Here is a 111,050-nt window from a genome sequence, read left to right as displayed (position 1 = left end):
GGCTCGGCCGCTGCGCCCGGCACGGCCGCCGGGCCGCACGGGGCCCACCCGGTGGCCTTCGCCGCGGTGTTCGCCCTGTCGGCGGCGGTGGCACTGGCGGGGGTGTGGGTGGCGGCGCGACTGAGGGCTCCGGGCGACGCCGTGTGAGGCATCTCGCAGAGAGGGCGGAGCCGGTGGCGTACGGGCCGGGCGGCGGCGGTCACACCGGTAGGGTGGCCCGGTTGTCATACGTAGCCGAAAGCATCAACCCCCCGAACCGGAGACCGTGACTACCACCGCCGCCACCTCCTCCCACCACCTTTCCCCCGCCTTTCCCGGGCGGGCCCCCTGGGGTACCGCGAACAAGCTGCGTGCCTGGCAGCAGGGGGCGATGGAGAAGTACCTCCAGGAGCAGCCGCGCGACTTCCTCGCCGTCGCCACCCCGGGCGCCGGCAAGACGACCTTCGCGCTGACCCTCGCGTCGTGGCTGCTGCACCACCACGTCGTGCAGCAGGTGACGGTGGTCGCGCCGACCGAGCATCTGAAGAAGCAGTGGGCCGAGGCGGCGGCCCGGATCGGGATCAAGCTGGACCCGGAGTACAGCGCGGGGCCGTTGAGTCGGGAGTACCACGGCGTCGCCGTGACGTACGCGGGCGTCGGGGTGCGGCCGATGCTGCACCGCAACCGTGTCGAGCAGCGCAAGACCCTGGTGATCCTCGACGAGATCCATCACGCCGGTGACTCGAAGTCCTGGGGCGAGGCCTGTCTGGAGGCGTTCGAGCCGGCGACCCGGCGGCTCGCGCTCACCGGTACGCCCTTCCGGTCCGACACCAACCCGATCCCCTTCGTCCTGTACGAGGAGGGCAACGACGGGATCCGGCGCTCGGCCGCCGACTACACGTACGGATACGGGAGCGCGCTCGGCGACGGCGTGGTCCGGCCGGTGATCTTCCTCAGCTACAGCGGCAACATGCGGTGGCGTACGAAGGCCGGCGACGAGATCGCGGCGCGGCTCGGCGAGCCGATGACCAAGGACGCGGTCTCGCAGGCGTGGCGCACCGCGCTCGACCCGCGCGGCGACTGGATGCCGAACGTGCTGCGGGCGGCCGACAAGCGGCTGACCGAGGTGCGCAAGGCCATCCCCGACGCGGGAGGACTGGTGATCGCTTCGGACCAGGACTCGGCGCGCGCCTACGCCAAGCTGATCCGCGAGATCACCGGCGACGGGGCGACCCTCGTGCTGTCGGACGACACCGGGGCGTCGAAGAGGATCGACGAGTTCAGCAGCAACGACGACCGCTGGATGGTCGCCGTCCGCATGGTGTCCGAGGGTGTCGACGTGCCGCGGCTCGCGGTCGGTGTGTACGCCACGACGATCTCGACGCCGCTGTTCTTCGCCCAGGCCGTGGGGCGCTTCGTGCGCTCGCGGCGACGCGGTGAGACCGCTTCCGTCTTCCTGCCGACCATTCCCGACCTCCTCGGCTTCGCCAACGAGATGGAGGTCGAGCGGGACCACGTCCTCGACAAGCCGAAGAAGGACGGCGAGGAGGACCCGTACGCCGAGTCCGAGAAGGAGATGGACGAGGCGAACAAGGAGCAGGACGAGGACACGGGGGAGCAGGACATGCTCCCCTTCGAGGCGCTCGAGTCCGACGCCGTGTTCGACCGTGTGCTCTACGACGGCGCCGAGTTCGGGATGCAGGCGCATCCGGGGAGCGACGAGGAGCAGGACTACCTCGGCATTCCCGGGCTGCTCGAACCCGACCAGGTGCAGCTGCTGCTGCAGAAGCGGCAGGCGCGGCAGATCGCGCACAGCCGCAAGAAGCCCGACGACGAGGCCGACCTGCTGGAGCTGCCCGCGGAGCGGCGGCCCGTGGTCTCGCACAAGGAACTGCTCGAACTCCGCAAGCAGCTGAACACGATGGTGGGCGCGTACGTCCATCAGAGCGGCAAGCCGCACGGCGTGATCCACACGGAGCTGCGGCGCGTGTGCGGGGGCCCGCCGAGCGCGGAGGCCACAGCGGGTCAGATCCGGCAGCGGATCGCCAAGGTCCAGGAATGGGCCACGCGGATGCGCTGACCGATGTCATCCCCGGGGGGCAAATGAGGGTGAATCGGGCGTTATTCATGAGTCGGTGACCGGATTCTGGACGAAGTCTTCCGGTGGGCGGACGGGGTCGCTACATTCCCGCTACGTACACGCCCCGTGGCAGCGCCGCCGCGGAGCGCAGCCGGTGCCAAGTGCCTCCGACCCGGGAGCCCAAGCCCCCGGGGCGCTTACCCGCCGGCGGCCTCTGACGCGCGTTGCCGACGGGATCCGGTGACGCATGTGCCGCGGAGGAGGCCGTCGACCCTCACCACGAAGGAGTGGGCGTCGTGACCGCGGAGACTTCCCAGACGCTCGACCGAGGACTGCGTGTCCTCAAACTGCTCGCCGACACCGACCACGGGCTGACCGTCACCGAGCTGTCCGCCAGGCTCGGCGTGAACCGCACCGTCGTGTACCGACTGCTCGCCACGCTGGAGCAGCACGCCCTCGTCCGCCGGGACCTCGGCGGGCGGGCCAGGGTCGGGCTGGGCGTGCTGCGCCTCGGACGGCAGGTGCATCCGCTGGTACGGGAGGCCGCGCTGCCGGCCCTGCGGTCACTGGCCGAGGACATAGGGGCAACGGCCCATCTGACGCTGGTCGACGGGAGCGAGGCGCTGGCCGTCGCGGTGGTCGAGCCGACCTGGACCGACTACCACGTGGCCTACCGGGCCGGGTTCCGGCATCCGCTCGACCGGGGCGCCGCGGGCAAGGCGATCCTCGCGGCGCGGCAGGGCGGGTTGGACGAGCCCGGGTACACCCTGACGCACGGGGAGCTGGAGGCGGGGGCGAGCGGAGCCGCGGCGCCGCTGGTGGGGGTGACCGGGATCGAGGGCAGCGTGGGCGTGGTGATGCTCTCCGACTCCGTACCGGAACGGGTGGGGCCGCGGGTGATGGACGCGGCACGCGAGGTCGCGGACGCGCTGCGCTGAGCCGGCGGGTCCGGTCGCGCGCTTCCCGGGCCGGAACCGTGGTGGTCACGGGGGTAACGGCAGGTAGCTCCCCGACCGTTAGATTGGACTCGTGCTCTCTCGCCTCACGCGCCCCCAAGCCCTCGCCGTCTGTGCGGCACCCGTCGTCGCGCTGCTCGCCGTGGTGGCGCTGTCGCCGCTGCCGTTCTCCGTGGCGCAGCCGGGTAGCACGGCGAACGTGCTGGGAGACAACAAGGGCGAACCGGTGATCACCGTCAGCGGTGCGCCGGTGCGGCCGACCCGCGGGCAGCTGCGGATGACGACCATCGTGGCGACGGGGCCCGAAGCCGATGTCCGGCTGGGCGACGTCGTCGACGGCTGGTTCCGCACGGACCGTGCCGTGATGCCGCGGGACGCCGTGTATCCGCAGGGCAACAGCACCAAGCAGATCGAGGCGCACAACCTCGACGAGATGAAGAAGTCGCAGGACGCCGCGGCGCAGGCGGCCCTCGCGTATCTGGGCAAGGACCCCTCCAAGGTGAAGGTCACGCTGAAGCTCGCCGATGTCGGCGGCCCGAGCGCCGGGCTGCTGTTCTCGCTCGGGGTCGTCGACAAGCTGGACGGTGACGGGAGCGGCGGCGACCTCACGGGCGGCCGCGTCATCGCCGGGACCGGGACCATCGACCCGAAGGGGAAGGTCGGCGCCGTGGGAGGCGTCGCGCTGAAGACCCAGGCGGCCCGGCGCGACGGCGCCACGGTCTTCCTCGTGCCCCGGGCGGAGTGCTCCGACGCCAAGGCCCAGCTGCCCAAGGGGCTCCGGCTGATCCCGGTCACGGAGCTGAAGGGCGCCGTCGACTCCCTGCACGCGCTGGAGAAGGGCGAAAAGGTCCCCAGCTGCTGACAGGGCCTTTCCGCGGCCGGACCTTTCCGCGGCCGGACCTTTCCGCGGCCGGACCTTTCCCCGGCCGGACCTTTCCCCGGCGTCAGCTCCCCGTGTCCCCCGAAGCCTGCTCGACCAGCGGGATGACCCGCAGGGGCACGGGGTTCTCCATGACGATCGCCGTGGAGGCCCGCACGATGCCGTCGAAGCCCACGACCCGGTCGATCACCCGCTGGAGATCCGCGTTGGACCGCGCCACCAGACGGCACAGCATGTCGCCCGTGCCGGTCGTGGTGTGCAGTTCGAGCACCTCGGGGACCGTCGCCAGGTGTTCCCGTACGTCGGCGCCCTGGCCCTGCCGGATCTGGAGCGTCGCGAACGCCGTGACCGGATAGCCCAGGGCCGCCGGGTCCACCTGCGGTCCGAAGCCGCGGATCACCCCGTTCGACTGCAGCCGGTCGAGCCGTGCCTGGACCGTGCCGCGGGCCACGCCGAGCCGCCGGGAGGCCTCCAGGACCCCGATCCGGGGCTCCTGTGCGAGCAGCACGATCAGCCTGCCGTCCAAATGATCGATCGCCATGGGGGCCTCCCGGGTGGTCATCCTGTACAGACCGCACCCTCATCCTCGCGCTCTACTGGGCAGATTGCCCAGTCAAAAGACAAACTATTGCGCACCTTGTGGATCGGCGGGAGCCTCCTGCCATGGCAGCTACCTCTGCGAACATCCACCCCACCCCCACCACCGCGCGCGAGGCCGATCCCTTCCCGGTGAAGGGAATGGACGCGGTCGTCTTCGCCGTGGGCAACGCCAAGCAGGCGGCCCACTACTACTCGACGGCCTTCGGCATGAAGCTCGTGGCGTACGCGGGCCCCGAGAACGGCAGCCGCGAGACGGCCTCCTACGTGCTCACGAACGGCTCGGCGCGGTTCGTGTTCACCTCCGTCGTCAAGGCCTCGACCGACTGGGGCCGCTTCATCGAGCGCCATGTCGCCGAGCACGGCGACGGCGTGATCGACCTCGCCATCGAGGTTCCGGACGTGCGGACCGCGTACGCCTACGCCATCGAGCACGGCGCCCGCGGCATCACCGAGCCGTACGAGGTCAAGGACGAGCACGGCACCGTCGTCCTCGCCGCGATCGCCACCTACGGCGAGACCCGGCACACCCTCGTGGAGCGGTCCGGCTACGACGGCCCCTACCTGCCGGGCTTCGCCCCCGCCGAGCCGATGGTCGCGCCGCCCGCCAAGCGCACCTTCCAGGCCGTCGACCACTGCGTGGGCAATGTCGAGCTGGGCCGGATGAACGAGTGGGTCGGGTTCTACAACAAGGTCATGGGCTTCACGAACATGAAGGAGTTCGTGGGCGACGACATCGCGACCGAGTACAGCGCGCTGATGTCGAAGGTCGTCGCGGACGGCACCCTCAAGGTGAAGTTCCCGATCAACGAGCCCGCCATCGCCAAGAAGAAGTCCCAGATCGACGAGTACCTGGAGTTCTACGGCGGCCCGGGCGTCCAGCACATCGCGCTCGCCACGAACGACATCGTCGAGACGGTGCGCACCATGCGCGCCGGCGGCGTGCAGTTCCTGGACACGCCGGACTCGTACTACGACACCCTCGGCGAGTGGGTCGGCGACACCCGTGTCCCGGTCGAGACGCTGCGCGAGCTGAAGATCCTCGCCGACCGTGACGAGGACGGCTATCTCCTGCAGATCTTCACCAAGCCGGTCCAGGACCGCCCGACGGTCTTCTTCGAGATCATCGAGCGGCATGGTTCCATGGGCTTCGGCAAGGGCAACTTCAAAGCCCTCTTCGAGGCGATCGAGCGGGAGCAGGCCAAGCGCGGCAACCTCTGAGCCGACCGCACGCCCTTCGCGGCCCCACGGACCCTGACCCGTGGGGCCGCGAGCCGTTCCAGGCCAGCCGCTCACGGCCGGGACCGGGGACGCGGCGCGGCCCGAGCGGGCCCGGCCGTCGCCCTCGCGGGGTGTGGTCAGCCGCTCGCCGCCGAGGCGCTGGGCGTCGGGCTGGGCGAGGTCATCGGCTGCGCCGGGCCGTCCATGTCCGTGGGACCGCCCGGCGGAGGGTCGCCGAGTGCGGCCAGTCCCTGCTTGGCCCGGGGGACCAGGAGTGGCGAGAAGGCCGGGTTCACGCGCAGGGCGTCGGTCAGATGCCGGCGCGCCGGGCCGTCGTCGTCCAGTGCGCGTTCGATCTCGCCCAGGTGGAAGGTGAAGAGGGCGCTGCGCACGGTCCCCTTCGCGGTCGCGAGCTGCGCGTACGTCAGGGCCCCGTCGTCGTCCCCGGCCTGGTGCAGCGCCCAGCCCAGCGCGTCGTTCGCCTCGGTGCTCCCCGCCTGTTCGACCTCGGCCCGCAGGATGCTCACCGCCTCCCGGGGATCGCCGTGGTCGGCCTCCAGACGCCCGAGCACCAGCTGGTCGTCGACGCCGTACGCCGCGTCCTCCTTCACCCGCGCACGCACCGCGTCGTACTGCCCCTGGGCCGCCTCGCTCATGCCCTGGGCCTCGAACAGCTCGCCGAGTTCCAGGGCGTACTCGGGCCGCGGCTGCTTCGCCAGGGCGCCCTGGTAGGCGCGTACGGCCTCCGCGGTGCGGCCGAGACCCGCCAGCGCCCGTGCCTTCCCGGCGAGCGCGGACTGCCGGTCGGGATCGGCGGCCAGCGCCGCGTCGTACCACCCCAGTGCCTCGCCGGGCTCGCCCCGCTCCCACGCCAGGTCCCCGGCCTGCTGGAGCGCCGCGGCCCGCTCGGTGGGACTGCCGGCGCGCGCCGCCGCGTCGCCGAGCAGCGCCGCCGCGTCCTCGCGCCAGGCCCGGTCCCGGTACACCCGTGCCGCCGTCGTCAGGGCGGAAGTGCCGGTGTTGAGCTTCATCAGCTTGTCGAGGGCGTCCTGTGCCGCCTTGTAGTCCCCGAGACGGCTGTACGCGTCGATAAGCACCGGATACGTCTGCCAGCGCTTCGGTTCCACCTTCAGCGTCTGCTCGCCGAAGGCCCGCGCGGAGGAGAAGTCTCCCCGGGCGTCCGCGAGCGAGGCCAGGCCGAGCAGCGCGTCGGGGTTGCGGCCCGGCAGTGCGTCCAGCGAGGCGCGCAGCGCCCGCTCGGCCCTCGGGTAGAAGGCCGGGTCGGCGGTGCGCACCCCCTGCTGGAGGTAGGCGGACCCGAGCACCGCCCAGGACTTCACGTCGCCAGGGTGCTTGCGCAGATACGCCTCGTGGTCGCCGATCAGCGCCGTCAGATCGGACAGTGTGGCGGGCAGCCCGGCAGCGACGGCCGTCTCGGCCCGTACGACCGCGCCGCGCACACCCGGCCCGGGCGCAGGTCGCACCACGGCGTTCCGCAGACCCGGCAGCAGCCACCAGGCGCCCCCCAGCACCACGCTCCCGGCGACCAGGGCGCCGAGCAGGCGCCGGCCGCGGCGGGAGCGACCCCCGTGCCGCGGCGGCGGGGCCGGGGGCGGCCATGCCTCGGGCGGAACGGGCTGTTCCTGTTCGCTCCTCATGGTGCCCACTGTGCGGCAATATGACGATCACATCGTGCTGTGCGATCGGCGTCGCGAATGGGTTCACACCGATGGCCCCGAGTGCGACGCTGTGATCATGAGCCGCACACTCATCGAAAGTCTTCTCGAAGGCCTGCCGAAGGACGCGGTCCTCACCGACCCGGACGTCACCGCGTCCTACGCCCACGACATGGCCAGCTTCTGCGAGGCCGGCACCCCCGCGGTCGTCGTCCTGCCGCGCACCGTCGAAGAGGTCCAGCACGTGATGCGCACCGCGACCGCGCTGCGCGTCCCGGTCGTCCCGCAGGGCGCCCGCAGCGGCCTGTCCGGCGCCGCCAACGCCTCCGACGACTGCATCGTGCTGTCCCTGACCAAGATGGACCGCATCCTGGAGATCAGCCCCGTCGACCGGATCGCCGTCGTCGAACCCGGCGTCATCAACGCGGCCCTGTCCCGTGCCGTCGACGCCCACGGCCTGTACTACCCGCCGGACCCCTCCAGTTGGGAGATGTGCACCATCGGCGGCAACATCGGCACCGGATCGGGCGGCCTGTGCTGCGTGAAGTACGGGGTCACCGCCGAGTACGTCCTCGGCCTCGACGTCGTCCTCGCCGACGGCCGCCTCATGCACACCGGCCGCCGCACGGCCAAGGGCGTCGCCGGATACGACCTCACGCGCCTGTTCGTCGGCTCCGAGGGCAGCCTGGGCATCGTCGTCCGCGCGGTCCTCGCCCTGAGACCCAAACCGCCCGCCCAGCTCGCCCTCGCCGCGGAGTTCGGCTCGGCGCGCGCCGCCTGCGACGCCGTCTGCCGGATCATGGAGGGCGGTCATGTCCCGTCGCTGCTGGAGCTGATGGACCGTACGACCGTCCGTGCCGTCAACGCCATGGCGGGCATGGGGCTGCCCGAGACCACCGAGGCGCTGCTCCTCGCCGCCTTCGACACCCCCGACCCGTCCGCCGACCTCGCGGCGGTCGGCGCGCTCTGCGAGGCCGCGGGCGCCACCGAGGTCGTACCGGCCGAGGACCACGCCGAGTCGGAGATGCTGCTCCAGGCGAGGCGCCTGTCGCTCACCGCACTGGAGACGGTCAAGGGCACCACGATGATCGACGACGTGTGCGTGCCGCGCTCCCGCCTCGGCGACCTGCTCGACGGTGTCGAGCGCATCTCGGAGAAGTACGACCTCACCATCGGGGTCTGCGCGCACGCCGGCGACGGCAACACCCACCCCACGGTCTGCTTCGACGCCGCGGACCCCGACGAGGGCCGGCGCGCCCGTGAGTCCTTCGACGAGATCATGGCGCTCGGCCTGGAACTCGGCGGCACCATCACCGGCGAGCACGGCGTCGGGGTGCTCAAGAAGGAGTGGCTGGCACGCGAGATCGGCCCGGTCGGGCTGGAGATGCAGCGCGCGGTCAAGCAGACGTTCGATCCGCTGGGCATCCTCAACCCGGGCAAGCTGTTCTGACCCGCCCGGGGACGACACCCTCCGGGCTCACCCGCCGTTCTCCGGCTCCTCCGACGGCCACGCACCGCGCGGCCACGGGCCGTCGGCCGGAGGGACACCGCCCTGCTCCTCCCGCCGCTCGCGCGACGCCGAAAGCGGGGGAGGGGCCGAGGACTTCGGGGGGCAGGCGGAGAACCTGGAGGACGGCGCGAGCAGGGCGGACAGACCGTCGTCCAGGCCGAGCCGCTCGGACTCGGTGCCCGGCGGGACCACCCGCAGGGTGCGCTCCAGCCAGGCGCACACCCCGGGGGAGGGCGCCTCCAGCAGCGCGTCGCCGTCCGGGGAGCTCAGCGCCAGCAGGACGACGCTCCGCCCGTCGGACTTCGCGGGCCACACGCGCACGTCGCCCTCCCCGCACGCGCGGAAGACGCCGTCCACGAGGAGATCCCGCGCGAACGTCCAGTGGACGGGGCGCGCCGAGCCGACGTGAAAGGCGATGTGGACGGCGTACGGGTCGTCGGTGCGGTAGCTCAGCAGGGCCGGGACCGGGACGCTGCGCTCCGGCGACAGTACGAGCCTCAGCTCCAGTTCGCGTTCCACCACGGTGTGCATCCTGTGCGTTCCTTTCCTCGATCGCCGGCCCGGGTGCGGGCCCGCAGGAGGAGAGAGCGGCGGGTGGCGCGGGCATTACGCGGGTTGCGCGGACTTTTTCCGAGGCGCACCGCCGTCCGTGCGGGCGTCTCGCCGGCCGCCACGCGGCGTCTCGACGGGCTGTGGTGGCAGCGTCTCGCACAAGGCCCTGCGGACGTTGACATTCCGGGGAGGGATGCCCGGATCGTGGGCCGTGCCGCCGGAGGGGCCCGGTCCCCGGCGCCGGTCTGATAGATGTGGACCCTCAACAGACCCCCGAGCAGATACGGGACGACGGACATGAGCGCCCCAACCCCCGGCCCCGGTGACGACAGGCCGCGCGAAGGGTATTACCCGGACCCGTCCATTCCTGGATATGTCCGCTACTGGAACGGTGCGGCGTGGGTGCCCGGTACGAGTCGTCCGGCGCCGACGGACGGCGAGCCGCTGCCGCCCCCGCCGGGGGTGACCCCCGCGTCGCTCGTGGAGGAGACGGGCCCGGTCTTCTTCGACGAGGAACCGCTGTCCGCGCAGTCCCAGGCCGCCGGACCGGAGACGACCGGGATCGACGGCGCGGCGGCCGATGCCGCGCTGCACGGCACCCGGCCGGAGCCGGCGACCGCGTGGGGCGCCGACCGCGCCCAGCAGTCCGGCTTCGGCGGGGACCAGGACCGCAGGATCTCCTGGGGCGCGGCACAGGGCGGCGATCCGCGGGCGGCGCTCCCGGACGGCGCCCCGGCCGCGGCCGGGGGCGCCCCGGGCACCGGAGCGGACGCGGAGTCCGGACGTGCGGGCGGCGCCTTCCCCGGCCCCGCGGGCAGGACGCCGGGCACCGACGGCACGATGACCATCCGTGCGGTGTCGCCGCGGACGGACGGGCCGAAGCAGGGGCCGCAGAGCTCGGCGCAGGCGGGCCCCGCGCCCTCGGGACCGCAGCAGATCGGTGCGGCATCCGGCGCCCCGTCCGCCCCCGCGAACCCGCAGCGGCCGGCCGCGCCGGGGATCGGCTCCGGGTCGGCCGCCGGTGCGCCGCAGCCCGGTGCCCGGCAGGCGCCGGCGCAGGGTCCGCCGCAGGCTGCTCCCGTCGCGCCGCAGGCCGCCACCGGCGGACCCCGGCATACCGCCGCACCGCAGGCAGCCGTGTCCGCCCCCGCCCAGCAGGGAACACCGGTGCCGCAGCAGGGCGGTTCGGGGTCCCCGCTCACCTCGGGACCCGGCGGCGGTCAGCCCTCGTGGGCGCAGCAGGTGCACCGGCTGGCACAGACCGCGGACGACTCGGAGAGCGTGGCGCCCTGGAAACCGCCCGTCGACGATCCGTTCCTCGCGGCGGTCCGGGCCCAGGCCGCCGCCCGCCCCGCGGCGCTCGGGAAGCGGTTCGTGGCGCGGCTGCTCGACACCCTCGTTCTCGGCGCGGTCACCGCGGCCGCCGCCGTGCCGCTCACCGTGCGGGCCGTCGACCACATCAACGGCAAGATCGACGAGGCGAAGCTGTCCGGCCGCACCGTCACGGTGTGGCTGATCGACGGCACGACCGCGGGATACCTCGGGGTCGTCCTCGCCGTGCTGCTCCTGTTCGGCGTCGTCTACGAGGCGCTGCCGACCGCCAGATGGGGCCGCACCCTCGGCAAGAAGCTGTGCGGACTCCAGGTGCGCGACATCGAGGGGCACGAGCCGCCGCCCTTCGGCGCGGCCCTGCGCCGGTGGCTCGTCTACAGCATCCCCGGAGTCCTGGTGATCGGTGTCGTGGGTGTGCTGTGGTGCCTGTTCGACCGTCCGTGGCGGCAGTGCTGGCACGACAAGGCAGCGGGTACGTTCGTCGCGGGCTGACACCTCGTCGGCCGTACCTCGTACGGCCGCTCGCCGGATGCGGAGCACGGGGGTTCGCGGTCGACTCGGGCCATGACCACCGAACCTCCGCCCCCGGGCTCGGGGCAGTCACCGGACGACGACCGGCCTCCGACGCCGCCGCCCGAGCAGCCGCCGTCCCAGCCACCGGGCGGCGGTTCCGGGCCGGGCGGCCCGCCTCCCGGCGAAGACGGCCCTTACGGCGCCCCGCCTCCCGGGGAGCCCGGTGGCCCGTACGGTGCCCCGCCTCCCGGCGGTGGTGGACCCGGTGGCCCGTACGGTGCCCCGCCCCCTGGTGGTGGTGGACCCGGTGGCCCGTACGGTGCCCCGCCCCCCGGCGGTGGTGGTCCGTACGGCGGGGGCGGCCCCTACGGCGGGGGCGAGCACGACCCCCTCGCCGGCATGCCGCCGCTCGCCGACAGCGGCAAGCGCGTCGTCGCCCGCATCATCGACATGATCATCGTCGGTGTGGTCGTCTGGCTGCTGTCCTGGGCGTTCGGGATCTTCGAGTACCAGGTGAACCCGGACAAGGTCGAGTACGGCAAGTCCTTCGCGGAGTCGCTGCTCGTCGCCGTGCTCTTCATCGCGTACGACACCTGGCTGATCGCCCGCTCCGGCCAGACCCTCGGCAAGAAGCTGCTCGGCATGCGTGTGGCCAACCTCGACGACGGCTCCACGCCGTCCGTGCAGACCAGCCTGGTCCGGGCGGCCGTGCTGTGGCTGCCGTTCGCGTTCTGCTGTGCCTGCATCTGGACGGCGATCGCGGGCGGTTGGTCCTTCTTCGACAAGCCCTTCAAGCAGGGCCTGCACGACAAGGCCGCCAAGACCGTCGAGGTCAGCGTCTGATCGCCGGACGCCGGCGGTCGTGGATCCAGGGCCGGCCGGGCGCGCATCCCTTCGCGCGCCCGGCCGGCCCTGTGTCTACGCGGCTCACGGGCCCGCGGGGCCCCGGACCGACTCCGCCTCCGCGCGGACCAGCTCTCGCACCGGGCGCGCCGCGCGGGGGCGCGGGCGGCGTACGGGGACCTGTTCCTCGGCGAGCGTCTCGATGGCCTCGACCGCCTCCGCTTCCGCCTCCGTGCGCGACCGCCGGGCCGTCCTCGGCATGGGTACCGTGACGGCGACCAGCAGCCCCAGTCCGAGGGCGGCGAGGGCGATGACCGCCACGCCGATGCCCGAACCGGTCTGCGAGAGCAGCAGCATGGCGAGGGTCGAGAAGACGACGGTGGCGATTCCGTAGGCGAACTGCGCGGCACTCGGACGAGCCATGGCGTTTTCCGTCCTCGGGATGGGCCCCCATGCCTTCTCGCCATGGGGAGGATGCGGATGAAGGGACGCGGAACGGTGTCGAGTTGGCTGTAGTGCGCCGTCAGCCGACTCTAATCGCCTGCATGCCCGAACGGAACTGGAAGTAAGCGTGACCTAACCCACGGTGTCGGTGCACAAGGGGCGCACGGAGTCATCCCGTCCACCAGGTGGACGGCGAAAAGCCCCCGGTGCGTGCCGCCCGCCCGCGAGGCGCGCTGTCGTCCGGATACCGGTGGTTCGGCGCCCGGACGGCGCGCATACCGGACTTGGCCTGTCCAAGTCAAGATCTGTCTTTTCCTGCGAGACTCCGGTCGAATGTCCTCCACTTGTGACGCGCCGACCACCGCGGACCTTCCTTGACCAAGACCCCGTCCGTGTGTGTGGCGCTGGGGAGGACTTTCAAGTGACAAGCAGACAGCGGGCGTTCAGAGCCGCATCGGTGGTCGTGGCCCTGGCCACGGCCACCGCCGTGTATACGGGAGCGGCGGGCCACACCACGGCCCTGGCCGCCGCCGGGAGCCCGGCCGCCGGCCACCAGGACCCGATGCCGGCGAAGGGACAGGTCGACCACGACCTCGACGGCCCCTTCAGCAAGCAGCAGGCACAGCAGCACAAGGCGGCCCTGGAGCAGGTGCTCGCGGGCGACAAGAAGGTGCACAAGCAGGGCGGTTCGGAGGTCGTCAAGCTCGCCGACAAGAAGTACGTCGAGCTGGGCCGCCAGAAGACCGACAAGATCTTCACGATCCTGGCGGAGTTCGGCGACAAGGTCGACAGCACGACGACCTTCGACCCGGACGGGGACGGCCCCAAGCCGCCGGTGCTCAAGTACGGCGGCACCGCCGGTCCGCTGCACAACCAGATAGCCGAGCCGGACCGTGCCAAGGACAACAGCACGGCCTGGCAGAAGGACTACGGACAGCAGCACTTCCAGGACCTGTACTTCGGCTCCGGCAAGGACAGGCACGGCAAGCAGAAGCACTCCCTGAAGACGTACTACGAGAAGACCTCGTCCGGCCGCTACTCGGTCGACGGTGAGGTCAGCGACTGGGTCAAGGTCCCGTGGAACGAGGCCCGCTACGGCTCGGACTACTGCGGCTCGACCAACTGCCCCAACGTCTGGGACCTGGTCCGCGACGGCGTCAACGCCTACGTGGCCGACCAGAAGGCCCAGGGCCGCACCACCGCGCAGATCAAGGCGGACCTGGCCAAGTACGACCAGTGGGACCGCTACGACCACGACCACGACGGCAACTTCAACGAGCCCGACGGTTACATCGACCACTTCCAGATCGTGCACGCCGGCGAGGACGAGTCCGCGGGCGGCGGCGTCCAGGGCACCAACGCCCTGTGGGCGCACCGCTGGTACGCGTACGGCAACGACGCCGGTCACACCGGTCCCGCGGACAACAAGGCGGGCGGCACCGAGATCGGTGACACCGGCATCTGGGTCGGCGACTACACGATGCAGCCGGAGAACGGCGGGCTCGGCGTCTTCGCGCACGAGTACGGCCACGACCTGGGTCTGCCGGACCTGTACGACACCACCGGCCAGGGCGAGAACTCGGTCGGGTTCTGGTCGCTGATGTCCGCCGGCTCCTGGCTGGGCACCGGCAAGGACAGCATCGGCGACATGCCGGGCGACATGACCGCGTGGGACAAGCTCCAGCTGGGCTGGCTCAACTACGCCAAGGCGAAGGCGGCCACCCGGTCCACGCACAAGCTGGGCGTCTCCGAGTACAACACCCGCAACAAGCAGGCGCTCGTCGTCACCCTCCCCAAGAAGAAGGTCACGACGACCGTCGTGAAGCCCGCCGAGGGCGCCAAGCAGTGGTGGAGCGACCAGGGCGACAACCTCAGCAACACGCTGACCCGTTCCGTCGACCTCACCGGCAAGTCGAAGGCCGAGCTGTCGCTCCAGGGCTGGTACGACATCGAGGAGAACTACGACTACCTCTACGCCGAGGCGTCCACGGACGGCGGTGCCAACTGGACCCCGCTGGACGGCACGGTCGACGGCAAGCCGATCACCCGTGACGGCGGCGACCGCCCGGCGCTGACCGGCACCTCCGGCGCGTACAAGAAGCTCGTCTACCCGCTCGACGCCTACGCGGGCAAGAAGGTCGACCTCCGCTTCCGTTACGCCACCGACGGCGGCACCGCGGGCAAGGGCTTCGCGGCCGACACCATCACGCTGACCGCCGACGGCGCCCCGGTCTTCACGGACAACGCCGAGTCCGGCGACAACGGCTGGACGGCCAAGGGCTTCTCGCGCATCGGCGAGTCCTTCACCAAGGACTACGACCAGTACTACATCGCCGAGAACCGCCAGTACGTGTCGTACGACAGGACCCTGAAGGTCGGCCCGTACAACTTCGGCTTCTCGAAGTCCCGTCCCGACTGGGTCGAGCACTACCCGTACCAGACCGGCCTGATGGTCTGGCTGTGGGACACCTCCCAGAAGGACAACAACGTCAGCCAGCACCCGGGCCAGGGCCTGATCCTGCCGGTCGACGCCCACGCCAAGCCGCTGAAGTGGACCGACGGAACGATCCTGCGCAACAAGATCCAGCCGTTCGACGCGCCCTTCAGCCGCTACGCGACGGACGCGATCACGCTGCACAACGCCGACGTGGCGCTGAAGATCCCCTCGCGGCGCGGGGTCCCGGTCTTCGACGACCACAGCGGGACCTACTGGTACGCGTCGAACCCGAACGGGAGCGTCAAGGTTCCTGACACCCACACCCAGATCAAGATCGTGAAGCAGCCGAAGAGCGGCTCGACGATCACGGTCCAGGTGGGCCGCGCGACGAAGTAATCGTCTTCCTCGCAGGTCAGAGCATGATCGGCCGCTACCCCCCTGGCGGGGTGGCGGCCGGTCGTGCTTAGGTGCCTCCTGTGAGTTCCTTATTGACGCGACGTCTTACGGGGGTGCTACAGGAATGTCCGTAGGTGGTTTCTGCAGGTTGCCGGGCGGCACGGTGGTCGTGGCGCTCGCGCTGCCCAGTCCTACGGCGCCGGGGTCCACGGTGCGGGTCCTCGTGCATGCGGTGAACCGGGCGCGGGCGCTGACGCGGCTGCGGAATCTCGGGCTTCGGGCGGTGTATCTGCGGGGCAACACCCACCCGCCGACCCCCGACGAGGTCACCGCCGTGCTTCACCATCCCGACGGGCTCATATGGCGTACGGTGCCCGACAGCGCCACGGAGCTCTGGCATCCGATCCGGACCCTCTTCCGCCAGCCGGCCCCCGGCTGCCCGACGCCCGGCACCAGCACCGGCCCCGGCCCCGCCGAACCGGGCCCCTCGCGCCCCGAACCCGGCACCCGCGCCGCCGACCCGCGCTCCCGCCCCGCGGCCGGAGCCGTGCCACCCACCCTGCACATCGCCTGACCAGCGGGCGCAGCCCGGCACCACGCCGGCCCCGCCGTGAGGGGCGCGTACCCCCACGGCGGGAAGCCGCGCAACAGCAGGCGCAAGGCGCGCAGCACCGGACGCACCCCGCCGAGGGGTGCGCGCTCGCGCGGCCACGCCTCAGGCGAGTACCGGCTTGCCCGAGAGTTCGACGCCCGCCGTGCGGAGTTCCTCCAGGGCCGCATCCGTGGTGTCGGCGGCGACGCCGGCCGTCAGGTCCAGCAGGACATGGGTCCGGAACCCTTCGCGCGTCGCGTCCAACGCGGTCGCGCGCACGCAGTGGTCCGTGGCGATCCCCACCACGTCGACCTCGGTGATCCCGCGCTCCCGCAGCCAGTGGCCCAGCGACACCCCGTTCTCGTCGGCGCCCTCGAAGCCGCTGTAGGCGGCCGCGTAAGCGCCCTTGTCGAAGACGGCGTCGACGGCGCCCGACGCGATGGCCGGCGCGAAGTTCGGGTGGAATCCCACGCCCTCGGTACCCGCGACGCAGTGCGCGGGCCAGGAGTGACGGAAGTCGGGCCGGTCGGAGAAGTGCTCGCCGGGCGCGATGTGGTGGTCGCGGGTGGCGACGACATGGCGATAGCCGGCCGGGGCCTGCCCGATCAGCTCGGTGATCGCGGCCGCGACCTCCGCACCCCCCGCGACCGCGAGGCTGCCACCCTCGCAGAAGTCGTTCTGCACATCGACGACGATCAAGGCGCGGCGCATAGCGGGTGTCCTTCGGATTGACGGCGAGCTCGAACGCTCGACGGTGAGGCGGATCGGAGGGGCGGAACGGTGGGGGGCGGATTCGACCGTCCGGGTGCAGGTGGGCGCTGCCGTTGCATTCCCGCTCACCCGCCGTTCATTCCTTCTGCCCACGGGACGGGACGCGAGGGGCTGCCGAGCCGTTCAGACGTACTCCGTCGGAATCACGGGTTCCCCGCGGGACAGCTGTGTCGCCGACAGCGGCAGGTTCGCGCGCGCGGCCGCGTGCCGGTCCCGTACGACGTCCAGCGGCTCGCGGGCGACGACCTCGCCGCCCTTGACCAGCTCGGCCAGCAGCTGCCGGTCGGCCAGCTCGGCGGGCACCGGTCCGGTGCCGACGACCTCGGCCTCGGCCGCCCCGTACGCGTCCAGCCGCCGCGCCGCCCACTTGCGGCCGCCGATGGACGTCTTGCCGCCCGTCGACCGCTTCGCGACGGGCACCAGCGGGGCCACCGGATCGCTGGACTCCGCACGCGCGACGAGCTTGTAGACCATGGAGCACGTCGGGTGCCCGGACCCGGTGACCAGCTGCGTTCCCACGCCGTACGCGTCGACGGGGGCGGCCGCCAGGGAGGCGATCGCGTATTCGTCGAGGTCGGAGGTCACCACGATGCCGGTGTTCGTCGCTCCCAGCGCGTCCAGCTGCTGGCGCACCCGGTGGGCCACCAGCAGCAGGTCGCCGGAGTCGATGCGAACGGCGCCGAGCTCGGGGCCCGCGATGTCCACCGCGGCGCGCACGGCCTCGGCGACGTCATAGGTGTCGACGAGCAGCGTCGTCCCCCGTCCGAGGGAATCCACCTGGGCGCGGAAGGCGTCCCGCTCGCTGTCGTGCAGCAGCGTGAACGCGTGCGCGGACGTGCCGACCGTCGGAATGTCGTAGCGGAAGCCCGCGGCGAGGTCCGAGGTGCTCGCGAAGCCGCCGATGTACGCGGCGCGGGACGCGGCGACGGCGGCCAGCTCGTGGGTGCGCCGCGCGCCCATCTCGATCAGCGGGCGGCCCCCGGCGGCGGACGACATACGGGAGGCCGCCGCGGCGATCGCCGAGTCGTGGTTGAGGATCGACAGGATCACCGTCTCCAGCAGCACGCATTCGGCGAAGGAGCCCTCGACGCGCATGATCGGCGAGCCGGGGAAGTAGACCTCGCCCTCCGGGTATCCCCAGATGTCACCGCCGAAGTGGTACTCGGCGAGCCATGCGAGCGTCGGCTCGTCGACGACTCCGCGCTCCCGCAGGAAGTCGAGGACGGGCCCGTCGAAGCGGAAGTTCTCGACGGCGTCCAGGACGCGCCCGGTGCCCGCCACGACGCCGTAGCGACGCCCTTCGGGCAGCCGGCGCGTGAAGACCTCGAAGACCGACCGGCGGTCGGCGGTGCCTCCGCGCAGGGCCGCCTGGAGCATCGTCAGCTCGTAGTGATCCGTGAACAGCGCCGTCGACGGAACGTCCACCGGCAACCCAAGGTCCGCAGTGTTCATACGAGGGATGCTACCCCCATCTCGTCACTTTGACGAATAGCCCTGGGTGGGGACCGGTGAAGACCGTCGGGCCGCCCCGCGGCGCCCAGGGCCGCGGCCGGCCCGTCGGAGCGCGGCAGGCCGTGCGACCAGGCGCGTTTGTGCAGTCCCCCACCCCAGGTGGCAGCATGGGCCTCGTGACGGCACCTGCTCCCCTGGAGATCGAAAAGCCCGAGTCGGCGGAAGAGGCGTACGCCGTCCCCGAGCCGGATGTCCCATGGGTCACGATCGTCCACAACGACCCGGTCAATCTGATGAGCTATGTGACCTACGTCTTCCAGGCGTACTTCGGCTATTCGAAGGACAAGGCCACGAAGCTGATGCTCGACGTGCACCACAAGGGGCGCGCGGTCGTCTCCAGCGGCACCCGCGAGGAGATGGAACGGGACGTACAGGCCATGCACGGCTACGGGCTGTGGGCCACGCTTCAGCACGACCGCAAGTAGCCGTCGCACGGCCGCCCGGGTCCGCGGACCCTTCGGCCCCCGGGCCCGCAGACCTTCACGATCCGAAGACCGGAAGCAGCGAACTGACCCCATGCCTGGAACCTTCGAACCGATCCCCGGTGGCGGCGCCGCCGTCGCGCTCGACGAGGTGGAGATCTCGATCATCCGGTCGCTCGCGGTCCAGCTGCTCGAGCTGCTGGGCCCCGGACCCGCGGAGGACGCTCCCGACGACCCGCTCGCCGAGCTCTTCGCCGAGGGCCCGAGCGAGCCGCCCGCCGATCCGGTGCTGCGCCGCTTCTTCCCGGACGCCTACGGCCCCGGCGGTGAGGAGGAGGACGCCGCGGACGTGCAGGACACGGAGGAGGCGCGGGAGCGGCGCGCCCGCTCGTCGGAGTTCCGCCGCTTCACCGAGAACGATCTGCGCGCCCGCAAGCGCGAGGACGCCCTCGCCGTCATCCGCTCCCTGGACTCGCTGACCGTCGCCGGCGAGGGCGGGGCCGTGCTGAAGCTGTCCGCCGACGACTCGCGGCAGTGGCTCGGCGCCCTCAACGACCTGCGTCTCGCGATCGGCGCCCGGCTCGAGGTCGCGGACGAGGACGACACCGACGAGCTCTACCAGCTGCCCGACGCCGACCCGCGCAAGCCGATGGTCATGGCGTACCTCTGGCTGGGCGGGCTGCAGGAGACGCTTGTCAGCACCTTGATGCCGTGAGCTCCTGTACAGCCAGCGGGATGTTCGCTCAGCGGACGCTCAAATCCGGATAACGATCCTGTCACCGCATCGCCCCTTTATGGGAGCGTCTGTCTGTTTCGTTCGTCTCTGCCTGAGGCGTGTGCCACACGTGCCTCACGCGATCAGTGTGAACGCCGTGATAAATCTGCACGACCACCCGGCGGGGCGACACCCCTGTGCCGCCGGGGGCGCCCCAGCCGGCTGACCGCCGGTAGGCACGGCTCCATCACCATCCGGGGGACGGCCCCCAAGGATCGTCACAGTCGGTCCGAAGCCAGCACGGCTCGGATCGGCATGGAGAAAGGCGCACATCATGACCTCAGTGCAGGTCGACAAGCATCACGACGGCAGTGAGGCCGTGGAGGACGGCCAGTCCGAGGGATACCAGCGCGGGCTCGGCGCCCGTCAGATCCAGATGATCGCGATCGGCGGTGCCATCGGCACCGGCCTGTTCCTCGGTGCGGGCAAGGGCATCTCCAAGGCGGGGCCCAGCCTGATCCTCGCGTACGCCATCGCAGGCCTCGTCATCTTCTTCATCATGCGGGCGCTCGGCGAGCTCCTCATGTACCGCCCCGTGTCGGGCTCCTTCTCGGAGTACGCGCGCGAGTTCATCGGCCCCTTCGCGGGCTTCGTGACCGGATGGACGTACTGGCTCTTCTGGGTCGTCACCGGCATCACCGAGGTCACCGCGGCGGCCACCTACATGACGTACTGGTGGAACATCCCGCAGTGGGTCTCCGCCCTCGTCTTCACGGTCATCCTCTACGGCGCGAACCTGATCTCCGTGAAGCTCTTCGGTGAGCTCGAGTTCTGGTTCTCCATGGTCAAGGTCACCGCGATCGTCGGCATGATCCTCATCTGCGCCGGCATCCTCACGCTCGGTTTCTCCGACGCCGGCGACACCGCGTCCGTCACCCACCTGTGGAGCGACGGCGGCTTCTTCCCGCACGGCATCGGCAACACCCTGATGACCCTCCAGATGGTCATGTTCGCCTTCCTCGCCGTCGAGCTCGTCGGCGTCACCGCGGGCGAGTCCAAGGACCCGAAGACCGTGCTGCCCAAGGCCATCAACACCGTGCCGTGGCGTATCGCCGTCTTCTACGTCGGCGCGCTGATCATGATCCTGTCGGTCGTGCCGTGGACCAACTTCCAGCCGGGCGTCTCCCCGTTCGTGGCCGCCTTCGAGAAGATGGGCCTGGCCGCGGGCGCCGGCATCGTCAACTTCGTCGTCCTGACCGCCGCGCTGTCCTCCTGCAACTCCGGCATGTACTCCACCGGCCGCATGCTGCGCGACCTCGCGCTCAACGGCCAGGGCCCGAAGTTCTTCACCAAGCTCACCCGGAGCGGCACCCCGCTGGTCGGCACGACGGTCTCCGCCGCGCTGATGATGGTCGGCGTCTGGATCAACTACCAGTGGCCCGGCGACGCCTTCAACTACGTCGTCTCCTTCGCCACCATCTCCGGCATGTGGGCCTGGATCGTGATCCTCTTCTGCCAGATCCGCTACCGCCTCAAGGCCGACCGCGGCGAGCTGCCGCAGTCCGAGTTCAAGGCCCCCGGCGGCATCTGGGCCAGCGCCCTCTCGCTCGCCTTCATCGGCATGGTGATCGTGATGATGGGCATCGACAAGGACGCCCGTATCTCGCTCTACTGCGCACCGCTGTGGGCCCTGATCCTGGGCGTCTCCTACCTGGCGCTCAAGAGCCGCAACCCGCAGGCCGCGGCCTTCAACAAGCAGGACCGCACCCTGACGAAGGACTGAGGTCCGCCGCAGGGCGGGTCGCAACCGCAGCGCCGCAGGACGGGCCGCACCCGCGGCCCGGGCGCCGGCCGAAGAACCGGCCGGGCGGCACCGCTGTCCAGCATTCGGGCCCGTACGTACCGCACTCCGGTACGTACGGGCCTTCTGCTTATGCTGGCCGACATGCTGACCATCACCCAGGCCCTCCACGACGAGATCGTCGCCCATGCGCGCCAGGACCACCCCGACGAGGCGTGCGGCGTCGTGGCCGGCCCCGTGGGCTCCGGGCGCCCCGAGCGGTTCATCCCGATGCTGAACGCGGCCCGCTCGCCCACGTTCTACGAGTTCGACTCGGGCGACCTGCTCAAGCTCTACCGCGAGATGGACGACCGGGACGAGGAGCCGGTGATCATCTACCACTCGCACACGGCGACCGAGGCCTACCCCTCGCGCACGGACATCAGCTACGCCAACGAGCCCGGCGCCCACTACGTCCTGGTCTCCACGGCGGATGCCGACGATGCGGGTCCGTTCCAGTTCCGGTCGTTCCGGATCGTGGACGGTGTGGTGACGGAGGAGCAGGTCAGGGTCGTGGAGGCGTACTGAACGCCCCGGTCCGCACCCTTGGCCCTTTTCATCATCCGAACATGATCATCCCGGAATGTGAGATCACACTCCGGGGCTGCGACCGGGAATCGATACGATGACCGCATGGTTCCGAACGACGTGAGCGACAAGACGCCGGGCATGCTGCTCGCTCCGTCCGCTTGCGCTCGCTCCGCCTCCGCTCTTCTCGGCGCCTTCGGATGCGGAGCGGCGCGGCTGCACGTCGACCTGTGCAGGTCCAACAGCGCCATCTGTCCGCGCTGACGCCTGCCGCCGCACGGCCGCGAGCCGCGGCGACGCACGCGCACCACCCTGCTTTCCCCGCGCAGCCGCGCGCCCCCCGAGCCCTCGACTCCGCTCGAGCAGGGGGATCCCCACCCTGACCTTTCCGACAGGAGCCCCCAGCCATGGCCATCGAGGTCCGCATCCCGACCATCCTCCGCCAGTACACCGACGGCGCGAAGGCCGTCGAGGGCAGCGGGGACACCCTCGCCGATCTCTTCGCCGACCTCGAGACCCGGCACGCCGGCATCCAGGCCCGCATCGTCGACGGCGGCCAGCTCCGCCGCTTCGTCAACGTGTACCTGAACGACGAGGACGTCCGCTTCCTGGAGGGGATCAACACCAAGCTCTCCGACGGCGACAACGTCACGATCCTGCCGGCCGTGGCCGGCGGTATGGCCTGATCGGCGATGCGGTACGACTCCCCGCTCGCCGCGGTCGGCAATACGCCGCTCGTCCGGCTGCCGCGGCTCTCGCCCTCCGAGGACGTACGGATCTGGGCGAAGCTGGAGGACCGCAACCCGACCGGCTCGGTCAAGGACCGCCCCGCGCTCCACATGATCGAACAGGCCGAGAAGGACGGCCGGTTGACGCCCGGCTGCACCATCCTCGAGCCCACCTCCGGCAACACCGGCATCTCGCTCGCCATGGCGGCCAGGCTCAAGGGCTACCGCATCGTGTGCGTCATGCCGGAGAACACCTCGCAGGAGCGGCGTGACCTGCTCGCCATGTGGGGCGCCGAGATCGTCTCGTCCCCGGCGGCGGGCGGCTCCAACACCGCCGTGCGCGTCGCCAAGGAGCTCGCCGGGCAGCATCCCGACTGGGTGATGCTCTACCAGTACGGCAACCCGGACAACGCGGGCGCGCACTACGCCACCACCGGGCCGGAGATCCTCGCCGACCTCCCCTCCGTCACGCACTTCGTCGCGGGGCTCGGCACCACCGGCACCCTCATGGGCGTGGGCCGCTACCTGCGCGAACACAAGCCGGACGTCAAGATCGTCGCCGCGGAGCCGCGCTACGACGACCTCGTGTACGGGCTGCGGAACCTGGACGAGGGCTTCGTCCCGGAGCTGTACGACGCCTCGGTCCTGACCACCCGCTTCTCCGTCGGCTCCGCCGACGCCGTCACCCGCACCCGCGAACTGCTCCAGCAGGAGGGCATCTTCGCGGGCGTCTCCACCGGCGCCGCGCTGCACGCCGCGATCGGTGTCGGCAGGAAGGCGCTCAAGGCGGGCGAGAGCGCCGACATCGTGTTCGTCGTGGCCGACGGTGGCTGGAAGTACCTCTCCACCGGCGTCTACACCGCGGCCACCACCGAGGAGGCCATCGAGAGGCTCCAGGGCCAGCTCTGGGCGTAACGTTTCCAGGGGGTGTCCCCCCACGGACCGGGCCGGGACCCAGGACCCCGGCTCGAGCCGCGGGACGCCCCCTGGGCCCTGTCATGGGCGGCCGGGAGACACCCGGCGTCAGGGCCTAGCTCGCGAGATGGCGGACCTGGTCCCACAGGGCGGGGTCCACCACCCCGGCCCGGCGGCGGAACTCCCACAGGGGTACGCGGCGCAGCTCGTCCGTCTCCAGGAAGCTCGGGCGGCCGTGGCCGTCGCCGATCGAACCCGGGGGCAGCGGGATCACCCCCGCGTGCTCGTCGTGGTACTTGCTGGTGATCTTCGCGACCAGCGCGCTGTCCCCGCGCACCGACAACACCAGACACGGCCGGTCCTTCTCGCCGGGCCCGTCCTCGTACGGAACCTTCGCCCACCAGATCTCCGCCTGCTGCGGACGCGGGCCCCGCCCACCCGGACCCCTCGACCGCCTCGGCGGCCTGCTCGGCCCGGCCGGGCGCCGGCGACCCCGCCCCCAGCCGTCGAGCAGCGTCGCCACGAGCGCGAGCAGCACGACGGCGGCCAGCGCGAGCCACCACGACGTGTCCATAACGACGACGGTACCGGCGCGTCGCGTGGGGCGCCCGTTCCCGTCCGGCGCCCGTCCCGCCCCACCTGACGATCCCCCAGGGACGGACGACCGGGACCCGCCGCAGGGCGCTTTTCCATGGCGCGCTCCAGGTCCATCCGAACCGGTGATCCCGCTCGTGAGTTCAACCACAACAGCCCCCGGCGAAGCGGCGACCCGCCCTTTTGCGCCTTACGCTCAACGGACCGCACGACCCCCGTTCTCCTTCCTGCACCGTCTGCCAGCGCGGAGGTTCCAGCTCCTATGAAGCTCACCGTCGTCGGCTGCTCGGGGTCGTTCCCGTCCGCGGAATCGGCCTGCTCGAGCTACCTCGTCGAAGCCGACGGCTTCCGGCTGCTCCTCGACATGGGCAACGGCGCCCTGGGTGAGCTGCAGCGCCACTGCGGTCTCTACGACCTCGACGCGATCTTCCTCAGCCATCTGCACGCCGATCACTGCATCGACATGCTCGGCTACTTCGTGGCGCGGTACTACCGCCACGAGGGCGGCCGGGCCGAGCCCATCCCGGTCTACGGGCCGGAGGGCACCGAGCAGCGGCTCACCACGGCGTACGCGGACACGCCGTCCGCGTCCTCGATGAGCGAGGTCTTCGACTTCCACACGCTCAAGCCGGGCGCGTTCGACATCGGCCCCTTCGCCGTCCGCACCGAGAAGATGCGGCACCCCGTCGAGGCGTATGCCATCCGGATCGAGCACGGGGGCCGGTCGCTCACCTACTCCGGGGACACCGGGGTGTCCGAGGCGCTCGACGAGCTCGCCCGCGACACGGACCTGTTCCTCTGCGAGGCGGCCTTCACCTGGGGCAAGGAGAGCATTCCCGACCTGCACCTCAACGGCAGGGAGGCGGGCGAGAGCGCGCAGCGCGCCGGGGCCCGGCGGCTTCTGCTCACCCACATCCCGCCGTGGACCGACCCCGAGGTCAATCTCGCGGACGCCCGCGCGGTGTACTCGGGTCCGGCGGACCTGGCCGCGCCGCGCGTGACGTACGTGATCTGAGGCCCGCCCCGCCCGGGAACCGGCCCGAGGACCGGGCGCCCCGGGCGCCCGAGGAGGCCCGGGCGCACCCGACGGAGCCCACGCACGGAAAACCCCCGCTGTCCCTGTCCGACAGCGGGGGTTCCCGGTTCGTGGGGGCCGTCCCGGCCCTACTTGGCCTCGGCCTTCTGCAGCTCGGCGAGCTCCTCGTCCGACTCCCGGCCCGGGGTCGGGAGGTTGAACTTGATGATCGCGAAGCGGAAGACCACGTAGTAGACGGCCGCGAAGCAGAGGCCGACGAGCGCCAGGCCCCACGGGTTGGACGCGATGCCGAGGTTCAGTCCGAAGTCGACCAGACCGGCGGAGAAGCCGAAGCCGTCGCGCATGCCGAGCGCCCAGGTCAGCGCCATGGAGACACCGGTCAGCACCGCGTGGATCGCGTACAGCACCGGTGCGATGAACATGAACGTGAACTCGATCGGCTCGGTGACACCGGTGATGAACGAGGTCAGTGCCAGCGAGAGCATCATGCCGCCGACGACCTTGCGGCGCTCCGGACGGGCGCAGTGCGTGATCGCGAGGCAGGCCGCGGGGAGGGCGAACATCATGATCGGGAAGAAGCCGGTCATGAACTGGCCCGCGTGCGGGTCGCCGGCCAGGAAGCGGGCGATGTCGCCGTGCTTGCCGTGGTAGTCACCGGCCTGGAACCAGGGGAACGAGTTGAGCAGGTGGTGCATGCCCACCGGGATCAGCGCGCGGTTCAGGACGCCGAAGACGCCCGCGCCGATGGCGCCGGAGCCGACCAGGTGCTCGCCGAAGCTGTGCAGACCCGTGCCGAGGACCGGCCAGATGAGGCCGAAGACGATGCCGACGAGCAGACCCGCGAAGGCGGAGAGGATCGGCACGAGACGGCGGCCGCCGAAGAAGCCCGCCCAGTCCGGCAGCTTGGTCCGGTAGAACTTCTGGTACAGCAGCGCGACCACGATGCCCATGACGACACCGCCGAGGACACCCGCGTTGACCGGGGCCTCATTGTTGACGATCTTGCCGTCGACGACCGCGGCGACCTTGGGCAGGTTGGGATCGGTGAACGTCGCCAGCACCTTCTGGAAGACCAGGTAGCCGGTGACGGCGGCGAGCGCGGTGGAACCGTCCGACTTCTTGGCGAAGCCGATGGCGATGCCCACGGCGAACAGCAGCGCCATGTTGTCGAGGATCGCCCCGCCGCCCGCGGCCATGTAGCCCGCGATCTTCTGGATGAAGGTGGGGAAGGAGGCCCGGCCGAGCATGTCGGTGTTCCCGAGCCGGACCAGGAGTGCGGCTGCCGGCAGCACGGCGACCGGCAGCATCAGGCTGCGGCCGATGCGCTGCAGAACAGCCATCGCGCCGGCGCCCTTCTTCTTCTCGGCCGCGGGAGCGGCGCTGGCCGTGGTCACAACTTCCTCCAGGGGGCTGGGCACCGACGCATCGTCGCGCGGCGTATGGTCTACACCACTCAGTGGTGTAGACCTGTTGTAGCACGGTGAGGGCGGGATAAGGAACCCATGATTCCTGTGGTCCGCCCCATTCCGGGCATGACAGGAAAACCGACCATAAGGGACCTTGCGTGTGTGTCGGTAGGACCTGGGCCACAGGGCTGCGGTGCGGGCGATTCCCGGTCGGTCGACGTGGATTCAACCGGCGGTGACGCGCCGCGCCGCCCCGCTCCAGGGCTGGTCGCCCGGCGTTGTCCGTTGATCCCCGTTGTGGACGAGGCCGGGGCGCTCGGGGGTGTCATGCCGCAGGTTCGGGGCGGGCGACGTCGGGCTCTCGGTGCTCACCGGCGCCCTCCCCTCCTGCTCGTGGGCGAGTTCGATGCTCGTCCTAGACTGGTGTAGACCAGTGCAAGGGTCGAGCGGTCGAGCCGCGGTGGACGCCCGCCCGGCAGGGGCTCGTATGGTGATCGTCATCTTTGGATACGGGTGACGTGACCGCTCGCGAAGTGGGGCCAACCGTGCGTTACCGTGACAAGACGGACCTACGGTGGGCCGTTCGTCAGGGACCAGGGAGAAGAAGAGATGGCCAGCAAGGCTGAGAAGATCGTCGCGGGGCTCGGCGGCATCGACAACATCGAGGAGATCGAGGGCTGCATCACCCGGCTGCGCACCGAGGTCAGCGACCCGAGCCTGGTCGACGAGGCCGCGCTCAAGGCCGCCGGTGCCCACGGCGTGGTCAAGATGGGCACCGCGATCCAGGTCGTCATCGGCACCGACGCGGACCCCATCGCCGCCGACATCGAAGACATGATGTGAGTTCTCGAACCCGTTCCTGAGGCTCACCCGTGAGGGGCCGCTTTCCGTACCGGAAGCGGCCCCTCGGTCGCGTACGGATAGGGTCGGAGCCATGTCTCGTATCGACGGCCGCACCCCCGAACAACTCCGCCCGGTCACCATCCAGCGCGGGTGGAGCAAGCATGCCGAGGGCTCCGTCCTCGTCTCCTTCGGCGACACCAAGGTCTTCTGCACCGCCTCCGTCACCGAAGGCGTACCGCGCTGGCGCAAGGGCTCCGGCGAGGGCTGGGTCACCGCCGAGTACGCGATGCTGCCCCGCTCCACCAACACCCGCGGCGACCGCGAGTCCGTCAAGGGCAAGATCGGTGGCCGCACCCACGAGATCTCCCGTCTCATCGGCCGCTCCCTGCGCGCCGTCGTCGACTACAAGGCCCTCGGCGAGAACACGATCGTCCTCGACTGCGACGTCCTCCAGGCCGACGGCGGCACCCGCACCGCCGCCATCACCGGCGCCTACGTCGCCCTCGCCGACGCCGTCGCCTGGGCGCGCGGCAAGAAGCTCATCAAGGCGGGCCGCCAGCCCCTCACCGGCACGGTTTCCGCGGTCTCCGTCGGCATCGTCGGCGGTGTGCCGCTGCTCGACCTCTGCTACGAGGAGGACGTGCGCGCCGACACCGACATGAACGTCGTCTGCACCGGCGACGGCCGCTTCGTCGAGGTCCAGGGCACCGCCGAGGCCGAGCCGTTCGCCCGCGACGAGCTCAACTCGCTCCTCGACCTCGCGACCGCCGGCTGCACCGAGCTGGCGGAGATCCAGCGCGCGGCGCTCGCCGGGGAGCTGTGACGGCACTCCCGCGGTGAGCCGCTGCCCGCCGCAGGTGACGACCGCCGGCGGCGGAGCACGTCCCGGCACGGGCAAAGAGGCAACCAAGAAGGCGCCGTCGGCGTTCTAACGAGTGCGGGCGCGCGGGCCACATCGTGCGCCCGTCCGCACCGTCCGGAAGGAAACGCCGACATGGCCTCGCGCCGCCGTACCACCGTCACAGCCCTCGCAGCGGCGGCCGTCGCCCTCGCCCTGCCGCTGACCGCCGGCTGCGGTGCGGTCGACAAGGCACTGGACTGCGTGCAGACCGCCGACTCCATAGCCGACAGCGTCACCGATCTCCAACAGGCCGTGGAGAACGCGGCGAACGATCCGACGCAGGCCGGCAAGTCCATCGACGCGATCGACAAGAACCTCGACAAGATCGGCGACAGGACGGACAACGCCGACGTCAACAAGGCCGTCGACCACCTCCGCGACGCCGTCTCCAACGTCCGCTCCGCCATCGACAAGGGCGACACGACCCCCGACCTCGGGCCGGTCACGGACGCGGCGGGCGAACTGACCAAGGTCTGCACGCCGTAGCCGGACGCGGCGCCGGGCGGCGCCCGGCACGACGGGCCGGGCGGGCAGCGGCCGAGCGGGGAGCCCCGGCCCGGCCGTCCGGGGGCGCCGGGCGGGCCTGGATACTGGTCCCATGACGCGCCTGATCCTCGCCACCCGCAACACCGGAAAGCTCACCGAGCTGCGGTCGATCCTCGCCGAAGCCGGACTCACGCATGAACTGGTCGGCGCCGACGCCTTCCCCGACATCCCCGACGTCAAGGAGACCGGCGTCACCTTCGCCGAGAACGCCCTCCTCAAGGCGCACGCCCTCGCCCGGGCGACGGGTCTCCCGGCCGTGGCCGACGACTCCGGCCTCTGCGTCGACGTCCTGAACGGCGCCCCGGGCATCTTCTCCGCCCGCTGGGCCGGCCGCCACGGCGACGACAAGGCCAACCTGGACCTCCTGCTCGCCCAGATCGCCGACATCGACGAGGCCCACCGCGGCGCGCACTTCGCCTGTGCCGCGGCACTGGCCCTGCCCGACGGTACGGAGCGCGTCGTCGAGGGCCGTCTGAACGGCACCCTCCGTCACACCCCCGCCGGCACCAACGGCTTCGGCTACGACCCGGTCCTCCAGCCGGACGGCGAGTCGCGCACCTGCGCCGAGCTGACCCCGGAGGAGAAGAACGCGATCAGCCACCGGGGCAAGGCGTTCCGGGCGCTGGCCCCGGTCGTGCGCGAGCTGCTGGCCTGACCGCGCACGCGCGGGCCCGCACGCCCCGGCCGGCAACCGCCGTGCCCATGAGCGGGCGTCGTCCGCGAGCCGCCCTGCCACGCGAAGAGGGCCGCCCCGTCAGCCGGGGCGGCCCTCATGTCGCGTGCGGCCGGAGGGACTCGAACCCTCACGGGTGTTACCCCACTGGGACCTAAACCCAGCGTGACTGCCAGTTCCACCACGGCCGCGTGCTGTCGGAACATGCTACTGGCCGGGCAGTTCGGCCGGGGCGGCAGATCCCGGGATCCTCGGATCTTCGTATCCCCGGCCTCACCCGCGGCCCGGGCATCCTCCGCTCCCACGGGGTCCTCGCGGCCGGAGGACCCTTCCGGGCCTCAGATCCCCAGATCCTTGATGATCTTGGCGACATGGCCCGTGGCCTTCACGTTGTACAGGGCCCGCTCGACCTTGCCCTCCTCGTCCACGATCACGGTGGAGCGGATGACGCCGGTCACCGTCTTGCCGTACAGCTTCTTCTCGCCGAAGGCGCCGTACGACTCCAGGACCGCCTTGTCCGGGTCGGCCAGCAGGGTGACCTTCAGGTCCTCCTTCTCGCGGAACTTGGCGAGCTTCTCCGGCTTGTCGGGCGAGATGCCGATCACGTCGTAGCCCGCGCCCGCCAGGATCTGGAGGTTGTCGGTGAAGTCGCAGGCCTGCTTGGTGCAGCCGGGAGTCAGGGCGGCCGGGTAGAAGTAGACGATGACCTTGCGGCCCTTGTGGTCGGCCAGCGAGACCTCCTTGCCGTCGGCGTCGGGCAGGGTGAAGGCCGGGGCGGTGTCACCGGGCTGGAGTCGCTCGCTCATCTCTTCGGTCTCCTCGCAGGGGGCTGGTTACGGAACGAGCGTAATGGGGGTGCCATGGGGTACGCGGACGGCGAAGCTGACAGACTGTCGAGCAGAGAGCGGAGAATCGAAGAAGTACAGCAGGACGAAGAACGCCGGACCGGACGGACAGACGCGACGTACGGCGGACAGGACTGACAGCTACGGAGGCAGCGCGGTGTCGGATACCAGGACCCCGGCGCAGATCGAGGCGGACATCAAGCGCCGGCGCGACCAGCTCGCCGAGACCCTCGACGAGATCGGCGTGCGGCTGCACCCGAGCACGATCGTGGGGGACGCGAAGGCCAGGGTCGTCTCCCACGTCGACCACACGCTGGGACGGGCGTACGTCACCGTGAACCGGGCCATCTCCGAGGTCAAGGTGCACCTGGTCAAGGAGGACGGCGCCCCCCGTCTGGAGCGGGTCGTCCCGGTGGCGCTGGTCGCGGTCGGCATCGTCGGCCTGCTGGCGTGCAGCACACGGAAGCGCAGGAAATGACCGGCCGGCCCCGGGCCCTGGGGCGACCCCAACGGCGTACGGGCACGGACGGGACAGGTAGGTTCGCAGCGTGAGCGCCAACAGGGATATGCACCCCCACCACGACAAGTTGCCCATCCGCATGCTGCACGACCGTGTGCTCGTGCGGCAGGACACCAGCGAGGGCGAGCGGCGGTCCGGCGGCGGCATCCTGATCCCGGCGACCGCGGCCGTCGGCAAGCGCCTGGCCTGGGCCGAGGTGGTCGCGGTCGGGCAGAACGTACGGACCGTGGAGCCGGGCGACCGGGTCCTGTACGACCCGGAGGACCGGGCCGAGGTCGAGGTGCGGGGCACCGCGTACGTGCTGATGCGCGAGCGTGATCTGCACGCCGTGGCCGCCGACCGGTTCGAGGGCTCCGAGGACTCGACCGGGCTCTACCTCTGACCCGACGCGTACGAAAGGCCTGGTGACGGCTGTCACCAGGCCTTTTCGTTCCCCGGGCGGGCCGCCTTGTTACCGTTGGGGTCCCCGACGAGACGCGCCGTACCGGGCGAAGGCAAAGACGACGCACCCCCTGTTGATCGCTCTTCGCCTCACGGAGGTGCCCGTCATGGCCTGGGTTCTGCTCGTCGTCGCCGGTCTGCTGGAGGTCGGCTGGTCGATCGGGATGAAGTACACCGACGGTTTCACCCGCCCCGTGCCGAGCCTCCTCACCGGCGCCGGCATCGTCGCGAGCATGCTGCTCCTGTCCTACGCCGCGAGGTCCCTGCCGATCGGCACGGCCTACGGCGTGTGGGTGGGCATAGGGGCCGCCGGCGCCGCCGTGCTCGGCATGCTGGTGCTGGGCGAACCGGCGACCACGGCCCGGATCTTCTTCGTGTGCCTGCTGCTGGTGGCGGTGGTCGGCCTCAAGGCGACCTCCGGACACCAGTAACCCGCGCGGACCCGCCCGCCCGGGACGGAGCATGCCCCGGGCGGCGGGCCGCCGACGGGAACGGCGGACCCGCAGCCGGGGACGGGCCCCACGCGGTCCGGGGACGGGCCCCGCGCAGTCCGGGGACGACCCCGCGCGCGGCGGGCCCGCCCCTCCGGCTCACTGGTCCGGCAACCCCCAGAACAGCCCCCCGTCGTCCCCGCCGTCGCCCGAGTCCGTACCGCCGTCGGCGCCGCCCCCGCCGTCCGTCGACGTGCCTTCGGTCCCGCCTTCCGCGGTTCCCGGGGACTGGCCCCCGGGGCCCGCGCTCTGGCCCTGGACCTGTCCTTCGGACTGGCCCTGGACGACTCCCTGGGACGGCCCCTGGGTCAGCCCCTGGTCCTGGCCGCCCGTGGAGCCCCGGATGTCCTGGCCGCCGGTCCGGTCGCCGCCGTCCAGGCCGCCGATGTCGCCCGGCTCCTCCGTGGGATCGCTGGGCGGGAAGGGTTCCTCGGCGCCCTGCTGGAGCTGGAGGTCGAAGTCCTGGGGCGCCCGGTCGACGAGTGCCGATCTGGTGAACTGGGCCCAGATCCGCGCCGGGAACCCGCCGCCGTTGACCCGGGACTGACCGAGGGCGCCGTACAGCGAGGTGTGTGCGCCGGTGTCCGGGTTCTGGCCCATCACCGCCACGACGGTCGCCAGATCGGGCGTGTAGCCCGCGAACCAGGCCGCCTTGTCGTCCTCGGCGGTGCCGGTCTTGCCGGCCGCGGGCCGCCCCGCCGCGAGGGCCGCGGTACCGGTGCCGCCCTCGACGACGCTCTGCAGTATCGACGTGGTCGTGTCGGCCGACTCGCGGCTCACGGCCTGCTCGACGTGCTGCTCCGGCAGCGCGACCTCCTCGCCGCCCTTGGTCACCTTCGTGACCAGCGAGTACGTCTTGTGGCTGCCGTGGTTGGCGAGCGTCCCGTACGCCTCGGCCATGTCGAGCACGCTCGCCGTCGCCGTGCCGAGCGCGATCGACGGGTACGGGCTCAGCTCGGGTGTCGCGGCGGGCAGCCCGAGGGCGACCGCGGTCGACTTGACCTTGTCCGGGCCCACGTCGACGGCCATCTGCGCGTACACGGCGTTGACGGACTTGTCCGTGGCGGTGCTCACGGAGATCGGGCCGTACGACACGTCGTCCTCGTTGCCCGGCGCGTAGGAGCTGCCGCTCCAGCCCTCCACGGGGCGCTGGTCCGTGCCGTCGTACACCGTGTTCGGGGTGATCGTCTCACCGTCCTGCGTCGTGGACTTGTTCACGACGGCGGAGGTGAACACGAACGGCTTGAAGGTGGAGCCGACTTGGTAGTCGCGGCGCGTGGCGTTGTTGACGAACTGCTTCGTGTAGTCGATGCCGCCGTACATCGCGACGACCTTGCCGGTGGCCGGGTCGACGGCGACCCCGCCCGCGCGGACGTTGCGGTCCACCTTGCGCGCCTTCTTGTCGACGTGCGCCATCAGCTGATCGTCGACGGCCTTCACGAAGTCGTCCTGCTTGGGCTTCTGGAGCGTCGTCGTGATGCGGTAGCCGCCGCCGGACGTCAGCTCGTCCTCGTCGACGATGTGATGGTCGACCAGATACTGCTTGACGGCCTCCACGACATAGCCCCGCTGCCCGGACAGACCGGTCGGCACCGTGGCCTGGCGCGGCCGCGGGAACTTCATCCCGGCCCGCTCGGCCGGGCTGAGCCAGCCCTGCTTCACCATGCCGTCGAGCACGTAGTTCCAGCGCGCCACCGCGCGGTCCGCGTTGTCGGGGTGCGCGACGACGTCATAGGCGCTCGGCGCATTGAGCAGCGCCGCCAGATACGCGCCCTGGGCCGTGTTGAGATGGAGCGCGTCGACCCCGTAGTACGCCTGCGCGGCGGCCTGGATGCCGTAGGCGTTGCGCCCGAAGTAGCTGGTGTTGAGATAGCCCTCCAGGATGTCGTCCTTGCTCTCCTCGCGGTCCAGCTTGATCGCGATGAAGAACTCCTTCGCCTTGCGGGAGAGCGTCTGTTCCTGGCCCAGGTAGTAGTTCTTCACGTACTGCTGGGTGATCGTCGAACCGGACTGCGTGCCCTTGCCCATGGCGGTGTTCCACGCGGCACGGACCATGGCCGGCGGGTCGACCGCCGACTCGGAGTAGAACTGGCGGTCCTCGGCGGCCAGCGCTGCGTACTGCACGGTCCTCGGGACCTGCGACAGGGAGACGTTCTCGCGGTTGACCTGACCGTCGCGGGCGAGCGGGGTCCCGTCGGCGTACAGATAGACGTTGCTCTGCGCGGTCGCCGCGGCGTTGGCGGGCGGAATGCTGACGACGACGTATCCGATGGCGAACGCGCCGATGACGAGCAGCAGCCCGCCCAGGCCCGTGCCGAGGGTTATGCGCCAGGTGGGCACGAAGCGCCGCCACCCGGTGCGTCTGCGCCCGGTCTGCTTCGTGTGCGAAGCCAGTCCTGCTCGCTGCCGCCCGTCGCTCATGTCTCGCGGAACTCCCGAATCGCGTTGTTACGAGTCGTACGCCCCCTGTGCCTCATTGGACACTGTCGCCCCCGGTGCCGGCTGCCCCGGGCGCCGCGTGCCGTGCCCGGAAAATGCGTGGCATCCGGCGTGCGCCTCTCGTTAGGCTCCTGCGCTTTGCCTCCGACGAAACTCCGGCGGATTCCCCGGGGGAACTTCCCGGCGGACGTCCGACGAATCTCCGACGCATCTCAGACGAATCCCTGCCGTCCTCTTCCTCACCTCCGTCCGACCTCTGCTGGACCTCTTCGGCACTCTCTGCCGACCCCTTATGGAAAGGAGGGTCTCCGTGCGCGCAGCACGGTTGTACGCGGCCGTCGCCGCGAGCGGCTTCCGGCGCCACGCGACGTACCGTACGGCCACGGCCGCCGGTGTGTTCACCAACACGGTGTTCGGCCTGATCCTGGCGTACACCTATATCGCCCTGTGGAACGAGAAGCCGCACCTCGGCGGCTACGACCAGGCCCAGGCGCTGACCTATGTCTGGCTCGGGCAGGCGCTGGCCATGGCGGTCGCCGTGCTCGGCGGCGGCTTCGAGGACGAACTCATCGAGCGGATCCGCACCGGCGATATCGCGATCGACCTGTACCGGCCCGCCGATCTGCAGGCCTGGTGGCTCGCGGGCGACGCCGGCCGGGCCCTGTTCCACCTCATCGCCCGGGGCGCCGTGCCGATGCTGTTCGGCGCGCTGTTCTTCGATCTGGCGCTGCCCGCGCGGCCCGGCGTCTGGCTGGCGTTCGCGGTCGCAGTGGCGCTCGGCGTGGTCGTCAGCTTCGCGATCCGCTACCTCGTGGCGCTGTCCGCGTTCTGGCTGCTCGACGGCGCGGGCGTCGCCCAGATCGCCTGGCTGTCGGGGCTGTTCTTCTCCGGCATGCTCCTGCCGCTGAACGTCTTCCCCGGCTCCCTCGGTGAACTGGCCCGCGCCCTGCCCTGGTCGGCGCTGCTGCAGATCCCCTCGGACGTCCTGCTCGGCAAGCACACGGGACCCGGTCTGCTGCGCGTGTACGCGTTCCAGGCGAGCTGGGCCGTGGGGCTGCTGGCGGCCGGGCGGCTGGTGCAGTCCGCCGCGACGCGACGGGTGGTGGTCCAGGGTGGCTGACACTCGTACGAGCGACATCGTGCACGCAGGTCACGGCACACGTGCGGGGGACACGACGCCCGGCGGGGCACCCGCGCGGCTCCTGGACGGACTGCGCGCGTACGCCCTGATCGCGGCGATGTGGGTCCGCTCCACGATGGCCTACCGCGCGTCCTTCGTGATGACCACGCTGGGCACCACCGTCGGATCCGCGCTGGACTTCGCCGCGATCCTGCTGATGTTCTCGCGGGTCGACCACCTCGGCGGCTACACACTGCCCGAGGTGGCGCTGCTGTACGGCTCGACGGCGACCGCGTTCGGGCTCGCCGACCTCACCCTGGGGCAGATGGACCGGCTCGGCAAGCGGGTGCGGGACGGCACGCTCGACACCCTGCTCGTCCGCCCGGCGCCGGTGCTCGCGCAGGTCGCGGCCGACCGCTTCGCGCTGCGCCGGCTCGGCCGGGTCACCCAGGGCGCCCTGGTCCTCGGGTACGCCCTCCTCTCCCTCGACATCCACTGGACGGTGGCGAAGGCGCTGACGATCCCGCTGATGCTGCTGAGCGGCGCGGGGATCTTCGGGTCGGTGTTCGTCGCGGGCGCGGCCTTCCAGTTCGTCGCGCAGGACGCGTCCGAGGTGCAGAACTCCTTCACCTACGGCGGGAACACGCTGCTGCAGTACCCGCCGACCGTCTTCGCGAAGGACCTGGTGCGCGGCGTCACCTACGCCGTGCCGCTGGCCTTCGTCAACTGGCTGCCCGCGCTGTACGTGCTGGGCCGCCCCTATCCGCTGGACCTGCCGCGGTGGCTGGCGTTCGCGCCGCCGCTGGTCGCGGCGGGCTGCTGTGCGCTCGCCGGGGTCGCCTGGCGGGCGGGACTTCGTTCGTACCGGAGCACGGGGAGCTGAGCATGACCGAGACCGTGGACCGCGCCGTCGGGGACCGCACCCCGCACCAGGGCGCCTTCATCGAACTCGACGGTGTGCGCAAGGTGTTCGACGTACGCCGCAGGACCGGCCTGCTGCGCCGCGAACGGCACGAGGTGCGGGCGGTCGACTCGCTGTCCTTCACCGTGGCGCGCGGCGAGATGGTCGGCTACATCGGGCCGAACGGCGCCGGGAAGTCGACGACCATCAAGATGCTCACCGGCATCCTCACACCGAGCGGCGGCCGGCTGCGCGTGGCGGGCATCGACCCGTCGCGGGAGCGGACGCGACTGGCCCGCCGTATCGGGGTGGTCTTCGGCCAGCGCACCACCCTCTGGTGGGATCTGCCGCTGATCGACTCCTACCGCCTGATGCACCGCATGTACCGCATCCCCGACGCCCGGTTCCGGGAGAACCTCGACCGCTGCGTGGAACTCCTCGAACTGGGCGCGCTGTTGGACGTCCCGGTCCGCCAGCTCTCCCTGGGGCAACGGATGCGGGGCGACATCGCGGCGGCGCTGCTGCACGACCCGGAGGTGCTGTACCTGGACGAGCCGACGATCGGGCTCGATGTGATCAGCAAGGCGAAGGTGCGGGAGTTCCTGCGCGACCTCAACGCATCGGCCGGCACGACGGTCCTGCTCACGACGCACGACCTGACCGACATCGAGCAGCTGTGCCACCGCGTGATGGTCATCGACCACGGCCGTCTGATGTACGACGGCCCGTTGGCGGGTCTGCACGAGGTGGGACGGAGCGAACGCACCCTCGTCGTCGATCTGGAACGCGAGCTTCCGCCGATCGAGGCGGCTCCGGCCCGGGTCGTGCGCGTCGAGGGCCCCCGCCAGTGGCTGGCGTTCCCGGCCGCGGAGTCGGCCGCACCGCTGGTGGCGCGGATCGCGGCGGAGTATCCGCTGGTCGATCTGTCGGTCCGCGAGCCGGACATCGAGGCGGTCATCGCCCGGATGTACGAGGGGGTGGCGAACCCATAGTCTGCTTCTCATGAAGGATGACCAGCCCGGCCGATCCGGCAGCGACGGGACCGGCGGATCCGCACAGCCCGCCGTCGCCGACCTGCGCGCCTCCGACGCCGACCGCGACCGTGTCGTCGAGACGCTCCGGGACGCCCTGGCCGAGGGCCGCCTCGACATGGAGGAGTTCGAGGAGCGCCTGGAGGCGACGTACAAGGCCCGTACGTACGGTGAGTTGGCGCCGATCACCCGTGATCTGCCCGCCGGCGGCGCGTCGGCCGCGCCGGTGTCGATGGTGAAGACGCCGAGCGCGCCGGCGGCGGGTGACGGCTGGTCCTCCCGCATCGGCGGCGCGGCCACGTCCACGATGGGCATCGCCATCATGTCCGGCTTCGAGCGCAAGGGCCGCTGGACCGTGCCCCGCCGCTTCGACTCCTTCGCCTTCTGGGGCGGCGGCGAGATCGACCTGCGCGAGGCGCAGTTCGAGGACCGTGAGGTCGTCATCAACTGCGTCGCGATCATGGGCGGCCTGAACGTGGTCGTCCCGCCCGGCGTCGAGGTCGTGGTCCGCGGCCTGGGCATCATGGGCGGCTTCGACCACCCCCGCGACGACGCCCCCATCGACCCCGGCGCCCCTCGCGTGATCGTCACCGGCCTCGCCCTCATGGGCGGTGTGGGCGTCCAACGCAAGGTCACCCGGGCCGAGAAGCAGCGGCTGCGCGAGGAGCGCCGCCGCGAGCGGGTGGAGCGCCGCGAGGCCCGGCGCACGGAGCTGGAGAACCACCGGGCGGACCGCCGTGAGGCCCATCAGGAGCGCCGCATGGAACGCCGTGAGGCGGCGGAGGAGCGGCGACGGGAGTGGCGGGACCGCTAGGGGGTGTCTCGCCGATCACGCCGGGCTCTGCCCGATGAGGGCCTCGGCCGGGATCCCGCACGCCCGGCTCGGTGAGGACCTGCCCGGCTCGGTGAGGGCCTGCCTCCCCGGTGAGGACCTGCCCGGCTCGGTGAGGACCTGCCCCGTCCGGTGAGGACCCGCACGGCCCGTCGCCCGTCCGCGGCCCCGCGAGCCCGGCTCCCGGACCGGCAGGTCAAAGCTCCGCCGGAGCCGCGCCCTTCAGCTCGGCCAGGTTCACCGACTCGCCCATCTTCCGGTACCCGGCGTCACTCGGGTGGAGGTGATCCCCGGAGTCGTACTGCGGCCGCAGCCGACGGGGGTTGTACGGATCGCGGACCGCACGGTCGAAGTCGACGACGGAGTCGAAGACCCGGCCGGAGCGGATCCGGGCGTTCACGGCCTGGCGGACCGCCTCGAGGCGCGGCTCGTACCCCCGGTGCCCCTCGAACGGGGTGAGCGTCGCCCCGACGACCCGGATGCCGTGCGCATGGGCCTGCCGCGTCATCTCCGTCAGCCCGGCCGTGATCTGGTCGGGGTCGGTCCGGTGCGGGTTGAGCATGATGTCGTTGATGCCGAGCGCGATCACGACGACCTTCACTCCCGTGCGTCCCAGGACGTCCCGGTCGAAGCGGGACAGCGCGCTCGGGTTGTCGGCGGGCCGCCCGCGCCCGTCGGACAGGATGCGGTTGCCGCTGATGCCCTGGTTGGCCACGCCGTAGCGCGGTGCACCGGTCGTGCCGCGGAGCCGGTCGGCGAGCACATCGGGCCACCTGCGGTCCAGGCCGATCGTCGAGGTGATGCCGTCGGTGATCGAGTCGCCGATGACGACGACCGTGCCGTCGGACTCGTTGCCGAGCACGTCCAGGGCCGTCACATACCGCCAGTAGGGGCTGCGCGCGATGTACGCGTCGCCGCTCGCATCCTGCGTACGGTCGCCGTCGGCCAGGTACGAGATCTGCCGGGCGTTGCGGTGGTACGTCACCGGACCGGACTCCAGCGGCGAGAACGTCGTCACCAGCAGGTCCGAGTCGCGCGGGACCAGCATGCGCACGGCATCGCTCATCACCTGCTCGCCGGGCGGGATGACCACGGACGTGTTGCCCGTGAAGGTCAGTCGCCGCAGGCTGCCGGCCGCGGCGGCCGCGCTGCCCGGGGCGGCCGCCACCGCGACGGATGCGTTGGTGATGGTCAGCGGCTGCTGCCCGTACAGGTTGGAGAGGGTGATGCGGGCGCTGGAACCGCCGACACTGCTGTGCACGACGTTGCGGATGGAGTGCCCCGCGTAGCCGCCCTGCTCCGTGCCCGGCTCGGCGCCGGCGGGTGCGGCGGCCCAGGAGGCGACCCATCTGCCGGCGGACGCGGGCGCCGCCGAACCCTGCGGGTGCCGGGGCTCCCCGGACAGGTCGACGCCCACGGAGCCGTCGCTGTGCGACACGCCCACATAGATGCCGCCCGACACCAGGACGACCACCGCGACGATCGCGGCGAGCAGTGCCCCATGGCGGACGCGGGACACCCCCGTCTCTTCGTCGTGACGCTCGTTCATACGGCTGGTGACTCCTCGGGCAGCAGGGAGCCCAAGGCTCCGGTGTGATGATCACCCCATGATGCGGCATGGAGCAGGAGGCACCGGACAGCGGCCCCCCGCTGACTAGACGCCGGGAACTCGTGACGCGTTCCAGAAGCCGGTCGGGAAAAGTGCGGGCCGGGCCCCGGGAGGGACCGGACCGGCGACGCGCGGCACGGCCGGGGCGCACGACGGACGCCGGACAAGGGGGTAGGAAGGGACGCGCCCAAGGGACAAAGGGACAATACGAACGGGAACGTACGGGAGCGGGCGGGAGCCGTCGCGCCGCCGGCGGTGCACCGCACGGCGGTGACGGCGGCGACGGACAGACGGGAACCGGGGGCGGGACCGGCGGAACGGGCGGAGCGCATGGAACGTACGACAGTGCAGGAACGGGCGCCGGGGCAGGGAGCCCCGGCCGTGCCCGGCGGCTTCACGTACAGCGCCGCCGACGAGGAGCGACGGCGCGGTGTGCGTCGGATGAAGACGACCGCGACCGGTCTGCTCCTCCTCGTCGCGCTCGTCTACGTCCTCGCCAAGTGGGCGCAGAACTCCGGCGCGGGCCCCTGGGCGGGCTATGTCGCCGCCGCGACCGAGGCCGGCATGGTCGGCGCGCTGGCCGACTGGTTCGCGGTGACCGCGCTGTTCCGTCGGCCGCTCGGTCTGCCGATCCCGCACACGGCGATCATCCCCACCAAGAAGGACCAGCTGGGCGTGTCGCTGGGCGACTTCGTGGGGGAGAACTTCCTCTCGTCCGACGTCGTGCGCAAACGCCTGCGCGCCGTCGGCATCGGCAGCCGCCTCGGTGCCTGGCTGGCCGAACCCGGGCACGCCGACCGGGTGACGGCGGAGCTCGCCGCCGCGCTGCGCGGCGCCCTCGCCGTGCTGCGGGACTCCGACGTCCAGGCGATCGTCGGCGAGGCCATCACACGGCGCGCCGAAGCCCAGGAGGTCGCGCCGGGCCTCGGGAAGATGCTGGAGCGGATCGTCGCGGACGGCGGGCACCGCCGGGTGGTGGACCTCGTCTGCACGCGGGCCCACGACTGGCTCGCGGAGCACGGCGACGACGTGATGGACGCCGTCCAGGGCGGCGCCCCCGGCTGGACCCCGCGTTTCGTGGACCGCAAGGTCGGCGAGCGCGTCTACAAGGAGCTGGTCCGCTTCGCCGCCGAGATGCGCGACATGCCGGGTCACCCGGCCCGGGCCGCCGTCGACCGCTTCCTCGCCGACTTCGCGAACGACCTCCAGTCCGACACGGACACCCGCGCCCGCGTCGAGCGCCTCAAGGGCGAGATCCTCGCGCGCGGCGAGGTCCAGGACCTCATCGCCTCCGCCTGGTCCGCCGTCCGCTCCATGATCGTGGCGGCCGCAGAGGACGAACGCAGCGAGCTGCGTCTGCGGGTTCGCACCTCCCTCCTCTCCCTCGGCGCCCGGCTGTCCACGGACGCGCGCCTCCAGGCCAAGGTCGACTCCTGGGTCGAGGGTGCCGCGGAGTACGTCGTCACGACCTACCGCGACGAGATCACCGCCCTGATCACGGACACCGTCGCGGGCTGGGACGCCGAGCACACCTCGAAGAAGATCGAGGCCCACATCGGCCGCGACCTGCAGTTCATCCGCATCAACGGCACGGTGGTGGGCTCGCTGGCGGGCCTGGCGATCTATACGGTGACGCGGCTGCTGGGGGCGTAGAGCCGCCGCTGCGGGGTGCGGGAGGCTATCCCCGGTGCCCCAGCACATTCACCACACGGCCCCCCGGGTCGCGTACGAAGAAGCGCCGAACTCCCCACTCCTCGTCGCGCAGTTCACGCACGATCTCCGCGCCGGATGCCCGGACCGCGGCGTACACCGTGTCGACGTCGTCGACCTCGACGCTGAAGTCCGGGATGACCGGGGCGGTCCTCTCCTCGGTGAGGAAGGAGATCTGGGCGGTGGGGTTGGACGGGGAGGCGAGCGTCATGACCCAGCCCTGGTGCATGACCTCCTCGAAGCCCAGGAGGCCGTAGAAGGAGCGGTTGTCGCTCATCGACTGCTCGGAGTCGACGGGGATGTCCGGAACGATACGACGGATGGTCATCGGCTCTGCTTCTCCTCGGAGTCGGGACAGGGGCGAAGGCCGTTCTCACCGGTGCCGCGTCAGCGTCGGCTCGTACGCCAAGTCTGCCCGGAAGCGGCTCGCCACGGCGGCCACAACGAGCACACCCAGCAGGATCAGCACGCTGAAGAAGGCCCACGCGAGCGGCCACACCGCGGCGTCCGGCTCCGGATGCGTCCGGAAGGAGACGTACATGAGGGCCGCCGGCGGGACGCCGACGAGGAGCGGAGACCACCAGAGCCGGTCCCGGCAGCCGAAGTGGACTGCCAGGATCAGGAGCGAGGCGGCCAGCAGGGCGACCCCGACCCCCGTCACCGGGGTCGTCTCCTCGACCGCTCCCGGGCTGCGCGGGCGATTCCGTAAATCCCAGGGGAGAAAGAGCAGATAGGCCCCCGAGGCCAGCGCGGCACCCAGGAGACGTACGAGCCAGCGCTCGGGCAGCGGACGGGCTGACAGTGGCTGCAGCAGCTTCTCGGTCATGACAGCGAGCCTGCCGCCGGGCGGGGGCGGGCGACAGAGTACGGATACTCAGAAGCTCCGCCGCTCCGCCGCTCCGCGCAGGACGACCGCCGCCCCGACGCACCGCGCCAGGGCTCCTTCGCCCGGGTGCCCGGACCCCTCCGCCCCGACGCCCTTGCCTCAGCGCTTGCGCCTCAGCCCCGGCGGTCGGCGACCGCCCAGGAGGCGAGCGCCACGGCGCCGGCGACGCCGAACACGGACGGCCAGGCGCCGATCTTCTTGGCCAGCGGGTGCGATCCGGCGAACGCCGCGACGTAGGCCGCGGTCAGCCCCGCGGCCGCCTTCCCCCCGGCCTCCCGCCGCCACTGCTGCGCAGCCGCGGCCCCGCCCGCCGCGAGCACGACCCCACCGAGCTGCCGCTTCTTCGTCCACCGCGCAACGGCATACCCGCCGACCAGCCCGGCGGCGGCGATGGGGGCACTGGGGATACGGGACATGGGGGACCTCCGGGCCATGGCTGAACCTGACTACTCGATCCTGAGGCTACGCCTCCCTTTTCAGGAGGGGGCAGAGCGCTACCGGGTAGGCATCCCGGGCCTTGAACGGTCACAGGTGCCCTGTTGAGGCGACGGGGGGCACCTGGGGCGCTCATGAGCGGCTGATGGGGTGTGCTTGGGGCATCCAGTGTGGTCAATACAGGACGCGTGCTGATCAATTAACGTCAAACTGAACCTCGATCTAGGCCCGATGGGCCGTGATCGGCAGCATGTTCACATGCAGAATCCTTCACGCACCTCGTCCAAGCGCATCTACTTCGGCCCGCCGCCCAACGTCGACGTTGATCAGTGGTTCAAGGGCCATGCCGAGCTGTACGCCGCCGATGTGCACCGCTTCTCCGGGCGGGGCATATCGGGTACGGCGCACGAGGGCGTCGACTCGATCGTGGCGAGTGGTGGATATGCAGCCGACCGCGATGAAGGCGATGTCGTCATCTACACGGCCATGGGGGGTGACCCGGTCGACGGGCACATCACCAAGGACCAGGAGTTGACGGGGCCCAACGCGGGGTTGGTTCTGAACGAGCGCGAGGGGCTCCCCATCCGCTTTGTTCGCGGCCTGGGAATACGTGGAGGGAAGGCTCGAGACGGGTACCAATACGCGGGCCTCTACCGTGTCGATGAGCACTGGAGCACGCGCACGGAACAGGGCCATCTGATGTGGCAGTTCCGTCTGGTTAAGGACGACGGCGAGGTGGTCCCTGACAGCGTCGAAGTCGAGACCGATGAGGACATGACCGAGGTCGAGCGTGCGGCGGCTCGCTATGTCACGGCGCAGCGACGCGTGCGGAACACCCGCGCCGCCCGCAAGATCAAGTCGCTCTACGAGAACCTGTGTCAGATATGCAGGACTCCCGTGGTGGTTGACGCAGACGGCACGCGCTACAGCGAGGGAGCTCATATCCAGGCCCTAGGCGAGCCGCACTGTGGTCCGGATATCGCGGCCAATATCCTCTGCCTCTGTCCCAACTGCCATGTGCGCTTCGATAACGGGGCCCTCCTGATCACGGATGACCTCAAGGTCGTCGATGGCTTCACCCACGCCTTGGTCGGTGAGCTCTACGTACAGCACAACCGACACCGCATCAGGGCAGAGTTCCTGGAGCAGCATCGGTCGCGCTGGGCCGATCGGAGTGGGGGCTTCTGACGTCACCGGTGTGACGGTCAGAAGCCCCGGAATCGTTGGGGGAGTCGGGATCGGCGCACGCCTGCTGCGTTCAGGCGTTCGCCCCGTGGCACTCCCCATACCCCCGCCCCGACCCGCACCAGCAGGTGGCGGTCCGCTGCGGGGGCCAGGGTTCTGCGCGGCCGCGGGCGGCCAGGGTGGTCGTGTACTGCGGGAGCAGGGACGCGTCCGTGGGGGACGCGGACTCCGAGGCCGCGAAGGCCTCGTAGGAGGGGACCGTGGCGCTGACGATGCCGAGGTTGGGGGTGCCGGAGGCGGCGAGTTCGCGGAGGGAGGACTCTATGGTGGCCAAGTGGGCCTCGTGGGAGGGGTACTCGGCGGCCAGGGCCGGGTAGTCGGCGAGGAGTTCGGTGAGTTCCCCGGCCGGCCAGTGGAGGACGGCCACCGGGAACGGGCGCGACAACGCCTCGCGGTACGTGCCGAGTTCGGCGCGCAGGCGGGAGATCTCGGCGCGGAGCTCGGCGGGGTTGTCGGAGCCGAGGGACCAGACGCGGTTGGGGTCGTGGAGTTCGTCGAGCGGGACCGGGGCCGTGTGGACCGTGTCCGCCAGGGCGTCCCAGGTGTCGTGCGACGCGCCCAGCATGCGGCGCACCCGGTGGCGGCCGAAGAGGACGGGGTGGGTCGCCTGCGGCGGTGTGCCGGGCTCGTCCCCGTCGGGCAGCAGCAGGGTCGCCGCCTCCGTGAACGTCTCGTGCGCCATCTCCAGCTCGTCGTGGGACTCGAGCGTCTCCGCGACGATCACCCAGGGCTCCGGGGTGCGGGGCGCGGCCACCCGTACGCCCTCGATGATCGCCCGTGCCTCCGCCTCGTGGCCGTACTCCCAGAGGTTCGCCGCCTTGAGGGCCTTCACCAGATGCGGGTTGTCCAGCGGGGTGGAGGAGGCGTCGGACAGCAGGCGGTCGTAGAGCGCAGTCGCCCTGACGCGGTCGCCCGCCAGTTCCAGGTGGGCCGCCGCTGTGAGCAGCAGTTGCTCCGCGTCCTCCGGGTAGCGGCCGGCTGTGCGCTCGAGGCGGTCGGCTTCCGCGGTGTGGTCGACGTTGTCCGCGTGGTCTGTGGCAGGCGTGTCGGGGCGCATGACTGACACCGTACTGCCGTACCCGGCCATGAGCGCAGGACTGTTCGTGTGCGGTGCGGCACGGTCGGGATTCGCCCCGTCGCCGGGTCTGATTCGTCCGGTGATGTGGCTGGTCTGTTGTGCCGGGAGCGCCTATCGTGCCGCCGGATCGCGGCCGGGCGGCCCGGTGGCGGGCGGGAGGTGCCGGCATGCGGCGCGGGAAGCGGATTCCGGTCGTCTCGCAGCGCGGACGGCGCCGCCGTGCCCGGCTCGTTCGCGCCCTCTGGAACGGCGCCGAGGTGACCGTCACCGTCGGCGTCATGCTGCTTCTCCTCGTGGTGCACCAGCTCTGGTGGACCAACCGGGAGGCGAAGCAGGGCGCGGAGCGCAAGGTCGAGGCCCTGGAGAGGGAGTGGGGCGGGTCCGCGGGCACGTCGGGCGGTTCCGGCGCCCGGGGCGGGTCGGCGGACGACGGCGGTTCCGGCGGCGGAGGGGGTTCCGTGCGCGCCGGCGGGTCCGGCGCGTCCCCGGCGGGCGGCGGTGCCGGCGTACCGCGCCCCCGCTGGGACCAGGCGTACGCCGTGCTCAGCATTCCCCGCCTCGGGCTTCGCGCGCCGGTGGCGGAGGGGGTGAGCAAGCAGAACGTCCTCAACCACGGGTACGTCGGGCACTACCCGGGGACCGCCCAGCCCGGGCAGGCCGGGAACTTCGCCCTCGCCGGGCACCGGAACACCCACGGCGAGCCCTTCCGCTACATCAACCGGCTCCGCAGGGGGGACGAGGTCGCCGTCGAGACCGAGCGGGCGATCTACACCTACGTCGTGGACGAGGAGCTTCCGCAGACCTCGCCCGGTGACGGCGCCGTGATCGCGCCCGTGCCGCGCAGCCGGGTCCGGCCGGGCCACGGCTACACCGAGCCCGGCTACTACATCACGCTCACCACCTGCACTCCCGAGTACACCTCCCGGTACCGGCTGGTGGTGTGGGGGAAGCTGCGGTCCATGCGGCCGAGGTAGCCGCAGGCCGACCCTCCCGGATGTGTCCGGAAGGCTCGGCCAGGGGCCGCCGTGCGGCGACCCGCATCGGGCCTCCCGGCGGCTACCGGGGTCCGGCGCCCCCGGTGCCGGCGCGAAGAGGGGTGCGCTCCCGCAGCGCCAGCACCGCGACGCCCGCGAGCACGCCCAGTCCGGCCGACACGAGCAGGGCGACGTCCGCGCCGTGGCCCAGCGCGCCGGTGCCGGTCGACACGGCGATGACGAGGGCGACGCCGGCCGATGAGCCGATGTAGCGGGCCGTGTTGTTGGCGCCCGAGCCCATGGCGGCGCGCTCGGGCGGGACGGACTCGACGGCGAGCAGCGGGAGGGCGGCGTTGAGGAGGCCGCTGCCCGCGCCCGCGACGAGCAGGCCGGGAAGCAGCGCGGTCCAGGAGTGGCCGAGCCAGGCGTGCCCGGCCCATGCGCTGCCGAGCCACGAGTCGCCGGATGCCGCGCCGAGCATGCTCAGGACGCCGGCGCTGTGCAGGGCGAACCCGAGGGCCAGCTGGTGGCGGGCCGACACCCGACCGGCCAGTCGCCTGGCCTGCAGGGCGACCACGAAGGACACCCCCGACCAGAGGGCCAGCAGGAGCGCGGTGCCGATCGCGGACATGCCGAGCGTCTGCCGCAGCACCGTCGGGAGGAAGCTGAACAGGCCGATCACCGCCAGGCCCGTGAAGAGTGCTCCCGCGGAGGCGGCGAGGAACGGCGGTCGCCGCAGCAGGCCCAGGTCGATCACGGGAGTGGCCGCGCGGCGCTCGACCAGGGTGAAGACGCCGGTCAGGACGACGGAGGCCGCGAGCAGGACGGCCACCCGTACGTTCAGCCAGCCGTCGCGGCCCAGGGTGAGTGCGCCCAGCAGGGCGACGAGCGCCAGGGCGAAGGTGACCGCGCCCGCGAGGTCGGGGCGGCCCCCGCGCGGCGCCCGTGACTCCGTCAGCACCCGCGCGCCCGCCCCGGCGACCACGAGCGCGGCGACGCCGAGCAGTGCGTACGCCGCGCGCCACTGGACCGTCGCGATCCCGCCCGCGAGGAGCGGGCCGATCGCGATGCCGCCGCTCACGAACGCGCCCCACACACCCGTGGCCCGGATCCTGCCGTGCGCCGTGGGGAAGGCGTGCACCAGCAGTCCGAGACTGCTCGCCAGCACCGCGGCGCTCGCCGCGCCCTGTGCCACGCGGGCCAGCGTGAACAGCCAGGTGGTCGAGGCCAGCGCGCCCAGCGCCGTGGTCAGGCCGAGGGCGGCCGTGCCGGTGAGGAAGATCCGGCGGCGGCCGTGGTCGTCGGCCAGGCTGCCCGCGATCAGGAGCAGGGCGGCGAGGCCGAGCGGCGCGCCGTTGAGCAGCCAGGCCTGGGCGGAGACCGGGGTGTGCAGGGCCGCGGCCGTGTCCGGGAGCGTGACCATCGGGGCGGTGTAGTTCATCAGCGCGACGGCGGTCGCGGCGGACGTGACGGCCAGGGTCGCGCCGGGGCGCCCGGCCGGGCGCGGTGCTTCCCCGACGGGACCGGCGGCCTGTCGGGCAGGCGCGGCGGCCTTCCGGGCGGCCGCGGTGGGCTTCCCGGCCGTCGGCCTGTCGGCCTCCCCGACCGGCGCCGTTGCTCCTCGGGCCGCTTCCCGGGCCGTCTCCTGCGCCGTCCCGGTCGCTTCCCGGGCGGTCTCCTGGGCCGTCCCGGCCGCTTCCCGGGCCGGCTCTCCGCCCGCCCGGGTCTGCTCGGTGGGGCTGGAGTCCTCGGTCGAGGCGAAGGCCTCGGCGGACGTGGGCCGTGACATGGGGTTGCCCCTTCAGGACGGGAGTGTGCGAGTGCGAGTGCCGGACGGGTGGTGGTCGGACGGGCCAGGGCGCGAGTCGCGCGGCGTCCCGCCGTCCACCTACTGGGTTCGTTCAATGAACTTGTGCGTCGTTCCGACCGTAGCACCTAAAGTTCGTTCATTGAACCGGAGCGGCGGAAACTGGCTACAGTGGAGGGCATGGCTCTCGGCAAGGACTACGCCTCGCAGGAATGCACCATCGCCCGCGCTCTCGAAGTGGTCGGCGAGCGCTGGACCCTGCTCGTCATGCGCGACGCCCTGTACGGCGTGCGGCGCTACAACGACTTCCTCGTCCACCTCGGCATCCCGCGCGCCGTCCTGGCCGCCCGCCTCCAGGCGCTGACCGCCGCGGGACTGCTCGAGAAGCGGCGGTACCAGCAGTCGCCGCCGCGCGACGAGTACGTCGTCACCGAGGCCGGCCAGGCCGTGTGGCCGACCCTGCGGGCGCTGAGCGTCTTCGGGCGCGAGTACTGTTCCGACGGCACGCGGCTGCGCTTCTTCCGGCACGCCACCTGCGGCACGGAACTCGGCCCTTACGGCGAGTGCCCCGCCTGCGCAACCGTCGTGCCCCTCGAGGACGTCCTCATGGTGCCGGGCCCGGGACTCGATCCGGAACCGGCGGATCCGGTGAGCCGGGTGCTGGCGCAGCCGCGCCGGCTTCTGACGCCGGTCGTCACGGACCCGTCCGCCGGGGGGACGTCGGGGACGGACGCCGTCGATCGGTTCCCCGCCGATCAGGTATAACGGCAAGGACGTATGCAGGCGTACGTGAGGAACGTACGCACAGGAACGCGCCGGCGGGAACGCCCGGCGCAGCGAGAGAGCACGAAGGAGGGCACCCGGTGCGGAACTGTTCCACGGCCGTGCGGCCCGCCCTGCTGTTCTTCTTCCTGATCGTCGAGACGCTTCTCGTCGACACCGGAAGCCTCTCCGCCGCCGTCGCCCTCGCCGCCACCGCAGCGGCCGGTTCCGCACTCGCCGCCTGCACGCTGCTCGCGGCGCGCTGCGCGCCCGCCGTGCCGCCCACCCGGGTGCGCACCGCCATCCGGGACCGTGAACAGCGCACGGCCTTCCTGCCGCAGCGCGATCCCGACGCCTCGGGGCGCACGCGTCCCCGAGCACCCGGATTCCTCTCTCCGACGGCCGTCGCCTAGGACCCCGCCCCGCATCACGGCGAGTCCTCCGGGCGGCCCGGCCCGTCGTGCCGACGTCCATTCGTCCTTTTCCGGAGCGAACTGCCCCTGCCCCGGCGTGACGCGCTCACGCACCCGGCACGGCCTGATCCCGCTCCGGCACGACGCCCTCGGAGGGCTCACCCATGTCCGTTTTCGCCCACCTGGTCGAGCGGCTCGCCGACCTGCTCCAGCCGCTCTTCCACGCCTCCGCGGCAGCCGCCGCGATCGTCCTGTTCACCGCGGTCGTACGTCTCCTGGTCCACCCCCTGTCGCGGGCCGCCGCCCGCGGGCAGAAGGAGCGGGCCAAGCTCTCGCCGCAGATCGCGGAGCTGCGCACGAAGCACAAGAACGACCCAGAGAAGCTCCAGAAGGCGATCCTCGAGCTGCACGCCCGGGAGAAGGTCTCCCCGCTCTCGGGCTGTCTGCCGTCCCTCTTCCAGCTCCCGGCCTTCTTCCTCCTCTACCACCTGTTCTCCAGCGGCACGATCGGCGGCAAGCCGAACGAACTCCTCGGGCACACGCTCCTCGCGGCGCCGCTGGGCGGCAGGTGGGCCGACGCGCTGAGCGACGGCGGGGTGTTCGGGGCCGGAGGGCTGGTCTACCTCGCGCTGTTCGCCGTGGTCGCCGCCGTCGCCACCTTCAACTACCGCCGCTCCAAGCAGCAGATGGCGAACGCCGGCAGCGCGCTGCCGACGGGCGCGGCCGCCGACGGGCAGCAGGTGCCCGGAGTCGGTGCCATCACCAAGCTGATGCCGTTCATGTCGTACATGACGCTGTTCACGGTGGCGTTCGTCCCGCTGGCCGCCGCGCTGTACGTCGTCACCAGCACGACGTGGAGCGCGGTCGAACGGGCCGTGCTGTACCGGGACATGCCGACGGGCGCCGGCGCCGGTGCGGGAGCGCTGGCCGCGGGCCTCTGACACCGGCTGCCCGGGGCAGGTGCCGGGCAGGTGGGGGCGGCGGCGTCGGGCCGTACGCCGTCGCCCCCTCCCGCACCGGGCCACACATCCGTACCGGGCCCGCGCGCCGTCATTACGGTCCAGTACGTGAACGGGGTATTGCGGACTGGACTGTCGGCTTGGAGGATCGACCAATCACCCGATGGCCGCAACCCATCGGCCGGGCCGCGCTCGATCAGGGGAGCGCTCGACCAGAGGGAGTCAGACCATGAAGCTGCTGCGTGTCGGAACCGCAGGGGCGGAGCGCCCCGCGCTCCTCGACGCGGACGGGACCGTCCGGGACCTGTCCGGCCTCGTCGCGGACATCGACGGTGACCTGCTCGCCGACGAGGCGGCCATCGGCCGGATCAGGGCCGCCGCCGAGTCCGGCGAGCTGCCCGCGCTCGACGCCGAGGGGCTGCGCGTCGGCCCGCCCGTGGGCCGTATCGGCAAAGTCGTGTGCATCGGGCTGAACTACCACGACCACGCGGCCGAGACCGGTGCCCAGCCGCCCGCCGAACCCGTGGTCTTCCTCAAGGCCGCGGACACCGTGGTCGGTCCCCATGACACCGTGCTCGTACCGCGCTCGTCGGAGAAGACCGACTGGGAGGTCGAGCTGGCCGTCGTCATCGGCCGGACCGCGCGGTACGTGGAGTCGGACGAGGAGGCGCTCGCGCACGTCGCCGGGTACGCGATCTCGAACGACGTGTCCGAGCGCGAGTTCCAGATCGAACGCGGCGGCACCTGGGACAAGGGCAAGAACTGCGAGACCTTCAACCCCATCGGACCGTGGCTCGTCACGGCCGACGAGGTCGCCGACCCGCAGGACCTCCCGCTGAGGCTCTGGGTCAACGGCGAGCTCAAGCAGGACGGCAGCACCCGCGACCAGATCTTCCCGGTGGCCGAGGTCGTGCGGTACGTGAGCAGGTTCATGACCCTGTACCCGGGCGATGTCATCAACACGGGCACACCGGCCGGCGTCGCGATGGGGCGTCCGGAGCCCAAGCCGTATCTGCGCGCGGGCGACGTGGTCGAGCTGGAGATCGCCGGTCTCGGCCGGCAGCGTCAGGAGTTCGCGGACGCGTAGTCCAGTGGCGCCCCGGAGAGGGCCGGGCCCCGGCGATATTCGGATGATCCGCGCCGGGGCCTCTGCCTAGCATGCGCGCATGCGGACGTTCGAGGAGCTGATCACCGAGGCCGAGGCCGCGCCCACCGAGGGCTGGGACTTCTCGTGGTTCGAGGGGCGGGCCACCGAGGAGCGGCCCTCGTGGGGGTACCAGCGCTCCATGGGGGAGCGCATGGCGCGGGCGAGCGCGGCGCTGGACATCCAGACCGGCGGCGGAGAGGTGCTGGCGGGGGTGCCGCGGCGGCCGCCGCTGTGCGTCGCGACGGAGGCCTGGCCGCCGAACGTCGCGAAGGCCACGGCGCTGCTGCACCCCTTGGGCACCGTCGTGGTCGCCGATCCGGAGGAGCCGCCGCTGCCGTTCGGGGACGGTGCCTTCGACCTGGTGGTCAGCCGGCACCCGGTGACGCCGTACTTCGACGAGATCGCGCGCGTCCTGCGCCCGGGCGGGACCTACTTCGCCCAGCACGTCGGACCGGCGAGCGTCTTCGAGCTCGTGGAGTACTTCCTCGGACCCCAGCCGGAGGAGATCCGGGGAGCCCGTCATCCGGACGGCGAGCGGGCCCGGGCGGAGGCCGCCGGTCTTGAGATCGTCGATGTGCGCACGGAGCGGCTGCGGGTGGAGTTCTACGACATCGGGGCGGTCGTCCACTTCCTGCGCAAGGTGATCTGGATGGTGCCGGGCTTCACGGTGGCCGCCTACCGTCCCCGCCTGGCGGAGCTGCACGAACGGATCACGTCGGAAGGCCCCTTCGTGGCCCACAGCGCGCGCACGCTGTTCGAGGCGAGGAAGCCGTGACGGCAACCCGGGCGTGGGACCCGGCCCCGTGAGGGCATCCCCGGAGTGAGCCGGACACCTGCGGCCCCGGAGTGGGCCGGAACCCCCGCACCCCCGGGGTGGTCCCGGGGCCGCGGGGGTGACGGCGAACCCCGGGGGTGAAGGTGAGGCACCCCCGGGGAGTTCCTGGACGGCGCCCTACGAGATGAACCTCGTCAGCGCCTCCACCACCAGCGCGTGGTCCTCCAGCTGCGGCAGCCCGGAGACCACCACGGTGCCGATGACGCCGGCGCCCTCCAGCGCCAGGGGGAAGCCGCCGCCGTGCGCCGCGTAGACACCGGGGTCGAGCCGCGAGGACTCCTCGAACGTCGTCCCCTTCTCCCGGAACCGGGTCCCGACCAGCAGCGACGAGCAGCCGTACCGCTCGACGACCCGGCGCTTGCGCTCGATCCAGGCGTCGTTGTCCGGGGTCGAGCCGGGCAGCGCCGCGTGGAAGACCTGCTGGGCGCCGCGGCGGATGTCGATGGCGATCGGGGCGTGGCGCAGCCGGGCCATCTCGACGAGGAGCGAGCCGAGCGCCCAGGCGTCGTCGTGGGTGAAGCGGTGCAGGACGAGCCGCCGCTCCTGGGCCTCGAGCTCGTCGATGGTGGGCGTGGTCACAGCGTCACCGTCCCGCCCTCGCGGGCCGAGCGCCCCGCGGCCTCCAGTACGTCGAGCGCGGCGGCGGCCTCCCACGCGGGCACGGGGTTCGGCGCGCCCTCGCGCAGGGCGGCGGCCACGGCGGTGTAGTACGCGGGGTAGGCGCCCGGGAGCGTCGGCACCGGGCGGCCCCCGCCCGTCAGCGGCGACTCTCCCGCTCCGGTGCGGCCCCACAGCGCCTCCGGCTCCGTGCCCCACTCCTCCTCGGTCGCGGGTCGCAGGCCCTCGCGCAGGGCGGCCTCCTGGGGGTCGAGGCCGTACTTGACGTATCCGGCCTGCGAGCCGAGCACGCGGAAGCGCGGGCCGAGCTGGGCGGCCGTCGCGGAGACGTAGAGGTGCGAGCGGACACCGTTGGTGTGCGTGATCGCGACGAAGGTGTCGTCGTCGGCCTCCGCTCCGGGGCGCCGCACGTCCACCTCCGCGTACACCTGGGCCGCGGGCCCGAACAGCACCAGTGCCTGGTCGACGACATGGCTGCCCAGGTCGAACAGCAGACCGCCGATCTCCTCGGGATCGCCCGACTCGCGCCAGCCGCCCTTCGGCTGCGGCCGCCACCGCTCGAACCGGGACTCGAAGCGCCATACGTCACCGAGCTCGCCGTCGGCCAGCAGCTTGCGCAGCGTACGGAAGTCGTTGTCCCAGCGGCGGTTCTGGAAGACGGAGAGGAGCAGACCGCGGTCGTCGGCCAGGGCGGCCAGCTCGCGGGCCTCGGCCGCGGTGCCCGCGAGGGGCTTGTCCACGACCACCGGGAGGCCCGCCTTCAGGGCTGCCGTGGCGATCGGAACGTGCGTTCTGTTGGGGGAGGCGACGACAATCAGATCGAGGTCGTCGGCTCGGGGCCACAGCTCGTCCGCCGTGGCTGCAAACCGCACATCGGGGAACTCGGCACTGGCCTGCTGTCGCCGCTCCGGGTTCGCGGTGACGACGGTGTCGAGGACCAGGCCCTCGGTGGCGGCGATCAGCGGGGCGTGGAAGACGGAGCCCGCGAGGCCGTAGCCGACGAGGCCGACGCGGAGGGGAGCGCTGGTGCCAGTCATGCACTCCACTTAAGCAACGGTGTTGCCGAAGTGCAAGCGGGAGCGACAATGGCAGACGTGGACAGGGCAACAGGACGACAGGGGGAGCAGTCGTTGATGCGGTGGGCCGCGGGCGCGGACGTCATGGCGCTGCGCGGGCACAATGCCGCGCTCGTGCTCGATCTGCTGAGGACCGCGGGCGAGGCCGGGATCAGCCGGCTGGAGCTGGCCGAGCGCACCGGACTCACCCCGCAGGCCGTCAGCAAGATCACGGCGCGGCTGCGGGGCGACGGGCTCGCCGTGGAGGCGGGGCGCAGGGCGTCCACGGGCGGCAAGCCCGCGACCGTGCTCCAGCTGGTCCCCGAGGCCGGGCACGCGGTCGGGGTGCATCTGGACCGGGACGAGCTCACCGCGGTCCTCGTCGACCTGGTGGGCGGGGTGGTCGCGGAGCGGAGCGCGCCGCTGGACCTGGGGGCGGGCGCCGGTCCCGTGCTCGACGCCGTGGCCGTCGCCGTGGAGGACGTCGTGGAGGGGCTGGAGGCCGGCGGCGGTGGCCTGCTCGGTGTCGGAGTCGCCCTGCCGGGGCCCCTCGACCACCGGCTCGGCGTGCTGCAACGGGTCACCGGCTATCCGGAGTGGGACGGCTTTCCGCTGCGCGAGGCGCTGGCCGCGCGGCTGGGGCTGCCGGTCGTCGTGGACAAGGACACGAACGCGGCGGCGCTCGGAATCGCGCTCGCCCTGGCCGTGGCAGGTGAGCCGGCACAGGATTCCGGACCGGGGTACGACCGCGCACCCGGGCACGACCGGGCGTACGGGCACCACCACGCGTACGACCAGCCGTACGGGAACGAGCAGGCGTACGGGCAGGACCAGCCGTACGGGCAGGAGCAGGGGCGCCGGCAGGGACACGGGAAGGGGCACGGCTCCTTCGCGTACCTCCACCTCGGTACGGGGCTCGGGGCCGGGCTCGTGCTGGACGGCGACGTGTACCGGGGCCCGCGGACCGCGGCGGGGGAGTTCGGCCACCAGGTGATCCAGCTCGACGGTCCGGTGTGCGAGTGCGGGAACCGGGGGTGTGTGGAGGCGCTGTGCCTGAGGGCCGTGGCGCGCGGCGCGGGCGACGAGGCGGCGCGGGTGCTGGGGGTCGCGGCCGCGAACCTCGTGGCGCTGCTGGACATCGACCTGGTGCTGCTGGGCGGCCGGGTCGTCACTGCGGACGAGGAGCAGTTCGTACGCGGCGTCGGGGCGGTTCTCGAGGAGCACGCCCTGCGGGAGGGCACCGAGCGCGTCCCGGTCCGGGTCGCGCCGGGCGGGGCACGGGGGATCGCCGACGGAGCCGCTCAGCTGGTGCTCGCCCCGCTGTTCGGACGCGCGGGGGCTGCGGAGGCGGGCTGAGCGGGCCGGGGGGTGTCATCGGAGCACCGGCGTTCGCTTCGTTGCCGCGGGCCGGCGCCCGCTTGGTCACCGCGGACCGTCGGACCGGCGTTGCCCCGGGGTCGTCACCGCGGGCCGGCGTTGGCTTCGTGAGCGGGTAGGACGCGCCCGGCCCGTGGTGCCCGACGGCGTCGGTGCCGCCGCATCGCCCGTATCGCGGGTGACCGCCGGACGGCACGGAGGGTGCCGTGAGGGGCCTGCGCGGCCCGCATCCGGGGGCGCGGCGCCCCAGCACGTCCGGTCCGGGCTCGCAACTGCTGTGTGTCGCACGGGGGTTCCTCGGGGTCCGATCGGTGGGCCGGGCGCGTCGGCCGGGGCCCCGGAGCGGGTCGCGTGACAGCGTCGGCGGCGACCCGTGGTGTCCGGGTTCCCGGACGGATGCCTTCACCGAAGGGGGCTCCATGCGACCGCGCCCGCTCAGATCCCTGCTCCCCGGCTCCGTGTTCTCCGGCTTCTCCCGGGCCCGGGGCTCCCGGCCCTCCGGCTCGTCCCCCGCTCCCGGGCCCCGCGCCACCTTCCCGGCCTCCGCCTCCTCCGCCCCCGGCTCCCTGACCCTCGGTGCACTCGCCGCAGCGGGTGTCGTGGCCGGCGTCGTCGGTCTCTCGTCGGCCGCGGGCGCCGCCCCGTACCCGCCCGCCCCGCAGGCGTCGCCCACCTGTGCCGCGCTCGGCGGACCCGGCGGCTCCGCCGGCCCCGGATTCCCGCTCACCGCCCGAATCCGGGGCGGCCCGGGCGTCTACCGGGCCGGGGACGGCTTCCAGGGCTGGGAGATCGACCTCGCCAACTCCACGGACGTGACCTGCGACCGGATCCATCCGGTGGTCGTGTTCGTGGACCGGAGCCGTCAGCTGCTGCCCGCCCAGGTGCGTATGGAGTTCAACGACGGGAGCCGCTGGCGGCCCGTGGAGCTGGACCGGACCGACCGGGACGAGACCATCGCCGTGTTCGACGACGGGTTCTCCGGATTCGCGGTGGGGCCCAGGAAGACCGTGACGGTCAAGGTGCGCCTGGCGCTGACGGCCGACGCACGGGCGAACGCGGTCGTCGCCGAGGCCGCCGTCGTGCAGCGCCGGGGTGACGACGGGGACTGGGTGGGGGAGTCGCAGGAGTACCCCTTCGAGGTCGAGGCGGCCTCCGGCGGCCGGAGCACCGAGCCGGTGCTGCCCAGCGGGTCGGCGCAGCCCACCGCACAACCCGACCGGCCGGGCCGTTCGCAGCAGCCCGAACCCTCCCCCTCCGTCCCGGCCCGGCCCACGACGGGTTCGACCCCGGGCGTCGGTACCGGTACCCCGGCGGAACCCTCGGCCGACGGCGGCCGGCCCCGCGGCGGGCACCACGCACACCACGGCGATCGGGGCGGCGGCCCCGAACACGGCGACGACGACGAGCGCGAGCACGGCGGTGGCCGCGAGCACGGAACGGACCGCGACCGGGGAAGCGGCAACGACCGCGACGGCGAGCACGGCCACCGCGCGCCCGAACTCGCCGAGACCGGACGGCGCGGGACGCTCCTCGCGCTCGGCGCCGCCGCGGGTGTCATGGTCCTCGGAGGCGCCGCGCTCCTGGCGCTGGCCCGCCGCCCCCGCTGAGCGACGGCGGCCCGAAACCGCTGTTCACCGCCGTCTGCGACCATCCCTCCCGTGGACTACCCGAACGACCAGGCACCTGGCGCACCCGTCCGCTCCGGTATCCCCGAGCACGGGCGCATCCCGAAGTACTACGCGGTCAAGGCCCGTATCGCCGCGCTCGTCGACGAGTTGGGGGAGGGCGGCACCCTGCCGACCGAACGCGACCTCGCCGAGCGGTACGAGGTCGCGCGCGAGACCGTGCGCCAAGCCCTGCGCGAACTGCTGCTGGAGGGGAGGCTGCGCCGCAAGGGGCGCGGCACCGTCGTCGCGGGCCCCAAGCTGGAACAGCCGCTGTCGCTCGCGAGCTACACCGAGGGCGTGCGCAGGCAGGGGCGCAGGCCCGGCCGCAGCCTCATCACGCTCGACCGCTTCCCGTGCCCGCCCGCCCTCGCCGCCGAGACCGGGCTGACGCGCGGCGAGCCCGTGTGGCACATGGAGCGCGTCCTGCTCGCCGACGACGAGCGGGTGGGTCTGGAGAGCACCTACGTCGCCGTGGGCCGGGTGCCGCACCTCGACACCGAGTTCGATCCGGACTCCTCGTACTACGGGTATCTGCGCGACCGGCTCGGCATCGGCCTCGGCGACGCCGACGAACGGATCGAGACCGTGCTGGCCACCCCCCGCGAGGCCCTGCTCATCGGTACGCCGCCCGCGCTGCCGATGCTCCTCATCCACCGAGTCTCCCGGGACACGGAGGGCGGGCCGCTGGAACGCGTGCGCACGCTCTACCGCGGTGACCGGTTCTCCTTCACCACCCACCTGGGCGGCAGCGGCCGCTAGGGGCTGCTGCCGCCCCGGTGGGGGCGCGGACCCGCACCCGGTCTCCACACCCTCATCGCACAATGGTAACGGGAACATAACGGGTCTAGTCCAAGCTTGGGTGGCAGTTCACCGTCCCGTTGCCGGTCCGACCGCAACGGGCCACCCTTCGCGAGGAGCGTGACCGCCGTGAGAGTGATAGTCGTAGGCGCCGGCGTCGTGGGCACCATGCACGCCTGGCAGGCACTGGAGCGCGGCCACGAGGTCGTGCAGATCGAAAGGGAGGCCGAGGCCCGCGGGGCCTCGCTCCGCAACTTCGGCCAGATCTGGGTGAGTGGCCGCGCGGGAGGCGAGGAGCTCGACACCGCCCTGCGCGCCCGGGAGCTGTGGGAGGGCATGGGCGCACGCGTCCCCGGCCTCGGCTTCCGCCCCAACGGCTCGCTCACGCCGGTCCGCAGCGACCTCGAACGGGCCGTCGCGGAAGCCGCCCTGGCCCGTCCCGACGCGGCCGCCCGGGGCTACAAGCTGCTCACCGTGCAGGAGGCCCGCGCCCTCAATCCGGCCCTGCGCGGCGACTTCGGGGCCGCGCTGTACTGCGAGCGCGACGCCGCGGTGGAGCCGCGCACCGCACAACTCGCGCTGCGCGCCGAGCTGTCGAAGTCCCCGCGCTACACCTTCCTGCCCGGGCGTGAGGTCCGGGACGTCGTCGGTGACCGGGCGGCGGTCCGCGACGACCACGGCGATGTGCACAGCGGCGACGTCGTCGTGCTCTGCACGGGCGCCTGGCTCGGTGGGCTCGTGCGCGAGCTCGCGGGACCCGTACTTCCCGTCCGGCGGGTGCGGTTGCAGATGATGCAGACCGACCCGCTCGGCGAGCCGCTCACCACCTCGGTCGCCGACGCGGACAGCTTCCGGTACTACCCGGCGTACGCGTCCGGGGCGCTCGACGAACTCAACGCCCGGCAGCCGCAGGGCGTGACGGCCGCCGTGCACAGGATGCAGCTGCTGATGGTGCAGCGCCGCGACGGCGGGCTGACCATCGGCGACACCCACGAGTACGAGCACCCCTTCGCCTTCGACACCGTCGAGGACCCCTACGAGCACCTCACCGAGGTCGTCGAGGGCTTCCTCGGACGCCCGCTGCCGAAGATCCGGCGCCGCTGGGCCGGCGTGTACGCGCAGTGCACCGACACCGGCCGCGTCGTGCACCGGCAGCAGGTGCGTGACGGAGTGTGGCTGGTCACCGGGCCCGGCGGGCGCGGGATGACCTGCTCGCCCGCGATCGCCGAGCGGACCGCCGACGAACTGGGCTGGTGACAGCGGACATGAACGACGACAAGGAAGCGACCGGGGCCATGGACACGACCCACAACGCCGGAACCGGCCACGACATCCGTCTCGTGGTGCTCGACATGGCGGGCACCACCGTCGCCGACGGGGGCCTCGTCGAGCAGGCCTTCGCGGCGGCCGCCGCTGAACTGGGCGTCGAGCCCGGCTCCGCCGAGCACACGGACCAGCTCGACTACATACGCGCCACCATGGGCGAGTCGAAGATCTCCGTCTTCCGGCACCTCTTCGGGGCGGAGGAGGCGGCCCAGCGGGCCAACGCGGCCTTCGAGAAGGCGTACGGCGAACTGGTCGAAGCGGGCCGGATCGCACCCGTCGCCGGGGCCCGCGAGACCATCGAGGCACTGCGCGCCGCCGGCCGGACCGTGGTCCTGACCACCGGGTTCGCCCGCGTCACTCAGGACGCGATCCTCGACGCGCTGGGCTGGCGGGACCTGCTCGAGCTGACACTGTGCCCGGCCGATGCGGGCGGCCGCGGGCGGCCGTATCCGGACATGGTCCTGGAGGCGTTCCTGCGGACCGGGGCCGCGGACGGCGTGCGGCAGATCGCCGTCGTCGGCGACACGTCCTACGACATGCTCAGCGGCGTACGCGCCGGGGCCGGCCTCGTCGCCGGCGTGCTCACCGGGGCGCACGGCGCCGACGCGCTGCGCGAGGCCGGGGCCACCCATGTGCTCGGCTCGGTGGCGGAACTGCCGGCGCTCCTCGACCGGGCGGGCCGCCCCGACGGACCCGAAGGGGGGCCGCGATGAGCAGCGGCATCCGGTTCGACCGGGTGTCCGTCGCCTACGGCGGGACCACCGTCCTGGACTCGCTCGACCTGACCGTCGAGCCCGGCGAGGTCATGGCGCTGCTCGGACCGTCCGGCTCCGGCAAGACCACCGCGCTGCGGGCCGTCGCCGGGTTCGTACGCCCCGCATCGGGGCGGGTTTTCATCGGTGACCGGGACGTCACGGACCTGCCGCCCCACCGGCGCGGCATCGGCATGGTGGTGCAGCAGTACGCGCTGTTCCCCCATATGCGGGTCGAGGACAACGTCGCCTTCGGGCTGAAGGCGCAGAAGGTGAACAGGGCCGGGATACCCGGCCGGGTCTCCGAGGCGTTGGAGATGACCGGGATGGCCGCCTACGCCGGGCGGTATCCGCGGGAGCTGTCCGGAGGCCAGCAGCAGCGCGTCGCCATCGCTCGGGCGCTCGCCATCCGGCCCGGGGTGCTGCTGCTCGACGAGCCGCTGTCAGCACTGGACGCACAGCTGCGGTCCGGGATGCTCGCCGAACTGGCCCGGCTGCACCGGGAGCTGCCCGAGGTCTCGATCCTGTACGTCACCCACGACCAGGTCGAGGCGCTGACCCTGGCCGACCGGATCGCCGTGATGGACCGGGCGCGGCTCCAGGACTGCGGAACGCCGCGGGAGCTCTACCGGTCGCCGAGGACGCGGTTCACGGCGGGCTTCGTCGGACATGCGAATCTGCTGCCGGTGACCGTGGGCGCGGGCGGTGTCACCTTCGGCGGGACCGCACTCGACGTGGCCGTGACGGACGCCCTCACCGGCGCCTCGGCGACCCTGTGCGTACGCCCCCATGTGGTGGGCCTGGGCCCCGGGCCCAATGCGCTCACCGGAAGCGTGAGCGAGGTCCAGTGGCGCGGGGCCACCCACCGGCTGTACGTCGACGTGGACGGCCACCGGGTGATGGCGGACCTGCGGGAACGGGACCTCCGGGTGCCTCCCTCACTGGGCGCCGAGGTCACCCTGCACTTCGCGCCGGAGGACGCGGTGCTGCTGCCCGCAGGGGTGGGCACCGATGGGTAGCCCCCGTGAGCCCCTGCTGACGAGGCACCCGGCACCGGGGGATGCGCCCGCACTCGCCGACACCTCCGCCCCGGCCGGAGCGGCGGGTGCCCCCACCGCCCTGCGCGGATCGGGCCCGCGGCGGCCCGGCCGGGGCGTGCCGGCCGTGGTGTGGGCCCTGCCGCCCGTCGCCGCTCTCGGCCTCGTCTTCCTCTACCCCCTCGCCCTCGTCGTGCGGCAGTCCTTCCGGCCGGACACCGGCGGCACCTCCCTCGCGCCCTACTCCGGCGTCTTCGCCTCGCAGGCGTTCCGTGAGGCGCTGAGCACCACCGTGTGGCTGGCCGCCGGGTCCACCGCCGGATGCGTGGTCCTCGGGTTCGTGCTCGCCCTGGTGATCTCCTTCGTGCCGTTCCCCGGAGGCCGGGCCGTCGCGAAGTTCATCGACGTGTTCCTGTCCTTCCCGTCGTTCCTCATCACGCTCGCGCTGCTGTTCGTCTACGGCAGCGTGGGGATGGCGAACGGGATGTGGACCGACGTGACCGGGAGCGCCCAGGGGCCCTTCCGGTTCCTCGCCACACCGTGGGGGGTGCTCCTCGCCGAGGTCACCTACTTCACGCCGTTCGTGATGCGCCCGCTGCTCGCCGCGTTCTCGCAGATCGACGGCGCGCAGCTGGAGGTGGCGTCCTCGCTCGGGGCGCGGCCCGGCCGGATCGTCCGGCAGGTGATCCTTCCCGAGGCGCTGCCCGCACTCGCCGCCGGCGGGAGCCTCGTCCTCGTCATGTGCCTGAACGAGTTCGGCATCGTGCTGTTCACCGGGGCCAAGGGCGTCACGACGCTGCCGATGCTCGTCTACAGCAAGGCGATCCTCGAATCCGACTATCCGGGTGCGTGTGTCGTCGCCGTCGTCAATGTGCTGATCTCCGTGGGTCTCTACGGGCTGTACCGGGTGGTGAGCCGTCGTGTTGGTGCATAGCCGCAAGGGCAGGTGGGCCCTCTGGGCGCTGTTCTTCGTGCTCTTCGTCCCGCTCTTCGCGCTGCCGCTGCTCGTCGTCGTCGCGGCGTCGTTCTCCACGCACTGGTCGGGCGCGTTTCCGTCCGGGTTCACCACCGGGCACTACACGGCCGCCACGCGCGGGGACTCGCTCCAGGCCCTCGTCACCAGTCTCGTCACGGCGGTCAGCGCCAGCCTGCTCGCGCTCACCGTGGGCAGCTGGGCCGCGCTGGCCTCCGCCGCGCTGGGCAGGCGCGGGCGCAGGGTCATGGACGCCCTGTTCGTGCTGCCCGTCGCCGTGCCGTCCGTGGTCGTGGGGCTCGCGATCCTGGTCGCCTTCTCCCAGCCGCCGATGCTGCTGAACGGCACGCGGTGGATCGTCATCCTCGCGCACACGGTCCTTGTCACGGCGTTCGCCCATCGGTCGGTCTCCGCTGCCATCGTGCGACTCGACCCGGCGTACGAGCAGGCCGCGGCGTCCCTCGGCGCCCGGCCGGCGTACGTCCTCCTGCGGGTGAAGCTGCCGCTCCTGCTGCCCTCGCTGAACGCGGCGGCCGGGCTCTGCTTCGCCCTGTCCATGGGTGAGTTGAGCGCCACGATGATGCTCTACCCGCCGGACTGGATGCCGCTGCCCGTGCAGATCTTCGCGACCACCGACCGTGGCTCGCTGTTCACCGGCTCGGCGATCTCCGTGGTGCTGATGGGGACCACCCTGCTCGTGCTGCTCGCCGTCTCCCGGATCCGCACCAAGGCCTCCTACCGCTGACCCACCCCCCCGCCCGTTCCGTACGCACCGTCCCCGTCGAGGAGTTCACTTCGTCATGCGCACCCACGTCAGAAACGCCGTCCGCCCGGTCGCCGCCGTCTCCGGCGCCCTCACCCTCGCCGCCTCGCTCACCGCCTGCGGCGGCAACTCCGCAGCCTCCGACGACAAGGTCGTCACCGTCTACAGCGCCGACGGCCTCAAGGGCGAGAACGGCGACGGCTGGTACGACCAGGTCTTCAAGGACTTCCAGAAGAAGACCGGTATCAAGGTCAAGTACGTCGAGGGCGGCTCCGGCGAGATCGTGCAGCGCGCCGTCCGCGAGAAGAGCAACCCGCAGGCCGACGTCGTCGTCACGCTGCCGCCGTTCATCCAGCAGGCCGACGGCAAGGGACTGCTCGCCAAGTACGACCCCGCGGGCGCCGACCAGGTCGACGGCGCGGACAAGGCCGAGGACGGCACCTGGACCTCGGTCGTCAACAACTACTTCGGCTTCGTCTACAACAAGAAGGAGCTGAAGACCGCGCCCACCACCTGGGACGAGCTCACCGGCGGCAGGTACAGCGACAAGCTCCAGTACTCCACTCCCGGTGTGGCCGGCGACGGCACCGCCGTCCTCATCAAGGCGATGCACGACTTCGGCGGCAAGGAGCCCGCCCTGGCGTACCTGAAGAAGCTCCAGGCCAACAACGTCGGCCCCTCCGCGTCCACCGGCAAGCTCGCGCCGAAGGTCGACAAGGGCGAACTGCTCGTCGCCAACGGCGATGTGCAGATGAACTACGCCCAGTCCAAGGACATGCCGAACCTCGGCATCTGGTTCCCGGCGAAGAAGGGCGGCAAGCCGACCACGTTCGCCCTGCCCTACGCCGCCGGGCTCGTGAACAGGGCCCCGCACAGCGAGAACGGCAGGAAGCTCCTCGACTTCATGCTCAGCCAGAAGGCTCAGCAGCAGGTCAGCGAGATCGGCGGCGGCTTCTCCGCACGCAAGGACGTGAAGGCGACCGACGCGAACGCGATCGCGCTGGCCAAGCTGATGGACGGCGTCGAGGTCTTCCAGCCGGACTGGGCCGACATCGACAAGAACCTGCAGAGCTACGTGGACGCCTGGAAGTCGGCGACCGGCAGCTGATCCTCGCCGGCAGCCGGCAGCCGGCGGAAGGTTCACGGTATCGGGAGGGTCACGATCACCAGGGGCTGACTAGGCTGGGGGCGTCGGCACAGTGCTGTGGCGGCGCCCCCAGCACATCGCACCACCGTGTCACGGCAGGAGACCGCCCGATGATGGCAGAGCGCAAGCCGATCGAATCCTGGCTCACCGACATGGACGGCGTCCTCATCCACGAGGGCGTGCCGATTCCCGGCGCCGACGCCTTCATCAAGAAGCTGCGCGAGACCGGCAAGCCGTTCCTGGTCCTCACCAACAACTCGATCTACACCCCGCGCGACCTGCACGCCCGGCTCAGCCGGATGGGCCTGGACGTGCCCGAGGCCAACATCTGGACATCCGCACTGGCCACGGCCACGTTCCTGGACTCCCAGCGCCCCGGCGGCACCGCGTATGTCATCGGCGAGGCGGGCCTGACGACCGCGCTGCACGACATCGGGTACGTCCTCACCGACGACGACCCCGACTACGTGGTGCTCGGCGAGACGCGTACCTACTCGTTCGAGGCCATGACCAAGGCGGTCCGGCTGATCGACCGCGGGGCCCGGTTCATCGCCACCAACCCCGACGAGACCGGTCCCTCGCCCGAGGGCCCGCTGCCCGCGACCGGCGCGGTCGCGGCGTTGATCACCCAGGCCACGGGGAAGCGCCCGTACTTCGCGGGCAAGCCGAACCCGCTGATGATGCGGACCGGGCTGAACTCGATCGGGGCGCACTCGGAGAGCAGCGCGATGATCGGTGACCGGATGGACACCGACATCCTGGCGGGGCTGGAGGCCGGGATGGAGACCTTCCTCGTGCTCACCGGGCTGACCGACCGTTCGGACATAGAGCGGCACCCCTTCCGGCCCTCCAAGGTCGTCGACTCGATCGCGGACCTCGTCGACCTGGTCTGACGCGGACCTCGTCGACCCGTCCGAACGTCCGGCGCCGGGCCCCGTGCGGAGCCGGGGACCGGCCGCCGGGCGGTGTCCGACGTGCGCGTGCCGGGCGTCGCCCGGATGGCCCACAGTGGGCCTGTCCCGGATGCGGAAACCCGCCGAGTGCGTGAACCTGCCGGTGTCAGGAGGTTCACGATGCGTACATCGGCACTAGCTCTCCGTGCCGCAGTGGTGGCCGTCGTACTCGCGGCTGCGCCCGTCGCCGCCGCCCATGCGGTCGGCGGCGGAACGGTCACCGCGAATCCGTCGGCCGCGCGGCCCGGTGCCGAGGTCGACCTGAACGTCTCCGGCTGCCACGGCGCCGGCGGCCGGGCCGACTCGGACGCCTTCGTGGCCCCGGCCGACCTCGCGCCCTCCGGCGGCGCGGCGCCCCCCGCGGCCGCCGCGCCCACCGCCGGGCTCCCCACCCTGGTCGCCCAGGCCCGGGTCCGGTCGTCCATCGCGCCGGGCGACCACGCCATCACGGTGACCTGCGAGGACACCCGGATCACGGGCACCCTCCACGTCGTCGACCCGGCGCGGCCCGCTCCCTCGCCGACCGCGCCCGTCAGCGCCGGCGGCGGCGGCACCGCCCCGATCTCGGTCGCCGGTGAGCGGGCCGAGGACAACGGCCCGGGCGCCGTGCAGACCGTCACCGGACTCGTGCTCGCCGGGGTCGCCGCGACCGTGGTCGCCTTCCGCAGCGCGCGCCGGCGCCGGCCGCCGGGCGCCCACTGAGCGGCGGGGCGTGATGCGGGCTCCGGGGCGACGCAGGGACGGTGCCGGGGACGACCCGGCGAACGCTCCGGGGGCGACGTGATCAAGGTGCCGGGAACAGCGAAAGGGCGCACGGGAATGTCGGACGGCGAACCCTCATCGGGAACCGGGCGGCTGCTCATGGGCGTGGCCTGGGCGGTGCTGCTGCTCGGACTGTGGCTGTGGGGCAGCGACCTCACTGACGTACCCGGCGGCCTGTCCGGACCGACCACGGGGGACGTGGCCGCCGTCGGCCGCCCCCTGGAGGTGGAACTCCCGCCCGCGGCGCATCCGTTGAGTTCCGCAGCGCCCCAACGCCTCGACATCCCCTCGATCCAGGTGCAGGCGCCCGTCGTCCCCCGCGGGCTCGACCGCGACGGCGCCGTCGACCCGCCGCCCTACGACCAGTCCGAGACCGTCGGCTGGTACCAGGGGGGACCGGCACCCGGGGCACCCGGCGCCGCCCTCCTCGTCGCCCACCTCGACACCGACTCGCGCCCCGCCGTGTTCCACCGGCTCAGCGCGCTGCGCCCCGGGGCCAAGATCCGCGTCACCCGTGCCGACGGCACCCTCGCCGAGTTCACCGTCGACGACATCGAGGTCCAGTCGCGCGACCACTTCGACGCCGGGCAGGTGTACGGGCCGCACCAGCAGGGCCGGGCCGAACTGCGGCTCATCACCTGCGGAGGCCGCTACGACCGGTCGCGGCACGCGTATACGGCGAACGTGGTCGTGAGCGCCTATCTGACGCACGGCTGACCGGCGGGCGACCCCCGCCGTCGACGCAGGCATCTCCTCGACCCCCGCGGCCCGTTGACGCGGGCGCCCCCTCGCGCCCCGTTGACGCGGGCGCACCCCCTCGCGGCGCGTGTCCGGGCGACGCAAGCGCCCCTCGCACGCTGGTCCGGTGACCCGGGCGCCGCCTCGCGCGCCCCCGATCGGCGACGCGGGCGCACCCCCTTGCGCCCTTCCCGTGGTCACCGGCTCCTGTGTCACGATGGAGAGCCAGACGGTGCACCCGAGGGGGAGTGGATGTACGGCAGGACGCTGAGGGTGTCGTCGGCGATCATGGGGGCGGCGCTGCTGCTGGCCGGATGCTCCTCGGGCGGTTCGGACGACGACGGTGCGGGCGCGAAAGTGAAGCAGCAGCCCAGGAGCCGCGACCCGTACTGGGTCAACCCGGACGGGACGGCGGCGCGGCAGGCCGCCGCGTACGAGAAGGACGGCCGCACGGGCGAAGCCGCGCAGATCCGGAAGATCGCCGAACAGCCGACCGGCGAGTGGATCGGCCCCGAGAACCCGGAGCAGGAGGCCCGCGGCTTCACCGAGGCGGCAGGGAAGGCGAACCGGGACGCGCTGCTCGTGCTCTACGACATCCCGCACCGCGACTGCGGCAACTACTCCAGCGGCGGCGCAGCCGACGGCAACGCCTACCGCGCCTGGATCGACGGTGTCGCCAAGGGCATCGGGGACCGTCCGGCGACGGTCGTCCTGGAACCGGACGCGGTGCTGCACCTGGTCGACGGCTGTACCCCGGCCCAGTTCGCGGAGGAGCGCTACGACCTCCTCAAGGGCGCGGTCACGAAGCTGACGTCGCTGAAGAACACCAAGGTCTACCTGGACGCGGGCAACGCCGGCTGGGGCAAGCCCGACCAGATCTTCCAGGCGCTCCGGCGGGCGGGCATCGACCAGGCCGACGGCTTCACCGTCAACGTCTCCAACTTCTACTCGACGGCGGACAGTACGCGGTACGGCAAGGAGCTGTCCGCGAAGGTCGGGGGCAAGCCCTTCCTGATCGACACCAGCCGCAACGGCAACGGCCCCTACACCGGCGGCGACCCGGACGAGCGCTGGTGCAACCCGCCCGGCCGTGCCCTCGGCGAGGCGCCCACCACGAAGACCGGCGACCCGCTCGTCCACGCCTACGTCTGGGTCAAGCGCCCCGGCGAGTCGGACGGCACCTGCAAGGGCGGCCCGAAGGCGGGGCAGTGGTGGGCGTCGTACGCGCTGAAGCTGGCGAAGGCGTCCCGGTAGCCCTGGGCCCGGTGGTCAGTACGGCGCGAGGGCGCCCTCCGTGCCGGAGGACGCCCTCGCGCCGCGCAACTCGCCGAGGATCAGGGCACCTTCACCCACTGCGCCTTGCTCGGCGTCCCCCGGCCGTCCGTCACGAACAGCATGTACCAGCCCGACTCGACCAGATTGCGGTTCTTCGGGACGGTGACCGTGATGCCGTCGTCCGTCTTCTTGAAGTCCAGCGCGATGGAGCGCTGGTCGACGTCGGTGACGTGCGTCGACGCACTCGGCCGGATCATCCGGGCCGACTTGACGGACGCGGCCTGCGCCGAGGTGAACGTCGCCGAGCCGCCCCGCGGGATGGTCTTCGGACCGCCGCCGAGGGACGGCCGCGAGTCCCGGTACAGATACGGCGGCGTGTAGATCTCGATGCGCTGCTCGAACGTGCCCGGCTTGGTGTTGGCCTGGTCGGCGTACAGCGAGTCCGAACCGAAGAACAGCACCCGGCCGTCGGGCAGCAGGATCGAGCCCGAGTGGTAGTTGCGGCCGACCAGCGGATCGGCGACCCGCTCGAAGGTGTTGCTGTCCGGCCGGTAGATGCGCGCCTGGTGGATGTTGGAGTCACCGCGGCCGCGGTAGTCCTCGGAGCCGCCGGAGACCAGCACGGTGTCGTCGGGCAGGATCGACGTCTGCGGATAGCGGGTGCCCTTCTCCAGCTCGGGCCCGTCGACGAACCGCGGGTGCTTCGCCTTCAGATCGACGATGCGGGTCTTCTTGCTGGACAGCTTGGACTCGCCGACCCCGCCGCCGCCGATCACCATGTACTTCTCGTTCTGGGCGGGCGGCAGCAGCACCGTGCCGGAGGTCTCCATCATGTTCGGGTCGCTCAGCCCGGGGACCTTGCTGAACTTGTTGGTCCTCAGGTCCCACACGCCCGGGTCACGTCCGACGTTGTCCGGGCCGTAGCCCGCGTTCGAACCCGAGTAGAAGAGCTTGCCGTTCTGCATCAGCGAGATCGCCGGGTAGGTCGGGAACTGGCGGATGCCCTTGGTGTACGTCCACTTCCGCGTCTTCGGGTCGAAGACCTCGTTCTTGCCCGGCACCAGCTGTCCGATCTCGTCGAGGCCGGACAGGCTCAGCACCTTGCCGTCGCTGAGCGTCGTCAGCGTCGGGTACCAGCGGGCCTCGTTCATCGGGTCGACCTTGATGTACTTCTCGGCGACCGGGTCGAACTCGAAGGCGTCGCGGATGCCCTGGAAGTCCTTCTTGTCGAGGGCGAGCTTCTGCGCCATGCCGTAGGTGTTGCGTGCGTCCGCCCCGGACAGGCCCTGGATCCGGTAGTTGTCCTGGGTGCCGGTCTCGTACTTCGCGCCGCTCTGCCGCGCCTCGACGTAGATGCGGCCGAGGCCCGGGTCGTTGCGCACGAAGGCACCGGTCTTCGGGTCGAAGACCTTCTTCGCCCGCTCGACGACCACCGGGTCCTTGGAGACGAACGTCTTGTGGTTGGCCTTGCCGGTGAAACGGGTGCCCGCGGGCAGCGTGATCGGCTTGTCCGGGTTCTCGTTGTGGACGATCATCAGGCCGCCGGCCTTGCTGACGTCGCCCTTCAGCTTCTCGTACCGCTTCGTACCGCCCGCGATCAGCAGATTGCCGTTGGCCAGCTGGGTGTGGCCGGTGCAGAACAGGTCCTTCGGCGTGGGGATCTTCTTGATGGTGTTCTTCACCGGATCCCAGATCCGGGTGTCGAACTTCTTCTTGTCGAAGTTCTGCTGGTTGTTGCCCGAACCCGCGATGAGCAGCACCTTGCCGGTGTGCAGGAGTGCCGCGTGGATCGTGTCCTGCCGGTACTGCGGGGGGAATTCGACGATGTCCCAGTGGCCGTTGCGGGCCTTGTACTCGGGCTTGTTGATGACGTAGTCGTGGTACTGGGCGGTGCCGAAGCGGTACAGCCAGGGTCCGTTCATCCCGGCGAGCGCCACGACCACCGCCGTGCCTATCGCCCAGCGGCGTGCGCGGCGGGAGCTGGAGCGGTCCTTCATGTGTTGCGTCCCCCAAGGGCGATCTGCATGGTCTCGTCGTCACCGGCCCAGCTCGGCCTCTCCGGAGGCGTGGGCGCAGGCGGTGGCGTACGGGGCTTCTTCTTCTCCTGCCGCAGCGTGTACTGCCACGCGAAGATCGGCGACGCGGTGATCAGCAGGGCGAAGGACGCCCAGGTGACCATCGCCGGGTGCGAGTGCCCGAAGAAGAAGGACGCGACGATCGAGCCGCCGAAGATCACCATGAAGAACAGATGGATCCGGAAGGTGCCGAACAGTGTGTCCGGACTGGCCGAGTCGCCCTTGGGGGTCACCACGAACTTGCTCTTGCGGCGGAGCACGGCGTCCATGAGGGAGCGTGCGTAGATCGGGGCCGAGAGCGCCGACATGACCATGCCCGCCACACCGCCCGATCCCTCGGGCTCGTGCGGTGAGACGTTGTGGCGGCGGTTCCAGATGTACAGGCCGATCTGCAACGCGGAGGCGTTGCCGTACAGCATCAGCCACACCGTCGGGTCGATGTTCACACCCGAGGCGCCCAGGCCCAGGAACAGCGCGCAGCTCAGCGCCGCGAGGATCCAGTTGAGGGCGGACATCGGGTAGAAGATGATCATCATCGTGTAGTTGAAGAGCTTGCCCGGCGGCAGCGAGAAGAAGCCCTTCCAGTACTGCTTGAGGATCGTCTCGTAGGTGCCGCGGGACCAGCGCAGCTGCTGGGTGAAGAAGTCCGTCCAGGCGTTCGGGCCCTCGCCGACGGCGAGCACGTCCGGGGTGTAGACCGACTTCCACTTCCGGCCCGTGGCCGGGTTCTTGTGGCGGTGGATCTCGAATCCGGTCGCCATGTCCTCGGTGATCGAGTCGTACAGCCCGCCGATCTGCTGGAGCGCCTTGATGCGTACGGCGTTGGAGGTGCCGACGAACATCGGGGCGCCGTAGGCGTTGCCCGCGCGCTGGATGAGCGCGTGGAACAGGAACTGCTGGGACTCGGCGGCCTTGGTGACGAACGTGTCGTAATTGCCGTACACCTGGGGGCCGATGACGAAGCCGACGTCGGGGTCGCGAAAGAAGCCGAGCATCCGCTCCAGGTAGTTGGGCAGTGGCACGTGGTCGGTGTCGACGGAGGCGAAGTAGTCGTAGTCGTCGCCGTGCGCGTCGAGCCAGGCGTTGTAGTTCCCGTGCTTGGTCTTGGCGCGGTGCGGGCCCTTGGCGGTGTTCCACTTCGCGATGCCCTTGCGGGAGAAGTGGTGCACGCCCAGGCGCTCGCAGACCTTCTTCACCGCGGGGTCGTCGCCCTCGTCGAGCAGCCAGACGTGCAGCAGCCCGCGGTGACGGATCTTCACCGCTGCCTCCAGCGTCTTCGTCACCATCTCCAGCGGCTCCTTGCCGGGCACGAAGGAGGTGAGGAAGGCGACGCGGGTGCCGGTCTCGGGCACGACGGGTATCGGGTCGCGTGCGACGAGCGTCGCGTGCGCGTTCGACAGCACGTTCATGCAGCGGAAGAACTCGATCAGGCCGATCGATATCAGCATGACGACGTCGAGGGCCGGCAGGAAGTCGTACTGCGGATAGTCGCGTTCGGTCCAGTGCTCCGGCTGGAGCAGCCAGAACAGCAGGACCAGGGACAGCAGCGGCGCGGCGCCCAGCATCAGGGCCGCGCGGATGCGATGGGGCTCCTGCGACAGCAGGGAGCGGTAGCGGACCCGGTACGGCTTGTCCGGGTCGGGCTGGGTGAGGGGGCCCGCGAGCCTGCTGTAGTGCTCGTAGTCGTATCTCGGGAGCGACTTCTTCAGTCTGCGAAGGCCGCCGGTCCGGTGTGAAGGCACCCTCAGTCGGGTTGTCTGGGACGGGTCGAAGTCAGGTCGGGCGCCCGTCGGCGTCCACGTCATGAGTCATCCCCCTACACGCGAGTCACCGCGTGTTCGTCGTTCTTGGGCTCGGCTCGGGTCCCCCTCGACCACCCCCGGGCAGATCAGTGACAGGCCACCGTCACCCTAGACAGCGCACGGCGGCCTTCCGGTTGCATGATGCCCCCCTTGGCATACGTTCATGAACCGGCCCCCCGTTCACGGTCCGGCAGCACTGGTCCGATGTCCCCCAACTGACCTCAGTGCGCTGCCTCATGGGAGCCCAAGGCTCCCCGTCAGGGTTCTACGCCCCGAGCCATGATCGCAAGAGTGCTCTTCTCACCGCGTACCGGACACGGGGGGTGATCCGAGGCGGATGCGGATGTTCCCGAAGTGCTCCCGGAGTGCGCGTTCGGCGCGCAGGACGTCACCCGAGCGCACCGCGTCCAGGATCTCCCGGTGCTGCCGGCAGGTGACCTTCGGGTCCTGCGGCACGTCGACCAGGTCGGTGCGCACCCGGTGGAAGGCGTCCCAGAACGCCTCCAGCACCTCGCGGAGCAGTGGATTGCCCAGGCCCCGGTAGAGGGCCGCGTGGAAGGCGCGGTCGGTGTCGGCGCCGACGGCGCCCGCCGCGGCCTCCGTGTCCATGCGGTCCACCAGTGCGTCCAGCTCCGCGAGGTCCGCGTCCGGTATGTGGCCGGCGAGGCGGGCGATCAGACCGGTCTCCACGGCCTCGCGCAGTTCGAGCAGCTGGAGCAGGCTGTCCTCGCCCCGGTAGTGCCCGGCGACCGTGCGGAAGGTGAGCCCCTCGATCATGGGTGCGACGGACATCGGACCGACATAGGTGCCGAAACCGTGGCGGATCTCCACGATCCCCATCGCCTGGAGTGCCTTCAGCGCCTCGCGGACGGAGTTCCGGCTGACCCCGAGCAGCTCCATCAGCTCCGGCTCCGTGGGCAGGGGTGCTCCGGAAGGCAGCCGCCGGTCGATGATGAGCTTCTTGATCCGCTCCTGGATGTCGCGCGCCATGGGCCAACGGTAGCCGTCCGGACCCCGTCGGCGAACCGTTGCGGACGGGTGCGAACGCCTGTGAACAGCAGAAAGGCCCCTCGCTCGAAGCGAGGGGCCTTTCCGGTCGGTGCGCCGCCAGGGACTCGAACCCCGGACCCGCTGATTAAGAGTCAGCTGCTCTAACCAACTGAGCTAGCGGCGCCTGCTGACCCGGAGAACTCTACCCGACATCCGGGGGTGCTCCGGACCGCGGACTGCCGTCCCCGTCCCCCGGCCGGGTCTTTCAGGGGGTCTGAAAAGGCGGCCGGATCCATCATTCGGTGTGTCAATATGCAATATTTCAGGACAGTTGGGAAAGTGATGACCGTGCAAAAGCGCGGGCGTTCCGTCCCGTTCGTCCATCCGGAGTGTGAGGGGAATCGCATGGAGGGGTATCGCCTGGCGGTTCCGGCGTTCGAGGAGATCGAGCCCGCGAGTGGCTGCGAGTGCCCCGGATGCGCGCGGTGGCGGGCCCTGGCCCGGTCCCTGCCGGTGCGGCTCGGCGGTCACCCGGCCGCCCACGGGGCCCGGCGCGCGCTGGTGCTGGCCGTCGCGGCGGGCGCCGCGCTGGCGGGCGCACAGGCCGTGCCCGCGGCTGCGACGGAACACCGGACCGCGCGCGGGGCGCCCGCCGACGACGGCGGCGACGGCCCGGAGACCCCGCAGGGCGCAAAGGGCCCCCTGCACCCGGCCGCCGGCTCGCCGGGAAAGCCGCAGAGCGGCGCCGGGCTGCCCCAGACGACCCGCACGGACATCATCAAGCGGGCCAAGAAGTGGGTGACCGCGAAGGTGCCGTACAGCATGTCGAAGTACTGGTCGGACGGGTACCGGCAGGACTGCTCGGGCTTCGTCTCGATGGCCTGGAACCTCGGCACGAACGAATGGACCGGCAGCCTCGGATCCTTCGGCACGAAGATCAAGAAGGACGATCTGGAGCCGGGCGACATCCTGCTCTTCCACAACGAGGCGGATCCCACGAAGGGCTCGCACGTCACCATCTTCGGCGGCTGGACCGACTACACCCACACGTACTACACCGCGTACGAGGAGACCCCGCCGCACGCACGCAAGCAGTCCACCCCGTACGCCTACTGGAGCAACTCCGACCGCTACGTCCCCTACCGCTACAAGGGGATCTCCACCGGTTCGGCCGGCGCCGAGCCGACCGGGACGTCGGTCGCCTTCCCCGGCGCCGGCTCCTTCGGCCCCGGGGCGGACAACGCCTACGTCACGCAGCTCGGCGAGATGCTCATCGCCCGTGGCGGGGCCCGCTTCTACCCCGACGGCGCCGGGCCGCTCTGGTCCGAGCAGGACCGGTCGGCCACCCAGGCCTTCCAGAAGGCGCAGGGCTGGACCGGGGCGGCGGCCGACGGCATCCCGGGGCCCGTCACCTGGGACTACCTGGTCAACCACAAGGGTCACGACATCCCCAAGGCCTCGGTGTCCGGACGCGCGGCCGGGGCCGCCGCGCCCGGAGACGTCGCCGTCCGAAGTGCCGCGCCCGGAGACGTCACGGCCCGACGTGCCGCGGCCGGGGGCGGCACGGACGACGCGGCGCGGGTGCCGGCCTTCCCGGGCGGTGCGTACTTCCGGCCGGGCCAGTCCAACGACTGGGTCGCCCTGCTCGGCCGGCAGCTCGCCAGGAAGCGCGTCGGCGGGTACGCCCCCACGGGCTCCGGGGCGCGCTGGACGGATGCCGAACGGCGGGCCGTCGAGGCCTTCCAGCGCGCCCAGGGCTGGCGCGGCGCCACGGCGGACGGCTATCCCGGGCCCGAGACCTGGCGGCGGCTGTTCTCCTGACTTCAGGCACGGATCGCATGACGGAGGCACGGATGAGTTCGTCCACTGCGCAGTCCCCGGCGCCGGACGGGGACCAGGAGCCGGGTGCGCGCGCACCCCTCGTCTCCGACGGCGTCCCCGAGCCCGCCGCCAGGCCGCCGCGCGTGCCGGAGGCGGTCCACGAGGGTGCCCGCGCGCGTGTGCCCGAGGGTGCCCATGAGCCCTCCGCCCGGGGGCCACGGCTCATCCAGAACGAGTCCACCACCAGGATCCCCGTACATCTGCTCTTCCGTGACGACCCCGACACCACCGTGACGGTGCCGCTGCCTCCGGCGGTGGTCCCGGGACGGCCGGGCGCGGGAGGCCGGGCCGCCGGGACGCCCGGTTCCACCCGCACCGGCGCCGGAGCCGCCACCTGGCCCGGGGTGCAGGCCGCGGCCGGCACCCCGGCGGGCGGCGTCGGCGAGCAGTCGCGCACGGGCCGGCGCATCCCCTCGAAGACGCGCGTGCGGGCCGCGCCCACCGTGGACCCGGACCTGACCGAGCGCCCCGGCCCCGCGCTGCCCGGGGTGGTCGGCGTGCTCGCCGGTGCGGTCGGACTGGCCGGAAGCCTCTTCGGACTGTGGTGGGCGGGCTTCCTGCCGCCGCTCGCCGTCCGCGTGCTCGGGCTTCCCTGGTACGTGGGCGCCGGGCTCGGCCTGCGGCAGTGGGCGCTCATCACGGGCTCCGGCGTTCTCGCCCTGTTCGGCTTCGGCGGGCTCACCCGCGGCAGGGTCGGGCGGGCCTGGGTGCTCAGTCTGTTCGGCCGCTACCGGGGGAGCGTGCGGCGCACCGGCCTGGTGTGGGTGAGTCCGCTGCTGCTCCGGCGTGACGTGGACGTACGGCTGCGGCACTGGCGCAGCGAACCGATGCCCGCGGTGGACGCCCACGGTGTGGCGCTGTGGGTCGTCGTGCTGGTCGTGTGGCAGGTCAAGGACACGGCACGGGCGGCGCTCACGGTCGCCGACCACCAGGAGTTCCTGCGGGGGAGCGTGGAGTCGGCGCTGGTCCGGGTGCTCTCGCAGCTTCCCGCGGACGCCCCCCTCGCGGTCCAGGGGGCCCGTCTTGCGCAGGACGCGCCGACCCTGCGCAACGCGGAGGCGGTCGGGGACGCGCTGACCCGGCTGCTCGCCGCGGAGGTCGAACCGGTCGGCATCGAGGTCTTCTCGGCACAGCCCACCCGGATCGAGTACGCCCCCGAGGTGGCCGCGGCGATGCAGCGCCGCCGGATCGCCGCGCTCGACGCGCAGCACCGTGACAGCGTGCTCACCTCGGTCGTCGACTCGGTCGAGGACACGGTGACCCGGCTGACCCTGCGCGGTCTGGTCGAGCTGGACGACTACGAACGCAAGGCGCTCGTGAAGGATCTGACGGTGGCGTTCTGCACGGGGCGGGGCGGGGAGCACTCCTGATACGACGGGGCGCGGGGCGCCCGGCCCGCGACGACGGGGAGCAGTCCGTACGCGACAGGGCAGATGGCGTGGCCGCCCCGCCCGGAGTGCGGAGCCCTCGGCGCCGGGCGACGTGGCTCGCCCCGGGTCCGGTGAGGGCTGCACGGAGTTCCCAGCGGCTGCGTACAGTCCCCCCATGGGGATCCAAAGGCTCGCCGCCGAGGCCTGGAAGCTCACCGCGCACGGCCCGCGGGTCCTGCTCGGGCTGGCCGGCCCGCCCGGGGCGGGCAAGTCGACGCTGGCCCGCGCCCTGGTCGCCGAATACGGGGAGCAGGCGGCCTATCTGCCGCTCGACGGCTTCCATCTGTCCAACGCGCAGCTGGACCGGCTCGGCCTCGCCGGCCGCAAGGGCTCGGAGCCGAGCTTCGACGTCCAGGGCTATGTCGCGCTGCTGCGCCGGGTCCTGGCCGACACCGTCCACGACGTCTACGTACCGGACTACGACCGCACGCTGCACGAGCCGGTCGCCGCGCGGCACCGGGTGACGCCCGGTGCCCGGCTGATCGTCACCGAGGGGAACTACCTCGCCTGCGATCTGCCCGGCTGGCGCGAGGCACGGCAGCTGATGGGGGAGTGCTGGTACGTGGAGGCGCCGCGGCACGTGCGCCGGGTGCGGCTGGTCGAGCGGCAGCTGGTGGGCGGCCGGTCGGCCGACGGCGCCCGGCGGTGGGTCGAGACGAACGACGACCCCAACGGCGAGCTGGTGGAGGGGTCGCGCGGGCGGTGCGACCGGGTCGTCTCCACGGTGGGCATGGACCTGTCCATTGGTATGGACATGTTCAACGCTCAGCAATAATCTGAACTTGGTCTAGACCTGGCCGCGGTGCGCGCACGGCTCACGGAACTCCCCCACGTCGTCCAGGAGCGTCAGCATGCGCAAAAAGATCTGTGCGGCCCTGCTCGGGCTGGCCACCGTGGGAGCCTTCGTGCTCTCCACCGGTGGCGCCAGCGGCCACGGCTACACCGACCAGCCCCTCAGCCGGCAGAAGCGGTGCGCCGCCAACGGCGGCACCGTCACCGGGTGCGGCGACATCCAGTGGGAACCCCAGAGTGTCGAGGGGCCCAAGGGTTTCCCGGCCGCCGGGCCCGCCGACGGTCACATCTGCTCGGCGAACCACGACAACTTCGGCGCGCTCGACCAGCCGCGGACCCCGTCCGGCACCGCATGGCCGACGACCCGCCTCACCGGCGGGCAGACGTACACCTTCCGCTGGCAGTTCACCGCCCAGCACGCCACCACCGACTTCAGGTACTTCATCACCAGGAGCGGCTGGGACGACAGCAAGCCGCTCACCAGGGCCGCCCTGGAGGCCACGCCGTTCCTGACGGTCCCCTACAACGGTCAGCGGCCGCCCGCCACGCTCACCCACCAGGGCACGATCCCCACCGGCAGGACCGGGCACCACGTCATCCTCGCCGTCTGGACGATCGCGGACACGGCGAACGCCTTCTACGCCTGCTCGGACGTCGATTTCTGAGGCTTCCTTGAGGCACTTGCGCTCCCCCCACGGGTAGGTTCTCGCACGCCGCACACGACCGGTGCGGCGTGCGCAGAACGCTGCGAACACGGGGGACGACCATGGACATCTTCTTCTACGGCATTCCGGGCCTGATGATCGCCGGGGCTCTCTTCTTCGCCTATGCGGTGGTGCGCCGCGCCCGGGACCTGTCGGCCGCCTGGGACAGCGGACTCGTCGCCGAGGGGCGCTGTCTGCGCACCTACACGACCGTCCACAGCAGTGGCGAGCACAGCCGCACCTCCACCACGCTGCACCACGTCTACGAGTTCACCACCCGCGACGGGCGCGCCTTCCGCTTCGAGGAGGAGGACGGCCCCGGGACGACCGTCGAGGGCGACATCGTGCCCGTCCACTACACGGCCGAGCGGCCCGAGAAGGCGACCGCGCGGCCGCCGCGCAAGGCGGTCACCTTCGCCGGTACCGCCGGCCTGCTGGTCTTCCTCGGCGTCTTCATCGCCTTCTGCGTCGGCTTCATGGTGATGTACGGGGCGGCCTCGGACGGCGACGACGTGTTCGGCGGGCAGGGGGCGGTCTCCGTCGTCGCGCCCTGAGGCGGCGCCGGCCGTGCGGGGCCGGGCGGGGAGGGTACGCGCTCTCCACAACTGACGAGGCGTCAGTTAGGGTGCTCTGCCATGACCGACCCGACGCGTACCGTCGCGGAGCTCGTACGGGAACGGTGGGGCGACCACCGGCCGGGACTGTGGTGCGAGGGGCGGACGCTCACCCACCACGAGGCGGCCGCGGGCGCCGCCGCCCGGGCCGCGCTGCTCGCCGACCTCCTGCCGCCCGGCGCCGAGCCGCACATCGGCGTCCTGCTCGACAACACGCCCGAGTTCCCGCTGTGGCTGAGCGCCGCGGCACTCGCCGGGGCCGCCGTCGTCGGGATCAACCCGACCCGGCGCGGCCCCGAACTCGCCCGCGACATCCTGCACACCGAGTGCCGGATCCTGGTCACCGAGCGGGCGCGCATGCCGCTGCTCGACGGCCTCGCCCTGCCCGGGGTGCGGCTGCTGGTCACCGACACCGAGGCGTACACGGACCTGCTCGCGCCGTACGCGGCCGCCGAGCCGGACGACTTCCGCGAGGCGGCGCCGTCGGACCGGCTGCTCCTCTACTTCACCTCCGGATCCACCGGCGCACCCAAGGCCGCGATCTGCTCGCAGGGCCGTCTCGCCGAGGCCGGACGGTCCCTGGTCGAGCACTTCGGGGTCCGTCGCGACGACGTCCACTACGTCTGCATGCCGCTCTTCCACGGCAACGCCGTGATCGCCGACTGGGCCCCCGCGCTCGCCGCGGGCGCCGGCGTCGCCCTGCGCCGCCGCTTCTCCGCCTCGTCCTTCCTGGACGACGTGCGCCGGTACGGGGCCACCTACTTCACCTACGTGGGCCGCGCGGTGCAGTACCTGCTGGCCACCCCGCCGCGCCCGGACGACCACGACAACCCGCTGCGCACCGGCTTCGGCACCGAGGCGGGGGCGGTGGACGCGGCCCGGTTCGAGGAGCGGTTCGGGGTCCGGCTGGTCGAGGGCTACGGGTCGTCGGAGGGCGGCGCCGCGATCCAGCGGACACCGAGCACGCCGCCGGGCGCGATCGGGCCGGCTGCCCCGGGGAACGACCTCGCGGTCGTCGACCCGGTCACCCGCGCCGAGTGCCCGGCCGCCGAGTTCGACGCCGCCGGACGGCTGCTCAACGGCGACACCGCGATCGGTGAGCTGGTCAACCGGGGGGCGAGCCCCTTCGAGGGCTACTGGCGCAACCCCGCGGCCGAGGCGGAACGCCTGCGCGAGGGCTGGTACTGGACCGGTGACCTCTTCTACCGCGACGCCGACGGCTTCCTCTACTTCGCCGGGCGCACCGAGGACCGGCTCCGCGTGGACAGTGAGAACCTCGCCGCCTCGATGATCGAGAACATCCTCGCGCGGTACGCGGACGCCGCCGCCGTGGCCGTGTACGCGGTGCCCGACCCGGCCGCGGGCGACCAGGTCATGGCCGCCGTCGCCCTCCACGGCGGCGCCGCCTTCGACCCCCTCGCCTTCGCGGAGTTCCTGCTCGCCCAGCCGGACCTCGGCACGAAGATGGCGCCGCGGTACGTCCGGGTCGTCGATCACATGCCGGTGACCGCCACGAACAAGATCCACCGGGTCGCGCTGCGCCGCGAGGGCTTTCTGTGCGGGGGCGAGGTGTGGTGGAGGCCGCGGGGCGCAGGCACGTACCGGCGCCTCACCGCGGCGGATGCGGCGGGGCTGCGGCAGGAGTACCGGGCCAGGGGGCGGGAGGAGCTGCTGGGGGAGGCGGCCGGAGCGCCGCAGCGGCCGGCCGGGGCGGGGCGCTGATCGCGGTCGGGCCCCTCGGTTAGCCGTCGCGCCCATGCGAAAAGGCCCCTCGCGCGAAGCGAGAGGCCTTTCCGGTCGGTGCGCCGCCAGGGACTCGAACCCCGGACCCGCTGATTAAGAGTCAGCTGCTCTAACCAACTGAGCTAGCGGCGCCTGCTGACAGAGAAAATACTACCTGGTCCGGAGGGGTGCTCCTGACCGTCCCCGCCCGGCGCCCGGGGACCTAGATCGTCAGTGACAGCAGTACCGGCGCCGCGCCCCGGTTCAGCGTGTCCGCGGCGGCGCGCAGCCGGTACGCGTGCTCGACCGGCAGGGACAGCGCGAGGCATCCCACGGACGCCCCCGCGGTGATCGGCACCGCAGCGCACACCGTCCCCACGGCGTACTCCTGGAGGTCCAGTACGGGCACCGTCGGCACCTGGGCGTCCAGCCGGGACAGCAGCAGCCGCTCACTGGTGATCGTGCGCGAGGTCAGGCGGACCATCCGGTGCCGGGAGAGGTGGTCCCGGCGCCCGTCCAGATCGAGCTGCCCCAGCAGGCTCTTGCCGACCGCGCTGGCATGGGCCGAGGAGCGGAAGTCCACCCACTCCCTGACCGACGGGGTGCGCGGGCCGTCGGCGACACCGGTGACCAGTACCTCCCCGTCGACGTACCGGCTCACGTACACCGCCGCGCCGACCTTGTCGCGCAGCCGGTCCAGGGCGTGCTGGAGCTTCTCGCGCAGCGCCTGGTCGCGGGCATGGGCCGAGCCGATGCGGTGCAGGGCGTCCCCGGTGACGTACACGCCCTCCGCGGCCTGTCCGACGTATCCCTCGCGGCGCAGCATGCGCAGCAATCCGGACAGCCGGTCGGCGGGCAGACCGGTCGCCCGGGCGAGCCGGAGCTCGGTGACCCCGGTGCCGTACCGGGCGACCACGTCCAGCACACGCAGGGCGTGCTGCACCGAGTGGTACGGCGCGGTCGACTCGTGCTGCAGCGCCACGGGGTCCCCCTGACGGGTCGATTCCGGACAGCTGGGCGTGCCTCCACGATAGCCGCCAAGAGCGGCCGGGGGAGCGGCTGTTGGGGATAACGAAGGCGCGCCCCGCGCCGACCGGCGGGGACGCGCCCATATGGCATATGCCGAGGTCACGCCCCGGAGTCGGGGCGGTCACGAGGGTGCGCCCGGGGCGCGGGCCCGGGCGCACCGTGACCCGGGCCCCGCGCCCCGGACGGACCACGTGCCCCGTACCCCGCCCGGATCGCGGGGGCTCAGAGGACCGCGCTGAGGAACTCCCGGGTCCGCTCGTGCTCCGGCTCGTTGAAGATCTTCTCCGGCGGACCGGACTCGATGACCCGGCCGGAGTCGAACATCAGGACGCAATCGGAGATGTCGCGTGCGAAGTTCATCTCGTGCGTCACGCAGACCATCGTGATGTCCATGGTGTGCGCGATGTCCCGCAGGACGTCGAGCACACCCGCCACCAGTTCCGGGTCCAGGGCCGACGTCACCTCGTCGAGGAGCAGCACCTGCGGGGACATGGCGAGGGCCCGTGCGATGGCGACCCGCTGCTGCTGGCCTCCGGACAGCTGGGACGGATAGGCGTCGCAGCGGTCGGCGAGCCCCACCATGTCGAGCAGCTCGCGGGCGCGCTCCTCGGCCTCGTCCTTCGACTGGCCCAGGACGGTGACCGGCGCTTCGGTGATGTTCCTGAGCACCTTCATGTTCGGGAACAGGTTGAAGTGCTGGAACACCATCCCGATGTTCTTGCGGACCTCGCGGACGTGCTTCTCGCCGGCCGGGACCAGCTTGCCGCCGCGCTCCTCGTGCGTGAGGTACTCGCCGCCGACCTTGATCGTGCCCTCGTCGGGCTTGAGCAGGGTCATCAGCAGCCGCAGGATCGTCGTCTTGCCGGAGCCGGACGGGCCGATCAGGGTGACGTGCTTGCCGGAGTTCACGGAGAAGTCCAGCCGGTCCAGGACGGTGTTGCCGCCGAACCGCTTGGTGACCTGGTCGAAACGGATCAGCTCACTGCCGTCGACGGCGGGGTTACCGGTCTCCCGGGGGGCGGGGATGGGGGTGGGGTCAGCGGACAAGACGACGCTCCAGAAGTCGCAGGAGGAGGGAGGCGGGGAAGGCGATGAGGATGAAGGCGACGCCGACGACCGTCACCGCCTCGGTGGTGAAGGTCTCCTGGCTGTACGCCTGGGCCTCGCCCAGCATGTCCAGGGCCCCGATGACGTAGATCTGCGGGGAGTCCTTCAGCATCGCCACCACGTAGTTGCCGAGGGCCGGCACCACCCGGCGGACCGCCTGGGGAAGGATCACCGCGGTCCAGGTGCGGCGTGTGGGGAGGTTGAGGGCGACCGCCGCCTCCCACTGCCCGGCCGGTACGCCCTCGATGCCCGCCCGGTAGACCTCGGCGGTGTAGGTGGAGTAGTGCAGGCCGAGACCGACGATGCCGGTGGTGAGCGGGGACATCGAGGGTCCCCACTCCGGGACCACGTAGAAGAGGAAGAACAGCTGCACCAGCAGCGGGGTGTTGCGGACGAACTCGGTGACCACCGTCACCGGCACCCGGATCCAGGCCTGCGACGAGCGCTGGGCGATCGCCCAGACGAGTCCCAGGGTGAAGGCGATCACGGTGCCCCAGGCCAGCGCCTGCAGCGTGATCAGCAGGCCGTCCCAGAATCGCGGCATGAACGCGTCGACGACGCTCCAGTCCCAGTTCACTCGGACCTCCCGGCTCCGGTGGAGGCCCCAGTCACCACGGCGACGTCGGTCTTGGCGCGCAGGCCGGCGAACCAGCGGGTGCGCTCGGGCTGCTGCCCGACCCTCGACTTGGCGTGCCGCTCCAGGGCGCGCATCCCCCGGGTGAGGACGAAGGCGAGGACGAAGTACAGGAGCAGGAGCAGCGAGTAGACGGGCGCGCTCTCGTTCTTGGCCAGACGCAGCAGATTGCCGGCGAAGGTCATGTCCGTCACCAGGACCGCCGAGACCAGGGCGGTGCCCTTCAGCAGTTCGATCAGCAGGTTGTTGAACGGCGGGATCATCTCCGGCCAGGCCTGCGGCAGTTCGATGCGGCGCAGCCGCTGCATCCGGGTGAAGCTGAGCGCGACGCCCGCCTCACGCTGCCCGGCCGGTACGGCGGCGAGGGCACCCCGCACGATCTCGGAGGCGTAGGCCCCGTAGGTCAGGCCGAGCCCCAGGACTCCGACGGCCATCGGCACGAACTGGACACCGAGCAGGAGCGGCACGGCGAAGGCCATCCACAGCATCAGGACCAGGGCCGACGTCCCGCGGAAGATCTCGAAGTAGGCACCGGCCAGGAAGCGCACGATCCAGAGGCGGGACGTGCGCAGGATGCCGATGGGGAAGGCGATCGCGAAGGCGAGGGCCGCGCTGTAGACCAGGACCTGGAGCGTGATCCAGATGCCCGGGAGGAACCACTCGAAGAAGAACTCCGACGACATCATGACGAGGCCCCCTTGCCTGCGCCCTTCGGTGGCGGGCAGAGCTTCGCGACGGTCAGGTCGGTCATCTCCTGCTCGGTGAAGCCGAACGGCCGGACGATCCGCAGGAGTTCGCCGCTCTTCTTGAGCTTGTGCAGTTCTTCGTTGAAGGCGTCGCGGAGGTTCTTCTCGGACTGCCGGAAGGCGAATCCGCCCGCGCCGTAGGCCGGTTTGCCGTCGACCATGGGCTGGAAGGGCTCGGTGGCCTCGACCCTGCTGTTGCCCTTCACCACCCCCTTCACGGTCACATTGGTGCCGGCGAAGGCGTCCACCCTGCCCTGTGCGACCGCGTCGCGCCCCGCCACCTGGTCGGGCATCACCAGGACGTCCTTGACGCCGGCCGCCTTGGCGTAGTCGATCTCCGCGTAGGCCGTGCCGCTCGCCAGCTTCAGACCCTTCTTGGCGATGTCCTCGTAGGACTTGATCCCGTGCGGATTGCCCTTGCGGACGATGAAGGCGTCGAGCATCAGATAGTCGGGATCGGAGAACAGCACCTGTTCGCACCGGGGCGGGTTGATGTACATCCCGGCCGACACGACGTCGAACTGGAGCGCCTTCAGGCCGGGTATCAGTGCGCCGAACTGGGTCGGGACGGCCTTGACGCGGGGGATGCCGAGACGCTTGAAGATGACCTTGGCGATCGCGGGCGCCTCACCGGTGGCCCGGCCGTCCTCGTCGACATAACCGAACGGTTGTTCGCCTGCGATGCCGACCTTGACGGTGCCGGACGCGCGGAGCCGTTCCAGCAGGTCGCCGCCCTCGACCCGCCCCTCGTCGGCGGCCCGGCTGCACCCCGTGATGCCGGCGGCGCCCACGGCCGCCGCGCCCAGGAGAACGGCGCGGCGGCGTACGGATCTGTCCATGTGACCAACGTTGTTCCCAAGTGGTGGAGCCATGGGCGCGCGGCTACCCGATCGCACACGAGGTATGCCGATCGTTTCCGGCCCCGTCCGTCCGGGGCGCTCCGCCGCGCGTGGGACGGCCACCGTGGGTAGGGGAGAGGTGTACGGGACATGAGAGGCACCCACGCACCGAGGAGGCCGTATGACGGACCGCTACATCGAGGTCGGACTCGACAAGCGCGGCGTCACGTGCACCGCCAAGCTGCTGGACGACCGCGCCCCGGTCACCTGCGCGGCGGTCTGGGACGCGCTCCCGCTCGCCGCCGACGTCTACCACGCCAAGTACGCCCGCAACGAGATCTACGCGCTGTTCCCCGCCTTCGCCGAGGCGGAGCCCCCGCTGGAGAACCCCACGGTCACCCCCATCCCCGGCGACCTGTGCTACTTCTCCTTCTCGGGCACCCAACTGGGCACGCAGTCCTACGGCTACGGCCAGGGCGCCGGGGTCGGCGCCGGGGTTCCGGTCATCGACCTGGCCCTGTTCTACGAGCGCAACAACCTGCTCCTCAACGGCGACGTCGGATGGGTGCCCGGCATCGTCTGGGGCCAGGTGGTGGACGGCCTCGACCGGATGGCCGAGGCCGCCAACGACCTGTGGCGGGCCGGGGCGCTCGGCGAGAGCCTCACCTTCCGGCGGGTGTGAGTCCGGCCGCGCGGGGCCGTGGCCCCGCGCGGTGGCCGGCGGTCAGGAGGCCAGACCCGCCTCGTACAGCGCGTGCGCCGTGCGCAGCACCAGGTCGTCGCGGTGCCGGGCGGCCACCAGCTGGAGACCGATGGGCAGACCGGCGCCGTCCGTACCCACGGGGAGCGTCGCGGCCGGCTGCTGGGTCAGGTTGAAGGGGTACGTGAAGGGCGTCCAGCCCGTCCAGCGGCGCAGTCCCGAGCCGGGCGGCACCTCCACGCCCGCCTCGAAGGCGGTACGGGGGACGGTCGGGGTCACCAGCAGGTCGTACGACGCGTGGAACCGGCCCATCCGCCGGCCCAGGTCCATCCGCGTGTCGACGGCGGCGAGGTAGTCCAGGGCGCTGTATCCGGCGCCCTCCTCGCAGATCTCCCGCAGTCCGGGGTCCAGGAGGTCCCGCTGCCGCGGCCCGAGATGCTGCACCACCCGCGCCGCCCCGCTGAACCACAGCACATGGAAGGCCTCCACCGGATCCGTGAAGTCGGGGTCGGTCTCCTCCACGTACGCGCCGAGCGCCGCGAGCCCCTCCACGGCCCGCCGCACCGCCGCGGCCACCTCGGGCCGGACCGCCACCTGGCCGCCGAGGGTCGGCGAGAAGGCGACCCGCAGACCGCGCACCGTGCCGTCCAGCGCCTGGCGGAAGTCGGTGGTGACCGGGCCCAGATGCGACCAGTCACGAGCGTCGGGGGCGCTGATCACCTCCATCATCAGCGCGGCGTCCGCCGCGTCCCGCGTCATCGGGCCGACGTGCGAGAGCGTGCCGAACGGGCTCGCCGGGTACAGCGGCACCCTGCCGTACGTCGGCTTCAGACCGAAGATGCCGCAGAAGGCGGCCGGGATGCGGACACTGCCGCCGCCGTCCGTGCCCAGCGACAGCGGACCCGCCCCTGCCGCCACCGCCGCCGCGCTGCCGCCGCTGGAACCGCCCGCGGTGCGCGACGGGTCGCGCGGATTGCGGGTCACACCGGTGAGCGGCGAGTCCGTGACCCCCTTCCAGCCGAACTCGGGCGTCGTCGTCCTGCCGACGAACACGGCGCCGTGCTCCCTCAGCCGGGCCACCGACGGCGCGTCCTCGTCCCAGGAGCGGCCCTTCGGGTCGACGGTCCGCGAGCCGCGCAGGGTGGGCCCGCCCCGCATCAGCAGCAGGTCCTTCACCGACACCGGCACGCCGTCGACCAGCCCCTGCGGCTCGCCGCGCTGCCAGCGCCGGGCCGATGCCTCCGCCTGCTCCAGGGCCTCGTCCGCGGCCACGTGCACGAACGCGTTCACGACGGGCTCGACCTCGTCGATCCGTCGCAGCACGGCCCGTACGGCGTCGACGGGACTGAATTCTCCCTTGCGGTAGCCGTCGACGAGTTGGACGGCGGTGAGGTCCGTGAGCTCGGTCATCCGCTCTCCCAGGGGTCGGCACGAGTCAGGGTCGGGTCAGTGCCCTGGGACATACCCACGTTTCTTGTCGACCACGTTCGACAACGGCCTTCCGGACGCCCAGCGTTCGTACAACTCGACGAACTGCGCGCCCAGATCGTCCCGCCAGCCGATCGTGTCCCCGCTCATGTGCGGCGAGACGACCAGCCCCGGAGCCGTCCACAGGGGGCTGCCGGACGGCAGCGGCTCCTCCTCGAACACATCGAGCGCGGCGCCCGCGATCCACCGCTTCGTCAGCGCCTCGGCCAGGTCCTCCTCGACGACGAGCGGGCCGCGCCCCACGTTGATGAACCGTGCCGACGGCTGCATGACGCCGAACCGGCGTGCGTCGAACATGCCGCGCGTGGAGTCCGTGAGCGGAGCCGCACAGACCACCCAGTCGGCGCGCGCGATCAGCCGGTCCAGGTCGTCGGGGCCGTGCACACCGGTCCGCGGCGTGCGCCCCACCAGGGCCGTCGTGATGCCGAGCGCCTTCAGTGTCCTCGCCACGGCCCGGCCGATCGGTCCCGTGCCCACGACGCAGGCGTGCGTCCCGGCCACCCGCTGCGTCTCGCGGTGCCGCCAGGCGCGCTCCCGCTGGAAGTCCCAGGTGCGCGGCAGGTCCTTCGCCATCGCGAGGACGAGCGCGGCGACGTACTCGGCGATCGGCTCCTCGAAGATGCCGCGCGCGTTCGTCACCACCGTGTCGGACGCGACGAGTTCGGGGCACAGCAGATGGTCGACGCCCGCGCTCGCCGTGTGCACCCAGCGTGGCCGGGGCCCTTCGCCCGGCCAGGCCCGGCGTACCGCGTCCGAGGTGAAGTCCCACACCAACAGGGCGTCCGCGAGTGGCAGTTGCCGGGCCAGCGCGTCGGCGTCACGGGCGTGCAGCACCCGCACACGGCCCGTCAGCCGGCCCAGCCGGGGCGGCGGATCGGCGTCCAGGACGAGCAGGGTGGGTTCGGCGGCCGGATCGGTGGCCGACGCCGGGGCGGATGCCGACGGGGCGGGGCCGGGCCCGGGCGGTGCGGGCGCCGGCGCGCGGGAGGCCGGGGCCGGCACGGGGGATTCGGATGCCGCCAGGGGCTGTTCGGCTGTCGGCCGGGGCGATTCTGACTTCGGGACGAAACCGTTTGGCAAAGGGGGCCCGCTTCTCTGGTGGGGTGTCGTCGCTGTCCGTCTTCCGCTGTCCGTCTTCTGCCACCCGTCTCCTGCCGTCCGTCCTCCGTCGTCGTCCGCCGCCCGGCGCGCCCCGTCCGTCCGCCGCCCGTGCTTCGTGCGCCCCTTAGTGCGCCGGGACGCCGTCGCGGAAGGGCGTCACCGCAGGTCGTCGCCGGGCGGCGCCCCGCGTGCCGTCCTCGGGCTGCCCCGCCGGACTCCGTCGGCACCGGTGGTGTTACCGAGTTTTTGGAGTCGTCTGAGATGTGCGGATTGACCCACGCTGGCACCCGAACCTACCGTCGTCAACACGGGCCCTTCACACGGTCCGCCATCCGCGTCCCGACGTCCCGGCGCGCGCCGGTTCTCCTCTGTCCCGACGGCCCGACGCCGCCCTCGCGACGCAAGGCCGCCTCCGCACGCTCTACCCACTCTGGGGCCTGCTATGGACGTCTCTTTTCTCGGCGGACCTCCCCCACAGCCCACCGGGCGTGGTGGGGACCCCCGTCCGCAGCGCGGCATCGGCGTTGTCGCACCCTTCGACTTCGCCCTCGACCGTGAGCTGTGGCGATGGGTCCCGGACGAGGTCTCGCTCTACCTCACCCGTACCCCGTACGTCCCCGTCGAGGTCAGCCTGGACCTGGCACGGCTGGTCAGCGAGCACGAGACGCTGGGCGAGGCGGTCCGCGCGCTGAGCGCCGCCGAGCCCGAGGTGCTCGCGTACGCCTGCACCTCCGGCAGCTTCGTCGGCGGCATCGCGGGCGAACGGGCCATGTGCGAGGCCATGACCCGTGCGGGCTCCGAGGACGGCCGCCTTCCCGCGCTCACGACGTCCGGCGCGCTGCTCGAGGCGCTCGACGAGCTGTCGGCCCGCCGCATCGCGCTCGTCACGCCGTACACGACGTCCGTGACCAGGGCCCTGGAGGCGTATCTCGCCGAGGCCGGGGTGCACGTCACGGGACGCGCCTGCCTGGGGCTGACCCGGCACATCTGGAAGGTGCCCTACCGCGACGTCGTCGGCATGGCGAGGGACGCCGTGCGGGGAGAGGTCGACGCGCTCTTCATCAGCTGCACCAACTTGCCCACGTACGACGTGATCCCACAGCTGGAGGCGGAGCTGCGCATCCCGGTCCTCTCCGCGAATCAGGTGACGATGTGGGCTGCGCTGCGCAAGCTGGGTACGCGTGCGGTAGGGCCGTATCAGGCACTGCTCGACCCCGGCGCTCGTCCGGGGGCCGGACAGCTGGACCCGTCGGCCCTGCCCGCTGTGTCCGACGTACGGGACGGGCCCGACGCACCCGGGGTACCGGATGTGCCGGATGCACCGCCCGCAGAAGGAGGCTGGACGTGACCGCCCTCGGATTTCTCTACCCCGGCTACTCGGCCGAGGACGACTACCCGCGCATGGAGCAGCTGCTCGGCAGCGACATCCGCCTCACCGTGGTGCACACGGACATCGGAGAGGACGCGCACCGGGTGGACGCCCTCCTGGAGATGGGCGCGGCGGAGCGGCTGGCAGCCGGCGTCGAGGAGCTGCGGCTGTCCGGGGCGGAGGCGGTGGTGTGGGCGTGCACCAGCGCGAGCTTCGTGTACGGCTGGGAGGGCGCCCACGAGCAGGTGCGGGCGCTGGCGCAGGCGGCGGGGCTGCCGGCGTCCAGCACGTCCTTCGCGTTCGTGCACGCGGCACGGGAGGTGGGCGCCCGGCGGGTCGCGGTGGCCGCGACCTATCCCGACGACGTGGCGGCGCTCTTCGGCTCCTTCCTCAAGGCAGGCGGTCTCGAGGTCGTCGCCGCGCGCGGCAGCGGCATCATCACGGCGGCGGAGGTCGGCACCTGGGGCGCCGCCGAGGTCCGGGAGCTGGCGCTCGCCGGGGACCACGAGGACGCCGACGCCGTGCTGCTCCCCGACACCGCGCTGCACACCGCCTCCCATCTCCGGGACCTGGAGACCGCCCTGGGGAAGCCGGTCCTCACCGCCAACCAGGTCACCGTCTGGGAGGCGCTGCGGCTGGCCGACCGCCGTGTGAACGCGCCCTCCATGGGCGCCCTCTTCACCAAGGAGCCCATCGTCCAGGCGAACGCCTGACGCCCCCGTGCGGGGGGTGACCGCCCCTCGCACGGGCACCGGGACCGCGCCCGGGCCCCTGCCGGGGCCGCCCGCCGCCTCGGCTGCTGCGCCCCGGCACCGGCGCACCGCCCGCTTTCCCGCACCCGGTCGCGTGGGGGCTGTGCTCACCCGTTCCGCCCCGGCGGAACGACTGCCCGCGGCGGGGCTCCCTGAGCGGACGCGGCGCACCGCCCGCTTCGCCGCACCCGGTCGCGTGGGGGCTGTGCCCACCGCGAGGCCCCCTGGTCGAGACCCCGCCGGACACCTCGGCCCGACACCCCCGCGCCGGGACCCGCAGACCTCGGGACCCACAGGCCTCGGGACCCACAGGCCTCGGGACCCACAGGCCCCGGGACCCACAGACCCCGGGACCCACAGGCCCCGGGGCGTCGCCGGGCGCGGTGAAGGAGGGGCCGGCTTCGCTGTGGGCGCTCGCTCCGGGGGCGCCGAGGGCGCGGGGGAATAAACGGAGCCACCCTCCTGTTGTGACCCCCGGAGAGAACGGAAACCGGCAACAGGAGAACCCCGTGGCAGAGGCCAACCCCGACGAGATCCGCGGCACCAAGAGGGGTGCGGCCCCGACCCCCCTGTCCGTCCTGGACCTGGTCACCGTCGGCGCCGGCCGCACCGCGACCGACGCGCTCCGCACCGGCGTCGCCCTCGCAGGCCTCGCCGAGTCCCGCGGATTCCACCGCTACTGGGTGGCCGAACACCACTCGATGCCGGGCGTCGCCTCCTCCTCGCCCGCCGTGATCCTGGCGCACCTCGCCGCCCACACCAGCCGTATCCGGCTGGGCTCCGGCGGTGTCATGCTCCCGAACCACGCCCCGCTGGTGATCGCCGAGCAGTTCGGCACCCTGGAGGCGCTGGCCCCGGGCCGCATCGACCTGGGCCTGGGCCGGGCCCCGGGCACGGACGGCGCCACGGCGGCAGCGCTCCGCCGCACCGACGGGCTGAACGAAGGCGCGGACGACTTCCCGCAGCAGCTCGCCGAACTGACCCGCTTCCTCGACGACGACTTCCCCGACGGCCACCCCTACGCGCGTATCCACGCGGTTCCGGGCCCCGTCCAGGGCACGTCCCCCGGCGGCGTCCAGTCCCCGCACCGCCCCCCGGTCTGGCTGCTCGGCTCCTCCGGCTTCAGCGCCCGGCTGGCCGGCGTCCTCGGTCTGCCGTTCGCGTTCGCGCACCACTTCTCCGCGCAGAACACGATCCCGGCGCTCGATCTGTACCGGGAGTCCTTCCGGCCCTCCGCCGTCCTCGACGCCCCCTACGCCCTGATCGGCGTGTCGGCGCTCGCCGCGGACGACGAGAAGGAGGCCCGCCGGCAGGTGCTCGCCGCGGCCCTGGGCATGGTGCGTCTGCGCACCGGTCGCCCGGGTCTGGTGCCGACCCCGGAGGAGGCGGAGGCTCACCCGTTCAGCCCCATGGAGCAGGAGTTCGTCACCAACTGGAACTCCAACGTCGTCCACGGCACCCCGGACGAGGTCCGCGCCGGACTCGACGGCCTCCAGAAGCGGACCGGCGCCGACGAGCTGATGCTCACCGCCAACGCCCACAGCCCCGAGGCGCGCCTGCGCTCGTACGAACTGATCGCCGACGCCTACGACTTGCCGCGCGCCTGACGGCCGGGCAGCCGGACCCCGGGAGCGCGCTCGCCGAGCTCACCGGGGTCGCGGGCCTCAGCGCAGCCGCGCCGTCACGACATGCAGGTTCATCGCGCACGGCACGCGCCCGTCCGGGGTCCTGAGCCCCTTGGCCGCCGGGAGGAACGCCTCGCGCAGTGACGTGAGGGCCGGCGGGTCCAGGGGGCCGACGTCGTAGATGCCGGACATGGTCGTCCAGACCTGCTCCGGAGTGCCGCCGAGGTCCACGGTGATCGTCTCCCAGTCGGCCGGCGCGAACCCGGCCGGTCCGAGCAGCCCGTCGAGCCCTTCCCGGGTGCGCGTCCGCCGGTCCCCGAGGGCCGGGATGCGCCGGGCGGCGGGAAGCGCGTCGATCAATGGCCTCGCCAGGCCGAGGAAGAGGTCGTAGGCCTCGCCGCCGACGGCGCCGCCGCCCAGTACGCAGGCCAGGACGCCGCCCGGCGTGAGCACCCGCGCGATCTCCGCGACGACCTGTTCGACGTCGGCCATCAGCATCAGTGCCATGTGCGAGACACAGGCGTCGAAGTCGTCGTCGGGGAAAGGGAGATGCTGGGCCCGGCCCTCGACCAGGGCCGCTCCCGCCAGCGCGGGGCGGAGCCGTGCCAGGGCCAGCGAATCGGGTGACAGGTCCAGCCCCGCGAGTTCCCGCCCCGGGGTCCGGGCGAGCAGTTCCAGCAGCAGGCCGTCGCCGCAGCCGAGGTCCAGCACGCGCCGGCGGCCGGCGACCCGGTCGCACAGGATCTCGTAGCTGGACCGGTCGTCGGCGGTGCGGCCACCGGCGAGTGCGTCGGCCGTCACCGCCGGGCGCTCCGCGTGGAAGGCCCGCAGAAAGGCTTCTTGCGAGGTGGTCGTCATGCACGCGAACCTACGCGGTCCGCCCCGGCGTCGGCCGGGCCCCGGACAGGAAGTGGGCACCGTCACCCGGGTCACCCCCGGCGGCACCCCGGCATGGTCAGCAGGTCGGAGATACGATCCGGCGTCACGGGCCGCGAGTAGAGCCAGCCCTGGCCCGTGTCGCAGCCGATACGGCGCAGCCGTGAGGCCTGGCCGGAGGTCTCGACGCACTCGGCGGTGACGGTGAGGCCGAGACGGTGGGCGAGTTGGACGAGCGCCTCGACGATGACCTCGTCGGCGGGGTTGGGGTGCGCCCCGTCGTCGTAGCGGAAGCCGCGCACGAAGGAGCCGTCGAGCTTGAGGACCGAGACGGGGAGCCGGCTCAGATAGGCGAGGTTGGAGTAGCCCGTGCCGAAGTCGTCGATGGCGATCCGCACGCCCATGTCGCTGAGCGCCTGAAGCGCCTGGAGGGGCCGGCCCGCGGAGCCCATCACCGCCGACTCGGTCAGTTCCAGCTGGAGCAGCCGGGGGGCCAGGCCCGTCTCGGTGAGGATGTCCGCCACGTCGGCGACCAGGTCGGAGTCCCACACCTGACGCACCGCCACATTGACGCTCACGAAGACCGGTTCGACGTCCGGGTGGTCGAGCTGCCAGGTGCGCGCCTGGCGGCACGCCGTGCGCAGCACCCAGCGGCCGAGCTGGACGATCGAGCCGTCTTCTTCCGCCAATCCGATGAACCGATTCGGCGTCAGCGTCCCGAACTGCGGGTGATGCCAGCGCACAAGCGCCTCCACACCGTGCACGCCGCCGTCCTCCAGCCCGACGAGGGGCTGGTACTCCAGGGCGAACTCGCCGCGCTCGACCGCCGGACGGAGTGTGGAGGCGAGCGCCTGACGGGTCATGCGATGGGCGTTGCGCTCGGGATCGAAGAGCGTCCAACGGGCCTTGCCGTCGGCCTTCGCCCAGTACAGCGTGGTGTCCGCGGCCTGCATCAGACCGGTCGCCGTGGTGCCCGCCGCATGCCGCTCGACGACGCCGATCGACGCCGACAGGGACAGCCGCTGACCGGACAGGTCGAAGGGCTCCTGCAACACCCGCAGCACCGTCTCGGCGAGCTCCGACAGCTGCTCCGTACCCGTCGAGTCCTCGACGAGCAGCGCGAATTCGTCGCCGCCGAGCCGGGCGACCAGGGGGGTCGACGCACGTGCGTAGCCCGCCTCGTCCGCGCACCGCGTGAGCCGCTCGGCGACCGCCGCGAGCAGCCGGTCGCCGACCCGGTGGCCGAGCGTGTCGTTGACGGCCTTGAACCCGTCGAGGTCGAGGTAGCACAGCCCGACGCGGCCGGTGCCCGACTCGTCGTACGTGCCGGCCTCGAGTGCGGCCGACAGGCGTTCGAAGAACAGGGTGCGGTTGGGCAGCCGGGTCACCGGGTCGTGCATCTGGAGATGCCGCAGCCGTGCCTGGAGTTCGCGCCGGGCGCTGATGTCGGCGACGGAGAGCAGGACCGCCCCCGGGCCGTCCTGGCGGGACAGCGGGGACACCGTGATCTGCGCCCACAGCGAGTGCCCGTCCGGGTGCTTGAGCCGTCGTGTGCAGCGCAGCCTGGCCTGCCGCCCGCGCAGCACCTCGCGGTACGCGTGCCAGGTGCGGATGTCGGAGGTGAGGTCCACGAGGTCGGCGGCGACCAGACCGGCGGGCGGGGGAGGGGACCCGGACGGCCCGGAACTCCCCGACGGCCGGCCGGGAGCGGTGGATGCGTCGTACGGGGCGGGGGACTCGCCGGGCCGGTGGTCCCTCCGGCCGGCCGGACCCGGCCCGTGGCCCTGCCGGGCGCGAGCTCCCGGCTCGTGCTCCTGCCGGTCGGGTGCGGACGGCCCGCGGTCCTGCGGGATGGGTCCCGACGCCTCGTGGTCCTGCGGGACGGGGCCCGGCGGCTCGTGGTCCTGCCGGATCGGCCCCGGCGGCTCGTGGTCCTGCCGGCCGGGTGCGGACCGTCCGTGGTCCGGCCGTTCGGCGGTCTCCGGTCCCCCGCCGTCGTGTTCGGGGGAGCCGGGTCCGCGGTCCTGCCGTTCGGTGTCGCCGTCCTGTTCGGCGGCGCAAGGCCCGTGGACCGGGGCCGGACGTGCGCCGGGGGCGGCTCCGGCACCGGATCCGCGCTCCCGCGCGCTGCCGCCGCCGAACAGCGCGGCGAACGCGTCGTTCGCGACGGACACCAGGCCCTCGCGGTCGACCACGGCGAGCGCGAGGGGCGCCGCGGCGAAGGCGTCGCGGAGCAGCCGCGGGTCGGCGTCGCACGGTGGCCGGGGCTCCGGGTCACTACGTTCCGTGACGGACGGCTGGACGAGGTCTGCCGCGGGGGCCGGCCCTTCGGACGTTCCGCTCACCGCTCGCTCCCGCAGTGCAGTCGTTCGGGTACAGGTCTCGGCGGATTGCCGACCGACGGGGGACAGGGCTGATCGGCCCCGTCCGCGCAGGAAAGTGTGCCGATCATAGAGGCACCCCTCCGGCCCATTCCAGCGATACCCCGCTGACACTCGGGACCCGACCCCCTCGGCAGATCGTTTCTGCACACCTCTGAGCTGGGCTCATTCATCCTCGATCGTCTGTGACGTTCCGTGAGCGATCGGGGTGTCGAGCCCTCACCCGTCCGGGTCATCCGAACGAGGCGTAGTACGACAAACCACCACAGGCTGGGTGCGGTGTCCCGGTTTTCGCACCCGGAGGTGGACGTGCCGCGTCAGCTCCCGCCCGACGGGGTCTCGCAGGGAGGGGAACGGCCCCGCTGGCGCAGCGTGGCGGCCGGGCTCACCGCGCTGTCCGCCCTCACGGCCACCTCGCTGGTGACCTGCCCGGCGGTCGCCGAGCCCCTGGCGGGTCCGTGCGCGCTGCACCGCACATCGGCCCATCACTCCGAGGGCCTGGACACCTGGAACGACGCCTACCCCCGGCCGACCCGGTCCCTCGACGCTCTGATGGTGTTCCTGTCGTTCCCCGACTCGCGCCCGAAGACGACGCCGGCGGAGCTCACGAAGGACTACTTCCCCGAGACCAGCCGCTTCTACGAGCAGGCGTCCTACGGCAAGTTCACGCTGCGCCCGCATCCGCAGTCCGCCTGGGTGCGGATGCCGCTGGCGTCGACCGAGTACGCCATACAGCGCGACTGGGACCCCGCACACCGGGCGGTCTACCTCCAGGACGCGATCGAGGCCGCGGACCCGACGGTCGACTTCCGCAGGTACGACCTGGTGTACCTGGTCGCCGACCCGGACGCGCCGGGCGTCGACTCGGACGCCACGAAGGTGGTCAACCTCGACCAGCCGCTCCATGCCGACGGCACCGACATCCGGCGTCTGGTCACGGTCTTCGAGCACCACCCGCCGGACCGCAATGTGCTCGCCCACGAGACGGGCCACGTCTTCGACCTGCCGGACCTGTACCACCGGCCGCAGGACGGCAAGGGCGACTGGGACACGTACGTCGGCGACTGGGACGTCATGGGCAGCCAGTTCGGCATGGCGCCGGACTTCTTCGCCTGGCACAAGTGGAAGCTCGGCTGGCTGGATCCGCGCCAGGTGGTCTGTGTGCAGGGCCGCGGGGACGCGCGGCTGACCCTGGACCCGCTGGACGCGCCGTCCGCTCCGGCGTCCCTCCCGCCCCTCGCCCCCGGGAAGTCCCCCGGAGGCGGGAGCGACACCCGGCTCGCGGTGATCCGCACCGGCCGGGACGAGGCGATCGCGGTCGAGGCCAGGGACCGGACGGGCAACGACGACACGCTCTGCAAGCCGGGGGTGCTGGTCTACCGGGTACGCGGCGGGACGGCCTCTGGGGGTGGCCCGGTCGAGGTTGTGGACGCGCACCCGGGTACGGAGGCGTGCTGGGGCGACTCGGTCTACCCGCCGCTGGCGGACGCCACGGTCCAGGCGGGGGAGAGCTTCCGCATCCCGGACAAGCGCATCCGTATCGACCTCAAGGTGGAGGGGCGGAGCCCGGCGGGAGGCTGGGACGTCACGATCAGGACCGGGTGAGCGGCGGCCGGGCGCGCAAGAGGGCGGACAGCACAAGGGCGCGGGCAACGCAAGAGGCCCCCCGCTTTCGCGAGAGGCCTCTCACCGTCTGTGCGCCGCCAGGGACTCGAACCCCGGACCCGCTGATTAAGAGTCAGCTGCTCTAACCAACTGAGCTAGCGGCGCCTGCTGACGTCGTAGACCTTAGCATCCTGATCGGCGCCAGGAAAAATCGATATGCGGACCGCGGCCGAGGCCTGCGTCCGCGCCGCCCGGACGCTGGCCCAGAGCAGTACCTCCGGCCCGGGCAGCCAGGGGTGACGCGTGTCAGGAGCGACCAGCCAGCGGGCGTCCGGGCGGGCGGGCGCTGCCGTGTCCGGGGCGGCCAGGGGAGGCACGCACACCGCGTCGCCGGTGCCGTGGCAGAGCAGCGGCGGCACGTCCGTCCCGCGCCCACGCCCCGTGTGGCCCCACTCCTCCCACTCCAGGAGCGAGGGCAGGCGCTGGGCGGTGCCGGGTGCCGCGAAGAGCAGCATGCGTCCGCGGTGCACGGCGGCGGGGCCGGAGCCGGGCCCCTCGTTCCACAGGCGGTCGAGCATCCGGCGCCCGAAGACCAAGGGGGTGCTCACCACGTCGAAGACCGAGCCGCAGGGCAGCACGACGGGTGCGCAGGGCCGGTCGGCCCAGAGACTGAGCGTGCTGCGCGGATACGATCCTGCCGAGGCGAGCCAGGCGGCCCCCTCACGTGTCACGCCGGAGGCGTCGTCGAGGCGGCCCAGGGGCGCGGTGCCCAGGGGGCGGCCGGTCGCGGCCCCGGTGCCCGACGGCCGGGTGGCCGCGGGTGCGGCGCTCGCGGTCCGGGAGGCCGGGGCGCGGGTCGCCGGCGGTCGGGTGGGGTCTGCCTGCCGGGTGCCGCTGCTGCTGCTCATGGCATTTACATCTACCGGGTGTGAGCAAGACGTCCCGGAGAGTTGCCGGAACCGGGGACACGGCAGGGCGCAGTGGAGTATCTTGCCCCGTCGGCATATGCCGGATGGAGTGCCCCTCCCGGCCTTCCCGCCCCCGCGGCGCGCCTCCCCGGACCCGTTCGTCTCGCGGGGACCTGGCCGACCGCCCTCGTCGATGCGCCCGCGGCGGCCCTGCTCGCCGTGCGGGAGTCTCAGTCGCCGTCGTCCGTGCGGTCGCCGCGCAGAAGGTCCCGCCCGAACTCCACCATGCGTTTGGCATAGTCCTCGGTCCATTCGGCGCGCTCCGCGATGGCGGCGGGCGTCAGCCGGTCGAAGCGACGCGGGTCGGCGAGCTGGGCCGCCGCGATCGCCTGGTACTCCATGGAACGGTCGGCGGCGGCGCTGAAGGCGAGGGTCAGCTCGGTGGCCCGGGACAGCAGCTCGGCGGGGTCCTCGATCGACTCCAGGTCGAAGAAGTGCTCCGGGTCCGCCGCCGCCTCGGTCGGCTCGAAGAGCAGCGGGGCGGGGCGTAGGCGCGGCTGACTGCGATGCCGCTCTGGCTCCGCCATGACACTGACCTCCTCGTGGCCGACCGGCCCCCTCGGACCGGACCGCTCCCATTGTCCCGCGCGCCGCAAGGGGGCAGGCGACGGGTGGGCGCGCCCCGCCGCGGAGCCCGGGGGCCGCGCCGGTGCCGGGCAGGCGCCGACCGGCTCCGGCCCGTCCGGCACAGAGATGCACTCGCGTGCCACCCGTCCCACCATGGACGTACGGTCCCACGGGGCATGGAGGTGGGTGATGACGGAAACCCGGCACGGCTCCCAGCCCGACGCCGACAGCTCCGCCGCCGTCGGACACCGCAACGTGTTCTTCGACTTCGTCCCCTGGATCCTCTTCGACGTCGTCGCGGGGCCCAGCACCTGGATGCTCGCCGCTCTCGTGGCCCTGGCCGCCTCGGTCGTCCTCATCGTTCCCGATCTGCGCCGGCACGGCCCCAAGCTGCTCGACGTCGTCGGCATCGTCTTCTTCGGGGTCCTGTGCGTGCTAGGGCTGGTCCTGGACCGCCACGACCTCATCTGGTTGGAGACCTATGCGCAGGTCATCTCCAACGGGGTGATCGCGGTGGCCGCCCTGGGGTCCCTCGCCTTCGTGCCCTTCACCGAGCAGTACGCGCGCGAGCAGACGCCCCCGGAGATCTGGAACACCCCGGCCTTCAAGCGCACCAACCGGCTGCTGACGACCCTGTGGGGGACGGTCTTCCTCGTCACCGCGATCCTCGGCCTGGTCGCCCTGCACGTCTCGGGCGGCACCGACTGGTACAACTGGATCATCCCCATCGGCCTGCTGCTGATCGCCGTCAAGGTCACCGCCTGGTACCCCGAGTACGTGCGCCGCAAGGTCCGTGCCCGGCTCGCGGCCGAGGGCAGGGCCCCGCTCTGACCTCAAGGGGCCCAGGGCACACGGTGGTCGGACCAGTGGTCCCACGTCGACAGCATCGCGTCCCACCCGTCGGGGAACTTCACGGTCACGCCCAACTGGACGGGCTCCGTGGACGGATGGTCGTCCAGCAGCTCGGCCACGCCCGCACGGCACACCACGATGCAGGCGTGCCGGTGACGGGAGGTCAGGACGCACAGCCGGCCCGTCTCCAGATGGAAGGCCGTCGCGTCCGGGCGGCCCGACAGCGGGTGCAGGACCACCGTCACGTCGTACTCGCGGCCCTGGAGGCGGTTGGCCGTGTCCACGGTGACATCCGTGACGCCGAGCTCCGCGAGGGCGGCGCGCACGGCGGCTGCCTGGTCGCGGTGCGCGGTGCCCACGGCGATGCGGTCGGCCAGCAGCGGCGCCGGTTCGTCGGACCGCTCGGAGCCGGTGACCCCGCCCCGGTCGAGCAGCCTGAGCACCACCTGGGCGACGGCCCGCACGGCCTCCGGGTCCGTCCGCGGCGTATGGCGCGCGGGCAGCTCCAGCAGGCCCCAACCGGAGTCCGCTGCCTCGTCGATGACCCGGTCGGGGCCCGACCCGTCGGACGGCACCGCGAACGACAGCGTCCGGTCCCCGTGCGCCGTACCGCTGCGGAACGGCGTGTACGGGTAGAACGCGTCCGACACCAGCGGCGCCGCCGACGCGGGCAGCCGCCAGGAGACGGGCAGCCGGTGCTGCGGCAGCTCCGGATTGTGAGCGAGCAGCGTGCTGACCGCGCTCGCCGACGGGTCGTACGACAGCCCCGCCCACTGCTCGGACCCGACGATCGCGAACGGGTCGAGCTGGCCCGGGTCGCCCACGAACAGCGCCCGCTCGAAGAGCCCCGCGACCGCGAGGAGCGCGTCCGAACGCATCTGGTACGCCTCGTCCACGATCGCGTGCCGCCACGGCTCGACGCCCTTGACGTGCGCCCACTTGGCGGCCGTGGAGATGACGACGTCCAGCCCTGCCAGATCGGCGGCCTTCGCCGACGTGCGGACGTTCCCCAGCGCGTCGAGCGCCTTGTCGTACGCGTCGGTGTCGCTGCTGTGCAGCCGGCCCACCGGCAGCTCCGGGTCCTTCTCGGCCAGCCGCAGCACCAGGTCGTCGACCTGCGCGTTCGTCTGCGCGATCACCATCAACGGGCGCCCGGCCGCCACCAGTTCACGGGCGGCGCGCACCACGAGCGTGGACTTCCCGGCACCCGGCGGGGAGTCCACGACCACGCCGCGGTGCGCGCCGTGCAAGGTGTCGTGCAGGATCGCCTCGGTCGCGCGGGCGGCCTCGGCGCCCGGGTCGAAGGACGCCGGGGCGGGCGGGGAGAGACGGGCGGCGCTCACAGCAGATCCTCGTCGGTCACGGGGTCGGGCAGCGGCAGGGCGGTGGCGGCGTCCTCGCCGGGCGGGCCGCCGTGGGTCCACGGCGTCTCCTCGGGATCCGGCAGCTTCGGGCCGCCGCGCTGTTCGTGCTCGAACAGCGTGAAGCAGACCCGGTCGCCCTTCTCCGGCACACTCCCGGGTTCGGGCTCCTTGCCGCGGCCCATCTTGTCGAGGATCCGCAGCACCAAGAGCCCCTCCTCCTCGGCGTACCCGACGAACTCGGCGGCCTGGGGCCTGCCGGCCAGCTCACGGTGGACCCTGACCCGCTCGCCGAGGTGCGGCCGGTCGTCCGTGCGGACCGTGACCAGCGGCCGCGGGCTGGGCCGCTTGCCCTCGCCGTACGCCATCACGACGTCCGTGACCTCTCCGGCGAACGCCTCGCCGGAGAGCCGGCGCCCCGCCATCACCAGCGGGTCGTCGAGCGCCTCCTGCGCGTCGAGCCGTGCCTGCTCGCGCTCGCGCGTGGCCAGTTTGTTCGCCGCCGTGACCGCGTCGTCGTGGCGCGGCTGCGGGGGTTCGCCGGACGCGACACGGTCGCGGTGCCCGGTGAACGACCAGCGGTCGCGGGTCCAGCGGTCGGCGACATGCGCGCCGACGGGCAGGGCGCGCAGCAGGTCGATACCGCGCCACACGGCGTCCCAGGTGGGGCGGGTGCGGCCGGCGACCAGCTCGCGGATCCGCTGCTCGGCGGCGGTGACGTCGGCGAGCCGGTCGTCGGCAGCCAGGCCGTCCTCGGCCGCGGCGAGCGCGCTGCGGGCGCGGTCGTAACGCTCGATGGCGGGCGCGAGCAGCCGGTTGTCGAACGCCGGGTCCGTGGCCGGGCCCGCCGGCGGGCAGAGCAGCTGGCCTTCGACGTCCCGCGCGCTCTCCGCCCACAGTGCGGCGTCGGCGCCGTTCCCGCCCTCCGGCGGGTCGATCCAGGCGAGCAGCGCGCCGAGGTGCTGGTCCTCCAGGCTGCTCTGGCCCGTCACCCAGTGCCGGGCCAGCAGGTCGGTCGTCGACACCAGCAGCGAGGAGCCGGGGACACGGGCGCGTTCCCCGAAGTGCGTGAGCCAGCGGCCGAGCAGGGGAACGCGGGGCGGCGCGGGATGGGGGGCATCGGGGTCCTGTTCCGCCGTGCGCCGGAAGCGGGTGGACCGGCCGAGCAGCCGCACGAAGTCCAGGCCGGCGCGGCTCGGCACGACGATCTGCGGTGCGTCGGCGCACAGTTCGACCTCGACCTTGACCCGCTTGCCGGTCCCGGGGTCGGTCTCACTGCGCTCGGCGGGCTCGACGTCCTGCGCGAACGCGTCGACGTACGGCAGCACTTCGTCCGCGAGGCGGGCGAGGAACGCGAACCGCTGGTCCCGGTCCCGCGGCTGCGGCACCACCAGCAGCCGCGGAGCGTCCCGGTCGGTGCCGACCAGCGCCCCGAGCGGAGCCCCGACCTCACCGGCGGTGGTCAGCGGCACCAGGACGAGCGGCCTCGGGTGCAGATGCCGGTGCCGCACGGTGGCGCTGCGCTGCGCGCGCCCGGTGCTCACGGCCTCCAGCCGGGCGAGGTGGGTGATCAGCGACACGAGGCTCCCTCCGGGCACGGTGCGTCCGCCAGGGCCTCGGCCCGCAGTGCCGCCGCCCTGCGCAGGGCCGCGACCGCCGGGTCGGCCGGATCGCCCGCCTCGCCGTGGGCCGCCGCGAGGGCCGCGCCGACCGTGGTGAGGTCGCCGAGTTCGCCCCGGACGCCGCGGCCGAGCGAGGTGACCGAGCCCTCGGCGCGTGCCGCGCGCCGGCAGTGCTGCGCCAGGTCGCAGGCGGAGAGGCATTCGGGGGCGTACGCGGCGGGGACGGACTCGACGGCCGACAGCAGCTCGTCGGGGGAACCGCCCACGTCGAACGTGGTGCCCTCCGGGACGGTGTTCGCGATGTCCTCGACCCGGGTGAGCCGGGCCAGCTGGCGCCGGGTGACCGACAGCTGTTTGCGGATGTCGACGGGCGCCGCCGTGGGCAGGTTGGAGAAGTCCTTGGGGCAGACCAGCAGGACGCGGTGCCCGATCGCGGGGGCGGACGGCGACGGGCCGAGCTGCTGGGCGATCCGCTCCAGTGCGAGGACGTACACCGCCGCCTGGCGGGCTGCCGCGCCGACCTTCGCGGGCTCCGCCGAACCGTCGACCATCGGGAAGGACTTGATCTCCACGACCGTCCACCGGCCGTCGGGGTGCACGACCACCGCGTCCGGCTCCAGGAACGCCGCCGAGCCGGCGACGTCGAGCGCGAGGAGCGGGTGGTCGAGCAGGGTCCAGGCGCCCGCCCGCGTCGCCTCGCGCAGCGCCAGCGCCGTACGCGCCGTACGCCCCTGCGGGCCCGCCGCCGACAGGTCGGGCACCCTGGCGCCCTCCGGCGTGGGCGGTTCGGCGCCGGGGTCGAGCCGCTCGTGCACCAGGCGCAGCAGCTCGGCGCCGCCGTCGCCCTTCACCCGTGCCTCGAAGGCGTTGCCCCGGACCAGGGCGAACTGCGACTGTCCGAACGCGGACGGCGCGCCCAGGGCGCTCGCCAGCGCCGCCTTGTCGACGCCCGCGCCGTCCAGCAGCGCGCGCCGCCGGCACCCGGGGTTGGCCGCGAGCGCAGCGAGGGCACGCGCGTCGAGCGGCTGCGGCGGGACGTCCGGTCCGCGCAGCTCAGCGAGCAGATGCCGGAGTGCCGCCCCCCGCGTCCGAGGCTCCGGAACGCGGTTCGGCTCGCTGTCCGCGCTGTCGAGGAATTCGCTCACCCGCCGAAGTCTGGCACTCGGCACCGACAATCGCGGAACCCTTGGCCCCGGAAGGCGCGGCAGCGCCGTCCGCCGCGGGGACGGTGGAGGAGGCGGCGGCCCCGGCCGCGGACGGGGCGCCGGCCGTCGCGGGCCGCACCCGGGCGCGGCCCGCGAACCGCTCCCGCAGCACACCGGCGATGCGCAGCACCGGACGGGACAGCAGGTAGCCCGCGCCCATCACGGCGACACCGGCGGCGGCGTCGAGGAAGTAGTGGTTGGCGGTGCCCATGACCACGACGGCGGTCAGCAGCGGGTAGGCCACCGCCACGACGCGGGCGGTCCGGGAGCGGCCGTGGCGCCACAGCATGATCCCGCACCACAGCGCCCAGCCCACGTGCAGACTCGGCATCGCCGCGTACTGGTTCGTCATGCCGCCGAGTCCGCGCGGCGCGCTCGCCGCGCCGCCCCACCAGCCGTACGAGCTGTACTGGGCCATCGTGTCGACGAATCCGTGGACCGGGGCGAGGAGCCGGGGCGGACAGGTCGGCAGCAGGGTGAAGCCGATCAGGCCGATCATCGTGGACGTCATCAGCCAGGCGCGGGCCGCCCGGTAGTGGACGGTCCGGCTGCGGAAGAGCCACACCAGGACGGCCGGGGTGACCACGTAGTGCAGGCTGGCGTACCAGAAGTCGGCGGGCACGCCGATCCAGGCGTGGGCGGTGAAGAGCCGGTTCAGCGGGTGCTCGGCGTCGAGGTGGAACCGCCGCTCCAGGTCGAGGATCGTCAGGCCGTGGCCGACGGCGCCGGGCACGTCGCCGCGGGCGAGCAGCCGGCCCCCCATGTACGCCGCGTAGACCACCACGATCAGCGGCAACTCGGTCCACCATCGGAGCCGAGCTCCCCCCGAAGGCGTGGTGACCGGCGCGTCGGTCTGCGGCATCCGATCGCTCTCCCTCTCTGCCAGCGGCGGCCGACGGCCACGGCCCACAATCTACGGTGTACGCCTTGTTGTGATCGGGGCGCCCCCTGTGCGCCCCGGCCTCCGACAAAGACGCAGCGACCGGTGCTCGGGTTGCCCCGTGGAGCAGCCCGTCGTAACCGGAAAACCCCTGGTGAGCGGGGGGCGGGAAACAGGTGCGCGAGAATGGCCGGAACGGCACGTACTCGAAGAGGTTCCTCATGGCTCCGCGCATCCTGCTGGCACGTCACGGACAGACCGCCTGGTCGCTTTCCGGAAAGCACACCGGCAGGACCGACGTGCCGCTCCTGGAGGAGGGCAGGCGCGGCGCCAAGCTGCTCGGCGAGCGTCTGCACCGGCCGCCCTTCGACGGCCTCCCGGGCGTCGAGGTCCGTACGAGTCCGCTGGCACGCGCGCGGGAGACGTGCGAACTCGCCGGTTTCGGTGACCGCGCCACCGTCTGGGACACGCTCATGGAGTGGGACTACGGCGCCTACGAGGGGATGACCCCGGCGGAGATCAAGGCCGACCGCCCGGACTGGCTCATCTGGCGCGACGGGGTCCCCGGGGGCGAGACCCTGGAGCAGATGACCGCGCGCGCGGACGAGGTCGTCGCCTGGGCGCGCTCGGCGGACCGCGACGTGCTCGTCTTCGCCCACGGGCACATCCTGCGATCCATAGGCGCGCGTTGGCTCGGCTTCCCGCTCGACTTCGCCGCCCGTATCCGTCTCAACCCGACGTCCGTGTCGGTGCTCGGCTGGGCCTACGGGGACCCCGCGATCGAGACCTGGAACGACTGCGCACACCTGGCGGGCTGACGGCTCGCCCCGGGCCCGCCCGCGCCGGCCGGACGGGACCGGCGGCGAGGCGGACGGCTCGGACCGGGACCGGCGGGGAGGCCGACCCGGACCGGCAAGGAGGCTGACCGGGACCGGCGGCGGGGCGGGTGGCTCAGACCGGGACCGGCAGGGAGGCGTGCCGGTCGAGGAAGGCGCCGACGCCGTTCGCCGAGCGGTGCGGCTGGAGCAGGCGCGCGGTCGTCGCGAGCATCGTCTGCACCCGGGAGGACTGCACCTGGTCGAGCAGGTCGAGCACCCGGTGACCCGCCTCCGCGGCTTCGTCGGGGTGCCCCGCGCGCGCCAGGTCGTCCGCCAACTCGGCCGTGTACAGGGCGATGTTGCGGGCGAAGTGCGGGTCCTGGAGGGTGGCCGCGCGGTGGGCGTGGTGCGCGGCGCGCGGCCAGTCGCCGAGCGCGGACCAGCACTGCGCCTCCAGGCCCTCCAGCTCGGCCTCCCCGTAGAAGCTCATCCACTCCGGGTCGTCGGGCGCCGGGCCGCGGTCGAAGTACGCCTGTGCGCGGGCCAGTGCGCGGGCGCACCCCGAACGGTCGCCGAGGCCCGCCCAGCCGCCCGCCTCGCGCAGGGCGATCAGCGACTGGAGCCGTGGCGAGCCCAGTTGCCGGGCCGCGCGCTGTGCGGCCTGGGCGGCCCGCAGCGCCTCGCGCGGGCGCCCCGCGTCCCGGGCGAGGAACGCGGTGTTGCAGAAGGCGTGCGCCTCCAGGGCCGTGTCGCCGGACATGCGCGCGGTCGCCAGCGCCTCCGCGTAGTGCGAGCGGGCGTCCTCGAACCGGCCGGAGTCGTGGGCCAACCAGCCCACGGACAGAGCGAGTTCACCGGCGCCCGCGTGCAGCCGCTCGGCCGTGGCCTGCCGGGCCGTTCCCGCGTCCAGCAGGGCATAGGCGGCCCGCAGCGGGGCGGCGGCTCTCCGGTACAGGCCGTCGGCCCCGTGCCGGTCGTCCAGCAGCCGGATCCTTCGCACGGCCTCCTCGACCGCGCCGGCCTCGGTCTCGCCCACCCGGCGGAGCGGCCGGTCCGCCGCTGCGGCCTCGCCGTCGGCGGCCATCCCCAGCGGCGCGAAGGCCGCCGCCACCGCGGCCGTGCCGCCGGTCATGAATGCGCGACGCTGCACGTCGCTCTCCTCGTTGCTCTGGATCTCGTACATCTCGTACGTGTCGTACGTCTCGTACTGGCGGATCGGTTCAGTCGTCTGGTGCGCGGGGTGCGGCGCGGGCGCCTCCGGCAGGGGGCGGGCACCCCGGCCGCGCACCGCCGAGCGCGGGGCGAAGCCCAGGTCCGTGAGCGTGCGACCGGGGAACATGTGCAGGAACACCCGCTCGTACGCGTAGTTGGGGCACCGGATCTCGCCCGCCTCGACCCGGCCGATGTAGCGCGCGTCGCAGCTGACCCGCTCGCCGATCTCGCGAGCGGCCCGTCGCACCGCGGCGGCGAACTCGCCCGGGGAGCGCTGACCACGCAGCAGCCGGAAGGCGGGATTCGGTCGCGGGGACGGGGAAGACGGTGTCGACGATGTCATCGGTGACGACGCCATGGCCGGGACCTCTCGTGCGGCGGGGCACGAAAGTACCGGCTGTGACGGGGGCGTCATGCACTGTTTGGCTACAAACCGGATATCTCACCCACGATCTGCCATGAAGTGCCATCCTTTGCGGCGGCATTTCGCCGTAGCCGTTGACGCCCGTCCCGCGTTGAACCATGCGGAGACGGAGCTGCGCTCCCGATCCGAGGGACGTGAAGGAGGAGGGGTTCCGTGGTGGAGGCCGGGATGGAACACAGCGCACCCTGTACGTCGCTGTCCACGGCGGGGCACACGCCGACCCAGGACCGCAGCGAGTCGCCCTGCGACCTGGTCACCGTGCCGGCCCGGCAGGGCCTCGAGGCCGTGGACATCCTGCGCCGCGGAGCCGCCGACGGCGTCGGCCCGGTGCTGCACGACGGCAGCTGCGACACCCTCGGCTTCCTGGTGCCGCCCGGCACCGCGGACGGCTGGGACGTGCCCGGCAGCGCCTGTACGCAGACCCTGGGCCGCGGTCTGAGCATCGGCTCCCTGCCGGCGCCGCCCGTCGAGGGGACGGGCTGGCTGCTCCCGCCCGGCGAGGCCGACCCGGTCACCGACCCGGCCGTGCTGCGCGCCGCGCTCGGCGAGGCGGCGCGGCTGATCGAGGCTGCGGACAACTGCCGCTAGCGCCTGTCGTCACATTCCCGTCTGCCGCCGCGGCCGGGGCGGGCGGACCTCCCGAGGCGGCGGATAATGGTCCCGTGGGAAGGGCGACGAAGGCAGCACGGGGAGGCCGGGCGAGAGCCGGCAGGCGGGATACGGCGGTCGTCGTCGAGGACGTCGACGGCGGGACCGCCGAGCTGCGGCCCGACCCGGACCGGCCGCGCGCCTGGACACTGCTCATCGACGGCGCCCCGCAGTCGCACGTCGATCTCGACGACCCCACCCACCTCGACTTCGAGTACCAGCGCAGGCTGGGCCACGTCATCGACCTCGTCGCCGCCCCCGGAAAACCGGTCCGCGTCGTGCACCTCGGCGGCGGAGCCGGGACGCTCGCCCGCTACACGGCCGCCACCCGGCCGCGCTCGACCCAGCAGATCGTCGAACGCGACGCCGCCCTCGTCCAACTGGTCCGCCGTGAGCTGCCCTTCGACCAGGGCGCGCGCATCCGGATCCGCTCCGCCGACGCCCGTGCCGGACTGGCCAAGGTGCCCGACGGCTGGGCGGACCTGGTGATCGCCGACGTCTTCGGCGGAGCCCGCACCCCGGCCCATCTCACCAGTACCGAATTCCTCGACGAGGTACGCCGGGTGCTCGCGCCGGGCGGCTGGTACGCGGCGAATCTGGCCGACGGCCCGCCGCTCGCCCATCTCCGCGGCCAGATCGCCACCGCCGCGGCCGCCTTCCCCGAGCTCGCCCTCGTCGCCGAGCCGGCCGTGCTGCGCGCCAAGCGCTTCGGCAACGCCGTGCTCGTCGCCTCCGACCACCCGCTCCCCGTCGCCGAACTCACCCGCCGCGCGGCGAGCGACCCGCACCCCGCCCGCGTCGAACACGGCCGCCCGCTCACCGACTTCACCGGCGGCGCCCCCGTCGTCACGGACGCCACGGCGACGGCTTCCCCGGCACCACCGCCCTCGGTCTTCCGCTGACGGCCCGCACGGCGGGGCGCGGCCGCCCCGCCCTGGGCGCGCGGCGGCGCGCAAGGCCGGTCGGATCAGTAGGAGTTGATGTCGACCTGCGGCGGGTGGTCGTGCCAGGTGCAGAAGACCGAGACCCGGTCCGCGCCCGAGGAGAACTCGACACGGATCCAGGTCGACTGCGTCCAGACCTGCATCGACCAGTCCGCGTCCGGGGTCGCGGAGACGAGCGTCGCCGAGGTCTTGCCCAGGTCGAACACGACCCTGCCGCCCTTGGTGTTGTAGCTCTTGACCCGGCCCGAGGCGGCGGGCGACGAGCCGGTCCGGCCCGGGTACCCGCCCGGGGGCGACGAGGACGGGCTGCGCGACGGTGCGGGCGTCGAGGGAGGCGGCGAGGACGCCGGCTTCGTGCGCGACGGTGTGGGCGAGGGGCTGGGCGACGCCGTCGCGGAGGCGTGGTCCGGTGCCGGGCCCGTGATCGGCAGCGCCCGCGGCGGGTCGTACGCGGTGCCCGCCATCACCGTGTGGACACCCCACCACGACAGCGTGACCGCCGCGCCCGTGGCGAGCGACCAGGCCAGTGCGTGAACGAGTCCTCTGTGCATCGCGGGCCATACTGCCGCACGCGCCGCACTGGTGTCCCAAGGGGGAGGCAGAGAGTCCGTTTCAGGACCGGAGTCGCTCGAATGGCGTACGGTGCCGCCCATGGCACGTGTGCTCGTCGTCGAGGACGACCAGTTCGTACGCTCAGCCCTGATCCGGCACCTGACCGACGCCTCCCACACCGTACGGAGCGTCGGCACGGCTCTGGAGGCGCTGCGCGAGGTCGCCCATTTCCGCTTCGACCTGGTGATCCTGGACCTCGGACTGCCCGATCTGGACGGGTCCGAGGCACTGAAGATGCTGCGCGGCATCACGGACGTCCCTGTGATCATCGCCACCGCGCGGGACGACGAGGCCGAGGTCGTACGCCTGCTCAACGACGGCGCGGACGACTACCTGACCAAGCCGTTCTCGGTCGAGCACCTCTCGGCGCGCATGGCGGCCGTGCTGCGGCGGACCCGCACCGCCGGCCCCGAGACGGCCCCGAGCCGGGCCATCCGGGTCGGGGGGCTGTCCATCGACCCGCTGCGCAGGCAGGCCGAGCTGGACGGGGCGCGGCTGGACCTGACGCGGCGCGAGTTCGACCTGCTGGCCTTCCTCGCCGGGCGGCCCGGCGTCGTCGTCCCGCGCAAGGAACTGCTCGCCGAGGTGTGGCAGCAGTCCTACGGCGACGACCAGACCATCGACGTCCACCTCTCCTGGCTGCGCCGGAAGTTGGGCGAGACCGCGGCCAGGCCGCGCTATCTGCACACGCTGCGCGGCGTCGGCGTCAAGCTGGAGCCGCCCGGGGCGGAGCCGCCGCGATGAGATGGGCGCTCGTCAGGGTGTGCCTGGCGGTCACCGCGATGGTCGTGGTGGCCTTCGCGATACCGCTCGGGATCGTCATCAAGGAGATGGCGCGGGACCGGGCGTTCTCCAACGCCGAACGGCAGGCCGCCGCGATCGGGCCCACGCTCTCCATCACGACGCAGCGCGAACAGCTGGCGCGGGCCGTCGCCTCCACCCAGGCCGGTTCCGACGGGCGGATGGCCGTGCACATCCCCGCCGCCGGTGACGCCCCCGCCATCGAGATCGGCGAGCGGCGGGCCACCCGGGACGACCTGGACACGACGCGGAGGCTGGGCCGCGCCTCCATCTCCGAGGTGCCCGGTGGTTCGGCGCTGCTCCAGCCGACCGCGCTGAGCACCGGAAAGATCGCCGTCGTCGAGGTGTTCGTGCCCGAGGACGAGGTCGGCAACGGCGTCACCACGGCGTGGGTCGTCCTCGCGGGCGTCGGCATCGCGCTCGTCATCGGCTCCGTCGCGGTCGCCGACCGGCTCGGTGTGCGCATGGTGCAGCCCGCACGGCGGCTCGTCGGCGCCGCGCACGACCTCGGCGAGGGCAGGCTCGGGGCGCGGGTGCCCGAGGAGGGGCCGACGGAACTCCGCCTCGCGGCCGTCGCGTTCAACTCCATGGCCGACCAGGTGGTGCAGCTGCTCGCCAACGAGCGCGAGCTGGCCGCCGACCTCTCGCACCGGCTGCGCACACCGCTCACCGTGCTGCGTCTGAACGCCGCGTCCCTCGGGGACGGGCCCGCCGCCGAGCAGACCCGGGCCGCCGTCGAGCAGCTGGAGTGCGAGGTCGACACCATCATCCGGACCGCCCGGGAGGCCAAGCCGCAGACCGCGGCGGTCGTCCCGGCCGCCGGGTGCGACGCCGCCGAGGTCATCCGGGAGCGGATGGACTTCTGGTCGGCGCTCGCCGAGGACGAAGGACGCAAGGTGCGGGTCGCCGGTGTGGAGCGGCCGGTACGGATCCCGGTGGCGCGCGCCGACCTCGTCGCGGCGCTCGACGCGCTGCTCGGCAACGTGTTCCGGCACACCCCGGAGGGGACGGCGTTCGCGGTCGACGTGCACAACGGCGAGGACGCCGTGATCGTCCTCGTCTCGGACGCCGGGCCCGGGATCGCCGACCCCGATGCGGCGCTCGCCCGCGGCGGCGGGTCCGGCAGGGACGGGTCGACCGGGCTCGGGCTCGACATCGTGCGCCGGCTCGCCGAGGCGACGGGCGGCGACGTCCGCATCGGGCACTCCGTGCTGGGCGGGACCGAGGTACGCATCTGGATCCAGCTGGACCAGCGGGGGCGCGGTCCAGGGCGGCGGGGGCGCCGCGAGGCCGTACGCGGTCGTAAGCGCAGGGTGAGAATTGGTCTCGACCATTAATCTCTTCCGATCCTGAACTTAAGCGGACCCTAAGAACCCCAACTCCCGCCCGGATAGGGCGATTCGCCGGATTGCTCATCGCTAGCGTGCTGCCGCGCACCCATCCCGAGGGGCTCCCGCCGCACGGGACCCGCCCCGGGGGCGCCCCCAACCCCCCGTACAGCTAAGGCAGGCACGCGATGAGCAGCACGCACCGGAGCACGGTCAGCCGCAGGAACAAGGTGATCGGCGGCGTGGTCGCCGCGGCCGTCGTGGGAGGTGGCGCCCTCCTGTTCTCCGGGACCGCCCAGGCCGCCGGAGTCGGCGCGGTGTACACGAAGACCAGCGACTGGTCGACCGGCTACACCGCCCAGTACGTCGTCAAGAACGGCACCGGCAGCGCACAGAGCGGCTGGAAGCTGGAGTTCGACCTGCCGGCCGGTACGAAGCTCGGCTCGCTGTGGAACGCCGAGTCGACCGTCTCCGGCCGGCACGTCACGGTGAAGCCCGCGTCCTGGGACAAGGAGCTGGCGCCCGGCAAGTCCACCACCATCGGCTTCGTCGTGCAGGGCACCGAGGACCCCACCGGGTGTCTGATCAACGGCGCCAAGTGTTCCGTGGACGACGGTGCCACCCCGGAGCCCAGCGGCCGGCCCACCGGCAGCCCCACCCCCACCAAGCCCCCGGCGCCGACCGCGACCCCCACCCCGACCGCCAAGCCGACACGGACGGCGAAGCCCACCCCGACGCCCACCCCCACCGCCACGCGGACCCCCGGCAGCGGCTCGTCCTCCGTCGCGAAGTTCGCCCCGTACGTCGACACCTCGCTCTACCCCGCGTACAACCTCCTCGACACCGCCACCAAGACCGGCGTGAAGGACTTCAACCTCGCCTTCATCACCTCCGGCGGCGGCTGCACCCCGAAGTGGGGCGGGGTCACCGACCTCGGCTCCGACGCGGTGGCCGCACAGATCGGCGACCTGCGGGCCAAGGGCGGTGACGTCCGCGTCTCCTTCGGCGGTGCCTCCGGCTCCGAACTGGCAACGGCCTGCTCCGACGCCTCCTCCCTCGCCCAGGCCTACGGCAAGGCCGTCGACCAGTACAAGCTGACCAAGGTCGACTTCGACATCGAGGGCGCCGCGCTGCCGGACACCGCCGCCAACACCCGCCGCGCCCAGGCCATCGCGCAGCTCCAGAAGTCCCACCCGGGGCTCGACGTCACCTTCACGCTGCCGGTCATGCCCGAGGGCCTGACCCAGCCCGGCGTCGACCTCGTCGCCGACGCCGGGAAGAACGGCGTCAAGATCTCCGCCGTCAACGTCATGGCCATGGACTACGGGCCCTCCTACAACGGCGACATGGGCACGTACGCCGTCCAGGCCGCCACCGCCACCCAGGC

At 72.3% G+C, this 111,050-nt stretch carries 105 protein-coding genes, 4 tRNA genes, 1 pseudogene and 1 riboswitch (2 of these 111 running past the window's edge); of the genes and pseudogenes, 68 read left to right on the top strand and 42 right to left on the bottom strand.

The features are described 5' to 3' along the window. The 4 genes from ACWCP6_RS15710 to ACWCP6_RS15695 form a co-directional block, all read left to right on the top strand. A protein-coding gene (locus ACWCP6_RS15710) for an MFS transporter (protein ID WP_450932972.1) crosses the window boundary here: on the top strand, positions 1-147 show its 3' end. It extends 1,308 nt beyond the left edge of the window; only the last 147 of its 1,455 coding nucleotides appear in the window; the start codon falls outside the window, past its left edge; the stop codon is at positions 145-147. 118 nt (positions 148-265) lie between these two features. Then, positions 266-2,059 carry a DEAD/DEAH box helicase gene (locus tag ACWCP6_RS15705; protein ID WP_450932971.1) on the top strand — a complete coding sequence of 598 codons (1,794 nt, stop codon included), beginning with the start codon at positions 266-268 and terminating at the stop codon, positions 2,057-2,059. 296 nt (positions 2,060-2,355) lie between these two features. Further along, entirely contained in the window at positions 2,356-2,997 is a 642-nt protein-coding gene (locus tag ACWCP6_RS15700; RefSeq protein ID WP_450932970.1) for an IclR family transcriptional regulator, read from the top strand. Between the two features lie 91 nt (positions 2,998-3,088). Then, complete coding sequence (locus ACWCP6_RS15695) at positions 3,089-3,877, top strand: S16 family serine protease (RefSeq protein ID WP_450932969.1); 789 nt, start codon at positions 3,089-3,091, stop codon at positions 3,875-3,877. Between the two features lie 82 nt (positions 3,878-3,959). On the opposite strand, the gene ACWCP6_RS15690 is transcribed toward ACWCP6_RS15695, so the two are convergent. Next, positions 3,960-4,436, bottom strand: coding sequence for an Lrp/AsnC family transcriptional regulator (locus ACWCP6_RS15690; protein ID WP_450932968.1), 477 nt, complete (start codon positions 4,434-4,436; stop codon positions 3,960-3,962). A gap of 122 nt (positions 4,437-4,558) precedes the next feature. Between ACWCP6_RS15690 and hppD the strand changes: the two genes are divergently transcribed. Further along, entirely contained in the window at positions 4,559-5,713 is a 1,155-nt protein-coding gene (gene hppD / locus ACWCP6_RS15685; RefSeq protein WP_450932967.1) for a 4-hydroxyphenylpyruvate dioxygenase, read from the top strand. Positions 5,714-5,850: 137 nt separating this feature from the next. On the opposite strand, the gene ACWCP6_RS15680 is transcribed toward hppD, so the two are convergent. Continuing rightward, entirely contained in the window at positions 5,851-7,371 is a 1,521-nt protein-coding gene (locus ACWCP6_RS15680; protein ID WP_450932966.1) for a tetratricopeptide repeat protein, read from the bottom strand. Between the two features lie 97 nt (positions 7,372-7,468). On the opposite strand from ACWCP6_RS15680, the gene ACWCP6_RS15675 reads away from it, so the two are divergent. Then, on the top strand, positions 7,469-8,839 hold the full coding sequence (locus ACWCP6_RS15675) for an FAD-binding oxidoreductase (RefSeq protein WP_450932965.1): 1,371 nt from the start codon (positions 7,469-7,471) through the stop codon (positions 8,837-8,839). A gap of 27 nt (positions 8,840-8,866) precedes the next feature. On the opposite strand, the gene ACWCP6_RS15670 is transcribed toward ACWCP6_RS15675, so the two are convergent. Further along, the gene (locus ACWCP6_RS15670; protein ID WP_450932964.1) at positions 8,867-9,430 is read right to left on the bottom strand and encodes an SsgA family sporulation/cell division regulator; all 564 of its coding nucleotides are present in this window, start codon (positions 9,428-9,430) and stop codon (positions 8,867-8,869) included. A 318-nt stretch (positions 9,431-9,748) separates the two neighbouring features. Between ACWCP6_RS15670 and ACWCP6_RS15665 the strand changes: the two genes are divergently transcribed. Beyond that, complete coding sequence (locus ACWCP6_RS15665; RefSeq protein ID WP_450932963.1) at positions 9,749-11,275, top strand: RDD family protein; 1,527 nt, start codon at positions 9,749-9,751, stop codon at positions 11,273-11,275. 72 nt (positions 11,276-11,347) lie between these two features. Next, entirely contained in the window at positions 11,348-12,139 is a 792-nt protein-coding gene (locus tag ACWCP6_RS15660; protein WP_450932962.1) for an RDD family protein, read from the top strand. Between the two features lie 84 nt (positions 12,140-12,223). Here ACWCP6_RS15660 and ACWCP6_RS15655 read toward each other — a convergent pair whose 3' ends face one another. After that, a complete protein-coding gene (locus tag ACWCP6_RS15655) occupies positions 12,224-12,562 on the bottom strand; it encodes a hypothetical protein (RefSeq protein ID WP_450932961.1) in 339 nt (112 codons plus the stop codon). Positions 12,563-13,145: 583 nt separating this feature from the next. Between ACWCP6_RS15655 and ACWCP6_RS15650 the strand changes: the two genes are divergently transcribed. Next, positions 13,146-15,416 (top strand): immune inhibitor A domain-containing protein, encoded by a 2,271-nt coding sequence (locus ACWCP6_RS15650; RefSeq protein ID WP_450933062.1) that lies wholly within the window; start codon positions 13,146-13,148, stop codon positions 15,414-15,416. Between the two features lie 124 nt (positions 15,417-15,540). Continuing rightward, positions 15,541-15,846, top strand: a pseudogene (locus ACWCP6_RS15645) (hypothetical protein); the annotation flags it as partial. A 285-nt stretch (positions 15,847-16,131) separates the two neighbouring features. On the opposite strand, the gene ACWCP6_RS15640 reads toward ACWCP6_RS15645, so the two are convergent. Beyond that, complete coding sequence (locus ACWCP6_RS15640; protein WP_450932960.1) at positions 16,132-16,719, bottom strand: isochorismatase family protein; 588 nt, start codon at positions 16,717-16,719, stop codon at positions 16,132-16,134. 183 nt (positions 16,720-16,902) lie between these two features. Further along, positions 16,903-18,231, bottom strand: a complete 1,329-nt coding sequence (locus ACWCP6_RS15635; RefSeq protein WP_450932959.1) for a nicotinate phosphoribosyltransferase — start codon at positions 18,229-18,231, stop codon at positions 16,903-16,905. A 167-nt stretch (positions 18,232-18,398) separates the two neighbouring features. Here ACWCP6_RS15635 and clpS point away from each other — a divergent pair, with 167 nt between their 5' ends. The 7 genes from clpS (at position 18,399) to ACWCP6_RS15600 (ending at position 23,439) form a co-directional block, all read left to right on the top strand. Next, positions 18,399-18,716, top strand: coding sequence for an ATP-dependent Clp protease adapter ClpS (gene clpS, locus ACWCP6_RS15630; RefSeq protein WP_450932958.1), 318 nt, complete (start codon positions 18,399-18,401; stop codon positions 18,714-18,716). Between the two features lie 91 nt (positions 18,717-18,807). After that, a complete protein-coding gene (locus tag ACWCP6_RS15625; RefSeq protein ID WP_450932957.1) occupies positions 18,808-19,428 on the top strand; it encodes a DUF2017 domain-containing protein in 621 nt (206 codons plus the stop codon). Between the two features lie 334 nt (positions 19,429-19,762). Next, positions 19,763-21,211, top strand: coding sequence for an amino acid permease (locus tag ACWCP6_RS15620; RefSeq protein WP_450932956.1), 1,449 nt, complete (start codon positions 19,763-19,765; stop codon positions 21,209-21,211). A 162-nt stretch (positions 21,212-21,373) separates the two neighbouring features. Then, the gene (locus tag ACWCP6_RS15615; protein WP_450932955.1) at positions 21,374-21,796 is read left to right on the top strand and encodes a Mov34/MPN/PAD-1 family protein; all 423 of its coding nucleotides are present in this window, start codon (positions 21,374-21,376) and stop codon (positions 21,794-21,796) included. 105 nt (positions 21,797-21,901) lie between these two features. Next, positions 21,902-22,060 carry a putative leader peptide gene (locus ACWCP6_RS15610; protein WP_450932954.1) on the top strand — a complete coding sequence of 53 codons (159 nt, stop codon included), beginning with the start codon at positions 21,902-21,904 and terminating at the stop codon, positions 22,058-22,060. Positions 22,061-22,203: 143 nt separating this feature from the next. Then, positions 22,204-22,482, top strand: a complete 279-nt coding sequence (locus ACWCP6_RS15605; protein WP_450932953.1) for a MoaD/ThiS family protein — start codon at positions 22,204-22,206, stop codon at positions 22,480-22,482. Between the two features lie 6 nt (positions 22,483-22,488). Continuing rightward, on the top strand, positions 22,489-23,439 hold the full coding sequence (locus tag ACWCP6_RS15600) for a PLP-dependent cysteine synthase family protein (RefSeq protein WP_450932952.1): 951 nt from the start codon (positions 22,489-22,491) through the stop codon (positions 23,437-23,439). Positions 23,440-23,554: 115 nt separating this feature from the next. On the opposite strand, the gene ACWCP6_RS15595 is transcribed toward ACWCP6_RS15600, so the two are convergent. After that, on the bottom strand, positions 23,555-24,013 hold the full coding sequence (locus tag ACWCP6_RS15595; RefSeq protein ID WP_450932951.1) for a type II toxin-antitoxin system PemK/MazF family toxin: 459 nt from the start codon (positions 24,011-24,013) through the stop codon (positions 23,555-23,557). Positions 24,014-24,295: 282 nt separating this feature from the next. Between ACWCP6_RS15595 and ACWCP6_RS15590 the strand changes: the two genes are divergently transcribed. Then, complete coding sequence (locus ACWCP6_RS15590; protein WP_450932950.1) at positions 24,296-25,048, top strand: MBL fold metallo-hydrolase; 753 nt, start codon at positions 24,296-24,298, stop codon at positions 25,046-25,048. A gap of 149 nt (positions 25,049-25,197) precedes the next feature. On the opposite strand, the gene ACWCP6_RS15585 is transcribed toward ACWCP6_RS15590, so the two are convergent. Beyond that, positions 25,198-26,463, bottom strand: coding sequence for a PTS transporter subunit EIIC (locus ACWCP6_RS15585; protein ID WP_450932949.1), 1,266 nt, complete (start codon positions 26,461-26,463; stop codon positions 25,198-25,200). A 621-nt stretch (positions 26,464-27,084) separates the two neighbouring features. On the opposite strand from ACWCP6_RS15585, the gene ACWCP6_RS15580 reads away from it, so the two are divergent. The 4 genes from ACWCP6_RS15580 to rdgB all read left to right on the top strand — a co-directional run bounded on the left by ACWCP6_RS15580 (position 27,085) and on the right by rdgB (position 29,420). Further along, complete coding sequence (locus ACWCP6_RS15580) at positions 27,085-27,318, top strand: glucose PTS transporter subunit EIIB (protein ID WP_450932948.1); 234 nt, start codon at positions 27,085-27,087, stop codon at positions 27,316-27,318. A gap of 91 nt (positions 27,319-27,409) precedes the next feature. Next, a complete protein-coding gene (rph, locus tag ACWCP6_RS15575; RefSeq protein WP_450932947.1) occupies positions 27,410-28,141 on the top strand; it encodes a ribonuclease PH in 732 nt (243 codons plus the stop codon). A gap of 171 nt (positions 28,142-28,312) precedes the next feature. Beyond that, positions 28,313-28,705 (top strand): hypothetical protein, encoded by a 393-nt coding sequence (locus ACWCP6_RS15570; RefSeq protein WP_450932946.1) that lies wholly within the window; start codon positions 28,313-28,315, stop codon positions 28,703-28,705. Positions 28,706-28,817: 112 nt separating this feature from the next. Next, the gene (gene rdgB, locus ACWCP6_RS15565) at positions 28,818-29,420 is read left to right on the top strand and encodes an RdgB/HAM1 family non-canonical purine NTP pyrophosphatase (RefSeq protein WP_450932945.1); all 603 of its coding nucleotides are present in this window, start codon (positions 28,818-28,820) and stop codon (positions 29,418-29,420) included. A gap of 125 nt (positions 29,421-29,545) precedes the next feature. Here the strand turns inward: rdgB and ACWCP6_RS15560 are convergent. Both ACWCP6_RS15560 and bcp read right to left on the bottom strand, forming a co-directional pair. After that, positions 29,546-29,629, bottom strand: a tRNA-Leu gene (locus ACWCP6_RS15560). A gap of 147 nt (positions 29,630-29,776) precedes the next feature. After that, positions 29,777-30,244: a thioredoxin-dependent thiol peroxidase gene (bcp, locus tag ACWCP6_RS15555; protein ID WP_450932944.1), complete on the bottom strand. Its 468-nt coding sequence runs from the start codon at positions 30,242-30,244 to the stop codon at positions 29,777-29,779. Between the two features lie 196 nt (positions 30,245-30,440). Here bcp and ACWCP6_RS15550 point away from each other — a divergent pair, with 196 nt between their 5' ends. The 3 genes from ACWCP6_RS15550 (at position 30,441) to ACWCP6_RS15540 (ending at position 31,675) form a co-directional block, all read left to right on the top strand. Continuing rightward, positions 30,441-30,761 carry a DUF3618 domain-containing protein gene (locus ACWCP6_RS15550; protein WP_450932943.1) on the top strand — a complete coding sequence of 107 codons (321 nt, stop codon included), beginning with the start codon at positions 30,441-30,443 and terminating at the stop codon, positions 30,759-30,761. 88 nt (positions 30,762-30,849) lie between these two features. Further along, positions 30,850-31,185, top strand: coding sequence for a GroES family chaperonin (locus ACWCP6_RS15545; protein ID WP_450933061.1), 336 nt, complete (start codon positions 30,850-30,852; stop codon positions 31,183-31,185). A gap of 59 nt (positions 31,186-31,244) precedes the next feature. Continuing rightward, a riboswitch (guanidine-III (ykkC-III) riboswitch) is annotated at positions 31,245-31,313 on the top strand. Between the two features lie 38 nt (positions 31,314-31,351). Next, positions 31,352-31,675, top strand: a complete 324-nt coding sequence (locus tag ACWCP6_RS15540; RefSeq protein ID WP_450932942.1) for a DMT family transporter — start codon at positions 31,352-31,354, stop codon at positions 31,673-31,675. A 159-nt stretch (positions 31,676-31,834) separates the two neighbouring features. On the opposite strand, the gene ACWCP6_RS15535 is transcribed toward ACWCP6_RS15540, so the two are convergent. Further along, positions 31,835-34,156, bottom strand: a complete 2,322-nt coding sequence (locus ACWCP6_RS15535; protein ID WP_450932941.1) for a transglycosylase domain-containing protein — start codon at positions 34,154-34,156, stop codon at positions 31,835-31,837. A 310-nt stretch (positions 34,157-34,466) separates the two neighbouring features. On the opposite strand from ACWCP6_RS15535, the gene ACWCP6_RS15530 reads away from it, so the two are divergent. The 4 genes from ACWCP6_RS15530 to ACWCP6_RS15515 are packed head-to-tail and all read left to right on the top strand — an operon-like array spanning position 34,467 to position 38,040. After that, positions 34,467-35,294 (top strand): ABC transporter permease, encoded by an 828-nt coding sequence (locus tag ACWCP6_RS15530; RefSeq protein WP_450932940.1) that lies wholly within the window; start codon positions 34,467-34,469, stop codon positions 35,292-35,294. Positions 35,295-35,313: 19 nt separating this feature from the next. Further along, on the top strand, positions 35,314-36,177 hold the full coding sequence (locus tag ACWCP6_RS15525; RefSeq protein ID WP_450933060.1) for an ABC transporter permease: 864 nt from the start codon (positions 35,314-35,316) through the stop codon (positions 36,175-36,177). A gap of 2 nt (positions 36,178-36,179) precedes the next feature. Further along, a complete protein-coding gene (locus ACWCP6_RS15520) occupies positions 36,180-37,187 on the top strand; it encodes an ABC transporter ATP-binding protein (RefSeq protein WP_450932939.1) in 1,008 nt (335 codons plus the stop codon). A 10-nt stretch (positions 37,188-37,197) separates the two neighbouring features. Further along, positions 37,198-38,040: a DUF1707 SHOCT-like domain-containing protein gene (locus ACWCP6_RS15515; protein WP_450932938.1), complete on the top strand. Its 843-nt coding sequence runs from the start codon at positions 37,198-37,200 to the stop codon at positions 38,038-38,040. Positions 38,041-38,254: 214 nt separating this feature from the next. Here the strand turns inward: ACWCP6_RS15515 and ACWCP6_RS15510 are convergent, their stop codons facing one another. Beyond that, the gene (locus tag ACWCP6_RS15510; protein ID WP_450932937.1) at positions 38,255-39,607 is read right to left on the bottom strand and encodes an SGNH/GDSL hydrolase family protein; all 1,353 of its coding nucleotides are present in this window, start codon (positions 39,605-39,607) and stop codon (positions 38,255-38,257) included. Between the two features lie 390 nt (positions 39,608-39,997). Between ACWCP6_RS15510 and ACWCP6_RS15505 the strand changes: the two genes are divergently transcribed. Then, entirely contained in the window at positions 39,998-41,320 is a 1,323-nt protein-coding gene (locus ACWCP6_RS15505; protein ID WP_450932936.1) for a DUF445 domain-containing protein, read from the top strand. A gap of 25 nt (positions 41,321-41,345) precedes the next feature. Here ACWCP6_RS15505 and ACWCP6_RS15500 read toward each other — a convergent pair whose 3' ends face one another. From ACWCP6_RS15500 to ACWCP6_RS15490, 3 genes are all read right to left on the bottom strand, one after another. Then, positions 41,346-41,705: a VOC family protein gene (locus ACWCP6_RS15500; RefSeq protein WP_450932935.1), complete on the bottom strand. Its 360-nt coding sequence runs from the start codon at positions 41,703-41,705 to the stop codon at positions 41,346-41,348. 45 nt (positions 41,706-41,750) lie between these two features. Next, on the bottom strand, positions 41,751-42,203 hold the full coding sequence (locus tag ACWCP6_RS15495) for a hypothetical protein (protein ID WP_450932934.1): 453 nt from the start codon (positions 42,201-42,203) through the stop codon (positions 41,751-41,753). 173 nt (positions 42,204-42,376) lie between these two features. Continuing rightward, a complete protein-coding gene (locus ACWCP6_RS15490) occupies positions 42,377-42,679 on the bottom strand; it encodes a hypothetical protein (protein WP_450932933.1) in 303 nt (100 codons plus the stop codon). Between the two features lie 277 nt (positions 42,680-42,956). Here ACWCP6_RS15490 and ACWCP6_RS15485 point away from each other — a divergent pair, with 277 nt between their 5' ends. Beyond that, on the top strand, positions 42,957-43,886 hold the full coding sequence (locus tag ACWCP6_RS15485) for a YDG/SRA domain-containing protein (RefSeq protein WP_450932932.1): 930 nt from the start codon (positions 42,957-42,959) through the stop codon (positions 43,884-43,886). A 70-nt stretch (positions 43,887-43,956) separates the two neighbouring features. Here ACWCP6_RS15485 and ACWCP6_RS15480 read toward each other — a convergent pair whose 3' ends face one another. Continuing rightward, positions 43,957-45,000 (bottom strand): SEC-C domain-containing protein, encoded by a 1,044-nt coding sequence (locus tag ACWCP6_RS15480; RefSeq protein ID WP_450932931.1) that lies wholly within the window; start codon positions 44,998-45,000, stop codon positions 43,957-43,959. Between the two features lie 188 nt (positions 45,001-45,188). Here ACWCP6_RS15480 and ACWCP6_RS15475 point away from each other — a divergent pair, with 188 nt between their 5' ends. Next, complete coding sequence (locus tag ACWCP6_RS15475; protein WP_450932930.1) at positions 45,189-45,995, top strand: class E sortase; 807 nt, start codon at positions 45,189-45,191, stop codon at positions 45,993-45,995. An 82-nt stretch (positions 45,996-46,077) separates the two neighbouring features. Here ACWCP6_RS15475 and ACWCP6_RS15470 read toward each other — a convergent pair whose 3' ends face one another. After that, positions 46,078-47,784 carry an MFS transporter gene (locus tag ACWCP6_RS15470; protein ID WP_450932929.1) on the bottom strand — a complete coding sequence of 569 codons (1,707 nt, stop codon included), beginning with the start codon at positions 47,782-47,784 and terminating at the stop codon, positions 46,078-46,080. A 198-nt stretch (positions 47,785-47,982) separates the two neighbouring features. Between ACWCP6_RS15470 and ACWCP6_RS15465 the strand changes: the two genes are divergently transcribed. The 5 genes from ACWCP6_RS15465 to ACWCP6_RS15445 all read left to right on the top strand — a co-directional run bounded on the left by ACWCP6_RS15465 (position 47,983) and on the right by ACWCP6_RS15445 (position 51,858). Continuing rightward, complete coding sequence (locus ACWCP6_RS15465; protein WP_450932928.1) at positions 47,983-48,567, top strand: winged helix-turn-helix transcriptional regulator; 585 nt, start codon at positions 47,983-47,985, stop codon at positions 48,565-48,567. A 98-nt stretch (positions 48,568-48,665) separates the two neighbouring features. Further along, positions 48,666-48,977 carry a DUF6412 domain-containing protein gene (locus tag ACWCP6_RS15460; protein WP_450932927.1) on the top strand — a complete coding sequence of 104 codons (312 nt, stop codon included), beginning with the start codon at positions 48,666-48,668 and terminating at the stop codon, positions 48,975-48,977. 164 nt (positions 48,978-49,141) lie between these two features. Then, the gene (locus tag ACWCP6_RS15455) at positions 49,142-49,918 is read left to right on the top strand and encodes a YidC/Oxa1 family membrane protein insertase (protein ID WP_450932926.1); all 777 of its coding nucleotides are present in this window, start codon (positions 49,142-49,144) and stop codon (positions 49,916-49,918) included. 247 nt (positions 49,919-50,165) lie between these two features. Further along, positions 50,166-51,023 (top strand): fumarylacetoacetate hydrolase family protein, encoded by an 858-nt coding sequence (locus ACWCP6_RS15450; protein WP_450932925.1) that lies wholly within the window; start codon positions 50,166-50,168, stop codon positions 51,021-51,023. 79 nt (positions 51,024-51,102) lie between these two features. After that, entirely contained in the window at positions 51,103-51,858 is a 756-nt protein-coding gene (locus tag ACWCP6_RS15445; RefSeq protein WP_450932924.1) for a class I SAM-dependent methyltransferase, read from the top strand. A gap of 177 nt (positions 51,859-52,035) precedes the next feature. Here the strand turns inward: ACWCP6_RS15445 and ACWCP6_RS15440 are convergent, their stop codons facing one another. Both ACWCP6_RS15440 and ACWCP6_RS15435 read right to left on the bottom strand, forming a co-directional pair. Further along, entirely contained in the window at positions 52,036-52,497 is a 462-nt protein-coding gene (locus ACWCP6_RS15440) for a heme-degrading domain-containing protein (protein ID WP_450932923.1), read from the bottom strand. Then, on the bottom strand, positions 52,494-53,573 hold the full coding sequence (locus ACWCP6_RS15435) for a Gfo/Idh/MocA family oxidoreductase (protein WP_450932922.1): 1,080 nt from the start codon (positions 53,571-53,573) through the stop codon (positions 52,494-52,496). The genes ACWCP6_RS15440 and ACWCP6_RS15435 overlap by 4 nt, the downstream gene beginning before the upstream one ends. A gap of 96 nt (positions 53,574-53,669) precedes the next feature. Between ACWCP6_RS15435 and ACWCP6_RS15430 the strand changes: the two genes are divergently transcribed. The 13 genes from ACWCP6_RS15430 (at position 53,670) to ACWCP6_RS15370 (ending at position 67,138) form a co-directional block, all read left to right on the top strand. Continuing rightward, positions 53,670-54,947, top strand: coding sequence for an ROK family transcriptional regulator (locus tag ACWCP6_RS15430; protein WP_450933059.1), 1,278 nt, complete (start codon positions 53,670-53,672; stop codon positions 54,945-54,947). Positions 54,948-55,387: 440 nt separating this feature from the next. After that, the gene (locus tag ACWCP6_RS15425; RefSeq protein ID WP_450933069.1) at positions 55,388-56,575 is read left to right on the top strand and encodes a hypothetical protein; all 1,188 of its coding nucleotides are present in this window, start codon (positions 55,388-55,390) and stop codon (positions 56,573-56,575) included. A 51-nt stretch (positions 56,576-56,626) separates the two neighbouring features. After that, positions 56,627-57,394, top strand: coding sequence for a GntR family transcriptional regulator (locus ACWCP6_RS15420; RefSeq protein WP_450932921.1), 768 nt, complete (start codon positions 56,627-56,629; stop codon positions 57,392-57,394). A gap of 168 nt (positions 57,395-57,562) precedes the next feature. Further along, positions 57,563-58,690 (top strand): TIGR03364 family FAD-dependent oxidoreductase, encoded by a 1,128-nt coding sequence (locus ACWCP6_RS15415; RefSeq protein WP_450932920.1) that lies wholly within the window; start codon positions 57,563-57,565, stop codon positions 58,688-58,690. Positions 58,691-58,728: 38 nt separating this feature from the next. Beyond that, positions 58,729-59,472 carry a phosphonatase-like hydrolase gene (locus ACWCP6_RS15410; RefSeq protein WP_450933058.1) on the top strand — a complete coding sequence of 248 codons (744 nt, stop codon included), beginning with the start codon at positions 58,729-58,731 and terminating at the stop codon, positions 59,470-59,472. Next, complete coding sequence (locus ACWCP6_RS15405) at positions 59,469-60,530, top strand: ABC transporter ATP-binding protein (protein WP_450932919.1); 1,062 nt, start codon at positions 59,469-59,471, stop codon at positions 60,528-60,530. Before ACWCP6_RS15410 ends, ACWCP6_RS15405 begins: the two co-directional genes overlap by 4 nt. Beyond that, positions 60,523-61,482, top strand: coding sequence for a 2-aminoethylphosphonate ABC transporter permease subunit (locus ACWCP6_RS15400; RefSeq protein ID WP_450932918.1), 960 nt, complete (start codon positions 60,523-60,525; stop codon positions 61,480-61,482). Before ACWCP6_RS15405 ends, ACWCP6_RS15400 begins: the two co-directional genes overlap by 8 nt. After that, on the top strand, positions 61,469-62,266 hold the full coding sequence (locus tag ACWCP6_RS15395; RefSeq protein WP_450932917.1) for an ABC transporter permease: 798 nt from the start codon (positions 61,469-61,471) through the stop codon (positions 62,264-62,266). Before ACWCP6_RS15400 ends, ACWCP6_RS15395 begins: the two co-directional genes overlap by 14 nt. Positions 62,267-62,321: 55 nt before the next feature. Beyond that, on the top strand, positions 62,322-63,392 hold the full coding sequence (locus ACWCP6_RS15390) for a 2-aminoethylphosphonate ABC transporter substrate-binding protein (protein WP_450932916.1): 1,071 nt from the start codon (positions 62,322-62,324) through the stop codon (positions 63,390-63,392). A gap of 152 nt (positions 63,393-63,544) precedes the next feature. Further along, positions 63,545-64,324 (top strand): HAD-IIA family hydrolase, encoded by a 780-nt coding sequence (locus ACWCP6_RS15385; RefSeq protein WP_450932915.1) that lies wholly within the window; start codon positions 63,545-63,547, stop codon positions 64,322-64,324. 180 nt (positions 64,325-64,504) lie between these two features. After that, positions 64,505-65,086 (top strand): hypothetical protein, encoded by a 582-nt coding sequence (locus ACWCP6_RS15380; RefSeq protein ID WP_450932914.1) that lies wholly within the window; start codon positions 64,505-64,507, stop codon positions 65,084-65,086. Between the two features lie 117 nt (positions 65,087-65,203). Next, positions 65,204-65,863 (top strand): class F sortase, encoded by a 660-nt coding sequence (locus ACWCP6_RS15375; protein WP_450932913.1) that lies wholly within the window; start codon positions 65,204-65,206, stop codon positions 65,861-65,863. 273 nt (positions 65,864-66,136) lie between these two features. Continuing rightward, positions 66,137-67,138, top strand: coding sequence for a glycoside hydrolase family 6 protein (locus ACWCP6_RS15370; protein WP_450932912.1), 1,002 nt, complete (start codon positions 66,137-66,139; stop codon positions 67,136-67,138). 80 nt (positions 67,139-67,218) lie between these two features. Here the strand turns inward: ACWCP6_RS15370 and ACWCP6_RS15365 are convergent, their stop codons facing one another. The 4 genes from ACWCP6_RS15365 to ACWCP6_RS15350 all read right to left on the bottom strand — a co-directional run bounded on the left by ACWCP6_RS15365 (position 67,219) and on the right by ACWCP6_RS15350 (position 72,210). Further along, positions 67,219-69,156 carry a galactose oxidase-like domain-containing protein gene (locus ACWCP6_RS15365; RefSeq protein ID WP_450932911.1) on the bottom strand — a complete coding sequence of 646 codons (1,938 nt, stop codon included), beginning with the start codon at positions 69,154-69,156 and terminating at the stop codon, positions 67,219-67,221. Then, positions 69,153-71,039, bottom strand: coding sequence for a glycosyltransferase family 2 protein (locus ACWCP6_RS15360; RefSeq protein ID WP_450932910.1), 1,887 nt, complete (start codon positions 71,037-71,039; stop codon positions 69,153-69,155). Before ACWCP6_RS15360 ends, ACWCP6_RS15365 begins: the two co-directional genes overlap by 4 nt. 297 nt (positions 71,040-71,336) lie before the next feature. After that, a complete protein-coding gene (locus tag ACWCP6_RS15355; RefSeq protein WP_450932909.1) occupies positions 71,337-72,026 on the bottom strand; it encodes a FadR/GntR family transcriptional regulator in 690 nt (229 codons plus the stop codon). 110 nt (positions 72,027-72,136) lie between these two features. Beyond that, positions 72,137-72,210 (bottom strand) — tRNA-Lys (locus ACWCP6_RS15350). Between the two features lie 236 nt (positions 72,211-72,446). On the opposite strand from ACWCP6_RS15350, the gene ACWCP6_RS15345 reads away from it, so the two are divergent. The 6 genes from ACWCP6_RS15345 to ACWCP6_RS15320 all read left to right on the top strand — a co-directional run bounded on the left by ACWCP6_RS15345 (position 72,447) and on the right by ACWCP6_RS15320 (position 79,169). Further along, positions 72,447-73,847: a peptidoglycan-binding protein gene (locus tag ACWCP6_RS15345; protein WP_450933057.1), complete on the top strand. Its 1,401-nt coding sequence runs from the start codon at positions 72,447-72,449 to the stop codon at positions 73,845-73,847. A 32-nt stretch (positions 73,848-73,879) separates the two neighbouring features. Continuing rightward, positions 73,880-75,277 carry an SPFH domain-containing protein gene (locus tag ACWCP6_RS15340; protein WP_450932908.1) on the top strand — a complete coding sequence of 466 codons (1,398 nt, stop codon included), beginning with the start codon at positions 73,880-73,882 and terminating at the stop codon, positions 75,275-75,277. Between the two features lie 175 nt (positions 75,278-75,452). Further along, positions 75,453-76,112 (top strand): nucleoside/nucleotide kinase family protein, encoded by a 660-nt coding sequence (locus tag ACWCP6_RS15335; protein ID WP_450932907.1) that lies wholly within the window; start codon positions 75,453-75,455, stop codon positions 76,110-76,112. Between the two features lie 76 nt (positions 76,113-76,188). Then, complete coding sequence (locus tag ACWCP6_RS15330) at positions 76,189-76,794, top strand: lytic polysaccharide monooxygenase auxiliary activity family 9 protein (RefSeq protein ID WP_450932906.1); 606 nt, start codon at positions 76,189-76,191, stop codon at positions 76,792-76,794. Between the two features lie 101 nt (positions 76,795-76,895). After that, positions 76,896-77,387, top strand: a complete 492-nt coding sequence (locus ACWCP6_RS15325; RefSeq protein ID WP_450932905.1) for a DUF3592 domain-containing protein — start codon at positions 76,896-76,898, stop codon at positions 77,385-77,387. A gap of 81 nt (positions 77,388-77,468) precedes the next feature. Continuing rightward, entirely contained in the window at positions 77,469-79,169 is a 1,701-nt protein-coding gene (locus ACWCP6_RS15320; protein WP_450932904.1) for an AMP-binding protein, read from the top strand. Between the two features lie 79 nt (positions 79,170-79,248). Here ACWCP6_RS15320 and ACWCP6_RS15315 read toward each other — a convergent pair. The 6 genes from ACWCP6_RS15315 to ehuB form a co-directional block, all read right to left on the bottom strand. Continuing rightward, a tRNA-Lys gene (locus tag ACWCP6_RS15315) sits at positions 79,249-79,322 on the bottom strand. A gap of 70 nt (positions 79,323-79,392) precedes the next feature. Beyond that, positions 79,393-80,151 carry an IclR family transcriptional regulator gene (locus tag ACWCP6_RS15310; protein WP_450932903.1) on the bottom strand — a complete coding sequence of 253 codons (759 nt, stop codon included), beginning with the start codon at positions 80,149-80,151 and terminating at the stop codon, positions 79,393-79,395. 269 nt (positions 80,152-80,420) lie between these two features. After that, complete coding sequence (gene ehuA / locus ACWCP6_RS15305; RefSeq protein WP_450932902.1) at positions 80,421-81,245, bottom strand: ectoine/hydroxyectoine ABC transporter ATP-binding protein EhuA; 825 nt, start codon at positions 81,243-81,245, stop codon at positions 80,421-80,423. Further along, the gene (ehuD, locus tag ACWCP6_RS15300) at positions 81,235-81,882 is read right to left on the bottom strand and encodes an ectoine/hydroxyectoine ABC transporter permease subunit EhuD (RefSeq protein ID WP_450932901.1); all 648 of its coding nucleotides are present in this window, start codon (positions 81,880-81,882) and stop codon (positions 81,235-81,237) included. Before ehuD ends, ehuA begins: the two co-directional genes overlap by 11 nt. Further along, positions 81,879-82,625 carry an ectoine/hydroxyectoine ABC transporter permease subunit EhuC gene (gene ehuC, locus ACWCP6_RS15295; protein ID WP_450932900.1) on the bottom strand — a complete coding sequence of 249 codons (747 nt, stop codon included), beginning with the start codon at positions 82,623-82,625 and terminating at the stop codon, positions 81,879-81,881. The genes ehuD and ehuC overlap by 4 nt, the downstream gene beginning before the upstream one ends. Then, entirely contained in the window at positions 82,622-83,557 is a 936-nt protein-coding gene (ehuB, locus tag ACWCP6_RS15290; protein ID WP_450932899.1) for an ectoine/hydroxyectoine ABC transporter substrate-binding protein EhuB, read from the bottom strand. Before ehuB ends, ehuC begins: the two co-directional genes overlap by 4 nt. Positions 83,558-83,705: 148 nt before the next feature. Between ehuB and ACWCP6_RS15285 the strand changes: the two genes are divergently transcribed. Then, positions 83,706-84,206 carry a DUF3830 family protein gene (locus tag ACWCP6_RS15285; RefSeq protein ID WP_450932898.1) on the top strand — a complete coding sequence of 167 codons (501 nt, stop codon included), beginning with the start codon at positions 83,706-83,708 and terminating at the stop codon, positions 84,204-84,206. A 42-nt stretch (positions 84,207-84,248) separates the two neighbouring features. On the opposite strand, the gene ACWCP6_RS15280 is transcribed toward ACWCP6_RS15285, so the two are convergent. Beyond that, positions 84,249-85,634: an amidase gene (locus ACWCP6_RS15280; protein WP_450932897.1), complete on the bottom strand. Its 1,386-nt coding sequence runs from the start codon at positions 85,632-85,634 to the stop codon at positions 84,249-84,251. A 36-nt stretch (positions 85,635-85,670) separates the two neighbouring features. Then, positions 85,671-86,606, bottom strand: coding sequence for a D-2-hydroxyacid dehydrogenase (locus ACWCP6_RS15275; RefSeq protein ID WP_450933056.1), 936 nt, complete (start codon positions 86,604-86,606; stop codon positions 85,671-85,673). A gap of 649 nt (positions 86,607-87,255) precedes the next feature. Here ACWCP6_RS15275 and ACWCP6_RS15270 point away from each other — a divergent pair. From ACWCP6_RS15270 to ACWCP6_RS15260, 3 genes are all read left to right on the top strand, one after another. Further along, complete coding sequence (locus ACWCP6_RS15270) at positions 87,256-88,161, top strand: maleate cis-trans isomerase family protein (RefSeq protein WP_450932896.1); 906 nt, start codon at positions 87,256-87,258, stop codon at positions 88,159-88,161. Beyond that, a complete protein-coding gene (locus ACWCP6_RS15265; protein ID WP_450932895.1) occupies positions 88,158-88,895 on the top strand; it encodes a maleate cis-trans isomerase family protein in 738 nt (245 codons plus the stop codon). Before ACWCP6_RS15270 ends, ACWCP6_RS15265 begins: the two co-directional genes overlap by 4 nt. Before the next feature lie 548 nt (positions 88,896-89,443). Next, complete coding sequence (locus ACWCP6_RS15260) at positions 89,444-90,541, top strand: LLM class flavin-dependent oxidoreductase (protein WP_450932894.1); 1,098 nt, start codon at positions 89,444-89,446, stop codon at positions 90,539-90,541. Between the two features lie 57 nt (positions 90,542-90,598). Here ACWCP6_RS15260 and ACWCP6_RS15255 read toward each other — a convergent pair whose 3' ends face one another. Together ACWCP6_RS15255 and ACWCP6_RS15250 are read right to left on the bottom strand one after the other, a co-directional pair. Beyond that, positions 90,599-91,417, bottom strand: a complete 819-nt coding sequence (locus ACWCP6_RS15255) for a class I SAM-dependent methyltransferase (protein ID WP_450932893.1) — start codon at positions 91,415-91,417, stop codon at positions 90,599-90,601. A 71-nt stretch (positions 91,418-91,488) separates the two neighbouring features. Next, complete coding sequence (locus ACWCP6_RS15250; RefSeq protein WP_450933055.1) at positions 91,489-93,348, bottom strand: putative bifunctional diguanylate cyclase/phosphodiesterase; 1,860 nt, start codon at positions 93,346-93,348, stop codon at positions 91,489-91,491. A 777-nt stretch (positions 93,349-94,125) separates the two neighbouring features. Here ACWCP6_RS15250 and ACWCP6_RS15245 point away from each other — a divergent pair. Continuing rightward, positions 94,126-95,421, top strand: coding sequence for a M6 family metalloprotease domain-containing protein (locus ACWCP6_RS15245; protein ID WP_450932892.1), 1,296 nt, complete (start codon positions 94,126-94,128; stop codon positions 95,419-95,421). Between the two features lie 91 nt (positions 95,422-95,512). Here ACWCP6_RS15245 and ACWCP6_RS15240 read toward each other — a convergent pair. The 3 genes from ACWCP6_RS15240 to ACWCP6_RS15230 form a co-directional block, all read right to left on the bottom strand. After that, positions 95,513-95,586, bottom strand: a tRNA-Lys gene (locus ACWCP6_RS15240). Then, positions 95,577-96,329: a bifunctional DNA primase/polymerase gene (locus ACWCP6_RS15235; RefSeq protein WP_450932891.1), complete on the bottom strand. Its 753-nt coding sequence runs from the start codon at positions 96,327-96,329 to the stop codon at positions 95,577-95,579. The genes ACWCP6_RS15240 and ACWCP6_RS15235 overlap by 10 nt, the downstream gene beginning before the upstream one ends. 230 nt (positions 96,330-96,559) lie before the next feature. Further along, a complete protein-coding gene (locus tag ACWCP6_RS15230; protein ID WP_450932890.1) occupies positions 96,560-96,916 on the bottom strand; it encodes a hypothetical protein in 357 nt (118 codons plus the stop codon). Positions 96,917-97,145: 229 nt separating this feature from the next. Here ACWCP6_RS15230 and ACWCP6_RS15225 point away from each other — a divergent pair, with 229 nt between their 5' ends. Further along, positions 97,146-97,787: a hypothetical protein gene (locus ACWCP6_RS15225; RefSeq protein WP_450932889.1), complete on the top strand. Its 642-nt coding sequence runs from the start codon at positions 97,146-97,148 to the stop codon at positions 97,785-97,787. Between the two features lie 2 nt (positions 97,788-97,789). Here ACWCP6_RS15225 and ACWCP6_RS15220 read toward each other — a convergent pair whose 3' ends face one another. From ACWCP6_RS15220 to ACWCP6_RS15205, 4 genes are read right to left on the bottom strand one after another with little or no spacing between them, the layout of a single operon-like run. Then, positions 97,790-99,151 carry an AAA domain-containing protein gene (locus ACWCP6_RS15220; RefSeq protein ID WP_450932888.1) on the bottom strand — a complete coding sequence of 454 codons (1,362 nt, stop codon included), beginning with the start codon at positions 99,149-99,151 and terminating at the stop codon, positions 97,790-97,792. Further along, positions 99,148-100,749, bottom strand: coding sequence for a hypothetical protein (locus ACWCP6_RS15215; protein ID WP_450932887.1), 1,602 nt, complete (start codon positions 100,747-100,749; stop codon positions 99,148-99,150). Before ACWCP6_RS15215 ends, ACWCP6_RS15220 begins: the two co-directional genes overlap by 4 nt. After that, positions 100,740-101,936 carry a hypothetical protein gene (locus ACWCP6_RS15210; RefSeq protein ID WP_450932886.1) on the bottom strand — a complete coding sequence of 399 codons (1,197 nt, stop codon included), beginning with the start codon at positions 101,934-101,936 and terminating at the stop codon, positions 100,740-100,742. Before ACWCP6_RS15210 ends, ACWCP6_RS15215 begins: the two co-directional genes overlap by 10 nt. Next, positions 101,845-102,858: a phosphatase PAP2 family protein gene (locus tag ACWCP6_RS15205; RefSeq protein ID WP_450932885.1), complete on the bottom strand. Its 1,014-nt coding sequence runs from the start codon at positions 102,856-102,858 to the stop codon at positions 101,845-101,847. The genes ACWCP6_RS15210 and ACWCP6_RS15205 overlap by 92 nt, the downstream gene beginning before the upstream one ends. A gap of 239 nt (positions 102,859-103,097) precedes the next feature. On the opposite strand from ACWCP6_RS15205, the gene ACWCP6_RS15200 reads away from it, so the two are divergent. After that, on the top strand, positions 103,098-103,694 hold the full coding sequence (locus ACWCP6_RS15200; RefSeq protein ID WP_450932884.1) for a histidine phosphatase family protein: 597 nt from the start codon (positions 103,098-103,100) through the stop codon (positions 103,692-103,694). Between the two features lie 133 nt (positions 103,695-103,827). Here ACWCP6_RS15200 and ACWCP6_RS15195 read toward each other — a convergent pair whose 3' ends face one another. Next, a complete protein-coding gene (locus tag ACWCP6_RS15195; RefSeq protein ID WP_450932883.1) occupies positions 103,828-105,264 on the bottom strand; it encodes a hypothetical protein in 1,437 nt (478 codons plus the stop codon). A gap of 234 nt (positions 105,265-105,498) precedes the next feature. Between ACWCP6_RS15195 and ACWCP6_RS15190 the strand changes: the two genes are divergently transcribed. Next, a complete protein-coding gene (locus tag ACWCP6_RS15190) occupies positions 105,499-105,918 on the top strand; it encodes a hypothetical protein (RefSeq protein WP_450932882.1) in 420 nt (139 codons plus the stop codon). 74 nt (positions 105,919-105,992) lie between these two features. Further along, positions 105,993-106,880, top strand: coding sequence for a spermidine synthase (locus ACWCP6_RS15185; RefSeq protein WP_450932881.1), 888 nt, complete (start codon positions 105,993-105,995; stop codon positions 106,878-106,880). A 65-nt stretch (positions 106,881-106,945) separates the two neighbouring features. Here the strand turns inward: ACWCP6_RS15185 and ACWCP6_RS15180 are convergent, their stop codons facing one another. Next, positions 106,946-107,473: a hypothetical protein gene (locus ACWCP6_RS15180; protein WP_450932880.1), complete on the bottom strand. Its 528-nt coding sequence runs from the start codon at positions 107,471-107,473 to the stop codon at positions 106,946-106,948. Positions 107,474-107,573: 100 nt separating this feature from the next. On the opposite strand from ACWCP6_RS15180, the gene ACWCP6_RS15175 reads away from it, so the two are divergent. The 3 genes from ACWCP6_RS15175 to ACWCP6_RS15165 all read left to right on the top strand — a co-directional run. After that, positions 107,574-108,278, top strand: a complete 705-nt coding sequence (locus tag ACWCP6_RS15175; RefSeq protein ID WP_450932879.1) for a response regulator transcription factor — start codon at positions 107,574-107,576, stop codon at positions 108,276-108,278. Continuing rightward, a complete protein-coding gene (locus ACWCP6_RS15170; RefSeq protein ID WP_450932878.1) occupies positions 108,275-109,672 on the top strand; it encodes a sensor histidine kinase in 1,398 nt (465 codons plus the stop codon). Before ACWCP6_RS15175 ends, ACWCP6_RS15170 begins: the two co-directional genes overlap by 4 nt. A 179-nt stretch (positions 109,673-109,851) precedes the next feature. Continuing rightward, on the top strand, positions 109,852-111,050 hold the 5' portion of the coding sequence (locus ACWCP6_RS15165) for a glycoside hydrolase family 18 protein (RefSeq protein ID WP_450932877.1). The gene runs 286 nt beyond the window's last position; only the first 1,199 of its 1,485 coding nucleotides appear in the window; its start codon is at positions 109,852-109,854; the stop codon falls past the right edge of the window.

It is taken from the genome of Streptomyces sp. NPDC002004 (genome assembly GCF_053593975.1).
The sequence above is the reverse complement of the archived record's forward strand: the minus strand, read 5'-3'. Positions and strand labels throughout refer to the sequence as shown.

Bases quoted from the DNA above. Each gene is read 5' to 3' on its own strand.
- ACWCP6_RS15610 (WP_450932954.1), top strand. From the start codon at position 21,902: ATGGTTCCGAACGACGTGAGCGACAAGACGCCGGGCATGCTGCTCGCT.
- ACWCP6_RS15235 (WP_450932891.1), bottom strand. From the start codon at position 96,329: ATGAGCAGCAGCAGCGGCACCCGGCAGGCAGACCCCACCCGACCGCCG.
- ACWCP6_RS15320 (WP_450932904.1), top strand. From the start codon at position 77,469: ATGACCGACCCGACGCGTACCGTCGCGGAGCTCGTACGGGAACGGTGG.
- clpS (WP_450932958.1), top strand. From the start codon at position 18,399: ATGGGCCTCGTGACGGCACCTGCTCCCCTGGAGATCGAAAAGCCCGAG.
- ACWCP6_RS15455 (WP_450932926.1), top strand. From the start codon at position 49,142: ATGTCCGTTTTCGCCCACCTGGTCGAGCGGCTCGCCGACCTGCTCCAG.
- ACWCP6_RS15190 (WP_450932882.1), top strand. From the start codon at position 105,499: ATGGAACACAGCGCACCCTGTACGTCGCTGTCCACGGCGGGGCACACG.
- ehuC (WP_450932900.1), bottom strand. From the start codon at position 82,625: ATGATGTCGTCGGAGTTCTTCTTCGAGTGGTTCCTCCCGGGCATCTGG.
- rph (WP_450932947.1), top strand. From the start codon at position 27,410: ATGTCTCGTATCGACGGCCGCACCCCCGAACAACTCCGCCCGGTCACC.
- ACWCP6_RS15680 (WP_450932966.1), bottom strand. From the start codon at position 7,371: ATGAGGAGCGAACAGGAACAGCCCGTTCCGCCCGAGGCATGGCCGCCC.
- ACWCP6_RS15205 (WP_450932885.1), bottom strand. From the start codon at position 102,858: ATGCCGCAGACCGACGCGCCGGTCACCACGCCTTCGGGGGGAGCTCGG.
- ACWCP6_RS15430 (WP_450933059.1), top strand. From the start codon at position 53,670: ATGCGGTGGGCCGCGGGCGCGGACGTCATGGCGCTGCGCGGGCACAAT.
- hppD (WP_450932967.1), top strand. From the start codon at position 4,559: ATGGCAGCTACCTCTGCGAACATCCACCCCACCCCCACCACCGCGCGC.
- ACWCP6_RS15465 (WP_450932928.1), top strand. From the start codon at position 47,983: ATGGCTCTCGGCAAGGACTACGCCTCGCAGGAATGCACCATCGCCCGC.
- ACWCP6_RS15365 (WP_450932911.1), bottom strand. From the start codon at position 69,156: ATGAAGGACCGCTCCAGCTCCCGCCGCGCACGCCGCTGGGCGATAGGC.
- ACWCP6_RS15385 (WP_450932915.1), top strand. From the start codon at position 63,545: ATGGCAGAGCGCAAGCCGATCGAATCCTGGCTCACCGACATGGACGGC.
- ACWCP6_RS15375 (WP_450932913.1), top strand. From the start codon at position 65,204: ATGTCGGACGGCGAACCCTCATCGGGAACCGGGCGGCTGCTCATGGGC.
- ACWCP6_RS15485 (WP_450932932.1), top strand. From the start codon at position 42,957: ATGCAGAATCCTTCACGCACCTCGTCCAAGCGCATCTACTTCGGCCCG.
- ACWCP6_RS15475 (WP_450932930.1), top strand. From the start codon at position 45,189: ATGCGGCGCGGGAAGCGGATTCCGGTCGTCTCGCAGCGCGGACGGCGC.
- ACWCP6_RS15175 (WP_450932879.1), top strand. From the start codon at position 107,574: ATGGCACGTGTGCTCGTCGTCGAGGACGACCAGTTCGTACGCTCAGCC.
- ACWCP6_RS15615 (WP_450932955.1), top strand. From the start codon at position 21,374: ATGCTGACCATCACCCAGGCCCTCCACGACGAGATCGTCGCCCATGCG.
- ACWCP6_RS15590 (WP_450932950.1), top strand. From the start codon at position 24,296: ATGAAGCTCACCGTCGTCGGCTGCTCGGGGTCGTTCCCGTCCGCGGAA.
- ACWCP6_RS15495 (WP_450932934.1), bottom strand. From the start codon at position 42,203: ATGACCGAGAAGCTGCTGCAGCCACTGTCAGCCCGTCCGCTGCCCGAG.
- ACWCP6_RS15380 (WP_450932914.1), top strand. From the start codon at position 64,505: ATGCGTACATCGGCACTAGCTCTCCGTGCCGCAGTGGTGGCCGTCGTA.
- ACWCP6_RS15285 (WP_450932898.1), top strand. From the start codon at position 83,706: ATGACGGACCGCTACATCGAGGTCGGACTCGACAAGCGCGGCGTCACG.
- ACWCP6_RS15490 (WP_450932933.1), bottom strand. From the start codon at position 42,679: ATGTCCCGTATCCCCAGTGCCCCCATCGCCGCCGCCGGGCTGGTCGGC.
- ACWCP6_RS15665 (WP_450932963.1), top strand. From the start codon at position 9,749: ATGAGCGCCCCAACCCCCGGCCCCGGTGACGACAGGCCGCGCGAAGGG.
- ACWCP6_RS15500 (WP_450932935.1), bottom strand. From the start codon at position 41,705: ATGACCATCCGTCGTATCGTTCCGGACATCCCCGTCGACTCCGAGCAG.
- ACWCP6_RS15580 (WP_450932948.1), top strand. From the start codon at position 27,085: ATGGCCAGCAAGGCTGAGAAGATCGTCGCGGGGCTCGGCGGCATCGAC.
- ACWCP6_RS15200 (WP_450932884.1), top strand. From the start codon at position 103,098: ATGGCTCCGCGCATCCTGCTGGCACGTCACGGACAGACCGCCTGGTCG.
- ACWCP6_RS15650 (WP_450933062.1), top strand. From the start codon at position 13,146: ATGCCGGCGAAGGGACAGGTCGACCACGACCTCGACGGCCCCTTCAGC.
- ACWCP6_RS15230 (WP_450932890.1), bottom strand. From the start codon at position 96,916: ATGGCGGAGCCAGAGCGGCATCGCAGTCAGCCGCGCCTACGCCCCGCC.
- ACWCP6_RS15535 (WP_450932941.1), bottom strand. From the start codon at position 34,156: ATGAGCGACGGGCGGCAGCGAGCAGGACTGGCTTCGCACACGAAGCAG.
- ACWCP6_RS15515 (WP_450932938.1), top strand. From the start codon at position 37,198: ATGAAGGATGACCAGCCCGGCCGATCCGGCAGCGACGGGACCGGCGGA.
- ACWCP6_RS15195 (WP_450932883.1), bottom strand. From the start codon at position 105,264: ATGGCGTCGTCACCGATGACATCGTCGACACCGTCTTCCCCGTCCCCG.
- ACWCP6_RS15255 (WP_450932893.1), bottom strand. From the start codon at position 91,417: ATGACGACCACCTCGCAAGAAGCCTTTCTGCGGGCCTTCCACGCGGAG.
- ACWCP6_RS15510 (WP_450932937.1), bottom strand. From the start codon at position 39,607: ATGAACGAGCGTCACGACGAAGAGACGGGGGTGTCCCGCGTCCGCCAT.
- ACWCP6_RS15340 (WP_450932908.1), top strand. From the start codon at position 73,880: ATGAGTTCGTCCACTGCGCAGTCCCCGGCGCCGGACGGGGACCAGGAG.
- ACWCP6_RS15180 (WP_450932880.1), bottom strand. From the start codon at position 107,473: ATGCACAGAGGACTCGTTCACGCACTGGCCTGGTCGCTCGCCACGGGC.
- bcp (WP_450932944.1), bottom strand. From the start codon at position 30,244: ATGAGCGAGCGACTCCAGCCCGGTGACACCGCCCCGGCCTTCACCCTG.
- ACWCP6_RS15545 (WP_450933061.1), top strand. From the start codon at position 30,850: ATGCACCCCCACCACGACAAGTTGCCCATCCGCATGCTGCACGACCGT.
- ACWCP6_RS15330 (WP_450932906.1), top strand. From the start codon at position 76,189: ATGCGCAAAAAGATCTGTGCGGCCCTGCTCGGGCTGGCCACCGTGGGA.
- ACWCP6_RS15445 (WP_450932924.1), top strand. From the start codon at position 51,103: ATGCGGACGTTCGAGGAGCTGATCACCGAGGCCGAGGCCGCGCCCACC.
- ACWCP6_RS15595 (WP_450932951.1), bottom strand. From the start codon at position 24,013: ATGGACACGTCGTGGTGGCTCGCGCTGGCCGCCGTCGTGCTGCTCGCG.
- ehuB (WP_450932899.1), bottom strand. From the start codon at position 83,557: ATGGCTCCACCACTTGGGAACAACGTTGGTCACATGGACAGATCCGTA.
- ACWCP6_RS15505 (WP_450932936.1), top strand. From the start codon at position 39,998: ATGGAACGTACGACAGTGCAGGAACGGGCGCCGGGGCAGGGAGCCCCG.
- ACWCP6_RS15390 (WP_450932916.1), top strand. From the start codon at position 62,322: ATGCGCACCCACGTCAGAAACGCCGTCCGCCCGGTCGCCGCCGTCTCC.
- ACWCP6_RS15450 (WP_450932925.1), top strand. From the start codon at position 50,166: ATGAAGCTGCTGCGTGTCGGAACCGCAGGGGCGGAGCGCCCCGCGCTC.
- ACWCP6_RS15225 (WP_450932889.1), top strand. From the start codon at position 97,146: ATGACGGAAACCCGGCACGGCTCCCAGCCCGACGCCGACAGCTCCGCC.
- ACWCP6_RS15335 (WP_450932907.1), top strand. From the start codon at position 75,453: ATGGGGATCCAAAGGCTCGCCGCCGAGGCCTGGAAGCTCACCGCGCAC.
- ACWCP6_RS15640 (WP_450932960.1), bottom strand. From the start codon at position 16,719: ATGCGCCGCGCCTTGATCGTCGTCGATGTGCAGAACGACTTCTGCGAG.
- ACWCP6_RS15355 (WP_450932909.1), bottom strand. From the start codon at position 72,026: ATGGCGCGCGACATCCAGGAGCGGATCAAGAAGCTCATCATCGACCGG.
- ACWCP6_RS15400 (WP_450932918.1), top strand. From the start codon at position 60,523: ATGGGTAGCCCCCGTGAGCCCCTGCTGACGAGGCACCCGGCACCGGGG.
- ACWCP6_RS15270 (WP_450932896.1), top strand. From the start codon at position 87,256: ATGGACGTCTCTTTTCTCGGCGGACCTCCCCCACAGCCCACCGGGCGT.
- ACWCP6_RS15625 (WP_450932957.1), top strand. From the start codon at position 18,808: ATGCCTGGAACCTTCGAACCGATCCCCGGTGGCGGCGCCGCCGTCGCG.
- ACWCP6_RS15470 (WP_450932929.1), bottom strand. From the start codon at position 47,784: ATGTCACGGCCCACGTCCGCCGAGGCCTTCGCCTCGACCGAGGACTCC.
- ACWCP6_RS15170 (WP_450932878.1), top strand. From the start codon at position 108,275: ATGAGATGGGCGCTCGTCAGGGTGTGCCTGGCGGTCACCGCGATGGTC.
- ACWCP6_RS15690 (WP_450932968.1), bottom strand. From the start codon at position 4,436: ATGGCGATCGATCATTTGGACGGCAGGCTGATCGTGCTGCTCGCACAG.
- ACWCP6_RS15670 (WP_450932964.1), bottom strand. From the start codon at position 9,430: ATGCACACCGTGGTGGAACGCGAACTGGAGCTGAGGCTCGTACTGTCG.
- ACWCP6_RS15435 (WP_450932922.1), bottom strand. From the start codon at position 53,573: ATGACTGGCACCAGCGCTCCCCTCCGCGTCGGCCTCGTCGGCTACGGC.
- ACWCP6_RS15605 (WP_450932953.1), top strand. From the start codon at position 22,204: ATGGCCATCGAGGTCCGCATCCCGACCATCCTCCGCCAGTACACCGAC.
- ACWCP6_RS15620 (WP_450932956.1), top strand. From the start codon at position 19,763: ATGACCTCAGTGCAGGTCGACAAGCATCACGACGGCAGTGAGGCCGTG.
- ACWCP6_RS15530 (WP_450932940.1), top strand. From the start codon at position 34,467: ATGGAAAGGAGGGTCTCCGTGCGCGCAGCACGGTTGTACGCGGCCGTC.
- ACWCP6_RS15540 (WP_450932942.1), top strand. From the start codon at position 31,352: ATGGCCTGGGTTCTGCTCGTCGTCGCCGGTCTGCTGGAGGTCGGCTGG.
- ACWCP6_RS15480 (WP_450932931.1), bottom strand. From the start codon at position 45,000: ATGCGCCCCGACACGCCTGCCACAGACCACGCGGACAACGTCGACCAC.
- ACWCP6_RS15655 (WP_450932961.1), bottom strand. From the start codon at position 12,562: ATGGCTCGTCCGAGTGCCGCGCAGTTCGCCTACGGAATCGCCACCGTC.
- ACWCP6_RS15520 (WP_450932939.1), top strand. From the start codon at position 36,180: ATGACCGAGACCGTGGACCGCGCCGTCGGGGACCGCACCCCGCACCAG.
- ACWCP6_RS15570 (WP_450932946.1), top strand. From the start codon at position 28,313: ATGGCCTCGCGCCGCCGTACCACCGTCACAGCCCTCGCAGCGGCGGCC.
- ACWCP6_RS15325 (WP_450932905.1), top strand. From the start codon at position 76,896: ATGGACATCTTCTTCTACGGCATTCCGGGCCTGATGATCGCCGGGGCT.
- ACWCP6_RS15370 (WP_450932912.1), top strand. From the start codon at position 66,137: ATGTACGGCAGGACGCTGAGGGTGTCGTCGGCGATCATGGGGGCGGCG.
- ACWCP6_RS15600 (WP_450932952.1), top strand. From the start codon at position 22,489: ATGCGGTACGACTCCCCGCTCGCCGCGGTCGGCAATACGCCGCTCGTC.
- ACWCP6_RS15410 (WP_450933058.1), top strand. From the start codon at position 58,729: ATGGACACGACCCACAACGCCGGAACCGGCCACGACATCCGTCTCGTG.
- ACWCP6_RS15360 (WP_450932910.1), bottom strand. From the start codon at position 71,039: ATGACGTGGACGCCGACGGGCGCCCGACCTGACTTCGACCCGTCCCAG.
- rdgB (WP_450932945.1), top strand. From the start codon at position 28,818: ATGACGCGCCTGATCCTCGCCACCCGCAACACCGGAAAGCTCACCGAG.
- ACWCP6_RS15405 (WP_450932919.1), top strand. From the start codon at position 59,469: ATGAGCAGCGGCATCCGGTTCGACCGGGTGTCCGTCGCCTACGGCGGG.
- ACWCP6_RS15675 (WP_450932965.1), top strand. From the start codon at position 7,469: ATGAGCCGCACACTCATCGAAAGTCTTCTCGAAGGCCTGCCGAAGGAC.
- ACWCP6_RS15425 (WP_450933069.1), top strand. From the start codon at position 55,388: ATGCGACCGCGCCCGCTCAGATCCCTGCTCCCCGGCTCCGTGTTCTCC.
- ACWCP6_RS15280 (WP_450932897.1), bottom strand. From the start codon at position 85,634: ATGACCGAGCTCACGGACCTCACCGCCGTCCAACTCGTCGACGGCTAC.
- ACWCP6_RS15660 (WP_450932962.1), top strand. From the start codon at position 11,348: ATGACCACCGAACCTCCGCCCCCGGGCTCGGGGCAGTCACCGGACGAC.
- ACWCP6_RS15635 (WP_450932959.1), bottom strand. From the start codon at position 18,231: ATGAACACTGCGGACCTTGGGTTGCCGGTGGACGTTCCGTCGACGGCG.